At 64.0% G+C, this 109634-nt stretch carries 113 protein-coding genes, 1 tRNA gene and 1 pseudogene (2 of these 115 only partly in view); 37 read left to right on the top strand and 78 right to left on the bottom strand.

Translation table 11 applies throughout. The features are described from left to right. A protein-coding gene (locus ACFPQ5_RS05055; RefSeq protein ID WP_379752184.1) for a hypoxanthine-guanine phosphoribosyltransferase crosses the window boundary here: on the top strand, positions 1 to 144 show its 3' portion. It extends 477 nt beyond the left edge of the window; the window shows 144 of its 621 coding nt (coding positions 478-621); the start codon falls outside the window, past its left edge; its stop codon occupies positions 142 to 144. Positions 145 to 381: 237 nt separating this feature from the next. Here ACFPQ5_RS05055 and ACFPQ5_RS05050 read toward each other — a convergent pair whose 3' ends face one another. From ACFPQ5_RS05050 to ACFPQ5_RS05035, 4 genes and pseudogenes are all read right to left on the bottom strand, one after another. Next, the gene (locus tag ACFPQ5_RS05050) at positions 382 to 1344 is read right to left on the bottom strand and encodes an NAD(P)H-dependent flavin oxidoreductase (RefSeq protein WP_379752183.1); all 963 of its coding nucleotides are present in this window, start codon (positions 1342 to 1344) and stop codon (positions 382 to 384) included. Positions 1345 to 1725: 381 nt separating this feature from the next. Then, positions 1726 to 2523: pseudogene (locus ACFPQ5_RS05045) on the bottom strand (MBL fold metallo-hydrolase); the annotation flags it as partial. A gap of 1 nt (position 2524) precedes the next feature. Further along, the gene (locus tag ACFPQ5_RS05040) at positions 2525 to 2731 is read right to left on the bottom strand and encodes a DUF1289 domain-containing protein (RefSeq protein ID WP_379752182.1); all 207 of its coding nucleotides are present in this window, start codon (positions 2729 to 2731) and stop codon (positions 2525 to 2527) included. Further along, on the bottom strand, positions 2728 to 3165 hold the full coding sequence (locus tag ACFPQ5_RS05035; RefSeq protein WP_379752181.1) for a thioesterase family protein: 438 nt from the start codon (positions 3163 to 3165) through the stop codon (positions 2728 to 2730). Before ACFPQ5_RS05035 ends, ACFPQ5_RS05040 begins: the two co-directional genes overlap by 4 nt. A gap of 142 nt (positions 3166 to 3307) precedes the next feature. Between ACFPQ5_RS05035 and ACFPQ5_RS05030 the strand changes: the two genes are divergently transcribed. Together ACFPQ5_RS05030 and ACFPQ5_RS05025 are read left to right on the top strand one after the other, a co-directional pair. Further along, positions 3308 to 3721 carry a CopG family transcriptional regulator gene (locus ACFPQ5_RS05030; RefSeq protein WP_379752395.1) on the top strand — a complete coding sequence of 138 codons (414 nt, stop codon included), beginning with the start codon at positions 3308 to 3310 and terminating at the stop codon, positions 3719 to 3721. A gap of 20 nt (positions 3722 to 3741) precedes the next feature. Continuing rightward, positions 3742 to 4884, top strand: a complete 1143-nt coding sequence (locus ACFPQ5_RS05025; RefSeq protein ID WP_379752180.1) for an extracellular catalytic domain type 1 short-chain-length polyhydroxyalkanoate depolymerase — start codon at positions 3742 to 3744, stop codon at positions 4882 to 4884. Between the two features lie 107 nt (positions 4885 to 4991). Here the strand turns inward: ACFPQ5_RS05025 and ACFPQ5_RS05020 are convergent, their stop codons facing one another. Continuing rightward, positions 4992 to 5198: a cysteine-rich CWC family protein gene (locus ACFPQ5_RS05020; RefSeq protein WP_379752179.1), complete on the bottom strand. Its 207-nt coding sequence runs from the start codon at positions 5196 to 5198 to the stop codon at positions 4992 to 4994. A gap of 170 nt (positions 5199 to 5368) precedes the next feature. Between ACFPQ5_RS05020 and argB the strand changes: the two genes are divergently transcribed. Continuing rightward, complete coding sequence (gene argB, locus ACFPQ5_RS05015) at positions 5369 to 6298, top strand: acetylglutamate kinase (RefSeq protein WP_379752178.1); 930 nt, start codon at positions 5369 to 5371, stop codon at positions 6296 to 6298. 61 nt (positions 6299 to 6359) lie between these two features. Then, a tRNA-Thr gene (locus ACFPQ5_RS05010) sits at positions 6360 to 6434 on the top strand. Positions 6435 to 6452: 18 nt separating this feature from the next. On the opposite strand, the gene ACFPQ5_RS05005 is transcribed toward ACFPQ5_RS05010, so the two are convergent. Beyond that, a complete protein-coding gene (locus tag ACFPQ5_RS05005; RefSeq protein WP_379752177.1) occupies positions 6453 to 7337 on the bottom strand; it encodes a TraB/GumN family protein in 885 nt (294 codons plus the stop codon). Positions 7338 to 7365: 28 nt separating this feature from the next. Here ACFPQ5_RS05005 and ACFPQ5_RS05000 point away from each other — a divergent pair, with 28 nt between their 5' ends. Genes ACFPQ5_RS05000 through pabB form a run of 3 tightly spaced genes read left to right on the top strand, consistent with a single transcriptional unit; the run spans position 7366 to position 10538 of the window. Next, entirely contained in the window at positions 7366 to 8106 is a 741-nt protein-coding gene (locus ACFPQ5_RS05000) for an HAD-IA family hydrolase (RefSeq protein ID WP_379752176.1), read from the top strand. Between the two features lie 18 nt (positions 8107 to 8124). Beyond that, the gene (gene slmA / locus ACFPQ5_RS04995; RefSeq protein WP_379752175.1) at positions 8125 to 8703 is read left to right on the top strand and encodes a nucleoid occlusion factor SlmA; all 579 of its coding nucleotides are present in this window, start codon (positions 8125 to 8127) and stop codon (positions 8701 to 8703) included. A gap of 11 nt (positions 8704 to 8714) precedes the next feature. Continuing rightward, a complete protein-coding gene (gene pabB / locus ACFPQ5_RS04990) occupies positions 8715 to 10538 on the top strand; it encodes an aminodeoxychorismate synthase component I (RefSeq protein WP_379752174.1) in 1824 nt (607 codons plus the stop codon). Positions 10539 to 10541: 3 nt separating this feature from the next. On the opposite strand, the gene ACFPQ5_RS04985 is transcribed toward pabB, so the two are convergent. Together ACFPQ5_RS04985 and ACFPQ5_RS04980 are read right to left on the bottom strand one after the other, a co-directional pair. Then, positions 10542 to 11129 carry a glutathione peroxidase gene (locus tag ACFPQ5_RS04985; protein ID WP_379752173.1) on the bottom strand — a complete coding sequence of 196 codons (588 nt, stop codon included), beginning with the start codon at positions 11127 to 11129 and terminating at the stop codon, positions 10542 to 10544. A 6-nt stretch (positions 11130 to 11135) separates the two neighbouring features. Further along, positions 11136 to 11558 (bottom strand): CoA-binding protein, encoded by a 423-nt coding sequence (locus ACFPQ5_RS04980; RefSeq protein WP_379752172.1) that lies wholly within the window; start codon positions 11556 to 11558, stop codon positions 11136 to 11138. Positions 11559 to 11676: 118 nt separating this feature from the next. Here ACFPQ5_RS04980 and ACFPQ5_RS04975 point away from each other — a divergent pair, with 118 nt between their 5' ends. Then, positions 11677 to 12264: a peptidoglycan recognition protein family protein gene (locus ACFPQ5_RS04975; RefSeq protein ID WP_379752171.1), complete on the top strand. Its 588-nt coding sequence runs from the start codon at positions 11677 to 11679 to the stop codon at positions 12262 to 12264. 222 nt (positions 12265 to 12486) lie between these two features. On the opposite strand, the gene ACFPQ5_RS04970 is transcribed toward ACFPQ5_RS04975, so the two are convergent. The 14 genes from ACFPQ5_RS04970 to ACFPQ5_RS04905 form a co-directional block, all read right to left on the bottom strand. Continuing rightward, entirely contained in the window at positions 12487 to 12909 is a 423-nt protein-coding gene (locus tag ACFPQ5_RS04970) for a F0F1 ATP synthase subunit epsilon (RefSeq protein ID WP_379752170.1), read from the bottom strand. A 26-nt stretch (positions 12910 to 12935) separates the two neighbouring features. After that, positions 12936 to 14339 (bottom strand): F0F1 ATP synthase subunit beta, encoded by a 1404-nt coding sequence (atpD, locus tag ACFPQ5_RS04965; protein WP_136221702.1) that lies wholly within the window; start codon positions 14337 to 14339, stop codon positions 12936 to 12938. Between the two features lie 35 nt (positions 14340 to 14374). Further along, positions 14375 to 15250 (bottom strand): F0F1 ATP synthase subunit gamma, encoded by an 876-nt coding sequence (gene atpG, locus ACFPQ5_RS04960; protein WP_136221701.1) that lies wholly within the window; start codon positions 15248 to 15250, stop codon positions 14375 to 14377. A 67-nt stretch (positions 15251 to 15317) separates the two neighbouring features. After that, positions 15318 to 16859, bottom strand: a complete 1542-nt coding sequence (gene atpA / locus ACFPQ5_RS04955) for a F0F1 ATP synthase subunit alpha (RefSeq protein WP_379752169.1) — start codon at positions 16857 to 16859, stop codon at positions 15318 to 15320. Positions 16860 to 16932: 73 nt separating this feature from the next. Then, on the bottom strand, positions 16933 to 17466 hold the full coding sequence (locus ACFPQ5_RS04950) for a F0F1 ATP synthase subunit delta (RefSeq protein ID WP_379752168.1): 534 nt from the start codon (positions 17464 to 17466) through the stop codon (positions 16933 to 16935). Positions 17467 to 17468: 2 nt separating this feature from the next. Next, positions 17469 to 17939 carry a F0F1 ATP synthase subunit B gene (locus tag ACFPQ5_RS04945; protein ID WP_379752167.1) on the bottom strand — a complete coding sequence of 157 codons (471 nt, stop codon included), beginning with the start codon at positions 17937 to 17939 and terminating at the stop codon, positions 17469 to 17471. Between the two features lie 74 nt (positions 17940 to 18013). After that, complete coding sequence (gene atpE / locus ACFPQ5_RS04940; protein WP_036253157.1) at positions 18014 to 18259, bottom strand: F0F1 ATP synthase subunit C; 246 nt, start codon at positions 18257 to 18259, stop codon at positions 18014 to 18016. Positions 18260 to 18346: 87 nt separating this feature from the next. After that, positions 18347 to 19180, bottom strand: a complete 834-nt coding sequence (gene atpB, locus ACFPQ5_RS04935; RefSeq protein ID WP_379752166.1) for a F0F1 ATP synthase subunit A — start codon at positions 19178 to 19180, stop codon at positions 18347 to 18349. A 2-nt stretch (positions 19181 to 19182) separates the two neighbouring features. Further along, positions 19183 to 19518, bottom strand: coding sequence for an ATP synthase subunit I (locus tag ACFPQ5_RS04930; RefSeq protein ID WP_379752165.1), 336 nt, complete (start codon positions 19516 to 19518; stop codon positions 19183 to 19185). Positions 19519 to 20122: 604 nt separating this feature from the next. After that, complete coding sequence (locus ACFPQ5_RS04925; protein WP_379752164.1) at positions 20123 to 20992, bottom strand: ParB/RepB/Spo0J family partition protein; 870 nt, start codon at positions 20990 to 20992, stop codon at positions 20123 to 20125. 19 nt (positions 20993 to 21011) lie between these two features. Next, positions 21012 to 21782: a ParA family protein gene (locus tag ACFPQ5_RS04920; RefSeq protein ID WP_379752162.1), complete on the bottom strand. Its 771-nt coding sequence runs from the start codon at positions 21780 to 21782 to the stop codon at positions 21012 to 21014. A gap of 95 nt (positions 21783 to 21877) precedes the next feature. Beyond that, complete coding sequence (gene rsmG / locus ACFPQ5_RS04915; protein WP_379752161.1) at positions 21878 to 22534, bottom strand: 16S rRNA (guanine(527)-N(7))-methyltransferase RsmG; 657 nt, start codon at positions 22532 to 22534, stop codon at positions 21878 to 21880. Further along, the gene (mnmG, locus tag ACFPQ5_RS04910) at positions 22531 to 24471 is read right to left on the bottom strand and encodes a tRNA uridine-5-carboxymethylaminomethyl(34) synthesis enzyme MnmG (RefSeq protein ID WP_379752160.1); all 1941 of its coding nucleotides are present in this window, start codon (positions 24469 to 24471) and stop codon (positions 22531 to 22533) included. Before mnmG ends, rsmG begins: the two co-directional genes overlap by 4 nt. 214 nt (positions 24472 to 24685) lie before the next feature. After that, positions 24686 to 25456, bottom strand: a complete 771-nt coding sequence (locus ACFPQ5_RS04905) for a sulfite exporter TauE/SafE family protein (RefSeq protein WP_379752159.1) — start codon at positions 25454 to 25456, stop codon at positions 24686 to 24688. Positions 25457 to 25576: 120 nt separating this feature from the next. On the opposite strand from ACFPQ5_RS04905, the gene ACFPQ5_RS04900 reads away from it, so the two are divergent. Then, the gene (locus ACFPQ5_RS04900; protein ID WP_379752158.1) at positions 25577 to 26734 is read left to right on the top strand and encodes an iron-containing alcohol dehydrogenase; all 1158 of its coding nucleotides are present in this window, start codon (positions 25577 to 25579) and stop codon (positions 26732 to 26734) included. 2 nt (positions 26735 to 26736) lie between these two features. On the opposite strand, the gene ACFPQ5_RS04895 is transcribed toward ACFPQ5_RS04900, so the two are convergent. The 8 genes from ACFPQ5_RS04895 to ACFPQ5_RS04860 all read right to left on the bottom strand — a co-directional run bounded on the left by ACFPQ5_RS04895 (position 26737) and on the right by ACFPQ5_RS04860 (position 35289). After that, complete coding sequence (locus tag ACFPQ5_RS04895; protein ID WP_379752157.1) at positions 26737 to 27585, bottom strand: alpha/beta fold hydrolase; 849 nt, start codon at positions 27583 to 27585, stop codon at positions 26737 to 26739. A gap of 8 nt (positions 27586 to 27593) precedes the next feature. Continuing rightward, positions 27594 to 28616: a branched-chain amino acid ABC transporter permease gene (locus tag ACFPQ5_RS04890; RefSeq protein ID WP_379752156.1), complete on the bottom strand. Its 1023-nt coding sequence runs from the start codon at positions 28614 to 28616 to the stop codon at positions 27594 to 27596. A gap of 3 nt (positions 28617 to 28619) precedes the next feature. Continuing rightward, entirely contained in the window at positions 28620 to 29504 is an 885-nt protein-coding gene (locus tag ACFPQ5_RS04885; RefSeq protein ID WP_379752155.1) for a branched-chain amino acid ABC transporter permease, read from the bottom strand. A gap of 231 nt (positions 29505 to 29735) precedes the next feature. Next, the gene (locus ACFPQ5_RS04880) at positions 29736 to 30941 is read right to left on the bottom strand and encodes an ABC transporter substrate-binding protein (RefSeq protein ID WP_136221686.1); all 1206 of its coding nucleotides are present in this window, start codon (positions 30939 to 30941) and stop codon (positions 29736 to 29738) included. 32 nt (positions 30942 to 30973) lie between these two features. Next, the gene (locus ACFPQ5_RS04875; RefSeq protein ID WP_379752154.1) at positions 30974 to 31681 is read right to left on the bottom strand and encodes an ABC transporter ATP-binding protein; all 708 of its coding nucleotides are present in this window, start codon (positions 31679 to 31681) and stop codon (positions 30974 to 30976) included. Further along, the gene (locus ACFPQ5_RS04870) at positions 31678 to 32451 is read right to left on the bottom strand and encodes an ABC transporter ATP-binding protein (RefSeq protein ID WP_379752153.1); all 774 of its coding nucleotides are present in this window, start codon (positions 32449 to 32451) and stop codon (positions 31678 to 31680) included. Before ACFPQ5_RS04870 ends, ACFPQ5_RS04875 begins: the two co-directional genes overlap by 4 nt. Before the next feature lie 167 nt (positions 32452 to 32618). After that, positions 32619 to 34244, bottom strand: coding sequence for a GMC family oxidoreductase (locus ACFPQ5_RS04865; RefSeq protein ID WP_379752152.1), 1626 nt, complete (start codon positions 34242 to 34244; stop codon positions 32619 to 32621). A gap of 13 nt (positions 34245 to 34257) precedes the next feature. Beyond that, positions 34258 to 35289 (bottom strand): NAD(P)H-dependent flavin oxidoreductase, encoded by a 1032-nt coding sequence (locus ACFPQ5_RS04860; RefSeq protein ID WP_379752151.1) that lies wholly within the window; start codon positions 35287 to 35289, stop codon positions 34258 to 34260. A 720-nt stretch (positions 35290 to 36009) separates the two neighbouring features. Here ACFPQ5_RS04860 and ACFPQ5_RS04855 point away from each other — a divergent pair. Together ACFPQ5_RS04855 and ACFPQ5_RS04850 are read left to right on the top strand one after the other, a co-directional pair. Beyond that, on the top strand, positions 36010 to 36243 hold the full coding sequence (locus tag ACFPQ5_RS04855; RefSeq protein WP_379752150.1) for a hypothetical protein: 234 nt from the start codon (positions 36010 to 36012) through the stop codon (positions 36241 to 36243). 430 nt (positions 36244 to 36673) lie between these two features. Further along, positions 36674 to 37471, top strand: a complete 798-nt coding sequence (locus ACFPQ5_RS04850) for a 5'-methylthioadenosine/adenosylhomocysteine nucleosidase (RefSeq protein ID WP_379752394.1) — start codon at positions 36674 to 36676, stop codon at positions 37469 to 37471. On the opposite strand, the gene ald is transcribed toward ACFPQ5_RS04850, so the two are convergent. Next, entirely contained in the window at positions 37441 to 38556 is a 1116-nt protein-coding gene (ald, locus tag ACFPQ5_RS04845) for an alanine dehydrogenase (protein WP_379752149.1), read from the bottom strand. The genes ACFPQ5_RS04850 and ald overlap by 31 nt on opposite strands. A gap of 37 nt (positions 38557 to 38593) precedes the next feature. Further along, the gene (putA, locus tag ACFPQ5_RS04840) at positions 38594 to 42241 is read right to left on the bottom strand and encodes a trifunctional transcriptional regulator/proline dehydrogenase/L-glutamate gamma-semialdehyde dehydrogenase (protein ID WP_379752148.1); all 3648 of its coding nucleotides are present in this window, start codon (positions 42239 to 42241) and stop codon (positions 38594 to 38596) included. Between the two features lie 207 nt (positions 42242 to 42448). Between putA and ACFPQ5_RS04835 the strand changes: the two genes are divergently transcribed. Further along, positions 42449 to 42904, top strand: coding sequence for an Lrp/AsnC ligand binding domain-containing protein (locus tag ACFPQ5_RS04835; RefSeq protein WP_056340766.1), 456 nt, complete (start codon positions 42449 to 42451; stop codon positions 42902 to 42904). 122 nt (positions 42905 to 43026) lie between these two features. On the opposite strand, the gene ACFPQ5_RS04830 is transcribed toward ACFPQ5_RS04835, so the two are convergent. Continuing rightward, entirely contained in the window at positions 43027 to 43983 is a 957-nt protein-coding gene (locus tag ACFPQ5_RS04830) for a LysR family transcriptional regulator (protein WP_379752147.1), read from the bottom strand. Between the two features lie 159 nt (positions 43984 to 44142). On the opposite strand from ACFPQ5_RS04830, the gene ACFPQ5_RS04825 reads away from it, so the two are divergent. Then, on the top strand, positions 44143 to 44334 hold the full coding sequence (locus ACFPQ5_RS04825) for a hypothetical protein (protein ID WP_379752145.1): 192 nt from the start codon (positions 44143 to 44145) through the stop codon (positions 44332 to 44334). 71 nt (positions 44335 to 44405) lie between these two features. Here ACFPQ5_RS04825 and ACFPQ5_RS04820 read toward each other — a convergent pair whose 3' ends face one another. From ACFPQ5_RS04820 to ACFPQ5_RS04790, 7 genes are all read right to left on the bottom strand, one after another. Beyond that, positions 44406 to 44996 (bottom strand): chalcone isomerase family protein, encoded by a 591-nt coding sequence (locus ACFPQ5_RS04820; RefSeq protein WP_379752143.1) that lies wholly within the window; start codon positions 44994 to 44996, stop codon positions 44406 to 44408. Between the two features lie 20 nt (positions 44997 to 45016). Next, entirely contained in the window at positions 45017 to 46624 is a 1608-nt protein-coding gene (locus ACFPQ5_RS04815; protein WP_379752142.1) for a methyl-accepting chemotaxis protein, read from the bottom strand. A 146-nt stretch (positions 46625 to 46770) separates the two neighbouring features. Continuing rightward, positions 46771 to 47271, bottom strand: coding sequence for a DUF1003 domain-containing protein (locus ACFPQ5_RS04810; RefSeq protein WP_379752141.1), 501 nt, complete (start codon positions 47269 to 47271; stop codon positions 46771 to 46773). A 97-nt stretch (positions 47272 to 47368) separates the two neighbouring features. Further along, positions 47369 to 47629: a YfhL family 4Fe-4S dicluster ferredoxin gene (locus ACFPQ5_RS04805; RefSeq protein ID WP_379752140.1), complete on the bottom strand. Its 261-nt coding sequence runs from the start codon at positions 47627 to 47629 to the stop codon at positions 47369 to 47371. A 43-nt stretch (positions 47630 to 47672) separates the two neighbouring features. After that, positions 47673 to 48170 (bottom strand): pantetheine-phosphate adenylyltransferase, encoded by a 498-nt coding sequence (gene coaD, locus ACFPQ5_RS04800; RefSeq protein WP_379752139.1) that lies wholly within the window; start codon positions 48168 to 48170, stop codon positions 47673 to 47675. Positions 48171 to 48283: 113 nt separating this feature from the next. After that, complete coding sequence (rsmD, locus tag ACFPQ5_RS04795) at positions 48284 to 48931, bottom strand: 16S rRNA (guanine(966)-N(2))-methyltransferase RsmD (RefSeq protein ID WP_379752138.1); 648 nt, start codon at positions 48929 to 48931, stop codon at positions 48284 to 48286. A gap of 119 nt (positions 48932 to 49050) precedes the next feature. Then, on the bottom strand, positions 49051 to 50073 hold the full coding sequence (locus tag ACFPQ5_RS04790; protein WP_379752137.1) for a DUF6279 family lipoprotein: 1023 nt from the start codon (positions 50071 to 50073) through the stop codon (positions 49051 to 49053). Here ACFPQ5_RS04790 and glmU point away from each other — a divergent pair. Continuing rightward, positions 49975 to 51351 (top strand): bifunctional UDP-N-acetylglucosamine diphosphorylase/glucosamine-1-phosphate N-acetyltransferase GlmU, encoded by a 1377-nt coding sequence (glmU, locus tag ACFPQ5_RS04785; protein ID WP_379752136.1) that lies wholly within the window; start codon positions 49975 to 49977, stop codon positions 51349 to 51351. The genes ACFPQ5_RS04790 and glmU overlap by 99 nt on opposite strands. 114 nt (positions 51352 to 51465) lie before the next feature. On the opposite strand, the gene ACFPQ5_RS04780 is transcribed toward glmU, so the two are convergent. Further along, positions 51466 to 51936 (bottom strand): Lrp/AsnC family transcriptional regulator, encoded by a 471-nt coding sequence (locus ACFPQ5_RS04780; protein ID WP_379752393.1) that lies wholly within the window; start codon positions 51934 to 51936, stop codon positions 51466 to 51468. 158 nt (positions 51937 to 52094) lie between these two features. On the opposite strand from ACFPQ5_RS04780, the gene glmS reads away from it, so the two are divergent. Further along, complete coding sequence (gene glmS, locus ACFPQ5_RS04775) at positions 52095 to 53924, top strand: glutamine--fructose-6-phosphate transaminase (isomerizing) (RefSeq protein WP_379752135.1); 1830 nt, start codon at positions 52095 to 52097, stop codon at positions 53922 to 53924. A 60-nt stretch (positions 53925 to 53984) separates the two neighbouring features. Here glmS and ACFPQ5_RS04770 read toward each other — a convergent pair whose 3' ends face one another. The 6 genes from ACFPQ5_RS04770 to tssK all read right to left on the bottom strand — a co-directional run bounded on the left by ACFPQ5_RS04770 (position 53985) and on the right by tssK (position 59569). Continuing rightward, on the bottom strand, positions 53985 to 54767 hold the full coding sequence (locus tag ACFPQ5_RS04770) for a hypothetical protein (protein WP_379752134.1): 783 nt from the start codon (positions 54765 to 54767) through the stop codon (positions 53985 to 53987). Positions 54768 to 54831: 64 nt separating this feature from the next. After that, positions 54832 to 55857, bottom strand: a complete 1026-nt coding sequence (locus tag ACFPQ5_RS04765; protein WP_379752133.1) for a hypothetical protein — start codon at positions 55855 to 55857, stop codon at positions 54832 to 54834. A gap of 203 nt (positions 55858 to 56060) precedes the next feature. Beyond that, positions 56061 to 56471: a hypothetical protein gene (locus tag ACFPQ5_RS04760; RefSeq protein WP_379752132.1), complete on the bottom strand. Its 411-nt coding sequence runs from the start codon at positions 56469 to 56471 to the stop codon at positions 56061 to 56063. 74 nt (positions 56472 to 56545) lie between these two features. Then, positions 56546 to 57937: a hypothetical protein gene (locus ACFPQ5_RS04755; RefSeq protein WP_379752131.1), complete on the bottom strand. Its 1392-nt coding sequence runs from the start codon at positions 57935 to 57937 to the stop codon at positions 56546 to 56548. 9 nt (positions 57938 to 57946) lie between these two features. Then, the gene (locus ACFPQ5_RS04750; RefSeq protein ID WP_379752130.1) at positions 57947 to 58210 is read right to left on the bottom strand and encodes a PAAR domain-containing protein; all 264 of its coding nucleotides are present in this window, start codon (positions 58208 to 58210) and stop codon (positions 57947 to 57949) included. Positions 58211 to 58228: 18 nt separating this feature from the next. Continuing rightward, positions 58229 to 59569, bottom strand: a complete 1341-nt coding sequence (tssK, locus tag ACFPQ5_RS04745; RefSeq protein WP_379752129.1) for a type VI secretion system baseplate subunit TssK — start codon at positions 59567 to 59569, stop codon at positions 58229 to 58231. Positions 59570 to 59774: 205 nt separating this feature from the next. Between tssK and tssE the strand changes: the two genes are divergently transcribed. The 5 genes from tssE (at position 59775) to ACFPQ5_RS04720 (ending at position 66304) form a co-directional block, all read left to right on the top strand. Continuing rightward, positions 59775 to 60263 carry a type VI secretion system baseplate subunit TssE gene (tssE, locus tag ACFPQ5_RS04740; RefSeq protein WP_379752128.1) on the top strand — a complete coding sequence of 163 codons (489 nt, stop codon included), beginning with the start codon at positions 59775 to 59777 and terminating at the stop codon, positions 60261 to 60263. A 3-nt stretch (positions 60264 to 60266) separates the two neighbouring features. Beyond that, on the top strand, positions 60267 to 62105 hold the full coding sequence (gene tssF, locus ACFPQ5_RS04735; RefSeq protein WP_379752126.1) for a type VI secretion system baseplate subunit TssF: 1839 nt from the start codon (positions 60267 to 60269) through the stop codon (positions 62103 to 62105). Then, complete coding sequence (gene tssG / locus ACFPQ5_RS04730; RefSeq protein WP_379752125.1) at positions 62069 to 63151, top strand: type VI secretion system baseplate subunit TssG; 1083 nt, start codon at positions 62069 to 62071, stop codon at positions 63149 to 63151. Before tssF ends, tssG begins: the two co-directional genes overlap by 37 nt. A gap of 107 nt (positions 63152 to 63258) precedes the next feature. Continuing rightward, positions 63259 to 64971, top strand: coding sequence for an Hsp70 family protein (locus tag ACFPQ5_RS04725; protein ID WP_379752124.1), 1713 nt, complete (start codon positions 63259 to 63261; stop codon positions 64969 to 64971). Positions 64972 to 64978: 7 nt separating this feature from the next. Beyond that, the gene (locus ACFPQ5_RS04720) at positions 64979 to 66304 is read left to right on the top strand and encodes a TonB C-terminal domain-containing protein (RefSeq protein ID WP_379752123.1); all 1326 of its coding nucleotides are present in this window, start codon (positions 64979 to 64981) and stop codon (positions 66302 to 66304) included. A 14-nt stretch (positions 66305 to 66318) separates the two neighbouring features. Here the strand turns inward: ACFPQ5_RS04720 and ACFPQ5_RS04715 are convergent, their stop codons facing one another. The 5 genes from ACFPQ5_RS04715 to ACFPQ5_RS04695 form a co-directional block, all read right to left on the bottom strand. After that, a complete protein-coding gene (locus ACFPQ5_RS04715) occupies positions 66319 to 67062 on the bottom strand; it encodes an SDR family oxidoreductase (protein WP_379752122.1) in 744 nt (247 codons plus the stop codon). A 25-nt stretch (positions 67063 to 67087) separates the two neighbouring features. Further along, positions 67088 to 69376, bottom strand: coding sequence for a xanthine dehydrogenase family protein molybdopterin-binding subunit (locus tag ACFPQ5_RS04710; RefSeq protein WP_379752121.1), 2289 nt, complete (start codon positions 69374 to 69376; stop codon positions 67088 to 67090). Continuing rightward, positions 69369 to 70400 carry an FAD binding domain-containing protein gene (locus tag ACFPQ5_RS04705; RefSeq protein WP_379752120.1) on the bottom strand — a complete coding sequence of 344 codons (1032 nt, stop codon included), beginning with the start codon at positions 70398 to 70400 and terminating at the stop codon, positions 69369 to 69371. Before ACFPQ5_RS04705 ends, ACFPQ5_RS04710 begins: the two co-directional genes overlap by 8 nt. Further along, positions 70397 to 70921, bottom strand: a complete 525-nt coding sequence (locus ACFPQ5_RS04700; RefSeq protein WP_379752119.1) for a (2Fe-2S)-binding protein — start codon at positions 70919 to 70921, stop codon at positions 70397 to 70399. Before ACFPQ5_RS04700 ends, ACFPQ5_RS04705 begins: the two co-directional genes overlap by 4 nt. A 151-nt stretch (positions 70922 to 71072) precedes the next feature. Then, entirely contained in the window at positions 71073 to 71960 is an 888-nt protein-coding gene (locus ACFPQ5_RS04695; protein ID WP_379752118.1) for a LysR family transcriptional regulator, read from the bottom strand. 103 nt (positions 71961 to 72063) lie between these two features. Between ACFPQ5_RS04695 and ACFPQ5_RS04690 the strand changes: the two genes are divergently transcribed. Continuing rightward, a complete protein-coding gene (locus ACFPQ5_RS04690; protein WP_379752117.1) occupies positions 72064 to 73083 on the top strand; it encodes a zinc-binding alcohol dehydrogenase family protein in 1020 nt (339 codons plus the stop codon). Positions 73084 to 73211: 128 nt separating this feature from the next. Here ACFPQ5_RS04690 and ACFPQ5_RS04685 read toward each other — a convergent pair whose 3' ends face one another. Continuing rightward, positions 73212 to 73856 (bottom strand): DUF6624 domain-containing protein, encoded by a 645-nt coding sequence (locus ACFPQ5_RS04685; RefSeq protein WP_379752116.1) that lies wholly within the window; start codon positions 73854 to 73856, stop codon positions 73212 to 73214. A 107-nt stretch (positions 73857 to 73963) separates the two neighbouring features. Between ACFPQ5_RS04685 and ACFPQ5_RS04680 the strand changes: the two genes are divergently transcribed. From ACFPQ5_RS04680 to ACFPQ5_RS04665, 4 genes are all read left to right on the top strand, one after another. Next, positions 73964 to 74536 (top strand): histidine phosphatase family protein, encoded by a 573-nt coding sequence (locus ACFPQ5_RS04680; protein WP_379752115.1) that lies wholly within the window; start codon positions 73964 to 73966, stop codon positions 74534 to 74536. Between the two features lie 66 nt (positions 74537 to 74602). Continuing rightward, positions 74603 to 74947 carry a DUF6152 family protein gene (locus ACFPQ5_RS04675; RefSeq protein ID WP_379752114.1) on the top strand — a complete coding sequence of 115 codons (345 nt, stop codon included), beginning with the start codon at positions 74603 to 74605 and terminating at the stop codon, positions 74945 to 74947. Then, positions 74947 to 75435: a DUF6644 family protein gene (locus ACFPQ5_RS04670; RefSeq protein WP_379752113.1), complete on the top strand. Its 489-nt coding sequence runs from the start codon at positions 74947 to 74949 to the stop codon at positions 75433 to 75435. The genes ACFPQ5_RS04675 and ACFPQ5_RS04670 overlap by 1 nt, the downstream gene beginning before the upstream one ends. Before the next feature lie 49 nt (positions 75436 to 75484). After that, positions 75485 to 76273, top strand: a complete 789-nt coding sequence (locus tag ACFPQ5_RS04665; RefSeq protein WP_379752112.1) for a glutaminyl-peptide cyclotransferase — start codon at positions 75485 to 75487, stop codon at positions 76271 to 76273. A 4-nt stretch (positions 76274 to 76277) separates the two neighbouring features. Here the strand turns inward: ACFPQ5_RS04665 and ACFPQ5_RS04660 are convergent, their stop codons facing one another. From ACFPQ5_RS04660 to ACFPQ5_RS04650, 3 genes are all read right to left on the bottom strand, one after another. Beyond that, positions 76278 to 77297: a zinc-dependent alcohol dehydrogenase family protein gene (locus ACFPQ5_RS04660; RefSeq protein ID WP_379752111.1), complete on the bottom strand. Its 1020-nt coding sequence runs from the start codon at positions 77295 to 77297 to the stop codon at positions 76278 to 76280. 65 nt (positions 77298 to 77362) lie between these two features. Beyond that, on the bottom strand, positions 77363 to 77827 hold the full coding sequence (locus ACFPQ5_RS04655; RefSeq protein WP_379752110.1) for a DUF2269 family protein: 465 nt from the start codon (positions 77825 to 77827) through the stop codon (positions 77363 to 77365). Beyond that, positions 77827 to 79113 (bottom strand): SDR family oxidoreductase, encoded by a 1287-nt coding sequence (locus ACFPQ5_RS04650; RefSeq protein ID WP_379752109.1) that lies wholly within the window; start codon positions 79111 to 79113, stop codon positions 77827 to 77829. Before ACFPQ5_RS04650 ends, ACFPQ5_RS04655 begins: the two co-directional genes overlap by 1 nt. Before the next feature lie 54 nt (positions 79114 to 79167). Between ACFPQ5_RS04650 and ACFPQ5_RS04645 the strand changes: the two genes are divergently transcribed. Both ACFPQ5_RS04645 and ACFPQ5_RS04640 read left to right on the top strand, forming a co-directional pair. Next, on the top strand, positions 79168 to 79614 hold the full coding sequence (locus ACFPQ5_RS04645) for a hypothetical protein (RefSeq protein WP_379752108.1): 447 nt from the start codon (positions 79168 to 79170) through the stop codon (positions 79612 to 79614). Positions 79615 to 79642: 28 nt separating this feature from the next. Further along, entirely contained in the window at positions 79643 to 80155 is a 513-nt protein-coding gene (locus ACFPQ5_RS04640; protein ID WP_379752107.1) for a hypothetical protein, read from the top strand. 54 nt (positions 80156 to 80209) lie between these two features. Here ACFPQ5_RS04640 and ACFPQ5_RS04635 read toward each other — a convergent pair whose 3' ends face one another. Further along, entirely contained in the window at positions 80210 to 82696 is a 2487-nt protein-coding gene (locus tag ACFPQ5_RS04635; RefSeq protein WP_379752105.1) for a TonB-dependent receptor plug domain-containing protein, read from the bottom strand. Positions 82697 to 82856: 160 nt separating this feature from the next. Then, positions 82857 to 83804 carry a DUF808 domain-containing protein gene (locus ACFPQ5_RS04630; protein WP_379752104.1) on the bottom strand — a complete coding sequence of 316 codons (948 nt, stop codon included), beginning with the start codon at positions 83802 to 83804 and terminating at the stop codon, positions 82857 to 82859. A gap of 202 nt (positions 83805 to 84006) precedes the next feature. Between ACFPQ5_RS04630 and ACFPQ5_RS04625 the strand changes: the two genes are divergently transcribed. The 7 genes from ACFPQ5_RS04625 (at position 84007) to lipA (ending at position 89590) form a co-directional block, all read left to right on the top strand. Further along, complete coding sequence (locus ACFPQ5_RS04625; RefSeq protein WP_379752103.1) at positions 84007 to 84240, top strand: BrnA antitoxin family protein; 234 nt, start codon at positions 84007 to 84009, stop codon at positions 84238 to 84240. A 125-nt stretch (positions 84241 to 84365) separates the two neighbouring features. Continuing rightward, on the top strand, positions 84366 to 84650 hold the full coding sequence (locus ACFPQ5_RS04620) for an HU family DNA-binding protein (RefSeq protein ID WP_136221632.1): 285 nt from the start codon (positions 84366 to 84368) through the stop codon (positions 84648 to 84650). Positions 84651 to 84736: 86 nt separating this feature from the next. Then, positions 84737 to 85375, top strand: coding sequence for a LysE family transporter (locus tag ACFPQ5_RS04615; protein WP_379752102.1), 639 nt, complete (start codon positions 84737 to 84739; stop codon positions 85373 to 85375). A 118-nt stretch (positions 85376 to 85493) separates the two neighbouring features. Next, the gene (locus tag ACFPQ5_RS04610) at positions 85494 to 87410 is read left to right on the top strand and encodes a DUF6600 domain-containing protein (protein WP_379752100.1); all 1917 of its coding nucleotides are present in this window, start codon (positions 85494 to 85496) and stop codon (positions 87408 to 87410) included. 79 nt (positions 87411 to 87489) lie between these two features. Further along, positions 87490 to 87780, top strand: a complete 291-nt coding sequence (locus ACFPQ5_RS04605; protein WP_267873529.1) for a DUF493 family protein — start codon at positions 87490 to 87492, stop codon at positions 87778 to 87780. Positions 87781 to 87886: 106 nt separating this feature from the next. Further along, the gene (gene lipB / locus ACFPQ5_RS04600) at positions 87887 to 88597 is read left to right on the top strand and encodes a lipoyl(octanoyl) transferase LipB (RefSeq protein ID WP_379752098.1); all 711 of its coding nucleotides are present in this window, start codon (positions 87887 to 87889) and stop codon (positions 88595 to 88597) included. 6 nt (positions 88598 to 88603) lie between these two features. Further along, positions 88604 to 89590, top strand: a complete 987-nt coding sequence (gene lipA / locus ACFPQ5_RS04595) for a lipoyl synthase (RefSeq protein WP_379752096.1) — start codon at positions 88604 to 88606, stop codon at positions 89588 to 89590. Between the two features lie 71 nt (positions 89591 to 89661). Here the strand turns inward: lipA and ACFPQ5_RS04590 are convergent, their stop codons facing one another. The 16 genes from ACFPQ5_RS04590 to ACFPQ5_RS04515 all read right to left on the bottom strand — a co-directional run bounded on the left by ACFPQ5_RS04590 (position 89662) and on the right by ACFPQ5_RS04515 (position 104780). Then, positions 89662 to 90999 (bottom strand): type II secretion system protein GspD, encoded by a 1338-nt coding sequence (locus tag ACFPQ5_RS04590; RefSeq protein WP_379752095.1) that lies wholly within the window; start codon positions 90997 to 90999, stop codon positions 89662 to 89664. Between the two features lie 8 nt (positions 91000 to 91007). After that, entirely contained in the window at positions 91008 to 91325 is a 318-nt protein-coding gene (locus ACFPQ5_RS04585; RefSeq protein WP_379752094.1) for a hypothetical protein, read from the bottom strand. Then, positions 91322 to 91882, bottom strand: a complete 561-nt coding sequence (locus ACFPQ5_RS04580; protein WP_379752093.1) for a hypothetical protein — start codon at positions 91880 to 91882, stop codon at positions 91322 to 91324. Before ACFPQ5_RS04580 ends, ACFPQ5_RS04585 begins: the two co-directional genes overlap by 4 nt. Beyond that, entirely contained in the window at positions 91879 to 92529 is a 651-nt protein-coding gene (locus tag ACFPQ5_RS04575) for a PilN domain-containing protein (RefSeq protein WP_379752092.1), read from the bottom strand. The genes ACFPQ5_RS04580 and ACFPQ5_RS04575 overlap by 4 nt, the downstream gene beginning before the upstream one ends. Further along, the gene (gene pilM / locus ACFPQ5_RS04570; RefSeq protein ID WP_379752091.1) at positions 92522 to 93622 is read right to left on the bottom strand and encodes a pilus assembly protein PilM; all 1101 of its coding nucleotides are present in this window, start codon (positions 93620 to 93622) and stop codon (positions 92522 to 92524) included. The genes ACFPQ5_RS04575 and pilM overlap by 8 nt, the downstream gene beginning before the upstream one ends. After that, on the bottom strand, positions 93619 to 94773 hold the full coding sequence (locus ACFPQ5_RS04565; RefSeq protein ID WP_379752090.1) for a GGDEF domain-containing protein: 1155 nt from the start codon (positions 94771 to 94773) through the stop codon (positions 93619 to 93621). Before ACFPQ5_RS04565 ends, pilM begins: the two co-directional genes overlap by 4 nt. A gap of 15 nt (positions 94774 to 94788) precedes the next feature. Further along, positions 94789 to 95694 (bottom strand): DNRLRE domain-containing protein, encoded by a 906-nt coding sequence (locus tag ACFPQ5_RS04560; protein WP_379752089.1) that lies wholly within the window; start codon positions 95692 to 95694, stop codon positions 94789 to 94791. After that, entirely contained in the window at positions 95691 to 96152 is a 462-nt protein-coding gene (locus tag ACFPQ5_RS04555; protein ID WP_379752088.1) for a PilW family protein, read from the bottom strand. The genes ACFPQ5_RS04560 and ACFPQ5_RS04555 overlap by 4 nt, the downstream gene beginning before the upstream one ends. Continuing rightward, on the bottom strand, positions 96149 to 96577 hold the full coding sequence (locus tag ACFPQ5_RS04550; protein ID WP_379752087.1) for a prepilin-type N-terminal cleavage/methylation domain-containing protein: 429 nt from the start codon (positions 96575 to 96577) through the stop codon (positions 96149 to 96151). The genes ACFPQ5_RS04555 and ACFPQ5_RS04550 overlap by 4 nt, the downstream gene beginning before the upstream one ends. Beyond that, positions 96574 to 97155, bottom strand: a complete 582-nt coding sequence (locus tag ACFPQ5_RS04545) for a pilus assembly FimT family protein (protein WP_379752086.1) — start codon at positions 97153 to 97155, stop codon at positions 96574 to 96576. Before ACFPQ5_RS04545 ends, ACFPQ5_RS04550 begins: the two co-directional genes overlap by 4 nt. A 19-nt stretch (positions 97156 to 97174) precedes the next feature. Beyond that, complete coding sequence (locus ACFPQ5_RS04540; protein ID WP_379752085.1) at positions 97175 to 97777, bottom strand: prepilin-type N-terminal cleavage/methylation domain-containing protein; 603 nt, start codon at positions 97775 to 97777, stop codon at positions 97175 to 97177. A 94-nt stretch (positions 97778 to 97871) separates the two neighbouring features. After that, a complete protein-coding gene (locus tag ACFPQ5_RS04535) occupies positions 97872 to 99014 on the bottom strand; it encodes a type II secretion system F family protein (RefSeq protein WP_379752084.1) in 1143 nt (380 codons plus the stop codon). A gap of 9 nt (positions 99015 to 99023) precedes the next feature. Beyond that, positions 99024 to 101048, bottom strand: coding sequence for an ATPase, T2SS/T4P/T4SS family (locus ACFPQ5_RS04530; RefSeq protein ID WP_379752083.1), 2025 nt, complete (start codon positions 101046 to 101048; stop codon positions 99024 to 99026). Continuing rightward, positions 101049 to 102578, bottom strand: coding sequence for an HD domain-containing phosphohydrolase (locus ACFPQ5_RS04525; protein ID WP_379752082.1), 1530 nt, complete (start codon positions 102576 to 102578; stop codon positions 101049 to 101051). After that, entirely contained in the window at positions 102568 to 102969 is a 402-nt protein-coding gene (locus ACFPQ5_RS04520) for a response regulator (RefSeq protein ID WP_379752081.1), read from the bottom strand. The genes ACFPQ5_RS04525 and ACFPQ5_RS04520 overlap by 11 nt, the downstream gene beginning before the upstream one ends. Further along, positions 102966 to 104780, bottom strand: coding sequence for an ATP-binding protein (locus tag ACFPQ5_RS04515; RefSeq protein WP_379752080.1), 1815 nt, complete (start codon positions 104778 to 104780; stop codon positions 102966 to 102968). Before ACFPQ5_RS04515 ends, ACFPQ5_RS04520 begins: the two co-directional genes overlap by 4 nt. Before the next feature lie 252 nt (positions 104781 to 105032). Between ACFPQ5_RS04515 and ACFPQ5_RS04510 the strand changes: the two genes are divergently transcribed. Continuing rightward, a complete protein-coding gene (locus ACFPQ5_RS04510; protein ID WP_379752079.1) occupies positions 105033 to 107024 on the top strand; it encodes a helicase-related protein in 1992 nt (663 codons plus the stop codon). A 70-nt stretch (positions 107025 to 107094) separates the two neighbouring features. Next, positions 107095 to 107520, top strand: a complete 426-nt coding sequence (locus ACFPQ5_RS04505) for a PaaI family thioesterase (protein ID WP_379752078.1) — start codon at positions 107095 to 107097, stop codon at positions 107518 to 107520. Positions 107521 to 107530: 10 nt separating this feature from the next. Here the strand turns inward: ACFPQ5_RS04505 and ACFPQ5_RS04500 are convergent, their stop codons facing one another. The 4 genes from ACFPQ5_RS04500 to ACFPQ5_RS04485 form a co-directional block, all read right to left on the bottom strand. Next, positions 107531 to 108172 (bottom strand): hypothetical protein, encoded by a 642-nt coding sequence (locus ACFPQ5_RS04500; protein WP_379752077.1) that lies wholly within the window; start codon positions 108170 to 108172, stop codon positions 107531 to 107533. 189 nt (positions 108173 to 108361) lie between these two features. Beyond that, complete coding sequence (locus ACFPQ5_RS04495) at positions 108362 to 108877, bottom strand: peroxiredoxin family protein (RefSeq protein WP_379752076.1); 516 nt, start codon at positions 108875 to 108877, stop codon at positions 108362 to 108364. A gap of 43 nt (positions 108878 to 108920) precedes the next feature. Then, positions 108921 to 109556, bottom strand: a complete 636-nt coding sequence (locus ACFPQ5_RS04490) for a BON domain-containing protein (RefSeq protein WP_379752075.1) — start codon at positions 109554 to 109556, stop codon at positions 108921 to 108923. Then, a protein-coding gene (locus ACFPQ5_RS04485; protein WP_379752074.1) for a phosphoheptose isomerase crosses the window boundary here: on the bottom strand, positions 109549 to 109634 show its 3' portion. Its footprint extends 511 nt past the window's final position; 86 of the gene's 597 nt are visible here — the last part of the coding sequence; its start codon lies off the right edge, out of view; its stop codon occupies positions 109549 to 109551. The genes ACFPQ5_RS04490 and ACFPQ5_RS04485 overlap by 8 nt, the downstream gene beginning before the upstream one ends.

Genomic DNA, 109634 nt, shown 5'->3' with positions numbered 1-109634 from the left:
CCGAACGCCTTCGTGGTCGGCTTCGGCATGGACGTGTACGGCTACTGGCGCAACCTGCCCGGCCTGTGGTCGATCAGCCCGCAGGATTTGACGCCGATCGATGCGGAACCGGAGTATCCGATTCCGGATGCAAAACCCTCCTGAAACGGAGTGTTCAAGGTAAGGCAAAGGCCTCCGCGATGGAGGCCTTTTGATTTTGTAGGGGCCATTGAGGCCAATGGCCTCAATGGCGGGTTCACCGGGCACTCCGTGCCCACGCGGTCGAACCGTTGAATATCGTTAGTGCTAGCGAAAAACCTGTACATAAGCCTACTGGCTTTGAGAAGCCTCTCGACAAGCATACCTTGCACCGCGTGGGCACGGAGTGCCCACCCTACCAAATCACCGCAGCGACAAGCGTGCGCGCGCCGCTTCGTACTCGCGCTTCAGGCGTTCGACCATCTCGGCGGTCGTCGGCACGTCGTGCATCAGGCCCACGCCCTGGCCGGCGCCCCAGATATCGCGCCAGGCCTTGGCCTTCGAGCTGCCGTCGCCAAAGCTCATCTTGCTCTTGTCCGATTCCGGCAACGCGTCCGGGTCGAGGCCGGCATTCACGATCGATTTTTTCAGGTAGTTGCCGTGCACGCCTGTAAACAAATTCGTGTACACCACGTCGGCCGCGCTCGACTCGACGATGGCGTCGCGGTAATCGTCGCTGACGTTCGACTCTTTGGTCGCCAGCCAGCGCGAGCCGATGTAGGCGAAATCGGCGCCCATGGCCTGCGCGGCCAGGATGGCGTCGCCGGTGGCGATCGAGCCGGACAGGGCAATCGGGCCGCTGAAGAATTTGCGCACTTCGCCCACCAGCGCGAACGGCGACAGGGCACCGGCATGGCCGCCGGCGCCGGCTGCGACCAGGATCAGGCCGTCGACGCCGGCTTCCAGCGCCTTCTGGGCATGGCGAATGGACACCACGTCGTGCAGCACGATGCCGCCGTAGCTGTGCACGGCGTCCAGCATCTCTTTCGGCGGCGCGCGCAGCGAGGAGATGATGATCGGCACCTTGTGCTTGACGCAGACTTCGACGTCGTGCTCGAGGCGCGCGTTCGAGGCGTGCACGATCTGGTTGACGGCGATCGGGCCGACTTTCACGTTCGGATGGGCGGCCTGGTAGTCGGCCAGTTCTTGCTGCAAATCGGTCAGCCAGGTGTCGAGCAGCTCGGCCGGACGGGCGTTCAGGGCCGGGAAGGAACCGACGATCCCCGCCTTGCACTGCGCTGCGACCAGGGCCGGGCCGCTGGCGATGAACATCGGCGAAGCGATGACGGGTAAGGAGAGGTTTTGCAGTACGGTAGGCAGCGTCATGGGCAGCTTTCGGCTTGGGGTTATTCGGACTGGCTGTCAGATTATAGGGTCAAAAAAGCACGATCGTGCTAGATCGGTGGCTCTAATTCATTGGTCGATCAGGAAATTGCCGTCGAGGCGGGCGGCCTGGGCGCGGATCAGGGAGGCGATGGCCCAGTTGGCCAGGGTCGTGTAGGCGGGGTCAATGGCTTGCCCGGCGTGCGAATGTGCGCTGGACGCGTGGGCGGGAAACCCGCCCACCTTACGGGTCTGTGCTTGCGTCATGGCGGCATCGACCGGACCGTCTGGCATGCCTTGCGACGTAGGGTGGGCGGATCCTCTGCCCACGCGTTCGGCCAGCGCCTGATCCTGCGCCAGCGCCGCGACATCCATCTGCCCCATCGCACTGCGCACGACCGGAATCCCCGCCAGCAGCCCCGGCACATCGGCCAACGCAATCCGCTGCCGCTCGAGCAGCAGGAATTTCACCAGCACCTTGACGGCATTCTCGGCATTGCGCCTCGGATCGGCCGATAAATAATCGAGCCGCGAATACGCGCGCCCCAAGGCCCCCTTCACGTCCGTGAACAGGCGGCCATGGCCGGGAATCACGACGCGCGCATCGAGGCTGCCGATCAGGTCGAGCGTGGCGCGGGTTTCATCGAAACCGGACTCGCCTCCCAGTTCCGGAAAAATCACGCCGAATCCGTTTTCCCACAGCGCGTCGCCCGCGATCAGGATGCCCTCGCCCGGACAGAACAACAACACCGCATGCGGATCGTGCCCAGGCGCGCCCAGCACCTCCCAACGCATGTCGCCCAGCTCGAGCTGCTGTCCCGGCGCCAGCAGCGCATCGAACGTAAACCGCGCGCATTGCTGGCCGGTGGCGCGGTAACTCAGCGCGGCCTCGTCCCAGGCGGCGACCTTGGCCGCTTCGGCCTGCGGAATGGCCGTGCGGCAGCCATAGGCGGCTTGCAACGCCGCATTGCCGCCGCAGTGGTCCGAATGCAAATGGGTGTTCAGCAGGCGCTGCAAGGGGCGGCCGCCCAGCGCGTGGCGCACCAGCGCCAGCGTCTGCGGCGCGTGGGTGACGTAACCGCTGTCGACCAGCGCCGTTTCTTCCCCGGTGAACAAGACATTGTTCGCCGACAGCCAGCCGCGCTCGAAGACGCGCATGGTGTCGGGCAGAGGCGGCGCCATCTCAGCCAAAATCCAGGTCCGCTTCGCGCCGGCGGATTTCCGTCCAGATCGCGCGTTTGGCGTCGTCGCTGGCGCTGCCCCAGGCGATGATCTCGTCGATCGTGCGCAGGCAGCCGCGGCACAGGCCGGTTTTCCCGTCCATCTCGCACAGGCTGATGCAGGGAGACGGGACCGGGGTCTGCAGTTCGGGCGAAGAAAGCGTGCTCATGCGCCCGTCTCCCCGTGCGCAGCCAGCTTCTTGGCCACGCGCGCATTAAAACGGACCGGATCGATGATGCAGCGCTCGTGCGTGCCTTCGCAGATGCGCTCCTGGTCATCCCAGGCCTGCACCTTGAACCGCACGCGCTTGCCCTCGACTTCCAGCACCTCGCCTTCGATGCGCAGGGTCATGCCGGGCGGCGTCGGCGCCAGATGTTGAAAGCTGACCATGGTGCCGAGGCTCTGTTCGCGCGGCCAGTCGAGGAAAGGCATCATCCCGTGCACGCAGGCCAGTTCCATCATGCCGACCATGTAGCCGGTGGCGAGCACCTCGGGCATGTCGAGGCAGAACGGGGTGTCGTGGTAGAGCTGCGGCACGGTCGCGCGCGGCGGCACCGTGTACTGCCATGCGAAGCGCAGGCCGGGTTGTAATTCTGGACTCATGAAGAAAGAGATTACCCGATTCAATCGAATCGCGCTTGACCTCCAGGCTCACAAGCGTAGACTTGCACCCAGTTTTCACCATCCACATGGATGGTAACAGGATGGTTTGGAAAGGATGGTGCAAGAAATGCGGAGCGAAATGATGACGACCAACGAGCTGAAACCGAAGGTCGCGGATTCGGAAAAGATCACGATCAACCTGGGCATGATCGACCTGGGCCAGATCGATTTACTGGTGAGCGAAGGCTTTTATAGCAACCGCACCGACCTGATCCGCACGGCGATTCGCAACCAGTTGAACACGCACGCCGACGTGGTGCGGCAAACCGTGGCGCGGCGCAGCCTGGTGCTCGGCATGCACCATTATTCGCGCGCCGACCTGGAAGCGGCGCAGCAGGCCGGTGTCCGGCTGCAGATCCAGGTGCTCGGCATGGCCAGCATTGCCGCCGACGTCCCGGTCGAACTCGCCTTGGCCACCATCGAATCGATCTCGGTGCTGGGCGCCCTGCACGCCAGCAGCGCGGTGAAAGCGGCGCTGGCCGAGCGCATCCAGTAGCGCACAACCGAAAGAACAACATGAAACTCATGAACAATAAACTCATCGCGCAAATGCGCGCGGCCACCCGCAACCTGCTGCACAAGCCGCAACTGGACACGAATAAAGTGATCCAGGATGCGCTGAAAAACGCGTCGGCCATGACCCAGGCCGCGCAGGCGCAACTGCACGGCTTGTCGCAGGCGAACGGCAACGCCCACCTGCGCACGCCGGCCGACGTGCCCGATATGCTGGCCGAACTGAGCCGTACCTTCGGCCAGGGCGGCGCCGCCGCCAACGAACCGGCCGAAACGCTGCCCGGCACCTTCAGCGAAGGCAGCTACACGAATGCCGCCGGCACCCGCAGTTATAAACTGTACGTGCCCAGCACGTATCGAGCCAACAGCGAGGCCGCGGACGCCGGCCAGAAAGCGGCCCTGGTCGTGATGCTGCACGGCTGCACCCAGGACCCGGACGACTTCGCGCTCGGCACGCAAATGAACGCGCTGGCCGAAGAAACCGGCTGCCTGGTCGTGTATCCGGCCCAATCGCGCCAGGCGAATGCTTCTCGCTGCTGGAACTGGTTCAACGACGTCGACCAGCAGCGCGGCCGCGGCGAGCCTTCGATCATCGCCGGCATCACCCGTAAAATCATGGGCAGCTACCGCATCGACCCGGGCCAGGTGTACGTGGCCGGCCTGTCCGCCGGCGGCGCCATGGCCACCATCATGGGCACGCTGTACCCTGACCTGTACGCGGCCGTCGGCGTGCACTCCGGCCTGCCCTTCGCCGCCGCCAACGATCTGCCGTCGGCCCTGGCCGCCATGCAGGGCCAGCTGCAGCGCCAGCGTGCGGACGAGACCCAACCCGGCCGCGCGATCCCGATCATCGTGTTCCACGGCGACCAGGACCATACCGTGCACCCGACCAATGGCGACGAGCTGATGGTGCACGCGCGCGACGCCGCGCACGCCATGGCGGTCGAACCCGGCCGGGTACCGAGCGGCCACGCCTTTACCCGCACCCTGCACAAGGGCGCCGACGGCAAGGTGCATGGCGAGCACTGGGTGATCCACGGCGCCGGCCACGCCTGGTCGGGCGGCAGCGCGCGCGGCACCTATACGGACGGCAAGGGACCGGACGCCAGCCGCGAGATGCTGCGCTTTTTCAGTACCCACCGCTGAGATGAGCCCCATGCCAACCGCGTCCTGCGGTCCGGTTCCGGCGTCTCACGTCAACGGCGCGACAGATCCATGATGCACGCCATCGCCTTGCACCAGGCCGCTGCCCCTCAATCGTCGCGTGGGAACCTTTTTTCGAGCGCCGCGTCGGAGGCAGCTGCGGCAATGTGCGCGCGCAGGCAGGCCGGGCACCAGCAGCCGGCCTCTGCTCCCGGTACCGGCACCACCGGCGGCAGTTCGGTACACCAGCAAGGGGCGTCGCCGCCATCGGCCATGGCACAGCCGAACGGGGCGCCGCAGCGGGAACAAACGCTCATGGCGCAGCCTTGCGCCAGCAATTATTCGTCATGTGTAATATCGTAGAAGCATTCATCGGCAGCGATCGCGATCCGGTCACACGATAAAATACAACAATCACGCCATAGAATGCCCACAAGGGCGCCCGTGTTGCCTGTAAAATCTCCGCCACATTTATTTCGGACTCCCCATGAACGCTCAGCTGACCAGCCTGAAGACCGAGGAACAATCGAGTGACCTGACCGCGGTCTCCCCGCAGATCAAGGCACAGATCCTGGCCGAGGCGCTTCCCTACATCCGCAACTTCCATGGCAAGACGATTGTCATCAAGTACGGCGGCAATGCCATGACCGACGAACGCCTGAAGCACGGCTTCGCGCGCGACGTCATCCTGCTGAAACTGGTGGGCATGAACCCGGTCGTGGTGCACGGCGGCGGTCCGCAGATCGACAACGCCCTCAAAAAGATCGGCAAGCAAGGCACCTTCGTGCAAGGCATGCGCATCACCGACGAAGAAACCATGGAAGTGGTCGAGTGGGTGCTGGGCGGCGAGGTGCAGCAGGACATCGTCATGCTGATCAACCACTACGGCGGCCAGGCAGTCGGCCTGACCGGCAAGGACGGCGGCCTGATCCGCGCGCGCAAGATGGCCATGCCCGACAAGACCAAACCGGGCGAGTTCCTCGACATCGGCTTTGTCGGCGAAATCGAAGCGATCAATCCGGCTGTCGTGAAAGCGCTGCAGGACGACGCCTTCATTCCGATCATCTCGCCGATCGGTTTCGGCCAGGACGGCCAGGCCTACAACATCAATGCCGACGTCGTCGCCGGCAAGATCGCGGAAATCCTGAAAGCCGAAAAGCTGATCATGATGACCAACATCGCGGGCGTGCAGGATAAATCCGGCAAGCTGGTGACCGACCTGTCGGCGCGCGAGATCGACGAGATGTTCGAAGACGGCACGATCTCTGGCGGCATGCTGCCGAAGATCTCGTCGGCGCTGGACGCGGCCAAGTCGGGCGTCAATACCGTGCACATCATCGATGGCCGCATCGAGCACTCTTTGTTGCTGGAAGTCTTGACCGAACAGGCTTTTGGCACTATGATCCGGTCGCACTAAAGAAATGTGGCGCGATCGCGCCACATCGTCACGGCGGGCATTGCCCACCGCGACTCTACCCGCCCTTGTAGCTCAGTGGTAGAGCACTCCCTTGGTAAGGGAGAGGCCACGTGTTCAATCCACGTCAAGGGCACCACTCCCCTCCCCGCAGTTCTCAGTACACCCGCTCCACCTTCAGACCGCGCTGGCGCAGCAGTTCCGGTACGCCCTGTTTTCCCAGCAAGTGCATCAGCCCGACCGCGGCCACCGCATTGTCTTCGCGCGCCAGCAGCGCCGCCAGCTTGTCCGCCATCGGGCCGTTACGTTCCACCAGCACCACGTCGCGCATGAACTTGCCGCTCACGCTGTCGTCGGTCTCGACGCGGCGGGCGATGGCCTCGAACGCGCTGCGGTCGGCGCGCTCATAGGCGTCGAACAGCTCGCGCGCCTCGCGCAGCTGGCGTCCCGAGGCCATGTTCTCCAGCGTTTCTTCCAGCAGGCTCCACTGGGTGTCGAGCGGCAGCCGGTTCATCAGCGCCGCCTGGTACTGCACCGACTCCAGTTCGGCGATGCGGGTTTTGCCGCGCACCAGGCTGGCCAGGTGGACGTCCACGCCCAGCGCCGGATCGACGCCGAGCTTGACCATGTCCCCGACCGCGAGCATCGTCGCCAGCACCCAGGGTTTCAGTTGCGCCACGCCGGCCGGATCGATGCCCTGGCGCTTGAGTGCGGCCTCCAGTTTCCGGCGGCGCTCGGCCGGCAAGCTGGCATAGCCCGGGCTGCCCGCCGGGAACAGGCCGTGCTCGCGGAAAGCCGCCGCCACGGCCTGCGGGTCACGCCCCGTATCCACTTCCAGCGCCAGCGTCCGCGCCGCTGCGACCGCCTGGCCGATGCGCGGCTCGAGCGGATAGTAATCCGGCTTGCCCGCGTGGATAGTGCCGTACAAATACAGCGTATGCTGCGCCCCCGTCACCTTGAACAGCGCGCCGCGTTCCGCCGCAAAGGCCTGGCACGCCATCAGGAACAAGCTCAGGAAGATCACTATAATCGGACGTCGCATCTCTACTCCTCCTGTCATCGATTTCAACGTGCCGAATCATACCCCTGCCGCTCCCGTCTGGTTATTCGACCTGGACAATACTTTGCACGACGCCTCGCACGCGATTTTTCCCGCGATCAGCGCCAACATGAACACGTATATCGCACGCGTCCTGCACGACGGCGTCACGCCGGTCACGCAAGCCCGGGTCGATGCCGCGCGCCTGGGCTACTGGAAGCGCTATGGCGCGACCTTGCTCGGCATGATGCGCCACCACGGCGTCAGCGCCGCCCATTTTTTAAGCGAGACCCACGATCTGCAGGATCTGCGCGCGATGATGCGCTCGGAGACGGGACTTGGAAGGCTGCTGCAAAAACTCCCGGGCCGCAAGATCCTGCTGACGAACGCGCCGCGCGACTACTCGACGCAGGTCATGCGCCACCTGAAACTGGGACGCCACTTCGCCCACCACATCGCGATCGAGCAGATGCACGTGCACCGCCAGCTGCGCCCGAAGCCCTCGAAGCTGATGCTGGCGCGTTTGCTGCGCAAGCATGGCGTGGCGGCGCGCGACTGCATTCTGGTCGAAGACACGCTGGCGAATCTGAAAAGCGCGCGCCAGCTCGGCCTCGGCACGGTCTGGGTGACCCAGTACCTGCGCGTCAAGGAACGCAGCACGCTTGCGCAAACGCGCCCCCGGCGCCTGATTCGCCCCAATTATGTCGATGTCAAAGTAAAATCCGTGCGGCAGCTGCCGAAGCAGTTGCGGCGACTTCGCCCTTTTACTTAACCTCTCTTTCGGAATCCCATGGCAAGTACCAAGCCAGGCCAGCGTAAACTGCAAATCCTCCAGGCCCTGGCGGCCATGCTCGAGCAGCCGAAGGGAGAAAAGATCACCACCGCCGCGCTGGCGGCACGCCTGGAGGTGTCGGAAGCGGCGCTGTACCGTCATTTCGCCAGCAAAGCGCAGATGTTCGAAGGCCTGATCGACTTCATCGAGGCCAGCGTCTTCGGCGTCATCAACCAGATCACGGAAAAGGAAGAACGCGGCGTCGACCAGGCCTATGCGATCCTCACCATGCTGTTGTCCTTTGCCGCCAACAATCCCGGCATGACGCGGGTGCTGATCGGCGACGCGCTGGTGAACGAGGACGAGCGCCTGCAGCTGCGCATGAACATGTTCTATGACCGCGTCGAGCTCGCGTGCAAGGGCGCGCTGCGCCTGGCCGCGAGCCAGGGCCACGGGATCGAGGACGACGTCGCCGCCCGCGCCAGCCTCTTGGTCAGCTACGTCACCGGACGCTGGCACCGCTACGCGAAGAGCGGCTTCCGCCAGAACCCGGCCGAAGGCACGGGCGTACAATTGTCACTGCTGCTGGCAGCCTGACGACCTTGAGCATGGACACGGTCTTTGCACTGCTCGACGATGCGAGCGCGGAGGGTCATGCACAGGCGCGCTCGCGCCTGTACACGGGTCACGCAGGCACCCTGGCCTGCATGGATGCCGCCGGCTGGAACGGCGTCCTGGCGGACCTGCAGGCGGCCTTACGACGCGGCCTGTACGCCGTGCCCCTGCTCAGCTACGAGCTGGGCGCGCAGCTGCTCGGCATCCCCACGACAAAACCGCTTGTGAAACCGCTGGCGCAGGTGCTGCTGTTCGAACGCTGCGAGCACTTGAGCGCCACGGAGGCGCAAGCCTGGATCACGACCCGCGCGCATATGGAGACGCCCGCCGGCGTGGCCGCCATCACGCCGAACGTCGACGAAGCGCAGTTCACGCAGGCGATCGATGCGATCCGCGCCTACATCGCCGCCGGCGACACCTACCAGGTGAACTACACCTACCGCCTGCGCTTCGACGCCTTCGGTTCCGTGTATGCCCTGTACCAGCGCCTGCGCGCACGCCAGCCGGTGCCCTACGGCGCCCTGGTCGGCCTGCCCGACGGCGGCGCCCTGCTCTCCTTCTCGCCCGAGCTGTTCGTGCGCTGCATGGGCGGCACTTTACTGGCACGGCCGATGAAGGGCACGGCACCGGCCAGCGACGATGCCGAGACCGATGCCCAGCGCGCCGCCGCGCTGGCGCTGGACCCGAAGAACCGCGCCGAAAACCTGATGATCGTCGACCTGCTGCGCAACGACCTGGGACGCGTGGCGCAGACCGGCAGCGTGGCGGTGCCTAAACTGTTCGAGGTGACGCGCTTCGGCGCCGTGCTGCAGATGACCTCCACCGTGCAGGCGACACTGCGCGAGGACGTGCGGCTGGCCGAGGTGTTCACGGCCCTCTACCCCTGCGGCTCGATCACGGGCGCGCCGAAACGCAGGACGATGGAAATCATCGACGAACTCGAACCGGACCCGCGCGGCATCTATACGGGCGCGATCGGCTGGTTCGATCCGCCCGGCGACGGCCGCGCCTTCGGCGACTTCTGCTTATCCGTGCCGATCCGCACGCTGGCTTTGGAGCCGGGAGAAGGTGTGCGGCGGGGAGAACTGGGCGTCGGCGCCGGCATCGTCTACGACAGCGACCCGCAGGCCGAATACGCCGAGTGCAAGCTGAAGGCGCGCTTCCTGACCGGGCTGGCGAACGAGTTCGAACTGTTCGAGACGATTAAAGCCTCGTGGCAGGACGGGCCGCGCCACCTCGACCTGCACCTGGCCAGGCTCAGGGCATCGAGCGCCTATTTCGGCCTGCCTTTCGATGCCGTCGCGGCCGACACGCTGGTACGCGACGCCTGCCTCGGCCTGCCGCGCGAAGGCGGTGTCTACCGGCTGCGCCTGGCGCTGGCCGCGGATGGCGCCTTGACGATCACCTCCGCGCCGCTGGCGCCCTTGAGCGAACCGGTACGCGTGCTGCTGGCCGATACGCCGACCCACTCGGGCGACGTCTTCCTGTGCCACAAAACCTCGGTACGCAGCCGCTACGACGCCGCCTGGCGCGCCGCCGAAGCCCACGGCGCCTTCGATGCCCTTTTCTTCAACGAGCGCGGGGAACTCACGGAAGGGGGCCGCAGCAACGTGTTCGTGCGCCTGGACGGCCACTGGTGGACGCCGCCGCTGTCCTGCGGCCTGCTGCCCGGCGTGATGCGCCAGGTGATCCTGGCCGCGCCGGCCTGGGATGCGCGCGAGCGCGTGATCACGCGTGAGATGTTCGACAGGGCGGACGGCATCATGGTCTGCAATGCCTTGCGCGGCCCGCTGCTGGCCGCCCTGGTCGACGCCTGAGGCTTACAGCGCCGCTTCGATCCGCTTGAGCAGCTCAGGATCTTCCGGCGTGACCTTGCTCGGGTAATACTCGATGACCTGGCCATCGCGCCCGATCAGGTATTTCGTGAAATTCCATTTCGGTTCCTTCCCGGTCTGCTTGGCCAGCGCGGCATGCAGCGGGTTGGCGTTCGCGCCCGTCACCACGGTCGGGGCGAACATCGGGAATTTCACGCCGTAGGTGTTGTAGCAGAGGTCGGCGATTTCCTTGGTGCTGGCCGCTTCCTGCTTGAAATCGTTGGAAGGGAAACCGAGGACTACCAGGCCGCGCGGGCTGTATTTGGTGTACAGCTTTTCCAGGCCTTCGTACTGCTTGGTGTAGCCGCAGTAGCTGGCCGTGTTCACGACCAGCACGACTTTACCGGCGTACTGGCACAGGTCCTGCGGCGCTTCGTCCTGCAGGCGTTTGAAACTCTGTTTCAGCAGGGCCGGGCAGCTGCTTGGTGCCGGGGTGGCGGCGACCAGCGGACGCGGATTGACGACGCCGGTGGTCTGGGCGCTGCTCGATGCGGCGGCCGCCAGCAGTGCGAGGGAGAGGAGGAGTTTGGACATGATTGTTCAGGCGTTGAGCTTACGGTGTTCGATTTTCAGGCAGTGGTTCATCACCACGTCGAGACCGGCGGCACGCGCCAGGTCGGCGGCGGCCTGGTTTTCGATCTCGAGCTGCATCCACAGGCAGCCGGCGCGGATCGCGATCGCATCGCGCGCCAGCGGCGGGATGTCTTCCGACTTGCGGAAGCAGTCGACGATGTCGATCCGGGTGCCGCTCGGCGCCATCGCGTCGGCCGCTTCCTGCAGGCTGGCATACACCTTCTCGCCGAGGATCTCGTCACCGGCGTAGGCGGGATTCACGGGAAGGATGCGGTAGCCCTGCCCCTGCAGGTATTCGGCGACGCCGAAGCTGGCGCGGTCGGGCTTATTCGACAGGCCGACGATGGCGATGGTTTTGCTGTCGTTGAGGATTTGGGGGATCGTTCTCATGGTCGTCATCAGTAGTCTTTGTTCGATGCTAGCTTAACAGGTTTGCATCGTTCGCCGTGTGTTTGCATGCGCCTGGCGGCTGTGGAAAGATGGCGGCTTCCTGTACTCGGGCTCATCCATGAAAACCTCCCTCGCCGCTCTCCTTTTGACCCTGGCCATCTCCGGCTGCGCGCTCAAGCCGCCCGCACCTGCGGTCGTTTCCGTGGCCGAGTGGGGCGGCACGCCGGCCGATGCCGCCAAAGCGCGGCGTCACACGATCACCCACATCACCCTGCACCACCAGGGCGAACCTTTTAAAGCCGGCACCGATCCGCGCCAGTACCTGCGCAATCTGCAGACCTGGTCGAGGAACACCAAGGGCTGGCTCGACATCCCCTACCACTACATCATCGACCTCGAAGGCAAGGTGTATGAGGGGCGCGACATCGCCTATGCGGGCGACACCAACACGGAATACGACCCGAGCGGACATGCGCTGATCGAAGTGGTCGGCAATTTCGAGGAAGTGGAACCGAATCAGGCGCAGCTGGATGCCGTGGTCAAGCTGATGGCGCTGCTGGCGAAAAAGTACCGGGTGCCGGTGGAGCACATCGCCAGCCACCGCGATTATTCGAACAACACGGTGTGTCCGGGGGCGAATCTGTATCGCTATGTGCAGAATAGCTACTTCAAGGAGCAGGTGGCGCTGCAGCTGAAGGGAGAGTGAGCGGTGGATTGCTGAGGCGCTGCGTCTAGGCTAGCTGTGAAACGCGTGGACTCGGGAGTCCACCCTACGGTCCTTGGCTAGTCCCAGTCGCGGTGGAAGCATGCCTGGTACGTAGGGTGGACTCCCGAGTCCACGGCCTTTTGCCAGCACACCACCAGCCCCGCGACCATAAAAAAGGCAGAGCCGCAGCTCTGCCTTTTTGTTTGCTACCGAAGGAAAGGCTCAACGGCCTTTCGAACGCAATCTCTGAATCGCTGCCAGCTGGGCGATAGCCGACGCCAGTTCCGCCTGCGCTTTCGCGTAGTCGATCTGCGCATCCTGCGACTGCATCAGCTCTTCGGCAGCCTGCTTCGCCGATTGCGCTTTTGCCTCGTCCAGGTCGGCACCGCGGATCGCGGTGTCGGCCAGCACGGTCACGCCGTTCGGTTGCACTTCGAGGATGCCGCCGGCGACGAAGACGAACTCTTCGCCACCACCGGCCACCTCGATGCGCACCGCGCCCGGGCGGATCCGCGTGATCAGCGGGGTGTGCTTCGGGTAGATACCCAGCTCGCCCGCTTCACCCGGCAACGCGACGAAGGTCGCCTCGCCGCTGAAGATTTGCGCTTCGGCCGAGACCACGTCAACGTGAATTGTGTTTGCCATGTGTGTCCTTCAGTTGAAGAGCCGACTTAGGCAGCCAGTTTCTTGGCTTTTTCGATCGCTTCTTCGATGGTGCCGACCATGTAGAACGCCTGTTCCGGCAGGTGGTCCAGTTCGCCCGATGCGATCATCTTGAAGCCCTTGATCGTGTCTTTCAGCGAAACGTACTTGCCTGGCGAACCGGTGAACACTTCAGCGACGTGGAACGGCTGCGACAGGAAACGCTGCATCTTACGAGCGCGTGCCACGACCAGCTTGTCTTCCGGCGCCAGTTCGTCCATGCCCAGAATCGCGATGATGTCGCGCAGTTCCTTGTAGCGCTGCAGGGTACCCTGGACGGCGCGGGCCGTCTCGTAGTGTTCCTGGCCGACGACCAGCGGGTCCAGCTGGCGCGAGGTCGAATCCAGCGGGTCGACCGCAGGGTAGATACCCAGCGAGGCGATGTCACGCGACAGAACGACGGTCGAGTCCAGGTGGGCGAAGGTGGTTGCTGGCGACGGGTCGGTCAAGTCATCCGCAGGGACGTAGACGGCCTGGATCGAGGTGATCGAACCGGTCTTGGTCGAGGTGATGCGCTCTTGCAGACGGCCCATTTCTTCGGCCAGGGTCGGCTGGTAGCCCACCGCCGACGGCATACGGCCCAGCAGTGCCGAGACTTCGGTACCGGCCAGGGTGTAGCGGTAGATGTTGTCGACGAAGAACAGAACGTCTTTACCCTCGTCACGGAAGGCTTCGGCCATGGTCAGGCCGGTCAGCGCGACGCGCAGACGGTTGCCTGGTGGTTCGTTCATCTGGCCGTAGACCATTGCGACCTTCGAGTTGGTCGGGTTTTCCAGGTCGACGACCTTGGCGTCCGCCATCTCGTGGTAGAAGTCGTTACCTTCACGGGTACGCTCACCAACGCCGGCGAACACGGACAGACCCGAGTGCGCTTTTGCGATGTTGTTGATCAGTTCCATCATGTTGACGGTTTTACCCACGCCGGCGCCGCCGAACAGGCCAACCTTACCGCCCTTGGCGAACGGGCACACCAGGTCGATGACCTTGATGCCGGTTTCCAGCAGGTCTTGCGATGGCGACAGTTCGTCGTAGACAGGTGCCGAGCGGTGGATCGATGCCATGCGCTCGTTGCTGACCGGACCGCATTCGTCGATCGGGTTACCCAGCACGTCCATGATGCGACCCAGGGTGGCGACGCCAACCGGGACCATGATCGGGTTGCCGGTGTTCTGGATGGTCATGCCGCGACGCAGGCCTTCCGAGCTGCCCAGTGCAATGGTACGGACGATGCCGTCACCCAGCTGCTGCTGCACTTCCAGGGTCAGTGCGGAGCCTTCCATTTTCAGTGCGTCGAAAACTTTCGGCATGGCGTTACGTGGGAATTCCACGTCGACCACTGCGCCGATACACTGAACGATTTTGCCATCAGCCATGTTCGTTCCTTCAGATATAGTTAAATTCTTGTCGTTTAGACCGCTGCCGCACCGGCGACGATCTCGGAGAGTTCTTTGGTAATCGCTGCCTGGCGGGTCTTGTTGTAGACCAGCTTCAGTTCACCGATGACGCTGCCTGCGTTGTCGCTTGCCGCTTTCATTGCCACCATGCGTGCCGACTGCTCGGACGCCAGGTTTTCAGCGACCGCCTGGTACACCAGGGCTTCGACGTAGCGCACCAGCAGTTCGTCGATGACGACTTGCGCTTCCGGCTCGTAGATGTAATCCCACGAGATGGCGCCCTTGTCCGCTTCCAGGTGCTTGGCCGGCAACGGGAGCAGCTGCTCGACGACCGGTTCCTGCTTCATCGTGTTGACGAACTTGGTGTAGCACAGGTAAACCGCGTCCAGCTGGCCATCCTGGTATGCGTCGAGCATGACCTTGATCGGGCCGATCAGCTTTTCCAGGTGCGGGGTGTCGCCGATTTGCGTCACGTGCGACACGATCGGCACGCCGACACGGTTCAGGAAGCCCAGGCCCTTGTTGCCGATGGCAACTGCCTCGACGCGGTTGCCCGCCGCTTCCAGTTCCTTCGACTTCAGCGTCACCTGGCGCAGGATGTTGGTGTTCATGCCGCCGCACAGACCTTTATCGGTCGTGACGACGATGAAGCCGACAGCTTTTGCCTGCACGTGTTTGGCTTGCGCCATGAAGACGTGCGTGTACTCCGGGTTTGCGCCGGCAAGATTGGCGGTGATGTTACGAACCTTCTCACTGTAGGGACGGGCGGCGCGCATGCGATCCTGCGCCTTGCGCATTTTCGATGCGGCGACCATTTCCATCGCCTTGGTGATCTTCTTCGTATTTTCTACGCTCTTGATCTTGCCACGAATCTCTTTGCCTACTGCCATGAGTCCTTACTCCTTCCGGTCATCCGGCACTGCATTGGAAAATGCCGTGCCGGACTATCCATTTTCATTAAAATGCGCCGGATTTTTTGAAATCAGCAATGGCGGCCGCGAGTGCTGCTTCGGCGTCCTTGTCCAGTTGCTTGCTTTCTTCGATCTTCGACAGGAGCGCAGCCTGCTTGGTCTTCAGGTAGCCGTGCAGGCCGTTTTCGAAGGCCAGCACTTGCTTGACTTCGATATCGTCGAAGTAGCCCTTGTTGACGGCGAACAGCGATGCGGCCATCAGCGAGATCGGCAGCGGCGAGTACTGCGGCTGCTTCAGCAGCTCGGTCACGCGCGCGCCACGGTCCAGCTGCTTGCGGGTCGATTCGTCCAGGTCCGATGCGAACTGCGCGAACGCAGCCAGTTCACGGTACTGCGCCAGGTCGGTACGGATACCGCCCGACAGGCCCTTGATGACCTTGGTCTGGGCAGCGCCACCGACGCGCGAGACCGAGATACCGGCGTTAATCGCAGGACGGATACCGGCGTTGAACAGCGAGGTCTCCAGGAAGATCTGGCCGTCGGTAATCGAAATCACGTTGGTCGGAACGAAGGCCGAGACGTCGCCTGCCTGGGTTTCGATGATCGGCAGTGCGGTCAGCGAACCGGTCTTGCCGGTGACGGCGCCGTTGGTGAAGGCGGACACGTAGTCGGCGTTCACGCGGGCTGCGCGCTCGAGCAGACGGCTGTGCAGGTAGAACACGTCGCCTGGGTAGGCTTCGCGGCCTGGTGGGCGGCGCAGCAGCAGCGAGATCTGGCGGTAGGCGACTGCCTGCTTCGACAGGTCGTCGTACACGATCAGCGCGTCTTCGCCGCGGTCGCGGAAGTATTCGCCCATTGCGCAGCCGGAGTAGGCCGAGATGTACTGCATGGCGGCCGATTCGGACGCCGATGCTGCCACGACAATGGTGTACTCCATCGCGCCGTGCTGCTCGAGCGAGCGCACGATGTTCTTGATGGTCGATGCTTTCTGGCCGATCGCAACGTACACGCAGGTCATGTTCTGACCCTTCTGGTTGATGATCGCATCGACAGCCACGGCCGACTTGCCGGTCTGGCGGTCGCCGATGATCAGCTCACGCTGGCCACGGCCGATCGGCACCATCGCGTCGATCGACTTGATGCCGGTCTGCATAGGCTGCGAGACCGATTCACGGGCGATGACGCCTGGCGCGATCTTTTCGATCGGGGCGGTCAGCGCGGTGTTGATCGGACCCTTGCCGTCGATCGGCTGGCCCAGGGCGTTGACGACGCGGCCACGCAGTTCAGGACCGATCGGCACTTCCAGGATGCGGCCGGTGGTCTTGACGGTGTCGCCTTCGGAGATGTGCTCGTAAGCACCCAGGATGACGGCGCCGACCGAGTCGCGCTCGAGGTTCATCGCCAGACCGAAGGTGTTGCCAGGGAATTCCAGCATCTCGCCCTGCATCACGTCCGACAGACCGTGAATACGGCAGATACCGTCGGCGACGGAGATCACCGTGCCTTGATTGCGAACGTCAGCGGACGCTTCCAGGCCCTGGATCCGGCTCTTGATCAGTTCGCTGATTTCAGATGAATTAAGTTGCATGAGTGCTAACTCCTAATAGTTTCTTGATGCGTAGGGCAAGGGCGTGAGATGCGGCGATGTGTGCGATGTCCGCTTACGCAGTCAGCGCAGCATGCATTTGCTGCAGCTTGGCGCGTACCGAGGTATCGAGCACTTCATCACCGACCAGCACGCGCACACCACCGATCAGCGACGGGTCCACGGTCACGGTTGGGTTGAGCTTGCGGCCAAATTTCTTTTCCAGCACGATGACCAGTTCTGCCACCTGGGCGTCGCTCAGCGCAAAGGCGCTGGCGATGTCCGCGTCGGCAGCGCCGGCCTGGGCATTCTTGAGCACCTGGAACTGCGCGCCGATTTCCGGCAGCAGCACGATACGGTCGTTTTCGGCCAGCATCGTCAGGAAGTTCTGAGCTTCCGGGGTGACCGGCGCCTTGACCAGCGAGGTCAGGGTGGCGACCAGGTCGGCGGACGTCAGCTTCGGGTTGGCGGCAAACGCCTGCACATCAGGGTTGGCGCCGACTTGTGCCAGTTGCGACACCAGTTCGGACCAGGCTGCCATGTCGCCGGCTTGGGCGACACGGAACAGCGCTTCGGCGTAGGGACGGGCGACGGTTGCGAGTTCGGCCATGATTACAGCTCGGTCGACAGTTGCGACAGCAGGGCGGCGTGCGCTTCTGCGTTCACTTCACGCTTGAGGATCTGCTCGGCGCCTTGCACTGCCAGGGCAGCGACCTGGCCACGCAGTTCTTCGCGCACGCGGGTCACTTGCTGCTCGGCCTCGGCACGGGCGGTAGCGACGATACGGGCGGCTTCGTCAGCGGCGGTCTTCTTGGCGTCTTCGATGATCATCGCGGCGCGCTTTTCAGCGTCGGCGATGCGCGACTGGCCTTCGTCACGGGCGCTGGCCAGTTCGGCCTGCACGCGCTTTTCGGCGGCAGCCAGGTCGGCCTTGCCACGGTCGGCGGCGGCCAGCCCATTGGCGATGCGCTCGGCGCGCTCGTCGAGTGCCTTCATCAGCGGCGGCCACACGAATTTCATCGTGAAGAGCGCCAGGACGAGGAAGACGGCGAGCTGTGCAAACAGAGTTGCGTTGAGGTTCACGGTTTTTCCCTTCTCACAAAAACGGATGCCGAACCGCGATGGTTCGGCCCTTCAAAACCAAACTTCCCGGTGATTTAGGTCGGGGTGAACGGATTTGCGAAAGCGAACAGCATGGCGATACCAACGCCGATCAGGAATGCCGCGTCGATCAGACCAGCCAGCAGGAACATCTTGGTCTGCAGGGTGTTCATCAGTTCAGGCTGACGTGCCGAAGCTTCGAGGTATTTACCGCCCATGATAGCGATACCGATACATGCGCCGATAGCGCCGAGGCCGATGATCAAACCGCAAGCCAGTGCAACAAAAGAAACGTCAGTCATGATTACTCCAAAAAGTTAATTTAAAAACTAGATTAAAAACTACAACTTCGTTACAACCACTATCTTGTTCGATGCTTGCGGCGCCGATCAGTGGCCTTCGTGGGCCTGACCGAGATACACCAGCGTCAGCATCATGAAGATGAATGCCTGCAGGAACACGATCAGGATGTGGAAGATCGCCCAGATCGAGCCGGCAATCACCTGGCCTGCGAAACCAAACACGGTTGCGGTCGAGCCAAGCAAAGCGATCAAGAGGAACAGCAGCTCACCGGCAAACATGTTGCCGAACAGTCGCATACCGAGCGACACCATTTTTGCTGCGTATTCGATGATGTTCAGGAGCAGGTTGAACGGCGCCATGTAGATGCCGAACGGTGCTGCGAACAATTCGTGGAGCCAGCCGCCCAGGCCCTTGATCTTGATGCCGTAGTACAGCATCAGGATCAGCACGCCCAGCGAGATGCCGATGGTGCCGTTCAGGTCGGCGGTCGGGACGACACGGTGGTGCGGTTCGCCGAAGCCGAGTGCGCGGAAGGCAGCCGAGAACAGGTCCACCGGCAGGAAGTCCAGCGAGTTCATCAGGGCGACCCAGACGAACACGGTCAGTGCAGCAGGCGCGATGAAGCTGCGGTCGCCGTGGACGATCGTCTTCGACTGGTTCTCGACCATTTCGACCAGCATCTCGACGGCAGCCTGGAAACGGCCCGGCACGCCGGCGGTCGCCTTGCGTGCTGCCATCCACATGATCAGGCAGCCGAGCACGCCCATGGTGATCGACCAGAACAGGGTGTCGTAGTGGATGACGTTGAAGTCAACCGGACCGTGCTGGTGCACGTTGGAGAGGTGGCCGAGGTGGTGCCGGATGTACTCTGATGCGGTGGGCGCGTGGGTCGCTGCGCCTTCTACAGTTGTCGTCGCCATTTTCAGTGCCTAAATAATAAGAATATGTAACTTTTCAGTGCCACGATGAACCCGGCGAGTAGCGCCAGCCAGTTCAGGTCACGGTACAAGTACGCAGTTGCACCCAGCAGCGCAAGCGTTAAACCGATCTTTATAAATTCCCAGAAGAAGAACGTGAGGGGATTGGCCCCACCCGTCTTCGTTGATGCGAACAAGCGTAGCGCCATGATTCCATTGGGCACGACGCAGCAGAGTCCGCCAAGCACCGCCGAAAACATCGCAGGCCATCCCCCCAACAGTGCGGCGAGGACGCCGACAACTGCTGTTGCGATCAATTGCAGGGAGACCAGGCGTAACATTTTTATTCTTTGCCTTGGCCGTTTGAACCGAGTTACGGTGTGGTAATTACATGAATCAGCGGGATTATATGATCGTTAGTGCATCTGAGTCAAACGATTCCAGTTGTGCTCGTTCCTGTCGGACGGGGCGAAAATGTCACACAAATATTGCGCGATTCATGGGTTTTCGCAGCAGTTAGGCGCGACAAATACAGATGTGAAGGCAGACTCTGCAGGGCGGGATGGCCGGCTTACCGTAGTTTTGCGGTAGCGCCTGGTGTTGTCATGTGGTAACGGAGACGCGCCGTATTTGGGGCAAGCGACGGCTGTGAAAGCTGCACTACGCTGGTGCGCGTCAGAGAAAACGGAAGTTGTGCAGCCACAGCTCACAAGCTGCGTACAGGCTTGTGAACAAACTTATCCACAGTTGAGTTAGGGTTTTCGTAGGGTGGGCACTCCATGCCCACGCGGTCAAGCGCTCGCATGCCGCAATGCTGAGCCCGCCAGATAGTGCTGGTGGTTTATCCCATGGCTATACACCGCTTCCCCACCGGCTTTCCACATTCCTGTACACCCTTGTTCACGCGCTTGTCGACAGGCTTATCCACAAGCGCGTTCTACCCGCTCAGGCACGCAGGCGCGCCAGCACCCCTTCCAGGATATCGAGGTCGGCGAAATCGATGATCATCTGTCCCCTGCCCTTCGGACCCATCTTGAACACGACCGGCGTCGCCAGCTTGTCCGACAGCTCCTCTTCCAGGCGCACGATGTCTCCCGACTTTTCCTTCTGGCGCGGCGCCGTGTTGTCGCTGGCCTGCTCTTCCAGTGCTTTCGCCACCAGCTTCTCGGTTTCGCGCACCGACAGGCGTTTCGCCACCACGTGACTCGCCAGCGCGATCTGGCTGGCGTTGTCCACCGACAGCAGGGCGCGCGCATGGCCCATGTCGATATCGCCCGCCATCAGCATGGTCTGCACCGGTTGCGCCAGGTTCACCAGCCGCAACAGGTTCGACACCGCGCTGCGCGAACGGCCGACGGCGCTTGCCGCCTGCTCGTGCGTGAAATCGAAATCCGAGATCAGGCGCGCGATGCCCTGCGCTTCTTCCAGCGGGTTCAGGTCTTCGCGCTGGATGTTCTCGATCAGGGCCATCGCGGCGGCGGCCTGGTCGTCGACTTCGCGCACCAAGACCGGGATGTCCTCGAGTCCAGCGAGCTGGGCCGCGCGGAAGCGGCGTTCGCCGGCGATGATTTCGTAACGTCCCCCATCGACGGGTCGCACCAGCACCGGCTGCATGATTCCCTGGGTTTTGATCGACGCCGCCAGTTCGTTCAGCGCGCCCTCGTCCATCCGGGTGCGTGGCTGGTATTTGCCGGCCTGCAGCTGGGAGACCGGGAGCGAGGACGGCGCGCCGGCGGGTGCAGGCGTCGCGTCCATGTCTCCGCCCAGCAGCGCATCGAGACCGCGGCCGAGGCCCTTGAGTTTTTTGGTTGCCATTGTGGATAACTCTTTCTAATTACATGGTCTTGATGCGCTCGACCATTTCGGCCCCGAACGCGATATAGGCCTGGGCGCCCTTCGAGGACGGATCGAAGACGACGCCGGGCACGCCGTACGAGGGCGCTTCGGCCAGGCGCACGTTGCGCGGGATGATCGTTTTAAACACCTTGCCGCCGAAGTGCTGCTCGAGCTGGGCCGAGACTTGCTGCGACAGGGTCATGCGCGGATCGAACATCACGCGCAGCAGCCCGATGATTTTTAAATCCGTGTTCAGGTTCGCATGCACCTTCTTGATCGTGTTCACCAAGTCGGACAAACCTTCGAGCGCATAGTACTCGCACTGCATCGGGATGATCACGCCATGCGCGGCGCACAGGCCGTTCAGGGTCAGCATCGACAATGCGGGAGGGCAGTCGACCAAAATAAAATCGTAGTCGGCGTCCACTTTCGCCAGTGCATGTTTCAGGCGCCGCTCGCGGTTGTCGAGTTCCACCATTTCGACTTCGGCGCCGGCCAGCTCGCGGTTGGCGGGCAGCACGTCGAAGCGCCCTGCTTCCGAACGCTGGCGCGCTTCAGGCACTTCGGCTTCGCCCAGCAGCACCTGGTAAGTCGAGGCGTTCAATGAGGCCTTGTTGATGCCGGCGCCCATGGTCGCATTGCCCTGCGGGTCGAGGTCGACCAACAGCACGCGCTGCTCGAGCTTGGCGAGACCTGCCGCCAGGTTGACGCTGGTGGTCGTCTTGCCGACGCCGCCCTTTTGGTTTGCAACACAAAATATCTTTGCCATCTGTTCTTTCAAGCGAGACACTTCAGTTCATACCGTTCATACTCAATAAACCGTTCATCTGGTTTATATCGTTTAAACGGTATAAACGATTTATATTATTGGTTGGTCTGTGCTGCTTTTTCGATGAAAACCAGGTGCCGCTCCGCTTCCAGTTTCGCCACCTTGATCGGCCGCAGTTCTTTCACTTTCCATTCGCCCGGCAGCCGTTCCTGCTCCTCGGGTGGCGCCGTGCCTTTCAAGGCAATGAACTGTCCGCCCTCGGCCAGCAGGTGCCCGGACCAGTTGACGAAATCGGAGAGGTCGGCAAAAGCGCGCGAAGTAATCGTGTCGAAGGGTCCCGCTTTCAGATCCTGCACCTTCATCGTGTACACGGTCACGTTGTTCAGGCCCAGTTCGGCCTTCACTTGCGTCAAAAACGCGGTTTTCTTGTGGACCGTGTCGATTAGGGACACTTTCATGTCCGGCCGTGCGATCGCCAGCACGATGCCGGGCAAGCCGCCCCCTGCCCCGACGTCGAGCACGTTTTTCGCATCCTTGAACGCCGGTACTGCGGCCAGCGAATCGAGCAGGTGGTGCGTTACCATCTGCAGCGGGTCGCGCAGAGAGGTCAAGTTATAAACGCCGTTCCACTTGGCCATCAGCGCCAGGTAATCCATCAATTGCTCGCGCTGGGCCGCCCACAGCGGCAGATCCATCTCGTCGATGCCGTTGCTCAGGATTTCAAACAATTTTTCGCGGTCAAAACCCCTCACTGTGCGGCCTCCTCATTGGTGGCCGGGACACTGCTAAAACCCTTGGCGCCGCGTTTTTTCAGGTGCACCAGCAGCAGGGAAATCGCCGCCGGGGTGACGCCGGAGATGCGCGACGCCTGGCCCAGGGTTTCGGGACGCTGCTTATCGAGCTTCTGGCGCACCTCGATCGAGAGCGCCGCGATCTCCAGGTAATCCAGGTTCTCGGGCAGTTTCAGGTTTTCATAGTGGTCGTGACGCTCCACTTCCTTGGCCTGGCGGTCGATGTAGCCCGCGTATTTCAGCTGGATTTCTACCTGCTCTTTCACCGCCGGGTCTTCCACGCCGGGGCCGGCCAGCGGCTGGCCTTCGACGCCCGTCATCGTCATCAGGGTTTCGTATTCGACGCCCGGACGGCGCAGCAGATCAGCCAGGTTGTACTCGCGTTCCAGTGCCTGGCCGACCACGCGTTCCGACTCGGCGGCCGCCAGGATGCGCGGATTGACCCAGGTCGAGCGCAGGCGTTCCAGCTCGCGCGCCACCGATTCACGCTTGGTTTCAAAAGCAGCCCACTGCGCATCGCCGACGACGCCCAGCTTGCGGCCGATTTCGGTCAAACGCATATCGGCATTGTCTTCGCGCAGCGACAGGCGGTACTCGGCGCGGCTGGTGAACATGCGGTAGGGCTCGGCCACACCCTGGGTCGTGAGGTCGTCGACCAGCACGCCGAGATAGGCTTCCGAGCGGCCCGGGGTCCAGGCTTCTTGCCCCTTGGTTTGCAGGGCAGCGTTCAGGCCGGCGAGCAGACCTTGCGCTGCCGCTTCTTCGTAACCGGTGGTGCCGTTGATCTGGCCGGCGAAGAACAGGCCGCGGATGGCCTTGGTTTCGAGCGAGGATTTCAGGCCGCGTGGGTCGTAATAGTCGTATTCGATGGCATAGCCGGGACGCAAAATAAAGGCGTTTTCCATGCCCTTCATCGAGCGCACCAGCGCCAGCTGCACGTCGAAGGGCAGGCTGGTCGAGATCCCGTTCGGGTAGATCTCGTGGGTCGTCAGGCCCTCCGGCTCAAGGAAGATCTGGTGCGATTCCTTCGAGGCGAAGCGGTGGATCTTGTCTTCGATCGACGGGCAGTAGCGCGGGCCCACACCCTCGATCACGCCGGTGTACATCGGGCTGCGGTCGAGGCCGTTGCGGATGATGTCGTGGGTCTGCGCATTCGTGTGCGTGACCCAGCACGGCACCTGCTTCGGGTGCATCGCGGCATTGCCCATGTACGAGAACACGGGGACTGGATCGAGGTCGCCCGGCTGTTCGGCGAGCACCGAGTAATCGATGCTGCGGCCGTCGATGCGTGGCGGCGTGCCGGTTTTCAGGCGCCCTTGCGGCAGCTGCAGCTCTTTTAAACGGCTCGACAGCGAGACGGCTGCCGGGTCGCCGGCGCGGCCGGCCGTGTAGTTCTGCAGGCCGACGTGGATTTTACCGTCGAGGAAAGTACCGGCGGTCAGCACCACGGCACGGGCGCGGAACTGCAGGCCGATCTGGGTCACGGCGCCGACGACGCGGTCGCCCTCGACCATCAGGTCGTCGACGGCTTGCTGGAACAGCCACAGGTTCGGCTGGTTTTCCAGCCGCGAACGGATCGCCGCTTTATACAGGATGCGGTCGGCCTGGGCGCGGGTGGCGCGCACGGCCGGGCCTTTTGAGGAGTTCAGGATGCGGAACTGGATGCCGGCTTCGTCGGTGGCGATCGCCATCGCGCCGCCGAGGGCATCCACTTCTTTCACCAGGTGGCCCTTGCCGATGCCGCCGATCGACGGATTGCAGGACATCTGGCCCAGGGTTTCGATGTTGTGAGTCAGGAGCAGCGTCTTCTGTCCCGTGCGTGCGGACGCGAGCGCGGCCTCGGTGCCGGCATGGCCGCCGCCGACGACGATCACGTCAAATTCAGTTGGAAATAGCATGATGGAGGTGTGAGGCGAGGAATCTAATAGGCGATTATAGAAGCATTTGCGTTCGCAATCTCAGCGCCGCTGGAAAACGGAAGCGATTTTGTTTCACGTGGAACACAGTAGAAAGTGCTTTTGGTGCTGTTTCACGTGAAACAATGGGGACGACCAGGCGAAAAAAAAGCTGGGCCAGCGACGAGCTGCCCAGCTTTTGTTTCACGTGAAACAGTCAACTCGCCAGTCGAACGACCGCATCGAACGCTGTTTTTACGATCAGCGTGGACACCACGACCAGGAACAATTTACGCACGAACGCACTGCCATGCTTGATCGCGAGGCGCGTACCGACGACCGAGCCGCCGATCTGGCAGGCCGCCATCAGCAAGCCCAACTGCAACAGCAGGTGGCCGCTGTAGCCGAACCAGAGCAGCGCCGACAGGTTGCAGGCGACATTCACGATCTTGGCTGCTGCCGAGGCGCTGAGGAAATCGAAACCGAAAAAGCGCACGAACAGGAAGATCAGGAAGCTGCCTGTACCCGGACCGAAGAAGCCGTCATAAAAGCCGATCGCGGCGCCAATGCCGACCGCCCACCAGCGCTCGGCGTGGCCGCTGTGCACCGGCGCGTGCACCGATCCCAGATCCTTCTTGCGGAAGGTGTAGACGGCCACCGCCAGCAAGATGAACGGCAGCAGGCTGCGCACGAAGTCGCCCGGCACCCGCGTGACGGTCCAGGCGCCAACGAAGGATAAGGCAAACGCGGCCAGCGCCGCCGGCGCCGCCGCGCTCCACGCAACGCGCACGCGGCGGGCGTAGTTCACCGCAGCGGCGCTGGTGCCGCAGATGCTGGCCAGTTTATTGGTACCGAGCAGGGTCGCCGGTGCTTCTTTCGGCAGGAAGGAAAAGATGGCGGGCACCTGGATCAGGCCGCCCCCGCCGACGACGGCGTCTACCAGCCCGGCAAGAAAGGCGGCGCCGCCGAGCCATACGAAGTCAATCATCTACTGCTTTCGCTTGCAAATTCGAAGGGGGAAATTGTACGGCAACTGAGCCAAGCACTGCCCTTCCACCGTTCAGTTTCTGGTGTAAGCTAAGCCGATAATAATCAACGGGGACCCAGCATGACCGCCTTCGCCTTCCACACCGTCGCCAGCATCGTTTCGGAACCGGGCGCCGCCGCCCGCCTCGGTCCGCTCGTCGCCGAACGTTTTACGAACGCCCGACGCGCCCTGATCGTGACCGACGCCGGCTTCCTGCGCACCGGCCTGCTCGAACCTGCGCGGGCCAGCCTGGCCGAGCGAGGGCTGGCGGTACAGATCTTCTCGAACGTCGTCGCCGACCCACCGGAGCAGATCGTCATTGAGGCAGTCGACTGCGCGCGCGCACACGAGACCGACCTGGTCATCGGTTTCGGCGGCGGCAGCTCGATGGACGTGGCGAAACTGGTGGCGGTCCTGGCCGGCAGCGAGCAGCCTCTGAACCAGATCTACGGCATCGGCAAGGTCACGGGTCAACGACTGCCTCTGATCCAGGTGCCGACCACGGCCGGTACCGGTTCCGAAGTCACGAATATCGCCATCGTCACCACTGGCGAAACCACCAAGATGGGCGTGGTCTCGCCCCAGCTGTATGCGGACCTGGCCCTGCTGGATGCGGAACTGACGCTGGGCTTGCCGCCGCTGGTGACGGCGGCAACCGGCATCGATGCGATGGTGCATGCGATCGAGGCCTATACCAGCAAGCACAAGAAGAATCCGCTGTCCGATAATCTGGCGCGCCAGGCGCTCGCCCTACTATCCAGGAACATTTTGGTTGCCGTCGAAAACGGCAGCGATCTGGAAGCGCGCCAGGCCATGCTGCTCGGCGCCTGCCTGGCCGGCCAGGCATTTTCGAATGCACCGGTGGCGGCCGTGCACGCGCTTGCGTATCCGATCGGGGGCATTTTCCACGTACCGCACGGCCTGTCTAATTCACTCGTACTGCCGCATGTACTGCGCTTCAATGCTTCGCACGCAGCGCCCCTGTACGCCGAATTGGCGGACATCGTCGTACCAGGGACAGGCGGTAGCGCCGAGGACAAGACCGAAGCATTGATTGCTGCGATGCAGCAGATCGCGCAACGCAGCGGTATCCAGACCAAGCTGGTTCAAATGGGGATCAGCGAAAACGATCTCGACCGGCTGGCGGACGACGCCATGTTGCAGACGCGCCTGCTCGGCAACAACCCGCGCGAGCTCACCCGTGCCGATGCACGCGCGATCTACGCCGCGGCTTTATAGAATTAAAAGGTAGACGCAGCGCCGCCCGACGCTGCAAAGAAATCGAGCAATAGGGCGTTGAGGCGCTCGCTGGCCGTGACTTGCAGCCAGTGATCGGCGCCATCGATGCGCTCGTAGCGGAAGTAGTCGGCGACATAGGCCGTCGAGTCGCACATCTGCGCTTCGCCCAGCGCGGGATCGAGGCTGCTCCAGACACCCATTACGGGCACCCGCACCGGTTCCGTCTTGCTGCCAAGTAGCATGGCATGGGGGACATTCGCGCGGTAATAGTTGAGGGCTGCCGTCAGGCGGCCCGGTTCCCGTAAATTTTTCTTCCAGTGTCCGACTTGGGCGCGGTCGCTCGTGAACCGGTTCAGCAAATAAAAATCACCGGCCTTCAATGAATTCTCCGCCAGGCCCGGCACCATGAACCACATCATGTAACTCATGCGCAGGGTTTGCAGCAGGCCGGCGCGGGCGACGGCGGTCGGGTGGCCGGCCGACAGCGCGACATACTGTTCGATGCGTTCGGGCGCCCCCATGCACAGCAGCCAGCCGACCAGGGCACCCCAGTCGTGGCCGACAACCCGGGCTCGCGCGACGCCGAGCTGGTCGAGCATGGCGAGCACGTCGGAAGCGATATCCTCCACCCGGTAAGCGGACACGGCCTGCGGCGCATCGCTGCCGCCATAGCCGCGCAGGTCGGGCGCCAGCACCCGGTAGCCGGCCGCCATCAGCGGCGCGATCTGCTTGCGCCAGACGACGTGGGTGTCCGGGAAACCATGCAGCAGCACGACGGCGGGACCCTCCCCTGCGCTCTGGACCTGCATGCGCAGGCCATTCACGGTCAGATAGAGGGTCTCCTGTTTCATGCGTTCTCCTAGGCTGCTTCGCGGTCGGTCGTAGCGGCGACGCGGCTGCCTGGCGCCTGGGGCTTGCGTCCCATGCGCTCGAGCAGCGCGCCGATTTCCCCGACGATACCACGGCGGAACAGCAGAACGCACACGATGAAGATCAGGCCGGTCACCATGCCGACCGACTCGCCCAGGCTCGAGAACCAGGATATTCCCGTGCTCTCGGCCAGGAAATTGCCCAGCTCTCCCAGCTTGTTTTCCAGGGCGACGATGATGAAGGCGCCGATGATCGGACCGGCCATGGTGCCCATGCCGCCCACCAGGGTCATCAGGACGACCAGGCCCGACATGGTCCAGTGGACGTCGGTCAGGGTTTCGAAGCCCAGCACCAGCGTTTTAGTCGCCCCTGCAAGGCCCGTAAGGGCCGCTGAGAGCACGAACGCGAGCAGCTTGTACTTGTCGGCGTCATAGCCCAAAGAAATGGCCCTGGGCTCGTTTTCCTTGATCGCCTTCAGCACTTGGCCGAAGGGCGAGTGTACGGTGCGCACGATCAGCGCGAAACCGGCCACCGCGATGGCCAGCACGACGTAGTACAGGGTCAGGTCGTTGCCGAGATCGATCATGCCGAACAGTTTTCCACGCGGCACACCCTGCAGGCCGTCCTCACCGTGGGTAAAGGGGCTGCGCAGGGCGGCGAAATACACCATCTGCGCCAAGGCCAAGGTGATCATCGAAAAATAGATGCCCTGGCGGCGGATTGCCAGCGAACCGATGACGAGACCGAGCACGGCGCTGGCGGCGACGCCTGCCAGGATGCCGAGTTCCGTCGGCAGGCCGACGCTGGCCAGCAGGTAGCCCGTTACGTAGCCGGCGCTGCCGAAGAAGGCAGCGTGGCCAAAGGACAGCAGTCCCGTGAAACCGATCAGGAGGTTGAAGGCGCAGGCGAACAGCGCGAAGCACAGCAGCTTCATCAGGAACACGGGGTAGCCGACGAAGGGCGCGACCAGGGCGACGACCAGCGCCAGCGTATAGGCGATTTTCTTGTTCATGGTTTATTTCTCCTTACCGAACAGACCGGCCGGGCGCAGCAGCAGCACGATGACCATGACCACGAACACGACGACCTCCGAGCCTTCCGGATAGAAGACGCGGGTCAGGCCCTCGATCACCCCCAGCAGCAGGCCGGTGATGATGGAGCCGAGGATCGAACCCATGCCGCCGATCACGACGACGGCGAACACGACGATGATCAGGTTCGAACCCATCAGCGGGGTGACGTTGATCACGGGAGCGGCCAGCACGCCGGCCAGGCCGGCCAGGGCGACGCCGAAGCCATAGGTCAGCGTGACCATGCGCGGCACGTTGATGCCGAAGGCTTCGACCAGTTTCGGGTTTTCGGTACCGGCGCGCAGGTAGGCGCCGAGCCGCGTTTTTTCGATCACGAACCAGGTGCCGAGGCAGACCACCAGCGAGGAGACGACCACCCAGGCGCGGTAGTTCGGCAGCATCATGAAGCCGAGGTCGGTCGCGCCCTGCAGCTGCTCGGGCACGTCCAGGGTCTGGCCGGAAACGCCGAAGAAGGAGCGGAATACGCCTTCCAGCAGCAGCGTGATGCCGAAGGTCAGCAGCAGGCCATATAGGTGATCGAGTTTGTAGAGCCAGCGCAGCATCGACTTCTCGACGGCGATACCGAAGGCGCCTACCAGCAGCGGGGCCAGCACCAGCATCATCCAGTAATTCAGCTCATACGTGGTGACGCCGATGTAGGCCAGGAAGGCCCCCATCATGTACAGCGCACCGTGGGAAAAATTGATGACGTTCAGCAGGCCGAAAATCACGGCCAGGCCGAGCGAAAGCATCGCGTAGAAGGAACCATTCACTAAGCCCAGCAGCAGCTGGCTCATCATGGCTTGCAGGGGGACGCCGAAGATTTCCATAGATACCCAAAGCAAAAAGACGGGATGGCGGCGGCCGAAGCGGCCGGACCGGCCAAGGGGTGTGATGAAGCAAAGTCAGTCGTACAGGTCGGCGTTTCGCCGTGCAGACGATCGTTGAACGCGTGGACGGAGGATCCGTCCACCCTACAGTTCGCGCCACGTAGGGTGGACGGTTCTGCCGTCCACGCGTTCAACTCACGTTCGCATTACTGCGCGTACATCAATACGACATTACTTCCAGGCAGCGCACTTCGTTTCGGACTTCTTGGTGTACGCCTGGTCGCCCGGGATGGTGGCGACGACCTTGTAGTAATCCCATGGGTACTTCGACTCGGCCTTGGTCTTCACCTGCATCAGGTACATGTCGTGCACCATGCGGCCGTCTTCGCGGATCACGCCGTTCTTGGCGAACATGTCGTTGATCTTGGTCGCCTTCAGCTGGGCCATGACCTTGGTCGAATCGTCGGTGCCGATCTTCTTCACGGCGTTCAGGTAGTTCACCGTTGCCGAGTAGTCGGCCGCCTGCAGCATCGACGGTTCCTTTTTCATCTTGGCGAAATAGCGCTTGGACCAGGCGCGGGTGTCGGCGTTCATGTCCCAGTACCAGCCGTCGGTCAGGTACATGCCCTGGGTCGCATCCAGGCCCAGGGTGTGGACGTCGTTGATGAACACCAGCAGGCCGGCGATCTTCATGTTCTTGGTGATGCCGAATTCCTTGGCCGCCTTGATCGAGTTGATCGTGTCGCCGCCGGCGTTGGCCAGGCCCAGCACCTGCGCCTTGGACGATTGCGCCTGCAGCAGGAAGGACGAGAAGTCCGACGCCGACAGCGGGTGCTTGACGCTGCCCAGCACCTGGCCGCCGTTGGCCTTCAGGACGTCGGTGGTGTCCTTTTCCAGCGACTGGCCGAAGGCGTAGTCGGCGGTCAGGAAGTACCAGCTCTTGCCGCCCTGCTTGAGCATGGCCGAACCGGTGCCGCGCGCCAGCGCCACGGTGTCGTAGGCGTAGTGCACGGTGTAGGGCGAGCACTGCTCGTTGGTCAGCTGCGCGGTGCCGGCGCCGATCGAAATGAAGACTTTCTTTTTCTCGCCCGCGACTTTCGCCATGGCGAGGTTGGCGCCCGAGTTGGTGCCGCCGATCAGCATGTCGACGCCTTGCTGGTCGAACCATTCGCGCGCCTTGGAGGCGGCGATGTCCGGCTTGTTCTGGTGGTCGGCGACCATGAACTGGATTTTTTTACCATTCACGGCGCCACCCATGTCGGCGATCGCCATGCGCACGGCTTCGGCGCCGCCGTTGCCGTCGACGTCGGAATAGACGCCGGACAGGTCAGTGATGAGACCGATCTTGATGGTGTCGTCGCTGATTTGGGCGTGCGCAGGTGCCATGAAGCCGGTGAGTGCGGCGCTGGCGGCGAGGGCGAGGGCGGTGCGTTTCATCTTGTCTCCGTTCTTGGTTGATGGTGCTTCTATTAAACGCCGAGTAGCTCGGTGAGGACGGGCATGCGCGCCTCGAGGTCTTGCGCCTCGATGGTTTCGACGATTTGCCCATGTTCGACAACGTGGAAGCGGTCCGCGAGCGGGGCCGCGAAGCGGAAGTTCTGCTCGACCATGACGATGGTATAGCCCTTCGCCTTGAGCATGGTGATCATGCGGGCCAGGCCCTGCACGATGACCGGCGCGAGACCTTCCGAGATCTCGTCCAGCAGCAGCAGTCGCGCGCCGGTGCGCAGGATGCGCGCCACCGCCAGCATCTGCTGCTCGCCGCCCGACAGGCGCGTGCCCTGGCTGTGGCGGCGCTCTTTTAAATTCGGGAACATCTCGTAGATCTCGTCGATCGACATCGCGTGGCTGCCCGACTGCAAGCTTGGGGGCAGCAGCAGGTTTTCCTCGGTCGAGAGCGAAGAGAAAATGCCGCGCTCTTCAGGGCAATAGCCGACGCCGAGGTGGGCGATGCGGTGGGTCGGCAAGCCGACGGACTCGACGCCGTTGATGCGGATCGAGCCGGTGCGTTTGCCCGTCAGGCCCATGATGGCGCGCAGGGTCGTGGTACGGCCGGCGCCGTTACGGCCGAGCAGCGTGACGACTTCGCCCGGGGCGACCGAGAGGCTGATGCCATGCAGGATGTGGGATTCGCCGTACCAGGCCTGGAGGTTGGAAATCTCTAATGCGGCCGTCATGCGTGCCCCGCTTCGAGTTCGCCGTCCGCGGTGCCCATGTAGGCCTGCATCACTTGCGGATTCTTCGAGACCTCGGCATACGTGCCTTCGGCCAGCATGGCGCCGCGCTGGAGCACGGAAATCCGGTCGCAGATGCCGGACACCACGTTCATATTGTGTTCGACCATCAGGATCGTCCGTCCTTCCGACACTTTTTTGATTAATGCCGTCACCCGGTGCACGTCTTCATGTCCCATACCCTGGGTCGGTTCGTCGAGCAGCATCAGTTCCGGCTCCATCGCCAGCGTGGTCGCGATTTCCAGGGCGCGCTTGCGGCCGTAGGGCAGGTCCGCCGTGACAGTGTCGGCAAACCCGGCCAGGTCGACCTGCTCGAGCAGCGCCATGGCGCGCTCGTCCAGCGACTTCAGGGAAGATTCGCTGCGCCAGAAATGGAAACTGGTGCCGAGTTCGCGCTGCAGGCCGATGCGCACGTTCTGCAGCACGGTCAAATGCGGAAACACGGCGGAAATCTGGAAGGAGCGGATGATGCCCTGGCGCGCGATCTGCGCCGGCTTGTCGCGCGTGATGTCGCGGCCGTTGAACAGGATCTGGCCCGAGGTCGGGACCAGGAACTTGGTCAATAAATTAAAACAGGTGGTCTTGCCGGCGCCGTTCGGGCCGATCAAGGCGTGGATGTGTCCGCGCTGGACGCGCAGATCGACATCGTTCACTGCGGTAAAACCCTTGAACTCTTTGGTGAGTTTCTTCGTCTCAAGAATGACGTCTGCCATCGTGTCTCCAGTGCTTGTATTGCGTACAGCGTTACGTACAGCGTCGAGAACTACTTGGCAAATATTACACAGATCAGTTCTTTACACAATACAAGGGTTACCTGTGCAGCCGCGCACAACTGCCCTGTCTGCGCAGACCAGTTGTGCGTAAATGAACAGCTGTGTACTTATCCGTGTGCGGCCTTGACCAGCTCGGCTGCCTTTTCCGCAATCATCAGGGTCGGCGAATTCGTATTGCCGGAGGTGATGAAGGGCATGATGGAGGCGTCGACCACGCGCAGGCGCCCTACTCCGCGTACGCGCAGCTGGCTGTCGACCACGGCCAGCGGATCATCCGTTTTGCCCATCTTGCAGGTGCCGACCGGGTGGAAGATCGTGGTGCCGATCAGGCCGGCCGCTTCGGCCAGCTCTTCCTCGGTGCGATAGTGCGGACCCGGCTTGAATTCCTGCGGCTGGTAACGCGACAAGGCGGGGGCAGAGACGATGCGGCGCGTCAGAGACAAGGCGGCGGCCGCCGTCTGCCGGTCCTCTTGGGTGCTGAGGTAATTCGGCGTGATTTTCGGCGGGGCGTAACTGTCGTGGGTGCTCAGGCGCACGTGGCCGCGCGCCGTCGGGCGCAGGTTGCAGACGCTGGCCGTAAATGCCGGAAACCCGTGCAACGGGTCGCCGAATTTTTCCAGAGACAGGGGCTGGACGTGGTATTGCAGGTCCGGCGTCGCCTGCTGCGGGCTGGATTTTGCGAACGCGCCCAGTTGCGAAGGCGCCATCGACATCGGACCGCTGCGCAGGAAGGCATACTCGATGCCGATCTTCATCTTGCCGAACCAGGATGCCGCGCTCGTGTTCAGCGTCTTGACGCCCTGCACCTTATAGACCATGCGCAGCTGCAGGTGATCCTGCAAATTTTCTCCCACGCCCGGCAGCTCGACCAGCGGTTGCACGCCATGGCGCTGCAGGTGCCCGCCCTCGCCGATGCCCGACAGTTGCAGGATGTGCGGCGAGCCGATCGCGCCGGCCGCGAGCAGGGTTTCGCGGCGTGCGCGGGCGCTATATGCCTTGCCGCCGCCGGTAAATTGCACGCCGCGGCAGACTGGGCCAGAGTCAAGCTGCTCGATCAACAGGCGCTCGACGTGGCAGCCCGTCATGATGGTCAGATTCTGGCGCTGCGCCGCCGGTTTCAGGAACGCTTTCGCCGTGTTCAGGCGGATGCCGCGGCGCTGGTTGACCTCGAAGTACGAGGAACCGGCATTGTCCCCGGTATTGAAATCGTCCACCTTGTGAATGCCGACCTCGGCCGCGGCATCGCGGAAGGCGTCCAGGATTTTCCAGGACAGTCGCTGCTTTTCGACGCGCCATTCGCCGCCGGCGCCGTGGACGTCGCTGGCGCCGCGGTAATGGTCCTCGCTTTTCTTGAACAGCGGCAGCACCCGCTCCCAGCGCCAGGCATCGTCGCCGCAGGCCTCGGCCCAGCGCTCGTAGTCCTGCTTCTGGCCGCGCATGTAAATCATGCCGTTGATCGAGGAACTGCCACCCAGGACTTTACCGCGCGGATAAATCAAGGCGCGCCCGCCGAGGCCCGGATCCGGTTCGGTATTGAACAGCCAGTCGGTGCGTGGATTGCCGATGCAGTGCAGGTAACCGACGGGAATGTGGATCCACAGGTAATCGTCGCGCGCCCCCGCTTCGATCAAGAGCACCTCGACGTTCTTGTTTTGCGTCAGCCGGTTCGCCAGCACGCAGCCCGCGGTACCGGCCCCAACGATGATGTAGTCGTATTCTCCAGCCGATTCCACGTTCCACGTCTCCTCAGGTCTGCATTTCGGATGCAAGTAACTCAATCAAGCGCCCCGCCGGCATCGGCCGCGCGCGGGCAAACTCGGCGCCGGCCCACATCGACATATTTTCTGTGTCGCCGCTTTTGGCGGCGGCGGCGCGGATGCTCCCGGTCAGCGCGTTCTGGATCGGGTAAGGTGGCACCTGCGCTTCGACAGCGGCCATGCGGCGCATGAAACCGTTCTCGATGCCCCGTGCGTAACGCCCGGAAAAACTACGCGTCAGCCTTGTCACGCCCTCCCCGCTCAGGAGCCGCGCTCTATACGCCGGATGGATCGACGCTTCGTCGGTCACCAGGAAGGCGGTACCCATCTGCACAGCGCGGGCGCCCAGCTGCAGCGCGCGTTTGATGTCGGCACCCGTCATGATGCCGCCGGCGGCGATCACGGGAATCCGCACGGCCGCCACCACCGCCGGCCAGAGTTCCCGGACCGACAAGGTCGCGTCTTCCTGGCGTCCGATAAAAGTGCCGCGGTGGCCGCCCGCCTCGACGCCGGAGGCGACGACGGCATCGGCGCCGATCGCCTGCCAGGCCAGCGCTTCCTCGACGGTCGTGACGGTCCCGATCACCAGGATGCCGGCAGCATGCAGGCGTTCGACTTGGGCTTGCTCGAGGATGCCGAAAGTAAAACTGACGCCCGCCGGACGCAAACGGAGCAAGGTCTCGAACTGCGCCTCGAAATCTTCGTTCCACTGCGCCGGCAGCGGCAGTTCGCTCCAGCCCAGGCTTTCCCAGACTGGCCGCAGCAATTCGACGGCGCCGCTCACCTCCTCGCTGCTTGGTGCCGGCTTACCCTGGACAAAAAAATTCAGCAGGAAAGGACGCCCGGTCAGCGTGCGGATGCGCGCCACCTGCTGCTCGATCGTCGCCGGAGATAGCAGCGAACACGGCAGCGCGCCGAGTGCGCCGGCATTCGAGACGGCGGCTACCAATTCGGGCGTGCAGGAGCCGCCCGCCATCGGGCCCTGGATCACCGGTACCTGGAACAAGTCGTCAATGCGCATGTCCGCCTCCGTTTGCTGGATTCGATTTTCAATACACCAAGGCAAGCTTACCAGATCGTCAAAGGAATGAAAGAGGGGCCCCTGTGGATAAAGGTCTGCATATCCACAGGAACGGTTTGTGCAAAAACGCGGCTTTTACGGGACGCGAAAATCTTGTCCAGATTTGTGCCGGCAGCGATACAGCGCACCGTCACAGGCTTATACCGCGCGTAAACCAATGATTTCTCATCCGTTAACAGGCTTATCCACAGAAAATGCCAGTTGTTAACACTACTACTATCCTTGTATACCTGTTTTGGTTGTAAACCTGGGGACGCATCCGCCGCGTGGCCGCAAAAAATTTTTTTTCGATTCCTGCCATCTGTTGGACGCTTGCGTCGGATTCGCGTTCACTACTTCAGGCAACTGGAATCCGTTCGGGCCTGGAGGCCAAGGCCTGCCGTCAAGGAGACCCCGGCACCGTTCTGGCAAGCAGGGTGTGGACAAACCCATGCATATCCACAGGAACGAATGTGCAGAAACGACCGCGATGGTGGACACCCAAAATCTGTACACCTTTCGTGCAAACGCGATACAGGGCTTGTTCAGCACATCGGAGCGCGCGTAAACCCTTGAGCCTGTGAAGAAAACCGGCCTTATCCACAGTAAACGGCGGCGTTTACTATCACTACCAGTTTTATATATACCTCTCTTAATTAAATAAACAACGCGGCTTTCCCTGTGAACAGCGGCACGCGCCCGTGCCTGGCCGAAGGACAGGCCGGCTCTGCTCGAGCGCTGAGCGGTTTGGCAAAAAAAAAGAAAAGGCAGCGGTTTTTGGCTGAAGACGAGACTGCTGGTCTGCATGCCTCCAAAAAAAAATCGACGCGCATGCGTTCGCGAACGCGCGTCACGCTGTCGGCTTTTTTTTGTCCAAAAGTTTGGCAGGAAGAGAAAAGCGAACGCCGGCGGTGAATGCCAGCTTGTCGTCCTGCTCGCCTTCGTTGTGTCGCCTGGATGCTGGCCGGTCGCACCAAATGGCCTGCAACATGCCCATTGCAGGCAAAAAAAGCGCTCGGCTGTGGACAAGCCGCTGTATATCCACAGGATGCGATGTGCAGAACAGACCGCATCTGCAAGCCGCCGTTTTTTTTCCAACATCGGTGCAGGCTCGATACAATCCTTGTCCAGCTCTTTCGGCGATGCGTAAACTGCTGATCTTGTGGAGTAAACCGTTCTTATCCACAGTTGAATGCACGTTTACTATCACTACCAGAATGTATACATACCTTTATTACTGTAAACAGCAGACAGCGTGAACAGCGGGGACAAGGCCCTTGAGCAGCTCAACACCGCCGTCAAAACGCTGCCAGCACCGTTTATTTACCTGGAAAACAATCAAAAAATGCGTCTCGGGATCATCAGCGCGCTGTCTGAAGAACAGCAGGGGCTCGTGGAAGCCATGCAGAGCCCCTACAAGCTCATCCATGGCCAACGCGAGTACTGGGTCGGACAGCTGTGGGAAATCGACGCTGTGTGCGTTCTGTCGCGTATAGGCAAGGTTGCCGCGGCCATGACGGCAACAACGCTTGTGGAAAAATTCGGAGTTACCCACATCCTGTTTACGGGCGTGGCCGGTGCCGGCGAACAAACTGTGCAGGTGGGCGACATCGTGGTGGCCGATTCGCTGGTCCAGCACGACATGGATGCGAGTCCTTTATTTCCCCGCTTCGAGGTACCGCTGACCGGTTTGACGCATTTCACGGCCGACCACCGCCTGAACGCGCGCGTGCTCAATGCCGCCTATGCTTTCCTGGACGAGGATTTTATGGAAGCGATCGATGACGGCGAAAAAGCGGTGTTCAGGCTGACCCAGCCACGCATCCACCGCGGCCTGATTGCCAGCGGCGACCAGTTCATCAAGGACAGCGCCCACATCGCCGGCTTGAATGCAGCGCTGCCCGGACTGGTGGCGGTGGAAATGGAAGGCGCGGCGGTGGCGCAAGTCTGCTACGAACTGGACGTGCCCTGCGCCGTGATCCGCACGATTTCGGACAACGCCAATGAAAACGCGGCCACCGACTTCATGCGTTTCGTGAAGTCGGTGGCCGCGCGTTACGCCTTGTATATCGTCAGGCGCTTTTGTCTGCAGGAAGAAGTGTCGGTCAGCGATCAGGCCAGCAGGGTATCGGCCGGCACGTAGTCGTAGCACAGGGTTTTAGCGACGGCTTCATAGGTCACCTGGCCCTGGCACACATTTAAACCCTGGCGCAGGTGAGCGTCGTCCAGCAAGGCGCGGCGCCAGCCCTTATTCGCCAAGGCCAGCGCATGGCCGATGGTGGCGTTGTTCAGCGCAAAGGTCGAGGTACGGGCCACGGCGCCCGGCATGTTCGCCACACAATAATGGATCACGCCGTCGACCACGAAAGTCGGATCGGCGTGGGTGGTCGCATGCGAGGTTTCGAAGCAGCCGCCCTGGTCGATTGCCACGTCGACCACGACCGCCCCCTTCTTCATCTTTGAAATCATGCCGCGCGTGACCAGCTTCGGCGCCGCCGCGCCCGGCACCAGCACGCCACCGATCACCAGGTCGGCCGCCAGTACCGCTTCCTCGATCGCGTGGCCGGTCGAATACACGGTGGCGATGCGGTTGCCGTACACCAGGTCGAGCTGGCGCAGGCGGTCGATGTTTTTATCGAGCACGGTGACGCGGGCGCCGGTGCCGACCGCCATTTGCAGCGCATTCGTGCCGACCACGCCGGCGCCGATGATCACGATGTGGCCTGGCGCCACGCCCGGCACGCCGCCCAGCAGCAAGCCCATGCCGCCTTTCGATTTCTCCAGGTGCGCCGCGCCGGCCTGGATGGACATGCGCCCCGCCACTTCGCTCATCGGCGCCAGCAGCGGCAAGCCGCCGCCCGGACCGGTGATGGTTTCGTAGGCAATGCAGACCGCCTTCGATTTCACCAGGGCTGCCGTTTGCTCGGGATCGGGCGCCAGGTGCAGGTAGGTGTAGAGGATTTGCCCTTCGCGCAGCATCGCGCATTCGCCCGGCTGCGGTTCCTTCACTTTGACGATCATCTCGGCACGGGAAAAAATCTCCTGTGCCGTCTCGACGATCGTGGCGCCCGCCGCCACATATTGGTCGTCCGACAAGCCGATCTCGCTGCCGGCGTTCTTCTGGACAATCACTTGATGCCCCCGTGCGACCAGCTCGTGCACGGAAGGCGGGGTCAGGCCGACCCGGTACTCATGGTTTTTGATCTCTTTTGGAACGCCAACTAACATGTCTTCCTCCAATATGAACGGCGAAACTTCTACATTGTTACAGTCCTAAGGTCATGAGGCTTGCGTTGCCGCCAGCCGCGGTCGTGTTGACGCAAACGGCGCGTTCGGCCACCAGGCGCCACAGGGCGACCGGAGTCGACGCATCGGTATCGACGATGCCGACGATCGCGCCAGTGCGCGCCGCCAGCTGCGAGCGCACATTGCCCTGTACACCCGCTTCCAGCAGCGCGATGCCGAACTCGCACTTGTCCACTTCGGCCGCGCCGATGAAACGGATGCGGTCTTTCACCTCTGGCGGCAGTTCTTCCGGCATGGCAACGCCGGCACCGGCCAGCACGAAGGCGCGGTTGCCGGTCGCCAGGGCAGCGGCCAGCTGGTTCAGCATGCCCTTGGTCGAGTTCGCCGCGCACAGGACGACGCCGCGCGGGAAGAAGGCCAGGCTGTTTTTCTCGCCGGTCGGACCCGGCAGTGCCAGCGTGGTGCCGTTGAGCTGGGTGCGGGCATAGGTTTCGCCCAGGCTGACGATGTCCTGGTGACCATTGTTGCGGGCCCAGACCAGCAGGGCCGCCAGCGCGGCGTAGGGCGCGTTCGCATGCGTCAGCAGCGGCGTCGCCTGGCGCTGCAGGCGCTTGATGTAGAGCGGGCCGCCTGCTTTCGGACCGGTACCGGATTTGCCTTCGCCACCGAAAGGCTGGACGCCGACGACGGCGCCGACGATATTCCGGTTCACGTAGATATTGCCGACGTGGGCGCGGGTGGTGATGAAATCGATGGTCTCGTCGATGCGCGAGTGCACGCCCAGCGTCAGGCCATAACCGGTGGCGTTGATCTGCTCGACCACCTTGTTCAGGTCGGCGCGGCGGTAACGCACGATGTGCAGCACCGGACCGAAGACTTCGTGCTTCAGTTCGGCCAATGAACCGATTTCCAGCACGGTCGGCGGCACGAAGGTGCCTTGCGCCGTCACCGCGGCCGGCAGTTCCAAGGCGAAATGCTGCTTCGCGGTCGCCTTGGTGCGCTCGATATGGGCCAGCAGGTTGCGCTGGGCCTCGAGGTCGATCACGGGACCGATGTCGGTCGCCAGGCGGTCCGGGCTGCCGACGCGCAGTTCCTGCAAGGCGCCCTTCAGCATCCGAATGGTTTTGTCGGCGATATCTTCCTGCAGGAACAGCACGCGCAGGGCCGAGCAGCGCTGGCCGGCGGAATCGAATGCCGAGCTGAGGACGTCCTGCACCACCTGCTCCGGCAGCGCCGAGGAGTCGACGATCAAGGCGTTCTGGCCGCCGGTTTCGGCCACCAGCGGAATGTCGATGCCCTCCGCTTCGCCGCGCTTCGCCAGCGTGCGGTTGATCAATTGGGCGACCTCGGTCGAGCCGGTGAAGATGACGCCTTTTACGCGCGGATCCGCGGTCAGGGCGGCGCCGACCACTTCGCCGCGGCCCGGCAGCAACTGCAGGGCGGCGCGCGGGATGCCGGCTTCATAAAACAGCTCGACGGCACGGTGCGCGATCAAGGGGGTCTGCTCGGCCGGTTTCGCCAGCACGACGTTACCGGCCGCCAGGGCCGCGGCGACCTGGCCGGTGAAAATGGCGAGCGGGAAGTTCCATGGGCTGATACACGTGACCGGACCCAGGGCCTGCGCCTGCGTGGCGTCTTTCACTTGCGCGCCGTAGTAGCGCAGGAAATCCACGGCTTCGCGGATTTCCGCGATCGCGTTCGGCAGCGATTTGCCCGCTTCGCGCACGGCCAGGGCCATCAGCTCGGTGCAGTTGGCTTCGAACAGATCGGCGACGCGCGCCAGGATGGCGGCGCGCTCCCCGTTGGCGCTGGCATTCCACTCGCCGGCAAAGGCGCTGGCGGCCGCCAGGGCCGTTTCGACATCAAGCGCTGCCGCTTCCTGGACCTGGCCGACGACATCCGCGTGTTGCGCCGGGTTCTTGACGCTCAGGGTGTCGGCGCCGGCAACAACGCCCGCGATCAGCGGCGCAGCCTGGTAATGGCGCTGGCGCGACAACTCGGTGCCGAGCACGCGCAGCGCATCTTCATTGGTCAGATCGATGCCGGCCGAATTCGCACGTTCCGTGCCGAACAGCGCGCGCGGCAGGGCGATGCCCGTGTGCGGCGCGCCGCCGCTGGCGCGGGCGATCTCGAAGGGATCGTTCAGCAGGGTGTCGATGGCGACCTTTTCGTCGACGATCTGGTTCACGAACGAGGAATTCGCGCCGTTTTCCAGCAGGCGGCGTACCAGGTAGGCGAGCAGGGTTTCGTGCGAACCGACCGGCGCATAGATGCGGCAAGCCTTGTTCAGGTTCTCTTGACCCACGACCTGGTCGTACAGCGTTTCTCCCATGCCGTGCAGGCACTGGAATTCGTAGTTGTCGATGCCGCGTTCCTTGGCCCAGGTGTAGATCACGGACAGGGTGTGCGCATTGTGGGTCGCGAACTGGGCGTAGATGACATCGGTCGCACCCAGCAGTTTATTTGCGCAGGTCAGGTAGGACACGTCCGTATACACCTTGCGGGTATAGACCGGGAAGCCCGGCATGCCGTCCACTTGGGCGCGCTTGATCTCGGCGTCCCAATACGCACCCTTTACTAAACGCACCATGAACTTGCGGCCGCTGCGCTTGGCCAGGTCGATCACGTAGTCGATCACGAAGGGGCAGCGTTTTTGATAGCCCTGCACCACCAGGCCGATGCCCTCAAAAGCGGCCAGTTCCGGATCGAATGCCAGCGCTTCCAGCATGTCGAGGGAGATCTCGAGGCGGTCCGCCTCTTCCGCGTCGATATTGATGCCGATGTCGTAGCCCTTGGCCAGCAGCACCAGGCTGCGCACGCGCGGCAGCAGTTCGCTCATCACGCGGCTCGACTGGGCGCGGCTGTAGCGCGGGTGCAGCGCCGACAGTTTGATGGAAATGCCGGGACCGGCCTTGATGCCGCGGCCGTTGGAGGCCTTGCCGATCGCGTGGATCGCTTTTTCATAGGAGGCGTAATAGCTCTGCGCATCGCTTTCCGTCAGCGCCGCCTCGCCCAGCATGTCGTAGGAGTATTGATAGCCGCGCGCTTCGTTCGGCTGGCTGTTTTTCAGCGCTTCCTCGATGGTCTGGCCGGTCACGAACTGGTTGCCGAGCATGCGCATCGCGAGGTCGACGCCCTTGCGGATCAGCGGCTCGCCGCCCTTGGCGATCAATCTCGTCATGGCCGAACCGAGGCCGCGCTCGCTGTTGCTCGAGACGAGTTTGCCGGTAATCAAGAGGCCCCAGGTCGCGGCGTTCACGAACAGGGAAGGCGATTCGCCCAGGTGGCTGCGCCAGTCGCCGCGGCTGATTTTATCGGCGATCAGGCGGTCGGCGGTGGCGCTGTCGGGAATGCGCAGCAGGGCTTCGGCCAGGCACATCAGGGCGACGCCCTCTTCCGAGGACAGCGAAAATTCGTGCATCAGCGCATCCACGCCCGAAGCGCGCGTGCGTTTAGCGCGCACGGCGGAGACCAGGCGATGCGCCAGCGGTTTCGCCTCCGCGCTCGGACGCGCGCCTTGCGCCAGCAGCCATTGCACGGCCTCGGTTTCGTCGCGGCGGTAGGCAGCCGTGATGGCGCTGCGCAGCGGAGTCTGCTCGGGTTTGATCTCGGCCTGGAAAGCGTCGAAGGGAACGAAGGTGGTGGCGGCCGGAGCGGCGATCTGCATGGTGTGTCTTATAGGTTCAGGTCAAAGGGGCGCACAGCAAAACGCGCCGTACTGCTAAGCAGCCGGCGCGCGTTTTGGTACGTGCTTCAATCGTTTGATTGTATGAGGATTTCCTCTGGATTAATTCTGTTTTTAATGGGCACTAGCAATAGATAGTTTTTGGTGCGAGAATTCGACCAAATAATATTTACGCCCAGGAGAGACGGCATGCTGGACAAGATTTCGAAAAAAATTCTCGCCGAGTTGCAGAACGACGGCCGCATCAGCAACGTCGAGCTGGCGACCCGCGTGAACCTGTCGCCGGCAGCCTGTCTCGAGCGCGTGCGCAAACTGCACGAGTCCGGCTACATCATGGGTTATACGGCCCAATTGAATCCCCAGCTGCTGGATGTGTCGCTGCTGGTGTTCATCGAAGTCGTGCTGGATCGCACCACGCCGGAAGTGTTCGACGCCTTTAAACAGAGCGTGCAGCTGATTCCGGAAGTGCTGGAATGCCATATGGTGGCGGGCGGCTTCGATTACCTCGTGAAAGCGCGCGTAAAAGATATGGCGGCTTACCGCGAATTCCTGGGTAAAACGCTGCTGCAGAAGGGGGTGCGCGAGACGCACACCTATGCAGTGATGGAAGAAGTCAAGAATACGACCAAGCTGCCGATCCGATAATTCGTTTGGTGGGTGCTCTGTGCCCACCAAACGATGCGTTAACACGGCGCATGCATCGGTGGGCACGGGGCGCCCACCCTACGTCATCAGCACAGAGTGCCCACCGATTCCATGGGCCGCGTTTATGCCGCGACGCGCTCGCCTTTCGGCGCCGTCGCCTGCGCCGCCGTCGCTTCCAGATTATTGCGCAACCAGCGGTGCGCCGGGCTGCGGCCGTCGCGTTCGTGCCAGAGCATGTCCAGGTGCACGGCCGGCAGCTGGAATGGCAATTCGCGCCAGACCAGCGATTCGGTCATGCCGGTCGAAACCATCAGGTGTTTCGGCAGCACGGTAATCAGGTCCGAATTCGCTACCACCCGTCCCGCCGTGAAGAACTGGTTCACGGTCAGCAAAATGCGCCGTTCGCGCCCGATTTGCGCCAGGGCTTCGTCGACCAGGCCGTGGGCGCGGCCGGAGAAGCTCACCAATAAATGGTTCGCCTTGCAGTAGGCATCGAGGTCGAGCTTGCTGCCGGCGAGCGGGTGGTTCTTGCGCATCACGCACACGTACTGGCCGGAATACAGGCGCTCGTGGCGGATCGGCGAACCGGTTTCATACGATAACTGCGCCGCCACGCCGGGGAAGAAGCCGACGGCCAGGTCGATGTCGCCGCGCAGCAGCATCGGACGCGGTTCGCGCGTGGTCAGCGGCACCATGCGAATGTTGACGCCGGGCGCTTCGCTTTCGATCGAACGCATCAGGGACGGCAGCCAGTACGCGGCGGTGGCGTCGGCCATCGCCATGCGGAAAGTGGCTTGCGCTTTCGAGACATCGAAGGTTTCCGGCATTACAGCCGCTTCCAGCGACGCGAGGGCGGCGCGCACCGAGGGCCACAGCGCTTCGGCGCGCGGCGTCGGTTTTACGCCGTAGGCGGTGCGGATCAGGAGTTCATCCCCCAGGCTTTCGCGCAAGCGTTTAATGGCATTCGATACGGCCGGCTGGGTCATCGCCAGGTGGCCGGCGGCGCGCGTCAGGTTTTGTTCGGTCATGACTGCGTCGAATACACGCAGCAGGTTCAGGTCCAGGGTCAGGAAGCTCATGGCAATGTCTCGTTGGCGTTCAACACGCGTCTATTGGTCTGCGTCAAAGTGTACCCGATTTCATTCACGATCAATATAAGGCACATCAGAAAACGAAATTAGATTTATATGCTGCATTGCACTATAGTTCTAAAAAACAACATACCGTAGTCAAACATCATGTCTTTCGCTGACGCTTTCACCATGTATTCCTTGCCGCTGCTGTCGATCGCCGAGCTCGTGCGTGGCGCCCTCGTGCTGTCGCTCGTGGCCAGCCTGCTGATGTTCTTCCGTCCCCTGCTTTCCGGCCTGGTGCGCGCTCTGGTCCTGACCGTGCGTCCACGCACTACGCGCCGCCAGCGCACCGCTTGAGCTAGCAATACCGCATAAAAAAACGCGGCGTCCGGTTTCCCGGCGCCGCGTTTTTGTTTGAGATAAGACGCTCAGCGCGCGTCGCCCAGCAGGGCCGGTTTCAGCGAGCGGTCGACCGGCTTGTCTCCCAGCCAGATGCGCAGCACCGCATTATAAAAATTCAGGTCGGAAGCGGCTTCACCGATGCGCTTGCCGTTCAGTTCGCACACGGTGCCGGTGCCCGGAATCCAGTCCATGTGCATCACGTCGCCCTTCTTGATGTCGTCGACGGCCGCGAACATCTCGCCGAACTTGCCGAGCTGGCCGACGATCTTCGCCTTTTCCGCTTTATCCAGGTTCTCGTTGATGCCATCCATGAAGGCTTTACCCAGGTCTTCGGCTGGAATGTCGCGTGCCATCACCAGGGTGACGCGGCGCGGACCATCCATTTTCAGGATGTCGGCCACGTTGTTCTTCTTTTCCGGCAGATACAGGCCAGCGGCATACACCTTGATGACGAGCTTGGTGCGCATGCCGGCGCCATTCAACTTTAAATCCTTGCCGGCGACCTTGTTCGTGTCCTCGAACTTGATGCCGTTGACGTCGACGGCGGCTTGGGCGCCGCAGGCGGCTGCCAGGGCGGCGCAGGCAAGGACGAGTTTGGTGTGCTTTATGAAAATCATGTTGTCTCCGTTGGTCATTATTATGTGTTCGCCCCGGCTGGCGCCGGCAGGCGCTGCAGCGTGTCGTTCGTCGCCAGGGCGGGTGCTGCCAATTTAAAAATGCTGACCGCGCGCGCCAGCTGCGCGGCTTGCTCCTGCATCGAGGCCGCGGCGGCGGCGGCCTCTTCGACCAGGGCGGCGTTTTCCTGGGTGCCCTGGTCCATCTCGACGACATTTCGGCTGACCTGGGCGATGCCGGCACTTTGCTCGGCGCTGGCGGCCGTGATCTCGGCCATGATGTCGGTGACGCGGCGCACGCTGGCGACGACTTCGCGCATGGTGGCGCCGGCCTGCTCGACCAGCAGGCTGCCCTCCCTGACCTTGTCGCTGGAGTCGCCGATCAGGACCTTGATCTCTTTCGCCGCCGCCGCCGAGCGCTGGGCCAGGCTGCGCACTTCGGAAGCGACCACGGCAAAGCCGCGCCCCTGCTCGCCCGCGCGCGCCGCCTCGACGGCGGCGTTCAGGGCCAGGATATTGGTCTGGAAGGCAATCCCGTCGATGACGCCGATGATGTCGACGATGCGCTGCGAGGAGCGGGTGATCGAGCCCATGGTATCGACCACCTGCCCCACGACTTGCCCGCCGCGCGCGGCGACAGTCGAGGCCTGGGCGGCGAGGGCGTTCGCCTGGCGTGCGTTGTCCGCGTTTTGCTGGACGGTATCGGTGAGCGTGCGCATCGAATCGGCCGTGTGGCCGAGTGAGGCGGCCTGCTGTTCGGTACGGGAAGACAGGTCGATGTTGCCGCTGGCAATCTGGCTCGAGCTCGACGCCATCGCTTCGGTGTTGACGCGCACGTCGGCCACGATGCGCTGCAGGCTGTCGTTCATGTGGCGCAGGGCGCCCATCATCTGCCCGGTTTCATCCTGCGTCTCGACCCGGATCTCGCTGGTCAGATCGCCATCGGCCACGCGGCGCGCGATTTTGACGACGTGGCGCAGCGGCCGCACGATGCTGCGGGTCGCCAGCCAGGCCACGCCCAGCGAGATGACGCCCGCTACCGCGGCCAGGATCAAGACCAGCAGCTGCGTGCGGCGGGTGACCTGGCTCGCCTGCTCGCCGGCCGCTGTCATGGCCGTGTTCTGGTAAGCGATGAACTTGTCGAGCTGCTCGAAATACTTGGTTTGCTGGGGCCGCAGCGAAAACATGAATTTCACCATGGCCTCGTCCTTGCGTTCTTCCAGCACGAGCTTACTAAATGCCTGCTGGGCCGGCAGGAATTTGGCCTGGATCGCGGCCAGTGCCGTCAGGATCTTCGCGCCCTCGGGTTCGCCCGTGCTGTGCGCCAGCGCGGCGACGGCGGCGCTGGCGTTCGCGCTTTTTTTCTGTACGGTTTCGAGTTCCCTGCGCACCTGGTCCGGATCGCTCATCACCAGCACGCTGAGCATGCCGCGCGTGGCTTCGTTGACGTCGGCTTTAATGGCATTTGCGCTCACCGTATTCGCATAGCGCAAATGAATCAGGGCGCTCATCTCGTCGTTCAGGCTGGCCAGGCGCGTATAGGACAGGCCGGCCAATAAAACCAGCAGGGAAATGACGATGCCAAAGCCGATCGCCAGGCGCTGGCCGATGCGCAAGTTATTGATGTTCACAGAACTTCCCGTTTCTCGTCGAAAAAGAATGGTCGTGCTAAAACAGCAATATCAATATAGCACCAAAATCTTGTCTAAAATCAAGACAAAATGACTATTTCAATGCTGCAACGGCACAAAACAACGGGAAACGAATTTTGATGGGCTCAGTGGTTTTTGCGATCGATGGCTTCCAGCACGCTAGTGGTATCCGCCGGCTGCGCCAATTCCTCGGCTTTCGCGTCGGGTTTATCCACCAGATTCGGCGACTCTTTCCGGATCTCTTCCAGCATGGCGATGATCTTGCTGGTCTTTTCGTCGGACAGCAGGCTGATTTGCAGATCGAGGTGGGCATTGCGCTCCGCCAGTTTGGACATCCGATTCTGGCGGATCAGCACGGTGGTGGAAATAATGAACGCGTTCAGCGAAACAAAACCCTGCAGCCAGAAAAACGGCGGCTCATCGAGTTCGGTCAAATCGAAGACGGGCGCCAGCGAATTCCAGGCAATCCAGAACACGATAAAACAGGCGTTGACGGCGAAATAGCCGGGACTGCCCAAAAATAAGCTGATGCGCTCGACGATTTTCTGGGCCGGCGTCGCCTTTTCTTCATGGCGTGCGCAATACTCGGCGATCGTGCCGATATTCTCGTCGATGGTCGGCGGCAAGGCGCCGCCGGTGGAGGAATCGTCCGCGCTGGCCATGGCCGAGCATAGCATGGCCGAATAAGGGCCCGCGCCCGGGTGCGCCGACCCGGGCGGCGCTTCAGGCGGCGTTCTTGGCGGCCGTCAGGCGTTCGTATTTGGCCATCAATTCTTCGCGCGTTTCACGCCAGGCCGGGTTGAACGGAATGCAGGCGACCGGGCACAGGGCCTGGCACTGCGGTTCGTCGAAGTGGCCGACGCATTCCGTGCATTTATGCGGGTCGATCTCGTAGATCTCTTCGCCCATCGAAATGGCGTCGTTCGGGCATTCGGGCTCGCACACGTCGCAATTGATGCAATCGTCGGTAATCAGTAAGGCCATGATGTTGCTGCTTAATGTGAATGCCTGGTCAGTGAATGCCTGATCAGGCTTGCGGCAGATTCATGGATGCAATTTTCTTTTGCAGCCAACGGTCGACCGAAGGGAAAACGAATTTCGACACATCGCCGCCCAGCATCGCAATCTCGCGCACGATGGTGCCGGAGATGAATTGATATTGGTCCGACGGGGTCAGGAACAGGGTTTCGACGTCGGGCAGCAGATAGCGGTTCATGCCGGCCATCTGGAATTCGTACTCGAAGTCGGACACGGCGCGCAGGCCGCGCACGATCACGCGCGCATCATGCTTGCGCACGAAATCCTTCAATAGGCCGGAAAAACTCTCGACCTTCACGTTCGGGTAATGGCCCAGCACCTCGTTGGCGATCTCCAGGCGCTCCTCGAGCGAGAAGAACGGCTTCTTGTTCTTGCTGTCGGCAACGCCGACGACCAGCGTGTCGAACAGGCCCGATGCCCGGCGGACCAGATCTTCATGGCCGCGCGTCAGCGGATCGAAGGTACCTGGATAAACGGCTACTACCATTGCGGCTCCCCTGTGAGAAACACCTGTGTTGGAACGCGCATTATGCCTGAAAATCCGGCAGATGCCCCAGCATAGAGCCCTTTTTGCCCGCAAATTGAGCAAACTTCGGTCGTTTAAGCCTTGTTTTCGTGCAAGTTATCTTTGAGCTTGAGCAAGTGGTAGTAGACCATGCCAGCCTTGTCGGCGCGGATTTGTTCCCAAGGCAGCAGCCAGTCCGGCATATCGTCTCCCTGCGGCAGCGCGTATTCCGCTTCCACATACACCAGGCCGTCTTCTTTCAACAGGTCGATGCACAGGGGCAGCGCCTTGGCCACGAATTCCTGCTGATACGGCGGATCGAGGAAGATGACATCGAAACGCTGGCCACGTGCCGCCATGTCACGCGCCACGATAAAAGCGTCGCCGCGCAGCACGTTGACGTTGGTCGCTTTCAGGGTGTCCTTGTTCGCTTCCAGCTGGCGCGCGGCCGCTGCATGAAAATCGAGCAGGGTCACCGAACGGGCGCCGCGGCTGGCCGCTTCGAAGCCGAGCGCGCCGCTGCCGGCGAACAAATCCAGACAATCGACCTGCGCCCAGTCGCCGCCGACCTGGTGGTGCAGCCAGTTAAACACGGTCTCGCGGACGCGGTCCGGGGTCGGGCGCAGGCCGAGGGCGTCGAGTACCGGCAGCAGGCGCCGTTTCCATTCGCCGCCGATGATGCGGACCTGTTGCGGAGCGAGACGGGGGCGGCCGTGCGCTCCTTGCGATTTACTTTTCTGCATGGCGCGCACTATACCAGAGCGTTCGACAGACCCCATGGCTGCGTTGCGTCGTCTCGCCGTACAGGTGTACTGTCTTCGACTCCGCGCCTTGCCCTGGGGCCCATCGAACGCTCTGGCGCTTATTTGGCTTCCTTGGCCAGCGCATTGAAATCGTCGATCCACCCTTGCATGCGCTTTTGGGCATGGGCTTTCTGAACCGGCGTGGCAATCCGGATCGCCGTCAGGATGTAATTCGAAGTCGCATTGATATAGCTGTCATAAAAGCCTTTGCGTTCCGGCGCATCCATGCGCGTAAAAAACTCGCGGATCAGGGCCGTGATCATCGTGCTGGTCTGTTCCTTGCCAGGCTTTTCCGCCTGAATCTTGCGCGCCAGGGCCAGGATCTTGCGCTGCCGGTAAATGCGTTCCTCGAGCCAGATGTTGTTGTCGAGCGGACGCGCATCCGAGGCACGGCGCAGCGCCTTTTCCTGTTCGTTGCTGAAACCGCCGAACCACAATTTGAATTGTTCCATCGATTTGTCGAAGCGCGCCTCGTTGCGCTTTTCGACGCTGCCGCTGACGAACTTGCGCCGGTATTCCTCGTTTTTCTTGTTAAACCGCTGTTCCATCTGCTCGATCTGGTCCGGGGTGAGCGAACGGGCCAGGTCGACCATGTCGGGGACGGCCTTCATGGCCAGGGTTTCGGTGCGGCTGCGAATTTCGCGGTAGTCGTTGATCAGGTCCTGCTGGGTCGGATTGCCGGCCAGCTGGCGCTGGAAAGTGCCGAGCAGGGCTGCGTAATCGTGGAGCTGGGTTTTGCGGTGCCATTGAAACAGTTCGTTGATGTCGCGTTTGACCCAATCGGACTGATCGCCTTCAAAGTCGACATAGGCGTCCAGCCACCAGTACAGTAGGGTGTCGCCGTGGTTGTAGCTGAAACGAATCGTGCTGCAGGCGGCCAACAATGCAAATAAAGCAATAAGGAACAATCCACGCGTGCGCTGGTACAAGGGGTCATGCGTGCTAAACTTTTTCATCTTATTAACTCTTCTTGAATACGGCTTATGAACGTTGTCATCCTTGCTGCCGGCATGGGAAAGCGCATGCAGTCCGCGCTGCCTAAAGTGTTGCATCCGCTGGCGGGAAAGCCGCTGTTGCAGCATGTCATCGATACCGCCCGCCTCCTGCGGCCGAGTAAATTATGCGTGATTTACGGACACGGGGGCGCAGCGGTGCCGGAGATGGTAGCCAGGCTGGCCCAGGATGGCGAAGCCCCGATTGACACCGCCCTGCAGCAGCCGCAGCTCGGTACCGGCCACGCCGTGATGCAGGCCGTGCCGCAACTCGACGAGAACGTGCCGACCCTGGTGCTGTACGGCGACGTGCCGCTGACGACGAGCGACTCGCTGCGCCGCCTGGTCGAGGCGGCCGGTAGCGACAAGCTCGGCATTCTCACCGTCGAGCAGGCCAATCCCTTTGGTTTGGGCCGCATCGTCCGCGAAAACGGCCGCATCGTGCGCATCGTCGAAGAAAAGGATGCGAGCGAAACCGAGCGCGCGATCCGTGAGATCAACAGCGGCATCATGGCGATTCCGACGCGTCACCTGAAACGCTGGCTGGCCGCCCTGTCGAACAACAATGCGCAAGGCGAGTATTACCTCACTGACATCGTGTCGCAGGCGGTCGCCGACGGCGTCGAAGTCGTCTCGGCTTCTCCTGCCGGCGAATGGGAAGTGGCGGGCGTGAACAGCAAGGTCCAATTGGCCGAGCTCGAGCGCCGGCATCAATTGAACATCGCCAATGCCCTGCTGGAAAAAGGCATCACGCTGATGGACCCGGCCCGCCTCGACGTGCGTGGCGAACTGATCTGCGGACGCGACGTCGTGATCGACGTCGGCTGCGTCTTCGAGGGCCGCGTGGAACTGGCCGATGGCGTGAAAGTCGGTCCGCACTGCGTGCTGGTGAATGCGGCCATTGGCGCCGGCGCCCAGATCAAACCGTTCTGCCATATCGAAGACGCAGTGGTCGGCGCCGCCTCGCAGATCGGTCCGTATGCGCGCCTGCGTCCGGGCACCCAGCTGGGTGAAGATGTCCACATCGGCAACTTCGTCGAAGTAAAAAACAGCCAGGTCGCCGCGCACAGCAAGGCCAATCACCTGGCCTATGTTGGCGACGCCACAGTCGGCTCGCGCGTCAACATCGGCGCCGGCACCATCACCTGCAATTACGATGGCGCCAACAAATTCCGCACGGTGATCGAGGACGACGCGTTTATCGGCAGCGACAGCCAGTTAGTGGCGCCGGTGACGGTCGGCAAGGGCGCGACCCTGGGCGCCGGCACCACGCTGACCAAGGATGCCCCGGCCGGCAAGCTGACCATTTCCCGTCCCAAGCAGATGACCATCGAAGGCTGGACCCGTCCAGTCAAGAAGCCGAAGTAATCCACCGCTTGTACAGGGCTTATCGACTCGAAAATCACAGGGATATCCACCCGCTTATGCAGGGGATATCCGCTGTGATTGCACACCCTTCTGCACAGGATTATCCACAGGCACTTACACCGCGATGCGGGTGTCGAACTTGCTCCTGAAGGTCGAAAAATAAGCCTTCACGTTGCGTACGTTGGCGTGCGTGGCGAACAGCCGGTGCGCCAGCGCATGGTAGGCCGGCATGTCGGCCACTTGGATGATCAGCACGAAGTCCGGACCGGGCGCGACGCGGTAGCACTGCAGCACGGCTTGCTCCTTGTCTGCCAGTTTTTCGAAGTCCGCCATGCGCTCAGCCGCTTGGATATCCAGCGTGATCTCGACGATGGCCGTCAGGCGCGCCCCGACCTTTTCGGGGTCGACAATTGCAACTTGCCGTGCGATAACACCATTCTCGGTCAGCTGCTTGACGCGGCGCAGGCAAGTGGGTGGTGAGACGTGAACTTGTTCCGCCAGCTCCGCATTCGTCTGCGATGCATCAGTTTGCAGGGCGTTCAGGATGCGACGATCAAGTTCGTCCAGGCTAACGTTAGTCGTCATGAAATTTTCAATAAAAATTGATCGATAAATGAAAGAATGTTTCATCTTTCATGGTTCGTGAAATTTTATATCAAAAAATGGTGCGCTCTGAAAGCATATTTCATACGCATTGCCGTAGGATATCCTTCATTGCTAATTTTTTATAACGAGGTCTGTTCATGTGCGGTATCGTCGGCGCAGTTGCTCAACGTAACATCACCCCTATCCTGATCGAGGGCCTGAAGCGCCTCGAATACCGCGGCTATGACTCCTGCGGCGTCGCCCTGCACGTCGAAGGCCGCCTGGCCCGTTCGCGCAGCACCTCGCGCGTGGCCGACCTCGAAACGCAGATCCAGGGCACCGGCCTGCAAGGTTTTACGGGCATCGCCCACACCCGCTGGGCCACCCACGGCGCCCCGGCCTCGCACAATGCCCACCCGCACTTCTCGCCGAACGAAGAAACGGCGCGCATCGCACTGGTGCACAACGGCATCATCGAAAACCACGACGAGCTGCGTAGCGAACTCAAGGGACTGGGCTACGAATTCACCAGCCAGACCGACACCGAAGTCATCGCCCACCTGGTCGACCACATGTACAACGGCGACCTGTTCGACACCGTCCAGCAAGCCGTGAAACGCCTGCACGGCGCGTATGCGATCGCCGTGTTCTCGCGCGAAGAACCGCACCGCGTCGTCGCCGCGCGCCAGGGCTCGCCGCTGATCCTCGGCGTGGGCGAGGGCGAGAACTTCGTCGCCTCGGACGCCATGGCGCTGGCCGGCACCACGAACCAGATCATTTATTTGGAAGAAGGCGACGTCGTCGACCTGCAACTGTCGCGCTACTGGATCGTCGACAGCGAAGGTAAACCGGTCGAGCGCGAAGTCAAAACCGTGCACGCCCACACCGGCGCGGCCGAGCTGGGCCCGTACCGCCACTACATGCAGAAGGAAATTTTCGAGCAGCCGCGCGTCATCGGCGACACGCTCGAGGGCGTCACCGGCATCATGCCGGAACTGTTCGGCGACAAGGCCTATCAAATCTTCAAGGACATCGACCGTGTCCTGATCCTGGCCTGCGGCACCAGCTACTATGCCGGCCTCACCGCCAAATACTGGATCGAGTGCATCGCCAAGCTGCCGGTCAACGTCGAGATCGCCAGCGAATACCGTTATCGGGACAGCGTGCCGCACCCGAAAACCCTGGTCGTCACCATCTCGCAATCCGGAGAAACGGCCGACACCCTGGCCGCCCTGAAACACGCGCGCAGCCTGGGCATGCCGTACACGCTGACCATCTGCAACGTGTCGACCAGCGCCATGGTGCGCGAATGCGAACTGGCCTACATCACCCGCGCCGGCGTCGAAGTCGGCGTCGCCTCGACCAAGGCGTTTACGACCCAGCTGGCCGCGCTGTTCTTGCTTACGCTCACCCTAGCGCAAGTGAATGGCCGCCTGACCGACGAACAGGAAGCCGAGCATTTAAAACAGATGCGCCACCTGCCGGTCGCGATCGCCTCCGTGCTGGCGCTGGAACCGCAGATCATCGCCTGGGCCGAAGAATTTGCCCGTAAGGAAAACGCCCTGTTCCTGGGCCGCGGCATGCACTACCCGATCGCCCTGGAAGGCGCCTTGAAACTGAAGGAAATCTCGTACATCCACGCCGAAGCCTATCCGGCAGGCGAACTGAAACACGGCCCGCTGGCGCTGGTGACCGAAGAGATGCCGGTCGTGACCATCGCCCCGAACGATGCGCTGCTGGAAAAGCTGAAATCGAACATGCAGGAAGTGCGTGCGCGCGGCGGCCAGCTGTACGTGTTCGCCGACGTCGATTCGCGCATCACTTCCGGTGAGGGCCTGCACGTGATCCGCCTGCCGGAACACTATGGAGAGCTGTCCCCGATCCTGCACGTCTGCGCACTGCAGCTGCTCGCTTACCACACGGCGCTGGCGCGTGGAACCGACGTCGACAAGCCGCGCAATCTGGCGAAGTCGGTGACGGTCGAATAATTCAAGTGGCCATCACAAAGAGCCCGGGCATTGCCCGGGCTTTTTTATTGCTCAGTTAACTCAGAACAGCCGGGACAGCGTCAGGCTCACACCCTGGCGCACGTGTTCCGGCTGCGCCACCGTGCCGGCAAAGCGGCCATTGCGCGTGAGCGGTGCGTCGCCGCTGCGGCCAATGCGCATCCAGTCATAGGCGGCCCGCAGTTCCAGGTTCGGCGAAAACCCCGGATTAAAACTGGCGCCGGCGCGCAGGCCGGGGGCGCGGCGGGTGCTCAGGGTCGCCTGATCGAGCAAACCATGAAAATCGACGCGCATGCGTTCCGGTGTCGACAACACCAGGGCAAGGTCGCTCAGGATCAAGCCGGCCGCCGGGCGCCAGGTCTGAGCGGCGCCGACGACGAATCGCCCGGAGCGGTAGCGCTCCTGCAATCCGGCAGCGCTGCCGGTGCTGCGGATGTCGCGCCGCCACAGGTCCGCCTCGAGAGCGGCCATTAGCGCGGTATCCGCAGCCAGCTGGTAACGGGCGCCGAGACGCAGCGTGGCCAGCGTGGTCGCGGTGCGCGAGCGGGCGGCTGTGCCCGATTGGGTCTGGCCGCGGTAGCCGATGCCGGCGCGGTACCAGTCGGCTCCCGCGAACCAGGCGACGTTCCCGGCTTGACAGGCGCCCTCCAGCACGAGCCCCGGCAACCAGCCGCGTTCGCGCACCAGCGTCCGCTCGTCCTCGTATTCGGCGTGGCTGGCGTGGCGCAGGCCGAGGCCCGCCTTGCCCTGCCACTGGGCAGCTGCCGGGTGCATCAGCAAGAAGGAACAGGCCGCGCCTGCACAGGCGCGCACGACATGCTTCATATACATTCCATCGAAAAAGAAGGGCAAGCTGGCGCCGGCTTGCCCTGGTGTGTGACAGCGGCGATCAGAGCGCTGCCAGCAACTCCGCCCAGCTCAGGTTGCTGATCTGCGTGATCACGCCGTCGCCCTTGGCGCTGTATTCCAGGCGCACGCTGCTGGTGGAAGCCGAAGTCAGCGTTACCGAGGAGGAGGCGCCGTTGACGATCAGGGAACCGCTGGAAGGATTGCCCATGCCGATGCTGACGAAGGGCTGCAGGTTCTTGACCGTGTACGAGAACTGGCCGAGCCCGCTGCTATTGCCGGCAATCGAGAAGCTGGCGGCGCTGCTCACGGCCGCGCCATTGACGGTTTCGTTCATCGTGTAGTTGGACAGCGTGTAGGTGCCCAGAGTCAGACCGTTGCGCTGTTCGACCAGTTGCAGGGATTTACCCGACACGTTGATCGTGCTGTTGCTCATGCTCGTTTGCGCCATCGCGATCTTCATGTCGCCGCCGATGCCTGCGGTTTCGTTGCCGCTGCGGGCGGTGAAGTTGCTGAAGGTGGTATCCAGCGTCGCTGACCAGTTGTACGAGTTCACGATATCGCCCGTGATGTTCGACATGGCGATCGACATGCTGCCGTTGATCACGACGCCGTCCTCGACGCAATTGTTGGCGGTGATTTTGAGGGTGTCGCCATTGCTGATGGTCTGCTGGTTGCGCAGGTTGGCGTCGACCGTCATCGTGCCGCCACCTGTACAGGCTTCGGTCATGACGACGCCCGTCAACAGGGGCGTGGTGCGTGGATAGACCTTGCGCACCAGGCTGAGCACCGGCGCCACCGCGCCGGCCCTGGCGCCGTCGATGCTGACGCCGGTGAGCAGACCGTTGACCGGTGCCGAGGAGTCGCTCAGCGCCACGCTGCTGGCATAGGCGCTGGCGGCGACCTGGGTCGCATTCGCCGTGGTCACGGACGACAGCGTGGACACGGGCGTGGCCACCGGTGCGCCGGCGCCGGCGCCAGTAGTGGTGCCGCTGCTGCCGCCGCCACCGCCGCAGCCGGACAGGACCAGGGCGGAACCCAGGCCCAGCAGGATGAATTGTTTTTTCATGTTGCCGTTCTCTTTCAGGATTGTTATCGATCAGAAAGCCAGCTAAACCGGCCGGCCGGTAAATGCAGTGCCGGATGGTAACTGTTGAGAACAGTCAAAAGACTATCGAATTGTCACGCCTGAGCAGTAAAGCAGAGGGTACTGACGAGGATCAAAAAAAATGCCGCTGAGTCAGCGGCATCGTGTATGCAGGACAAATAAGCTCAGCGCGAGTCGGCCCCGCCCGGCTTGTCCGGCGTCTGCTTGGCCAGCTCGTCCGTGCTAGTGCCGGATACGGACGCATCGACCGATTGGCCGGTGCTGCTGCCCGTATCCGAGGTGCCTGGCCTGCCTCCGGCCGCGGCCCCTGTCATGCGCTGCTGGGCGGCCGCATTCGCGCTGCGGTCGCTTTGCGCCGCCCCGGCCGGGCCGACATTGCTTTCGGGCGGCGCGCTGACGATGCCGCCGTCGCGCTCGCCCTTCTGTTGCGAGCTGCCCGTGTAGTGAGCAGAGTCCTGCTGGCGCTGGCCCGTATCGGCATTCGCGGGATCGGACCTGCCCGACAATGAATCCGGGCCGCGCGTGTCTGCACCGGCCCTGCTCGTTCCTGCGTCGTATTGCTTGTTTCCAGCCATAACGATCTCCTTGGCGTAATGAACCATGGGATCGATGGTAGCCGTTTATCGCGGCACATGACGCCATGCAGGCGTCAGGCAGGGTGAATTGGCGCCGGCAGCGGGCCGACCACCGCCATGCAGCAAGTAAACGGGTCGTCGTTGCTGACGAACAGAGCTGGTGCGTTCTTCGCCAGCGCGGCATGGCGTGCCAGTGCGAGTGCGCACAGCAGCGGCACGGCGCCGCAGTTGCCCAGGGCAACGCCGCTGCACAGGATGTCGCCTGTGGCGTCGAGTTCGGGCAGCGCGGAGGATGTAAAACTCATCAGTTCCAGCGTGCGGCTGCTGCGGTGGTCGGTATCGGCGGCAATCGTCGCCACGTCCGGCAAGGGAATCCCGGCGGCTTGAGCCGCACGTTCGGCCAGCTCGGCCATGCGCTTGGTCTCGGGGCGCTTGGCGCTGTCGGCCGAGAGTTCGCGCCGGGTGTCCATCACGGGGTATAGCTGCCCGAACAGTGCGCCGTCGATCTTGCCGGCCGTCTCCAGGCTCGTCAACAGCAGGCCGGCCGCCGCTTCGCCGGGAATTTGTCCCTGGGCCCGGGTGGCGCCGTGCAGGGTGCCGTTCGACGACCAGGCGTCGACCGTTTCCTGGTCGATGCAGGAATCGCAAGCGAGCACGAGGGTAACGCCTTGCGTCTCATGCGCTCCGAGGACCAGGGCCGGGCCGGCATCGCGCGGAACATCGATGCGGGTCAGGTGCTCGAGCGGCCAGCCGAATTGCGCCACCGTATGCTTGAACCACAGACCGGCTGCATGGCGCTGCTCGACCGTCCATCCCGCCGGCAGCAGCGGCAGCAGCCGCAACTGCATGGCTTGTACAACATCGGCGGACAGCGCCAGCATCGCCTCGTGCGCCAGCTCGCGCACGACAGCGGTCCCCAGGGTCAGCGCGCGCCAGTGGGCCTCGCCCAGATGCAGTTCGGCCATGCCGTTCAAGGTCAGCCATTCCCGGACTTCTTCCTGCAGCGCCTCGTCGACGGCGGCTTCGCTGCGCGCGCTTGTTACGGGAAAACCGTCGTCGTCGACCAGTTCCGGATCGAGGTCGGGGCGTGCCTTGCCGTCGGCCATGGCGCCGGTCAATTCCTCCGGAGAGTCGCCGTGCGGAGCGCGCAAGGCGGCGGCCAGGATTGCCAGTGGCGGCGCTGGTGGCGCGGCCGGCGCCGCCTGCCTGGCCGGCGCCGTGCCGGCAGCCGCCGCGGCCGCGGGCCGGGCCTGCATCAGCTTCTTGCCGCCCCAGAAGGCCAGCAGCAGGGCCAGGGGCGTGCCCAGCAGGACCAGTGCCAATTCTCCCGTGCCCGGCGCATTCTCGGCCGCGCGCCAGTAGGCGATCGCCGCGCCCCAGCACAGAGCAAGGATGCCGGCGGCCAGCAGGGTGGTTTTCAGCCAGCCGGGCAGCGGGCGCGGCGGCGAGACGGTGGTCGAAGTCATGGCAGTCGATTACAGGTTGTCGATCGTGGCTTGCTGGCTGGCGATCAGAGAAGCGCCGCAGGCGGTCTTGTCGCCGTGGCGCGCGGCGGCTTTGCCGTCGATGATCAGACTCGAGTCTCCGCTGACGATCGGATTCGGACCGTGTTTCGGACAGACGGTCTTGTCGCCGACGCGGGCGATCGGGACGCCGCCGCTGTCGCTGTGGGGAGAAGCCTGAATGACGGCGCCGCCGTGGGAGGTTTTGTCGCCGAGGACGATCAAGGGGCCGGACATATTGGTCTCCAATCCAAATCAAGCCGCGACAGCGAGCAGCTCGAGTTTTAATTCCTTCATCCCCGCAGGCACATAGATCGAAATCGATTGCGCCTTGAGCATGCGCTCGTACATCTGCCCTTTCGATTCGAGCATGAAATAACAGGTGTCGGGCCGCACGGCGAGTGCCGCAGGCGGTTGCGGTGTGTATTGCAGGCGCACGCCGGGCAAGGCGGACAAGACAAATTTCTCGACGTCGTCCGGCGCGCCGACCTTGAAACGCAGGGGCACGACGTCGACCAGCTGCACGGCCGGGATGTCGGCGGAGACCGAAATATAAAAGGTGGTTTTCTCGTCGATCTTGCCGGAATCGAGGGCGCCGATATGGTACGAGGGCCGCACTTCGCTGAGAGAAATCGCGAAATATTTCGACGAGATCACGGTGTCGAGCAGTTCGCGGATGATGGTGTGCAGCTTGGTAAAACCCGGGCCCGGGTCGGCGTGCTGGTAGGACGGCAAATCCGCCAGGGTCCAGCTTTTCGAGAAGGTCATCAGGCCGCCGGCGACGTCCAGCAATTGCTCGTACAGGCGCTCCGGATGCAGGCTCGGATGATGAAAATGGTGAGTCAAAGTCGCGTAGGCGGAACTGGCCGTGTGCAGCAGCCAGAACGAGGACATGTCGCCGGAGCGGAACTCGATCACGTTGCGGCTCGGCTCGCGGTGGTGGCCGTACAGGGCGCTGACCTTGGCCTGCAGCGCGTCGAGCAGGCGCCGCAGCTGCTGGAACAGGGGAGCGGCGGCGGCCAGCGTCAGGCTGGGCGCGACGAAGCCTGGGTCGAGCTCGAAGCCGCCGACGGCCGCGCGGCGCAGGCGCAGCAGGGGAAAATGGACGTAGGCGTCGCGCGGCTCGGAGTCGGGCAGCAGGCGCACCGACTTTTGCAGGTAGGCCAATTGCACCGGCGCCGCCTGCGTGTACAGGTCTGCGGTTTCCTGATTCGTTTGAACAAAACGCGCCGTGTTGGCGGCCTGGCCGGGCGTGGCGAAATTGCCGCTGAACGGTTTTAAACTGGGCAGCGCGGCGTAATAGGTCACGGTTTGCTGGGATTGCTGCAGCAGGCTCAGGTCGACCGTGTCCGGCAGCGCGTCCAGGGTCGGGGCGTCGACCAGTTCGCCGTCCTGGAAGCGCAGGGCCAGGTCGAGGATGCGCAGCACATTGTTCGCCAGCGCCTCGCGGTCGACCTGCAGGCGCTCCACGCCCCAGGCATATGGGTGCACCGCCTTGATGCCCTTTTGCAGGCAATGTTCGTGGTATTGGTCCTGGCGCTGGAAATGCTGGGGGCGCAGCAACAAGCCTTCGCCCCAGAGTACTTTGCTCGTCATGTCCCTGTCGTCCTGTCGTTGTTGTTGAGCTCGTTTTGCCAACGGACACAGTAGACCGTCGCCCTTGGTCAGCGTTTGCGTTGCCTCAAGCGTGGACTTTGCACAACGACATCACGCTTCCTTAGCTTTCTTCAAGGTTCAATGAAGTTTGCGCGGTGACACTACCGAGCTGCCACTCGACGAGGGAAGAAGGAGGAAATAAGCGATGAACCGTTTTACGCCAGGCCTGTTCGACCGCCTGCTCGGCCCGCCCGCGCGCGCAAGTCAGGGCCACGCTCCCCGTTCTGTGGCGGAAGAAATGAAGGACGCCGTCGCGCGCGACCTGGAAGCGCTGCTGAACACCCGCGCTGTGCTGCCGGAGGATTTTTTGAAGGCCTATCCGGAATGCAGCCGCTCGATCGTCAGCTATGGCATGAAGGATTTCGCCGAGCTGTCCCTGTCGAGCCCCTCGGACCGGGCCCTGATCTGCGCCTGCATCGAAAAGACGATCACTAGCCACGAGCCGCGCCTGCGCAAGGTCAAGGCCTCGCTCGAGATGCGCCCGGGCGCCGTGAACCGCCTGGATTTTTCGATCACCGGGGTGCTGGTCGCCAGCGCTTCCCAGGAAGCCGTCAACTTCGACGCCGTCCTGCAACCCTCGACCCTCAGCTACAGCATCAGCAAGGCCGGTCGCGCCGCGCCGGCGGGAGCGTAATCAGTGGAACAACTGCTGCCCTATTACGAAAGCGAGCTGGGCTACCTGCGGCGCAGCCTGCGCGAGTTTGCCGAGCGCTATCCGAAAATCGCCGGCCGCCTCCTGATCAGCGGAGAAGTGTGCGAGGACCCGCACACCGAGCGCATGATCGAATCCTTCGCCCTGCTGAATGCGCGGATTGCCAAACGTCTCGACGACGACTATCCGGAATTCACGGAAGCCCTGTTCGACGTGCTGTATCCGCATTATTTGCGCCCCTTTCCCTCCTGCTCGATCGCGCGCTTCGATTGCACCGGCGCCGCCCAGCAAGGCGCGGCCGGCACCATTGCGCGCGGCACCCAGCTGACGACGCGTCCGGTGCGCGGCGCCGCTTGCACTTTCCGCACCGTGTACCCGGTCGCCGTCGCCCCGCTGTCCTTGAGTCACGCCGGATTCTCCGACATCCTGCGCGCGCCCGAGTCGGTACGGGCGCCGGCCGGTGCTTCGGCCGGCATCAGTTTGACGATTGCCGCCAGCGCCGGCCAGCTCGATTTCCAGAAGCTCGACCTGCCCCTGCTGCGCGTGTTCATCGACGGCGAACCCTCGTTCTGCGCAGCCCTGCGCGACGCCCTGTTCATGCGCACCGTCGGCGCCTGGGTCGAAGTCGGCGACAGCGGGCGCTGGTTGCCTTTGTGCGCGATTCCGATCCGCGCCGCCGGTTTTAGCGAAGACGAATCCGTCATCGATTTCCCGGCCCGCTCGCACGCCGCCTACCGCCTGCTGACCGAATACTTCTGTTTTCCCGAAAAATTCAATTTTTTCGATATCGACCTGGCGGCCCTGGGCGCCGTCGTCCCCGGGGCAAGCTCGCTGACCCTGCACCTGGCCCTGTCCGGCATCCGCAGCGATTCGAACATGGCGCGCCTGCTCGGCACCCTGTCCACGAACCACCTGCTGCTGGGCTGTACGCCGGTCGTGAACCTGTTCCGCCAGCGCGGCGAGCCGATCCGCCTGACCCACACCACGCCCAGCTACCCGGTGCTGGCCGATGCGCGCCGCGCCTATGCCTTCGAGGTGCAATCGATCGATTCGGTGAACCTGGTGCGTCAGACGCCGCAAGGAGAAACCGTGGTGGAATTTCGCCCGTTTTATTCGCTGCAGCACGCGCAGACGGCCGAGCAGAACGGCCACTACTGGGCGATGCGGCGCGATGAAACCCTGGCCGAGCGCAGTCCCGGCTTCGAGACGCAGATCGCCATCGTCGACATCGATTTCGACCCGGCCGCGGTCGAAACCGACACCTTAAATCTGGAACTGACCTGCTCGAACCGCGACCTGCCCTCGCAGCTGAGCTACGGCCAGGCCGGCGGCGATTTGTTCCTCGAGGGCGGCTCGAACGTGCGCGGTATTCATTTTTTACGCAAACCTTCGCACTCCTGGCGTTTTGCCAGCGGACGCAGCGCGCACTGGCGCCTGATTTCGCATTTGTCGCTGAACCACCTGTCGATCAGCGCCGGCGGCGTCGAAGCGTTTCGCGAGATGCTGGCGCTGTACGACCTGCCGCGTTCTCCCTCGTCTCAGCGCCAGATCGGCGGTATCCATGCCATCGAACAGCAGCCGACCACTGCCTGGCTCGCCGGCAACCCCTTCAATTGCCTGGTGCGCGGGGTGCAGGTGCGGCTCGCCATCGACGAAGAGGCTTTTATTGGCAGCGGCATCCACGCGTTTGCCCACATCGTCGAACGTTTTCTCGCCCTGTACGTGCACGCCAACAGTTTTACCCAACTGGTGATCGTCTCGGCGAAAACCGGGGAAGAGATTTATACATGCACAGCGAAAAGCGGCGATTTGAGCCTGCTGTAATCGAGCGCCTGTTCCGCGCGCCCTACCGCTTCGAGTATTTTCAGGCGGTGCGCATGCTGGAACTGTGGCTGCGCAGGCACGGCGCGCCGGAGCAGGGCGCCATCGCCAACTTCCTGCGCTTCCAGAATTCGACCTCGTTGCGCTTTCCGGCCAGCCAGCTGGAAGCGATCCAGGCAGATCCGCCCGTCGAGCCGCATGCCGAGGCGCTCGGTGCGGCCCTGAAAGAGGGCACATTACAATGGGTGCGCATTACGCCGACCTTCATGGGGCTGTTGGGAGGACAGGGCGTGCTGCCGCCGCATTACACGGAACGCGTGGCCGAGCAGCAGGCAAGCGACAAGGACGAGGGGCCGCGCGCTTTCCTCGACAGTTTTTCGAACCGCTCGCTGGCCCTGTTTTATGAAGCTTGGCGCAAATACCGGCTGCATTTGCGATACGAGCGCAGCGGCAAGGACAGTTTTTTGCCGCTGCTGCTGGGTCTGGCCGGCCTCGGCCATCCGTCGCTGCGCCGGCGCCTGGCCGGTTCCGGAAAAGGCGCCGTGCTCGACGAATCGATCGCATACTTTGCCGCCGCGATCCGCCAGCGTCCGATTTCTGCGACCCAGATGGCGCGCGTTTTAGCCGAGTATTTCGGCCAGCCGGTCGTGGTCGAACAATTCGTCGGCGCCTGGTACGCCGTGCCGCCCGCCCAGCAAAGCACCCTGGGCTGCCCCAGCGCCACCCTCGGCAGCTGCGCGATCGCCGGCGAGCGCGTCTGGCAACGCGACCTGCGCCTGCGCCTGGTCGTCGGCCCGCTCGACCACGACGGTTTTACGGCCTTTTTACCGGGCGGACTGGCGGCGCGCGCCCTGAGCAGCCTGCTGACCTTGTTCACGGGACTGTGCCTCGAATACGAAATCGAACTGGTGCTGCGTGCAAGCGACGTGCGCCCGCTCACGCTGCGCGCAGGCAGCCCGCTCGGGCGGCTGGGCTGGGACAGCTACCTGGTGGCTGGTCCCGAAGGGCAAGACCGCAACGATGTGCATTACGACATCCGGATCGGCTGAGAGCAACCGACCAATACATCATTCCACTTTGGTAACAATTTACGTGGAATTCGTCCCATCGCTAGGATATGATGCATTTTTGCAATCTTTAGTCTAGCGAGGATAAAGTGATTGTCGGAATCGATTTGGGCACCACGAACAGCCTGATCGCAGTGTGGGAAAACGGGCAGGCACGCCTGATTCCGAACAGCGTGGGTGAACTGCTGACGCCTTCCTGCGTCAGCATCGACGACGATGGTTCGATCCTGGTCGGACGCGCGGCGCGTGAGCGCCTGCAGACCCATCCACGCGCGAGCGCCGCCAATTTCAAGCGCCTGATGGGCAGCAATAGCACGGTGACCCTGGGCAAGCGCGCCTTCCGGCCGGAGGAATTGTCGGCCATGGTGCTGCGCTCGCTGAAGGAAGACGCCGAGGCCGCGCTGGGACAGCCGATACAGGAAGCCATCATCACGGTGCCCGCGTATTTCTCCGACGCCCAGCGCAAGGCCACACGCGCCGCCGGCCAGCTCGCCGGTCTCAAGGTCGAACGCCTGCTCAACGAGCCGACGGCCGCGGCGCTCGCCTACGGCATCCACCAGCGCGACAGCGAAACCAAGTTCCTCGTCTTCGACCTGGGCGGCGGCACCTTCGACGTGTCCGTGCTCGATTTGTTCGAGAACGTGATGGAAGTGCGCGCCTCGGCCGGCGACAATGTCCTGGGCGGCGAAGATTTCGTCACGCTGCTGGTCGCGCGCTTCTTCGAGGCGGCCAAGGTGCCGCCGGCCTTGCGCGGCGACGCCCATTTCATGCAGCGCCTGCACGCGCAGGTCGAACTGGCCAAGCGCGCGCTGAGCGAGGCGCCGCAGGCGTCGATCCGCGTCGGCGACGGCAAGGCGGAATACGCGATGGACCTCGACGAAGCATTGCTGGAACAATGCTGCGCCGACCTGCTGGCGCGCCTGCGCCATCCGGTCGAACGGGCGCTGCGCGATGCGCGCCTGCCGATCGCGGAACTCGACAACATCGTGCTGGCCGGCGGCGCCACCCGCATGCCGGCCGTGCGGCGCATGGTGGCGCGCATGTTCGGGCGCTTTCCGGCCTGCGACATCAATCCGGACGAGGTCGTGGCGCTGGGTGCGGCGGTGCAGGCCGGCCTGAAAATGAACGATGCCGCGCTCGACGAAGTGGTCATGACCGACGTCGCGCCGTATTCGCTGGGCACCGACACGGTCGTCGCCCTCGATGGCGCACGCTATTCGGAAGGGCACTTCGACCCGATCATCGAGCGCAATACCGTGATCCCGGTGAGCCGGGTCAAACGTTATTTTCCGGTCCAGGACAACCAGCAAGCCGTCGAGCTGAACATCTACCAGGGTGAAGCGCGCATGGCGAAGGACAATATTAAGCTGGGCCAGCTGCGCATCAAGCTGCCGCCGGCGCCCTGCGCCGAGAACCCGGTCGACGTGCGCCTGACCTATGACGTCAACGGCCTGCTGCAGGTCGAAGCGACCGTGCCGCGCAGCGGCGAGGTGCACGCGCTCGTCATCGAGGGCAATCCCGGCTTGCTTAGCGAAGCCGAGATCGCCCAGCGTTTCGCCGCCCTGTCGGAGCTGAAAATCCATCCGCGCGACCAGATGGCGAACCGCACCCTGCTCGCGCGCGGCGAGCGCCTGTACCAGCAGCTGCGCGGCACGCCGCGCGAAGACCTGGGCCAGCAGGTGATGCTGTTCGAGCGCGCGCTCGAGACGCAGGACCGCCACCGCATCGTCCCGGCCGCCGTGCAGTTCGCGAAAGTGCTCGATTATTTCGAGCACCAGAGCTTCCTGCTGCCTGAGACCTGAGGCGGCGATGCACTCGACCTACGACTTCCTCGATGCGCTGGGCCTGGACGAGACGGCCGATGCGCGCGCGATTCGGCGTGCCTATGCGCGCCGGCTGAAGGATATCGACCAGGAGGCCGATGCCGCCGGATTCCAGGCGCTGCGCGAAGCCTACGAGTCGGCGCTGGCCTGGGCGGCGTACGAGGCGCACGCGTCCGAACCCGGGCAGACGCCTGAACCGGTCATGACCGCACCTGTGGACGTGATGCAGGCCGCGCCATCGCCCGTGCATGTCGCCGAGTCGGCTCACGCGCCGCTTGCGGAGGACGCCCGTCTTGCTGCCGTGGTATGGGAACGCTTCGAGGCGGACATGGGGGAATTGGCGCGAACCCAAGGCCTGGCTGACCCCAACGCTTGGCACGCGCTGCTCGCCGAGCGCCTGCGCGACGACGAACTGATTAACATCGGTGCACGCACACGCTTCGAATGGCAGGTCGTCTCCATGCTCGGGAATGGCTGGCGCCCCGGCCATGAAGCCTTGTTTCCGGCGGCGGTCGCGGCCTTCGAGTGGGCGAACGACCGGCGGCGGCTGGCGCAGTTCGATTATTTCGGCCACCTGCTCAACGCGGCGATCGACGAGCGCGCCCTGTTCGACAGCCAGGCCATTGCCGTGCGCTCGGTGCAGGAACGCATCGCGATGCTGCTGCGGCGGGAAACGCAGGCGGACTGGCGCGAGATTTATCAGAGCATCGGCGAACTGCGCAGGATGCAGGCGCAGTTTCCGGCGCTGCTGCAGGTGGTGACGAACCCGGAGAATGTCGCCTATTGGGAAACGCAGTGCGAGGACTACGATCCCGACGCGCCGCGCGTGCGTAGCAGGCGCGAAAAGGCGGCGAGCTGGTTCGTGAAAATCGTGATGCTGGTGCTGCTCTTCAAAGCTTGCCACTTCATGTACGAATACGATACCGAGCGCAGCCACGAGCGCGCCGCAGCCAAGGCCGCCCGGCAGCAGGCGCAGGAGGATGCCCGGAACTACGATCCGCGCGCCAATCCGCCCGACCAGGCGCTGTTGCAAGAGCATGTGCCGGCGCTGCAGTATTCCCCTCCGCCTGATGCCAGGCCCGGAGATTACGCGGTCGAATTCGAGGTTTTCCTCGATGCCGACGGCAAGGTGATCGGCATGAACAAGCTGCAGGCTTCACAGTTGCCCGGTTTTGACGAAGCGCTCGAAGCGTCCCTGCGCGCCGCCAAACCGTTCCCGGCGGCGACGGCACGCATCTTCAGGGTCGGCATGGGTGCGCACATCGCCCCCCGGACAAAGCGGCGCGCACCCGGCGGAGCGACCCAGGTCTAGGCCGCGGTGCGTTCTCACACGATCCCGCCATTCACCCGCAGCGTTTGCCCATTCACCCACTCCCCCTGCGGCCCGACCAGGAAGGCCACCGTGTGCGCGATGTCTTCCGGCGTCCCCAGCCGCTCCAGCGGCGCCGCCTTCGCCAGGCGCTCGACCAGCTCGGCCGGTTTACCGTCCAGGAACAGGTCGGTCGCCGTCGGGCCCGGTGCCACGGCGTTCACGGAAATGCCCTTGCCGCGCATCTCCTTGGCGAAGATGTTGGTCATGGTCTCGATCGCCGCCTTGGCCGCGCCATACACGGCGTAGCCCGGCATGGCCAGGCCGATTGCGCTGGTGGAGAAATTCACGATACGTCCGCCCGGACGCAGGCGCGTGGCAGCCAGGCGCAGCATGTTAAAGGTGCCGCGGGTGTTGATCGAGAAGATACGCTCGTATAAATCGTCGTCGGTATCGGCCACCAGCGTCGTACCGGGTTGGATCACGCCGGCGTTGTTGACGATGACGTCGACGCCGCCGAATGCGCGTTCCGTTTCGTCGAACAGGCGCGCGCAGTCGGCGGCTTGCGCCACGTCGCCCTGCAGAGAGAGGGCCCGGCCGCCGGCCGCTTCGATCTCCTGCACCACTTTATCCGCATCCTGCGCCCGGCTGGCGTAGTTCACCGCAACTGCAAACCCGTCCTGCGCCAGGCGCAGCGCGATGGCGCGCCCGATGCCGCGCGAGGCGCCGGTGACGATCGCCGCTTTTGCGTTCGGCGTCATGTGCTCCTCCATGTCGAGGCGGACCTCATGGCCCGCCCGCCAACACCTTGTCCGGCGTGATCGGCGTGCTGCGGATGCGCCTGCCCGTCGCATGGTAGATCGCATTGCTCACCGCCGCCGCCACGCCCACCAGGCCGATCTCGCCCACGCCCTTCGCGCCCAGGCGGCTGACGATGCGGTCGTCCTCTTCCACGAAGATGACGTCGATGTCGTGGATGTCGGCATTCACGGCCACGTGGTATTCGGACAGATTGTGGTTCATGAAGCGCCCGAAGCGGTGGTCGGTATGGCTTTCCTCGTGCAGCGCCTGGCTGATGCCCCAGACCACGCCGCCGACGATCTGGCTGCCGGCCGTCTTGGTGTTCATGATGCGGCCGGCCGCGATCGCGCTGACCACGCGCGTCACGCGCACGATGCCGAGCTCCTCGTCGACCCGCACCTCGACGAACACAGCGGAATGGACCATGCGCCGGAATTTACGCTGCTTGAGCATCTGCGGCAGCATCAGGTACTTTTCCTCGATCCGCTCGCGGCCCGCGTGGCGCACGATGGCGCCCAGCGCGATGAAGGCGGCCGGGTCCTTTTTCAGGCGCATCACCCCGCCCGCGAATTCGACATCTTTCAGACGCTTGTTACGGAAAGGCGAATCGGGATCGGCCTGGGCGTAGCGCAACAGGGTCAGGCGCAGCTTGTCGCACGCGCCCGCCACCGCCGAACCGACCGTGGTCACGTGCGAGGAGCCGCCCTCCACCGGCGCCGCCGGCAGGGTCGAGTCGCCTAACTGAAAAGTGACGCGCTCGAGCGGCAAGCCCATGGCCTCGGCCGCGATCATCGCCATCACCGTATAGGTGCCGGTGCCGATGTCGGTCGCCGCGCTCGAGACGACCAGCCGGCCGTCCGCATGCATCACGGCGCTGGCGCGCGCGAACATCTGCAGCGCATCCCAGGCACCGGTCGCCATGCCCCAGCCTACCCACTCGTCTCCTTCCTTGCGCGCACGCGGCGCCAGCGGCCGCTGCGACCAGCCGAATTTCTCGGCGCCCTGCTCATAACAGGCGCGCAGTTCCTTGCTCGAATACGGCTTGTCGTCGACCGGCGAGCGCTCGGCATAGTTCTTCAGACGCAGCGTCAACGGGTCCATTTTCAGTTCGTAGGACAGCTCGTCCATCGCCACTTCCAGCGCATGCATGCCGTGCGCGGCGCCGGGCGCGCGCATGTCCATCGGCGTGTACTGGTCGAGTTTCACCAGCTTGTAACCGAGCTTGATGTTGTCGCAGGCGTAGAGCAGGCCGGACCAGTTGACGACGACTTCGACGTAATCCTCGAGGCGCGAGGTTTCGCCGATCGCCTCGTGCTGGATCGAGACCAGGGTGCCGTCGCGCTCGGCCGCCAGTTTCACCCACTGCACCGTCTCCGGACGGTGCCCGAAGCTGAACATCTGCTGGCGCGTGAGGGTCACGCGCACCGAACGTTGCAAATGCAGCGAGGCCATCACGGCCAGGGTCAGCTGGTATTGCGGACGCAGGCCGGAACCGAAGGCGCCGCCGACATACGGGTTGCGCACCGTGACCTTGTCCTTCGACAGGCCGAACACGTGCGACACGTACCAGCGGCTGTTCTGCGAGCTTTGCGTCTTGTCGTAGATCGTCAGGTGGCCGTCCTCGCCGCGAATCACGGTCGAAGCGAACAGCTCGAGCGGATTGTGGTGCTCGACGCCGTGGTGGAACTCGGCCTCGATTTTTACGGGCGCCGCCTGGAAGGCTTTGTCGGCATTGCCCTTTTCCGGCGGCGGCGGTTCGAAGCCGGCGCGCATGGGGATCGGCTTGTGGGCGCGTTCCAGGTTGGCCGTCAGGCGCGTGTCGTATTCTTCTTCCACGTAGCGCACGCGCACCAGGGCCGCGGCGCGGCGCGCCGCCTCGAAACTCTCGGCCAGCACCAGCGCCACCGGCTGGCCGCTGTAGAGGACATGCTCGCTGTAGAAGGGTCGGAAAGGCGAGCCGGGCGGCGCCGTCATGTCCTTGTAGGCCAGATCGACGGAGCGCATCTTCGGGCGGTTCAGGTGGCTCATCACCTCGACCACCCCCTCGATCTGCATCGCGTCGAAGGTGTCGATGTCGCGGATGCGGCCCTTGGCAATCGTGCCGCTGACGACCACGCCATACAGCAGGTTCTCGGCCGGGTGCTCGGCCGCGTAGCGCGCGGCGCCGGTCACCTTGGCGCGGCCGTCGACGCGCTTGACGTCGGTGCCGGTGGCAACCTGTCCGGTACCCGGTTCGGCCACGGGCGTTTTTAATGCCTGGATCAGGTCAGTCATGCGCTTCTCCGGTATTGGTGACGGTGCCGCGCACCGCGGTCTGCAGCGCGCGCACGACGGCTTTTCTCGCCAGTCCTATCTTGAAATCGTTGTGACCCTGGCCGACGGCGCCATCGAGCAGCAGGTCGGCCACGCGTCCGAACAGGGCCGGATCTTCCTTCTGGCCCTCCAATAAAGCTTCTGCCTCCGGCTTGCGCCAGGGTTTGTGGGCGACCGAGCCGAGCGCGATGCGCGCGCTGCGGATCACGCCGTCCGCCCCCAGGTCGAGCGCCGCCGCCACCGAGACCAGGGCAAAGGCATACGACAGGCGTTCGCGCACCTTGATGTAGGCCGAGTGGGCCGCATAGCGGCGCATGTCGGGTAGCGAGATGTGGGTGATCAGTTCGTCCGCTTCGAGGACGGTGTCGTACTGCGGCGCGTCGTCCGGGAGGCGGTGGAATTCGGTAAACGGGATTTCCCGCTTGCCGCGCGCCGATTCGACGTGCACGGTCGCCTCCAGCGCGGCCAGCGCCACGCACATGTCGGACTGGTGGGTCGCGATGCAATGCGGGCTGGCGCCGAGGATCGCGTGTTGTCGCGTGATGCCGCCGATCGCCGAGCAGCCGCTGCCTGGATCGCGCTTGTTGCAGGGCGTGCCGACGTCGTAAAAATAATAGCAGCGGGTGCGCTGCAGCAGGTTGCCGGCATTGGTGGCCATGTTGCGCAGCTGGGGAGAGGCGCCCGCCAGGATCGCGGCGCTCAAGAGCGGATAGCGTTCGCGCACCAGCGGGTGGTAAGCGGTATCGGCATTCCTCGCGGTGGCGCCCAGTTTCAGGCCCTCACCCTCTTCTTCGATCGCATCGAGCGGCAGGCGGTTGATGTCGACCAGGCGGCTCGACACCATCACGCCCTCTTTCATCAGGTCGATCAGGTTCGTGCCGCCGGCGATGAAGCGCACGGCTTCGCCGGCGAAGCTGGCGTTGTTTGCTACTTGCGCCAGCGCGGCCGCGTTGTCCTCGGCCTGGGTAAAGGTAAACGGGTTCATGCCGGCACCGTCCCCGGCACGACCGGCCGCTCGGCATTGTCGCCGCCATCGATGCCGGCCACCGCGCATACGGCCTTGCGGATGCCCGGATAGGCGCCGCAGCGGCACACGTTCCCGCTCATCAGCTCGCGCACGTCGGCCACCGTCTTCGCCTGTCCTTCCTTGATCAGGCCGACCGCCGAACAGATCTGGCCCGGGGTGCAGTAGCCGCACTGGAAGGCGTCGTTGTCGATGAAGGCCTGCTGCAGCGGGTGCAGCTTGCCTTCTTCGGCCAGGCCCTCGATGGTGGTGACCTCGCGGCCGTTCTGCATCACGGCCAGGGTCATGCAGGAGTTGATGCGCTTGCCGTCGACGAGGACGGTGCAGGCGCCGCACTGGCCGTGGTCGCAGCCCTTTTTCGAGCCGGTCAGGTCGAGGCGCTCGCGCAGCAGGTCGAGCAGGGTGACCCAGGCCTCGATCTGCAGCTGATGTTCCTGGCCGTTGATGCGCAGGCTGAGCGGATAGCGCTCGGGAGCGGTCATGGTGGATCCTTTCTGGATGGTTCGGACGCGCCGGTCCCGGCGCAGGCGGCAGGCGGCGCAGAATGGGTTGTCATTCCGTTACGACCATCTTAGTAGCAAGCTGCCGGTAACCGGCGCACAATTAGCTTCAGCTAATTCAGGCGGCGCGGCCTCAGGCGAGATAGCTTGCCAGCCCGAACTGATCGATAAATTCGAGCAAGGCGCTCAGCGCCGCGGGACGGTGGCTGCGGCCCGGATAGACCGCGTAATAGGTATTGTCGGTGGGTGGATGCTCGGGCAGCACCAGCTGCAGGCTGCCGTCGAGCAAGGCTTCGCGCACCATGAACCAGGGGAGTAAAGCGATGCCGGCGCCGGCCACTGCCAGCCCGCGCAGGGTATTCAAATTGTTGGCGCGCAGCGGAGCGGCGGCGGCCGAGACGTGGACGACTTTACCGTCGGCGTGCAGCGGCCATTGCGGCAGAACCTCGTGCAGCAGCAGGCGCTGGCGAGACAGATCGAGCGGGTGCTGCGGCGCGCCGTGCGTTGCGAGATAGGCGTTTGATGCGACCAGCACGCGCCGCACCGCACCGACCCGGCGCGAGACGAAGGAGGAATCGGCGAGCTGGCCGGTGCGCAGGGCCAGGTCGATGCGTTCGGCGACGAGATCCAGATGGGCATCGGTGATCACGCATTCGACGCTGACGGCTGGGTGCAAAGCATGAAAGGCGGCGAGCAGGGGCGGCAGCAGCAGGATGCCCGACGCTTCCGGAGCGGTCAGGCGCAGGTGGCCTGCCGGTTCGTCGCGCAGGCGGGAGATGGCCGCGTCGGCGGCGTTGGCGGCATCGAGCATCGCCTGGCAGTGGGTCAGATACACCTGGCCGGCGGCGGTGAGGCTGAGGCGGCGCGTAGTCCGGTGCAGCAGGCGCACACCGAGCCCGCTTTCCAGCTCGGCGATACGCGCGCTGACGGTCGATTTCGGTATCCCTGCGACCTGCGCCGCCTGGGTAAAACTGCCGCTGGCCGCCACCTGGGCGAACAAGGCCATGGCATCGAGCTTCATGATTGTTCGCTCCGCTGGATAGTCTTTCCGGATTATACGGTCTAATCAGCGCAATCTTCAGCCGCTACACTGGACTTCATTCAACACTGACAAGAGGAACACCATGAAAGCCATCGCCGCCTACGCCTCCCTGCCTGCGGATAACGAACTCGCCCTGCAGGATATCGAACTGCCCGATCCGGTCGCGACCGGCCACGATTTACTCGTCGAGGTGCATGCCGTGTCGGTGAATCCGGTCGACACCAAGGTGCGGCGTGGCTTGCCGGCGCAAGAGCAGGCGGAACCGAAAGTGCTGGGCTGGGATGCGAGCGGCATCGTGCGCGCCGTCGGTCCCGAGGTGACCCTGTTCCGCCCGGGCGACCGGGTCTGGTATGCCGGCGCCATTCACCGCGCGGGCAGCAACAGCGAGCTGCAGCTGGTCGACGAACGCATCGTCGGCCGCATGCCGAGTAGCCTCGGCTTTGCCGAAGCGGCGGCGCTGCCGCTGACGGCGATCACGGCCTGGGAACTTCTGTTCGACCGCCTCGGCCTGCAGCTCGGTGGCCACGAGGGCGAAAAGCTGCTGGTGGTCGGTGCGGCGGGCGGCGTCGGTTCGATCCTGGTACAGCTGGCGCGCCAGCTGACCGGCATCACCGTGATCGGCACCGCTTCTCGTCCGGAGACGCGCGAATGGGCGCGCATCTTCGGCGCCCATCACGTCGTCGACCACAGCACCCCGCTCGACACGGCCTTGAGCGGTGCCGGCCTGGGCGAAGTCGATTACGCGATCAGCCTGACCCACACCGACAAACATTTTATGGCGCTGGTGAACGCGCTCAAGCCGCAAGGGAAACTGGCGCTGATCGACGATCCGGAACCGATCGACGTGCGCCTGCTGAAACGCAAAAGCATCTCGCTGCACTGGGAACTGATGTTCACCCGCTCGCTGTTCAACACCCCGGACATGCAGGCCCAGCACCGCTTGCTGAACGAGGTGGCGCAGCTGGTCGACGACGGCCGCATCCGCACCACGCTGGCCCAGAACATGGGCGCGATCAACGCGGCGAATTTGCGCCGGGCGCACGCCTTCATCGAAAGCGGCGCGGCCAGCGGCAAGGTCGTATTGGAGGGTTTCGGAGGCTGATTTTAATGGCCGATTTATTGTCTCTCGGCATTTTTTGGGTCAAGAAATAACTGCCAGAAAAAAACAGCAAAACAAGCAGCATATCGTTTATATGATTCATACAGATTAAACGATTTATATTGTATGTTTTACTGTGCGTTGCTGAGGGCGTCCGACAGCGGCGAGGTGCAGCGTTCGACGGTGACCATGGCGTTGATGGCGCGTTTATGTTCTTCCAGCGAGGGCAGCCCGAGCCGCTTGCGGCGCGCCTCGACCCGTGCCAGGTCGTCCAGCAGGTAGTAATCCCAGCCGCAGCCGGCGACCTGGCGCAACTGCGTGCCGTAGCGCTGCGGGCGCCCTTCCTGCACCGCCAGCCGGTCCGCCGCGGCGGCAAGGTGCATGGGAGAGGCCTCGCCGTCGAGCACGGCCAGCTCGAGCTGGCGCACCACCTGGCGCTGGAAGCCGACGTCGGTGCTGCGCTGCTGGGCGATCAACCAGGCGGCGCGCGCTGCCTGCACCCCTTCGACGCTGCGCCGCGGCCAGCCGCAGGACGTCATCCAGGCGTTCAGGCGTTCGGCATTCGTGCGTTCCACCTCCTCCAGGGCGGCGCGCCGCTGGCTTGCTGCGGCATCGCTTGGCGCGGCCAGGTAGTCGACCTGGCTGCGCAGGGTGTCGGCCGCTTCCACCATGGCGGCCAGCTCTCCGCCATAGGCGGCGCAGCTCGGTGCGGCAAGGGCGGGGGACATCGCCGCCGCGGCGAACAGGGGAACCAGCAGGTGCAAGGTGCTTCGCATTGTCATTCTCATCAGATTCAGTGCATAAAGCCTAACATAAGCGGTGCGCCTGACAAGCGGCGGCGGCTCCATAATGCCGGGACCCGCATCCAGTTCCGGAGAATCCCATGCGCACGCCCTGCTTCCTGTTGTTGCTGGCCTGCGTCAGCTTTCCCTCGTTCGCCGCCGAACTGGACGAGAACGCCCTCTGGCAGAAGCTGCGCGCCGGTGGCGTGACGGTCCTGATGCGCCATGCGGCCACGGTCCCCGGCATCGGCGATCCGCCCGGTTTCAGACTGACCCAATGCGCGACCCAGCGCAACCTGTCGGACAAAGGCCGCCAGGACGCGCGGGCGATCGGCGCCGCTTTTAAAGCGCACGGCGTGAATCCGGGCGCGGTGTGGTCGAGCCGCTGGTGCCGCTGCCTGGACACGGCGAAACTGGCCTTCGGGCGTGCCGAACCGGAGCCCAGCCTGGATTCCATGTTCAATGACGACGACAAGGCGGCCTCCGCCAAGCTGCGCGACCTGCGCGCCCGCATGGCGGCGCGCCGCGAGACGACGCCGCTGGTGCTGGTCACCCACGACGTCAACATCCGCGCCCTCACCGGCGTCTCGCTGGCGCAAGGAGAAATGGTGCTGACGATTCTGCGTGACGGCAAACTGGAACCGATCGGCCGCCTGCCGCCGCCGGCACGATAGACGCGGCAGCACTGCACGCGGCCATTCAGGCGTAGAATCGGACGCGTCGCATACCGGGAGAACGTCATGCAACGCCTGACCCTGTTTGCCGCCGGGCTGCTCCTCAGCGCCGGCACACTTGCCCATCACGGCTGGAGCGAATACCAGTCCGACAAGCCGCTCGACCTCAGCGGTACCATCGAGCAGGCCGGCTACGAGCAGCCGCACGGCTTCGTGCGCCTGAAAACAGCCGACAAGACATGGCTGGTCGTGCTGGCGCCGCCCTCGCGCATGGAAAGCCGAGGACTGGCCACGGACATGCTCAAGCCTGGCCAGAAGGCGACCGTCCACGGTTATCCCCACCGCAGCAAGGGCGACGAACTGCGCGCCGAAAACATCACGATCGAGGGCAAGAAGACGGAGCTGCGCTGATGGAGATTGGCGCCGGCGTACTCACCACGCTGGCGGCCACGCCCTTATCGACTGCAATGCGCGAGGGCGCCTGGCTGTATCCCATCGTCGAGATCGTCCATATCGCGGGATTTGCCGTGCTGGTCGGCAGCGTGGTGCTGTTCGACCTGCGCGTGCTCGGCTTCGCCCGCAACTTGCCGGTGGCGGAGCTCGGCCGGCACCTGCTGCGCTGGGCGCTGGCCAGCCTGATCCTGGTGATTCCGGCCGGACTGCTGCTGTTCAGTGCCCATCCGGTCGAGCTGGCGGACAACCGCGTCTTTCAATTGAAACTCGTACTGATCGCCCTCGCCGGCCTGAATGCGCTCGCCTTTCACCTGCTGCCCTACCGCAGCGTGGCCGGCTGGGACCGGAATTACGCGGCGCCGCCGCTGGCGCGCTTCGGCGCCGTCCTGTCGATCCTGCTCTGGCTCGGCGTGATCAGCTGCGGCCGGATGCTGGCGTACGTATGAGTGCGCCTCATGCTACAGTGATCGCCTCGCATAACCGCCCTTTTCCAGCATGCTGAAACCTGCCGCCATCGCCGCCCTCGTCCTCTCGAGCTGCGCCTGCTGCGCCTGCAGCGCCGCCATGGCGGCCATTCCCGTCTACGGCTTCATCGTCAAGAACACCTACCCGCACGATCCGCAAGCGTTTACGCAGGGCCTGTTCTTCCGCGACGGCCACCTGTACGAGACGACTGGTCTGACCGGCCGCTCGACGCTGCGCCGTATCGAACTGAAAACCGGCAAGGTGCTGCAAAAGGCGGAACTGCCGAAAGAAGTATTCGGCGAAGGTTCCACTGCCTTCGGCGACAACATCCTTGGCCTGACCTGGCAGTCGAAGACCGGCTATGTGTTCGACGCCAAGACCTTCGCCATGAAAGCGCGCTTCCCCTATGAAGGCGAAGGCTGGGGCCTGGCCAGCGATGCGAAAAACGTCTACATGAGCGACGGCAGCGCCAGCATCCGCGTGCTGGATCCGGCCAGCCTGAAGGAAGTGCGCCGGGTGCAGGTGACGGCCGAGGGCAAGCCGATCGATTCCCTGAACGAACTGGAGATCGTCGACGGCGAACTGTATGCCAACGTCTGGGGCACCGACGTCATCGCCCGCATCGACCCGGCCAGCGGTAAAGTAACGGGCTGGATCGACCTGACCAACCTGCTGCCGCGCGACAAACGCGGCACCAGCTCGGCCGACGCCGTGCTCAACGGTATTGCCTATGATGGCAAGCACCGCAAGCTGTATGTCACCGGTAAATTCTGGCCGAAGCTGTTCGAAATCGAATTGGTGCGTTTCGAAGGCCGCTGAACGCTCAGCCGGTGACGCTGATCACGACTTTGCCAAAGTGCGAGCCCGACTCCATGTAGCGGTACGCTTCCTGCGCCTGCTCGAAGCCGAACACGCGGTCGACCACGGGCTTGATCTCGCTGGTTGCCGCAAAACTCATCACCTGCTCCAGCATCCTGCGGCTGCCCACGAAAATGCCGACCATGCGCTTGGCGCCGGCTAATAGGGTTGCGGGATTGACTTCGCCCCCAAAACCGCTGACGCCGCCGATGATGGCGACGCTGCCGCCCATCGCGCAGGACGCCACCGAACGGTTGACGGTGCCCTGCCCGCCCACTTCCAGCACCACGTCGGCACCCGCGCCGTGCGTGACGCGCAGCACTTCCTCCTGCCATTCGGGAATCGTGCGGTAGTTGATCGTGTGGTGGACGCCCAGTTCGCGGGCGCGCGCCAGTTTCTCGTCGCTGGACGAGGTAATGATAGTGCGCAGTCCGGCCGCCCTAGCCAGCTGCAGGCCCAGTACCGAGACGCCGCCCGTGCCCAGCAGCAGCACGGTGTCGCCTGGTTTGATGCCGTTACTGGACTCGAAGATCGCATTCCAGGCGGTGACGCCGGCGCAGGGCATGGTCGATGCCTCCACATAGCTCAGCTGCGGCGGGATTTTGACCAGGGCATCCTCGTGCAGCACGACTTCCTCGGCCAGCATGCCGTCGATGTCGCCGCCCAGCGCGTGGCGGATCTTACTTGGCGACGTACGCCCGTCCTGCCAGTAGGGGAAGAAGGAGGCGGCGACGCGGTCACCCACCTGCAGCCGCGTGACGCCATGGCCGACGGCCAGCACTTCGCCGGCGCCGTCCGAGCAGGGAATGATGGGATCGTCCACATTCACCAGATAATTGCCGCTGGCAACCATCAGGTCGCGGTAATTCAGGGAGACGGCATGCACGCGCACCCGCACTTCGCCGAGCGCCAGTTCGCGTTCGGGAAAATTCACGCACCGTAAACCGTCGATGTTCTCGCCCGGCAGAATCTGGTAAGCCCGCATCGTGTACTCCATCGCTGAAAGGAATGCGGGCCATTCTACTGCGCCCGTCCACAGCCCGTGTTCCGTTACATCGGCTTGGCTACCATCAGCCAGAAAATGACGACGAAGGCGGCAAACGCGGGCACCCCCAGCGCCACCCAGGTTTTAAACAGGCGCCAGTACTGCGGCGGCAAGTCGGTATTGCTGCGTACGGCTTCGGCGGCCAGGTCGCGCAGCCGCATCTGGATCCAGACCACCGGCAGCCAGCAGGCGCCGGCCAGCACGTACAAGGCCACCGACCACATGATCCATGTGCTGTGGAAGGGATAGCCGGCCAGGTGGATCATGTAAAAGCCGGTGGCGGGCTGGATCACGGCGGTGGTGGCCGTAAAAACCCAGTCGGCGATCACGACGTTGCGGCTGACCACGGCGATCGCGCGCACGTCGCGGCTGATGTTGGCGAACAGCATGTACCAGGCCGAGCCGATGCCGGTGCCGAACAGGAACGTCGACGACAGGATGTGCAGCCATTTCACGACGACGTAATCCATTATTCTTCCTCGAGTTCGTACAGAAGCCAGATGGCGGCCAGCATCGGCAGGTTCTTGATCAAAGGCCCATAGGGATACAGCAGGAATTCAGGCAGCTTGAACGCTATCACGAGCGTATAAAAACCGATCAGGCCTAATTGTGCGAGCCACAGCCAGCGCCGCCGCCGTAAAAAAACGATGCCGAGGCCGAGCAGCAGGTCGAAGCCGGCCGCCCCGTACAGCATCAGCGGCTGCAAGGAAGTCGGGATGCCGCTGCGCGCCAATAGCTCGTAGCTGGCCTCGACCGGGTACAGGCCGAAGGAGACGATGGCCGTGATGATCCAGACCGCGGCGATGCTCCAGCGCAGGATCGGCAGCAGCCAGCCCAGTTTCGCCTGGGTGCGCTCGGCGCGCGGGTCGGTGACGAAGGCGGCGATCGGCGTCGGCGGACGGCCCAGCAGCCGGGTGATGAGCGACGCGTCGCCCGTATTGCCGCGGTCGAGCATGCGCAATGCGTCCTCGTCGAGCAGGGCGCCGGGCAGCCAGCGTCCGGCTTTGGCCAGCAGGCGGGCCGCCGCATCGGGCAGCGCCAGCACCCGCTGCTCCCGCATGCCCATGGCGCCGCGCAGGCGTGCCAGATAGTCGGTGAAAGACAGGGCTTCCGGGCCGACCAGGGGCACGCGTTGCGCGGTCACGCCGGGAGGCAGCGGCAGGCGGTGGCGCAGCAGGCCGACGATGGCCGCGACGACGTCGTCGATGTGCACCGGCTGCACCAGCTGCGGCGCGCTGCCGAAGCGCAGGGCGAGCGGCATGCTGGCCAGGGTTTTGAAAAGCCGCGCGCTGTCGCCCTCCTTGCCGTAGACCAGCGAGGGCTGGACGATGAAGGCACGCACGGGCAGCGCGGCGAGATAATCGTCGGCCGCCTTCTTCGACAAGTGATACGCGCTGTCCGCTTCGGCGTCGGCGCCCAGGGCCGAGAGCTGGATCACGGTGCGCACGTCTTCGGATTCGGCGCAGGCGGCGAACAGGGCGCGCGGCGCCAGGGTATGCAGGCGCTCGAAGATCTGGCGGCCCGACTCCCTGAAAATGCCGACCGTGTTGATGACGGCCTCGATTCCCGACAAGCGCGCCAGCCAGATGGATTTATCGGTATCGTTGGCGAAGTCAGCATGCACATAGCTCAGGCGTGGATCGGCGCTCTTTTTCGGGGAGCGCACCGCGCAGACGACGTGGTGGCCCTCAAGCAGCAGCGCCTGCAACAGCTGTTGTCCGATGAAGCCGCTGGCGCCTGTGAGCAAGATCCGCATGCAATTCCTTTCACCGAGTCGAGGATGAACACTATGGCAGATTGGTCAACTTCCATGCAACGCGGCCTGGTCGGCGGGGCCGCGTCCAGCGTCGTGTCCACCGCCGCCCTGGCCCTGCTCGGGCGTCTCGAGGCCGGCAGCGCCTATGCGCCGACGAATGCCGTCAGCCACTGGATCTGGGGCGACGAAGCGGCCGAGCACGATGGCTTTTCGCTGAAATACACGATCACCGGCTATGCGATCCACCACCTCAGCGCCACCTTCTGGTCGGTCCTGTTCGAAAAGCTGGCCGGAGAAAAACTCGACCACAAGGACCTGCGGGTGACCCTGGCCGCGTCCGCCGCCACCTCGGCGATCGCCTGCTTCGCCGACTACAAGATGACGCCCGAGCGCCTGAAACCGGGCTACGAAAAGCGCCTGTCGAAGAAATCGCTGGCCGGCGTGTATGCCGCCTTCGCCATCGGCATGGCGCTGGGCGCCATGGTCCTGCGGCGCGACTGAACGCCAGTCTAGAGCAGACAGGAAAAACATGCCGCCCTATGTCTATGTGCTCCTCTTGCATGGCGTGCTGGGCTTTCTCGACATCGTCATCAACCACGAGTTGCTGGCCAAACTGCCGAAGCGGGGCGACGCGGTGCAGGAAGAAGCCCTGCACGCCGTGCGCGAAGCGATCTTCGCCTGCGTGTTCGCCAGCCTGGCGTGGTACCAGTGGCATGGCGCCTGGGTCTGGTGGATCGTCGGCTTGCTGCTGCTGGAAGTGATCGCCGCCACGCGCGACGTCATCGTCGAGGGCGATACGCGGGTGCTGCCGGTGTCCGAACGGGTGCTGCACCTGCTGCTGTACATCAACCTCGGGATCCTGATCACCCTGGTCGGGTATGCGCTGGTGTGGTGGCATGCCGGCGAAACGGCGCCCGTGCGCGTCGATTACGGCTGGGCAAGCTGGGTGCTGACAGGGATGTCGGTGCTATCCCTGGTCTGGGCCGTGCGCGATGGCGTCGCCGCCGGGCGGCGAGAAAAGATCCCGACCGCCACGCCATGAAAAAACGCGCCCGGGATCGACTCCCGGACGCGTTTTATCTACCCTCGGTTCAACTTAAAACGCGTAGTTGGCGCGGGCGTAGACGAAGCGGCCCGAGCGGCCGAACGGCGAGTAGTTCGAGAACGGCGTGTTGCCGGTCGTGTTCAGCGCCGGCGGCAGCGTTTCCGGATACTGGTCGAAGACGTTGTCGACGCCCAGGGCCAGGGTCAGCTTTGGCGTAATCGCATAGCGGCCTTCGAGGTCGACGATGGTTTTGGCGCCGAGCTGGAAGTCGAAGGCGGCCGTCGTACCCGGCGTCATCGTCTTGCCATAGCGGGTGGCGCGCGCGGTGGCGCCCCATTGGCCCAGTTTCCAGTTCAGGTTGGCGCTGAACTTGTTCTTCGGTTGTCCCTCTTCGATGGCGATGATGTTGGCGCGGTCGAACAGCACCGGCGCCGGGTTCAGTGCCGCCAGCTGGGCCGTGACCGGGGTCTTGGTCACTTCCGTGCTGTTGAAATTGGCCGCCAGCGTGGTGTCGAAGCGCCCTGCCGCGCCCGCATTCACCGGCCAGTTCATGACGATGTCGACGCCGTCGGTGGTGGTATTGACGCCGTTGATGAAGAAGCGGCCGCCGCCCACGCCGACAAAACCTTGCGAGGCGATGTAGTCGCGCACGTTCGCTTGCGTCAGGTTTTCCGACAGCACGATGCGGTCGCGGATCTTGATCCGATACGCATCCACCGTCAGGCTGATGCGGTCGAAGCGCAGCACCGCGCCCAGCGACAGGTTGACCGATTTTTCGGCGTCGAGCGGCTGGGCGCCCAGCGCCACGGCGACCGGGTCGGTCGGTTTGAAGGTCGTGATCTCGAACGGGACGCCGTTGATGAAATTGGTCGAGGTCGAGGTGAAATTCTGCTGCTGCGGCGACGGCGCGCGGAAGCCGTTCTGCAGCGAGCCGCGCAGGGCGAAGGATTTACTGAAATCGTAGCGCGCGGCGAGCTTGCCGGCCAAACTATTGCCGTAGTCGGAATAGTGCTCGGCGCGCACGGCGACGGAGGTCAGCAGCTCGGGCGTGATGTTCGCTTCCAGGTCGACGAAGGCGCCGGCCGCCGTACGGTGGGTGTCGACTTCGTTGGCTGGACGGAAGCCCGGGAACACCTGGGCGCCCGGTGCGGCCGGGGCGCCGCTGGCCAGGCGTTCGCCAAAATAATCCCAGGATTCGCGCTCGCCGGCGAAGAGTTCATAGCCTTCGCGCCGCACCTCGGTCCCGACCGCGATGTTCAGCGGAGAAGACAGGCCGGCGACGTCGACTTTGCGCACGCCGGTCAGGTTGAACACCAGCTGGTCATAGGAAAAGCCGCCGGCATCGAATTCGGTCTTGCTGGACGCGCCGATCGAGCGGTTCAGCGTGTTCTGGATCTCGAACTGCATCTTGTTCTTGCCGTAGCCGAGCGAGGTGTCGAGGTCCCAGTCGCCGATGGTCCAGGTCAGGCCGCCGGTGAGGGCGAAGTCGTCCACGGTAGGGGCGATGACCGGCAGGAAGCCGTCCGGATAGATGGAGATGACGTTGCGGTCGTCGCGCGCCGGGCGGAAGTAGCCGCTCGATCGGGCTTCGCGCTTCTGATAGCTGGCCCAGCCATAGGCCTTGATGCCGTTGCCGAGGTCGTTGCCGGCGTTGGCGAACAGGGTCGTCTGCTGCATTTCCGGATCGCCGTACCAGGCATTGAAACGGTCGATCGTGTTTTCGCGCGGATCGAAGGCGCCGTTGGCCAGTCTCGGGTATTGCTGGCGCATGTCGTAGCCGCCGCGTTCGGTGCGGGATTGATCCTTGTATTCGGCGGCGATGGTAAGGTGACCGGTCTCGCCCAGCGGCAAACCCTTCCAGGCGCTGACGGTGGCGCTCTGGCCGTCGGTGCGCTCGCGCTTGGCCGGGCCGGTCCAGGTGCCGCCGGCGGGGGCGACGTCGTTGAAGAGGTCGTATTCGGTGATGCGCGCGCCGTAGGTGACGCTCGCCTCTCCGCCGTCGCGGTCGGTGCGCAGGCGCAGGTTGACCACGCCGGCAATCGCGTCCGACCCGTACTGGGCGGCGGCGCCGTCGCGCAGCACCTCGATGTTCTTGACGATCGCGGTCGGGATCGTGTTCATGTCGACGGCTGCCGAGCCGCGACCGACGGAGCCGTTCAGGTTGACCAGCGCGGACGAATGGCGGCGCTTCGAGTTCACCAGCACCAGGGTCTGGTCGGGCGCCATGCCGCGCAGCGTGGCCGGACGGATCGTGTCGGTGCCGTCGGTCAGCGAGGGACGCGGGAAGTTCAGGGAGGGCAAGGCCACCGACAGCGCCTGGTTCATCTCGGTCGTGCCGGTGTTTTTCAGGGTGTCGGCGGAAATGATGTCGACCGCGGCGGCGGTGTCGAGCGCACTGCGGTTGGCGACGCGGGTACCGGTGACGACGACGGTGGCGGCGCTGCTTTCCGTGCTGGTGCTTTCCTGGGCGTAGGCCGTGCTTGCAAACATCGCGGCGATCGACAGGGACAGCACCGTTTTCTTCGTGTTTTGTTGCATTGATCTTCCCTCATAGTGGTCTGAACGGCTATTGCTCAGTCCAGTCTGGAGGGCGCACCCGAGCATGTCAATTTGCAACGGGTGCTGTAGTACCAAATGCAACAGTTATGAATACGTCAGGAAAGCGTAAGGAAAATCGGCAATGCAGTGCAGCAAAGTCTCAATGCGCGGCGACCGTCTCCTTTTTGCCGCGCAGTTTATTCACCAGCGTGACGACGATCACGACCAATACGCCGACCGCGATCCCGACCAGGGCATCGAAGATCACCGGCCCGATCGCGTGCAGCGCGCCGCCGATGGCCGGCACCTCACCGAGGCGCTCGGACAGGCCTTCGGAATAGTGGTGCAGCGCTTCCCAGTTGTGGCTGATGATGCCGCCGCCGACCATGAACATGGCCGCCGTGCCGACGATCGACAGGAATTTCATCAGGCGCGGCGCCAGGGCCAGCAGCATGCCGCCCAGGCTGCGTGCGAAACCGCTCGTCTTCTTGCTCAGATACAGGCCTGCGTCGTCGATCTTGACGATCCCGGCGACCAGTCCATAGACGCCGATCGTCATCACCAGCGCAATGATGATCAGCACCGCCAATTGCTGCATGAAGGGCATCTGCGACACCGTGCCCAGCGAGATGACGATGATTTCGGCCGAGAGGATGAAATCGGTGCGCACCGCACCCTTGATCTTGTCCTTCTCGAGCGCGCACATGTCGACGTTCTGGTCGGCCAGCGCCTTGGCCAACTCTTCCTTGTGGGCCGCGTCTTCCTCCGGGCTGTGCAGGAATTTGTGGGCCAGTTTTTCCGCGCCCTCGAAGCACAGGAAGGCGCCGCCGATCATTAACAGGGGGATGATCAGCCAGGGCACGAAGGCCGAGATCAACAGTGCCGCCGGCACCAGGATCGCCTTGTTCATCAGCGAGCCTTTCGCTACGGCCCAGACGACCGGCAGTTCGCGCGAGGAATCGACGCCCGTCACCTGCTGGGCATTGAGCGCAAGGTCGTCGCCGAGCACGCCGGCCGTTTTCTTGGCCGCCACCTTGCTCATCACGGTGACGTCGTCGAGGACGGTGGCGATGTCGTCGAGTAATGCGAGCAAACTGCCTGCAGCCATGGAGCACTCCTGAGAATTAGCAATATGGCAGCATCTTAACCGAGCGCGGGGGCCGTGGGCACACGGTTCAGCGCGATAAATTGCGCTTCAAGCCCGAAAATCTGCAGCTCGTCGCTTTCGCCGCGCGGCCTAGGGAGCAGATACGTATAGTCAGTATCGAAGGCTGCGGTAAGCCAGCCTCGCCTCGCTGACGGAGATTACGATGACCCCGACCATGACCTCGCCCCTGAATTCGATCCAGCCCCAGAATGCCGCCCCGCTGCGCCGCACCCGTCCACCGAAGCGCAAGACGCGCATCACGATCTACCTCGACGACGAGGTGCTGAACGAGTTCCGCAACCTGTCCGAGCGCTGCGGCACCGGCTACCAGACCCTGATCAACGCCGCCCTGCGCACCCGCCTGGCGGCAAGCGGCGCCGAACCGAGCCTGCTCTGACGGGCACGCCTTGAAATGCCCGAAAAAACGGGCATCGGCGCAACACGGGGACATACGTCTGCGAGAAAGTTACATGTAGCAAACATTTGTGCTACTCTTTCCGCTCTTTCAACCCCGGAGGCACCATGAAAAAAGGCGAACTGATCGCGGAATTTGCCAAGCGTACCGAGATGTCGGGCACTGCGGCCAACAACGCGGTCAACACGATCATCGAGATCATCACCGAGCGTCTGAAAAAAGGCGACACGGTCGGCATCACCGGCTTTGGCACCTTCTCGGTGACCAAGCGCGCAGCGCGCAAGGGCCGCAACCCGGCAACGGGCGAAGTCATCAAGATCGGCGCATCGAAAACCCCGCGTTTCTCGGCTGGCGCTACCCTGAAGACTGCCGTTAATCCGCGCAAGAAGTAATACCCCGCACGCCCTTTGGGCATCCGGTCGGCGCTGCGGCATGATGCCGCGCGCCTCCGTCTTTTTTGTTTCTCCGAATTCTCCCCATGTCTTTCGCCACCTGGATCGCCTTCGTCATCGCCGGCACCGTGATCGCCATTTCTCCCGGTTCCGGCGCCGTGCTGTCGATGTCGCACGGCCTGGCCTACGGCGTGAAAAAGGCCAGCGCCACCGTGCTCGGCCTGCAGTTCGGCCTGGTGCTGGTGCTGGCGATCGCCGGCGCCGGCGTCGGCTCGCTGCTGCTGGCCTCGCCCACGGCTTTCTTCGTCGTGAAGGTGATCGGCGCGCTGTACCTGATCTACCTCGGCATCTCGCAATGGCGTTCGAAGGACCAGTCCGGCCCACAGGCCAGCAGCGCGGGTTTGACCGCCCACCCCTCCTTCGGCAAGCGCGTGCTGACCGGCTTCCTGACGAATGCGACCAACCCGAAGGGCATCATCTTCATGGTCGCAGTGCTGCCGCAATTCATTTCGAAAGACGCGCCGCTGCTGCCGCAGCTGCTGATCCTGGGCGTGACCATGGTCACCATCGACAGCCTGGTGATGCACGGTTACGCGACCCTGGCCGCGTCGATGCAGCGTTTGTTCCGCGATCCGCGCGCGATGCGCATCCAGAACCGCTTCTTCGGCGCCGTGCTGGTAGTCGTCGGTTCGATGCTCTTTTTCGTAAAACGCGCAGGCGCCTGAGAGCAGCCTCATGTATCGGTTGTGCAGCAGTTGCAACCGTCTGTAACCCCGATTGTCGTGGCCTGGGCGTGTGCGGTGTAATCAGGTCGACGCATTCCGTCCCACCTGCCTGGAGCCCATGATGAACCTCCGTTCGATGAAGTCCGCAACGCTGCTGGCGCTGGCGGTGTGTTCCACCTTGGTCTACGCGCAGGAAGATCCGCCGGCACGGGTCGGGCGCGTCGCTCTCACCCAGGGCCAGGTCAGCGTCAGCAGCGCCGGCGAAGTCGCCAATACCGCGCTGGTGAACTGGCCGGTCACATCGAACCAGACCATCTCGACCGCCCCCGGCGCGCGCACCGAATTGCGGGTCGGCTCGACCGCGATCCGCCTCGACGGCGACTCGGCCCTCGAAGTCGTCCAGCTCGACGACGAGAAACTGCGCCTGCGCCTGCACTACGGCAGCGCCAGCATCCGCGTCGTGAATGCGGAAGTGGCGGCCGGCTTCGAACTGACCACCCCGCAAACCCGTGTGCTGCTGCAGCAGCCGGGACGCCTGCGCGTGGACGCCGAACGCACGCAGGACACCAGCAGCATCCGCGTGTTCGACGGCGTCGCCGTGGTCGAGGGCAACGGCGAACGCCTGACCGTGCGCAGCGGTCGCAGCGCCGAGATGCAGGGCCTGGACCTGCGCATGACGCAAGCGATGACCGACGCCTTCGACGACTGGGCCGCCGTGCGCGACCGCGAGTTCGATGCCGTGCGCGCCACCCGCTACGTGCCGGCCGAGATGACCGGCTACGAGGACCTGGACCGCTACGGCAGCTGGACCGAGAACAGCGAATACGGCAGCGTCTGGCTGCCGGCCGTCTCCTCGAGCTGGGTGCCCTACCGCGACGGCCGCTGGACCTGGATTTCTCCCTGGGGCTGGACCTGGGTCGACAACGCGCCCTGGGGCTATGCGCCCTTCCACTACGGACGCTGGGTGCAACTCAACAACCGCTGGGGCTGGGCGCCGGGCCGGCTGGAACGCTACCCGGTGTGGGCGCCGGCCCTGGTCGGCTGGGTCGGCGGGGCCGGCTGGAGCATCGGCGTGAACAGCGGGTCGATCGCCCAGGGCTGGTATCCGCTGTCTCCCTACGACCGCTTCGTGCCCGGCTACCGGCTGTCGGACCGCTACCTGCGCCGCCTGAATCCGCACGAGGGCAAATACGACGGCAAGCGCGACGGCCGTCATGATTACCGCCAGCGCGGGCTGACCGTGGTGCCGCAGGACCGCTTCGGCGGGCGTGGCGAAGTCGTGGTGAGGCACGAGCAGCACGTCAGGCCGCCGGCCAACTGGCAAGGTGCGCCCGGCGCCGTGCCGCCGGCGCCGCGCAACTGGCGCGAGCGCGGCCAGGACGATGCGCGCCGCGGTGATGGGCGCGATGGACGCGATGGACGCGGCTGGGAACGGCGCGACCGCGACGGCGATGGCCGTCCGGATGGCCGGCGTGACGAGCGTGATACGCACGACGGCTGGCGCCGCCAGGCGGGACGCGATGGGCAACCGGCCGCCGTCCAGCCGGCCCCGGTGACGAGCACGCCGCCGCCCTCCTTCGTCCAATCTCCGCCGCCGCAAGCGGGCTTCGTGCGCCAGCCGGGCGTGATCACCTCGCCGCCGCAGGCCCAGCGCGACTGGCCCCAGCGCGAGGCGCGCGACGCCGTCGAGGACGGCCGGCGCCAGCGCCTCTTCCAGCAGCGCGCCGAGCGGGAGACGCAAGCGCAGCCGCAGCCCTCGGCACCGTTCGGCGCGCGCGGCGGCGTCGGCGCCGCGATGGAGGCGGCCGCCGCACGCGCCCACGCGCAGGCGCAGGCGCAAACGCAGATGCCGCGGCCGGTCGCCACGGCGGTAGCGCCGCCGGCGCCGCGTCCTGCCCCGACGCCGGCTCCAGCGCCCGCTCCGGCAACCGTTGCGGCCCCGCCGGCGCAGCAGGCAGCACCGCAGGCCGCGCCGCCGCGCCGTGTGGAGAACTGGCGCCAGCAGGAGCGGGGCGCGCGCCAGATGGAGCGCTGACCCGGCAAGGGCAGGACTGCGCAGCCGGTCCTGCCATGTCCTTTCAGCAATTGCACGCGCCGCACGCGCATTGGCTACAATGTCGGTTTGCACAGGAGCCACCATGGACCCCAAAGAATCCCTCATCGAATACCCGAGCGACTTCCCGATCAAGGTGATGGGCCCGACGCATGACGCCTTTGCCAATACCATCGTCGAGGTGGTGACCGGCTTCGACCCGACGTTTCACCACGGCCGCATGGAAGTGCGTCCTTCCGGCAAGGGCAACTACACGGGCCTGACCTGCATCGTGCGTGCGACCAGCCGCGAGCAGCTCGACGACATCTACCGCACGCTGTCCTCGCACCCGATGGTCAAGATCGTTCTCTAAGCGTTTCCTTTAGCCTTATCAAGCAGGCAAGCCCTGCCCGCGGCCGGGCAGGGCAGGCGGCACTGGCATATAATGTCGGGGCTGTCCACCTTCCCCACCGGATCCCATGCAAGCATCCAGCCCTGCCAGCCCGCTGATACGCGCGCTGGGACGTGCCGACTACGAACCCGTGTTTGCCGCGATGCGCGCGTTTACCGATGCCCGCACGCCCGAGACGCCCGACGAACTCTGGATCGTCGAGCATCCGCCCGTGTTCACCCTCGGCCTGGGAGCCGACCGCGGCCACCTGCTGGCCGGGCCCGGCGTGCCGGCGCACGACATTCCCGTGGTGCAGACCGACCGCGGCGGGGAGGTGACCTACCACGGTCCTGGCCAGGTCGTGATCTACCTGCTGATGGACCTGCGGCGCAACAAGCCGGGCGGCAAGTTGTACGCCCGGCAATTTGTGGAAAAAATCGAACAGGCGGTCATCGACGTGCTGGCGGCGTATAATCTCGGCGGTGAGCGCATTGCCGGCGCGCCCGGCATTTATATTGCCGAAGGACCGCGCCGCGGCGCCAAGATCGCCGCGCTCGGCCTGAAGGTGCGCGGCAACGGCTGCACCTACCACGGGGTTTCGCTGAACGTGGCGATGGATTTATCTCCGTTCTCGTGGATTAATCCCTGCGGCTATTCCGGCCTGTCCACCGTCGACATGCGCACCATGGGCGTCGAAGCGCCCCTGGCGGACGTGCAGGAGGCGCTGGCGCAAGCCCTGATCCGGCACCTGGCCGTGATCTCCGAACCGAACAAACCAACTGAAGCCCTCCCGGGCTAGAGCGATATGACTACCGACACCGATACCGGTCTGACTCCCGCCTACAACGCCCTTGACAAGCAAAAGGGTGCGAGCAAAACCTCGCGCATCCCGATCAAGATCGTGCCGATCGCCGACGCCGAGCGCCTGAAAAAGCCGGACTGGATCCGCGTGAAAGCGGCGACCGCCTCCTCGCGCTTCTACGAGATCAAGGACATCCTGCGCGCGAATAACCTGGTCACCGTGTGCGAAGAGGCGAGCTGCCCGAACATCGGCGAATGCTTCGGCAAGGGCACCGCGACCTTCATGATCATGGGCGACAAGTGCACTCGCCGCTGCCCGTTCTGCGACGTCGGCCACGGCCGCCCGGACCCGCTCGACGTCAACGAGCCAGGCAACCTGGCGAAGACCATCGCCGACCTGCGCCTGTCCTACGTGGTGATCACTTCGGTCGACCGCGACGACCTGCGTGACGGCGGCGCCGGCCACTTCGTCGAGTGCATCCAGAAGACCCGCGCGCTGTCGCCGAACACCAAGATCGAAGTGCTGGTGCCGGACTTCCGCGGCCGCCTGGAAAAGGCGCTGAACATCTTCGCCGACGGCTTGCCGGACGTGATGAACCACAACCTGGAAACCGTGCCGCGGCTGTACAAGGAAGCGCGTCCGGGCGCCGATTACCAGCACTCGCTGGTATTGCTGCGCGATTTTAAAAAGATGTACCCGAACGCGGTGACCAAGTCGGGCATCATGGTCGGCCTCGGCGAAACCGACGAGGAGATCCTGCAGGTGATGCGCGACATGCGCGAACACGATATCGACATGCTGACCATCGGCCAGTACCTGGCGCCGTCGAACTCGCACCTGCCGGTGCGCCGCTACGTGCACCCGGACCAGTTCAAGAAGTTCGAGGAAGCCGCCTACGAGATGGGTTTTGTCCACGCGGCCGTCGGCGCGATGGTGCGTTCCTCGTACCACGCGGACCAGCAGGCGCACAACGCGGGCGTGGCGGCGTAAGCTTTTACGCGCTACGCAAACAGGAACGGCCTCCGCGGAGGCCGTTTTTTATTGGCTGCGCCGATACGGCGTCAAGGCAGGATCGCCGGCCCCTTGAGCTGCTGCTGGATTTCGCCTGCCGCCTGCTGCACCCGCTCGACCACCTGCGCATCGGCGCCGACGGCGCGCGTCGGTACGATGCGCGGCGTGATCAGGACGATGGTCTCGGTCGAGCTGCCCGTCGTCTCGTCGTTCGAAAACAGTTTACCGAGACCCGGCACCTCGCCCAGGATCGGCACCCCGGTGCGGCGCAGGCCGGCGCTGGTCTTGATCAGGCCGCCGATCAGGATCGATTGCCCGTTTTCCGCCACCAGCTGGGTGTTGACTTCGGTCGTCTTCTTCGACGGGATCCCGCCCAGCAGCGAACCCGAGCTCACTTCCGGACGCACGCGCAGGGCGATGCGTCCGTCGCTGTCGACCGAGGGCGTCACGCGCAGGATCACGCCCGTTTCCAGGAACTGGATCGACTCGCTGGTGACGTTGTTGATGGTGGTGGTCACGCGGTAGCCCAGCTTGTCGCCGATGTTCGTGCTCGCTTCCTGGTTCTCCAGTGTCAGCAGCTTGGGCGTGGCCAGGGTGCGCACGCGGCCCTTGTTGCTCAGGGCATTCAGGTAGAGGTCGACGTTCTTGTTCACGTAATTGAAGATCAGGCCCGCGCCATTCGCCGGAACCAGGCCGCTGGTGCCGATGCGGTTGACGCCGTTGGCGCTGAAGACCTTGTTCCACTCGATGCCGAAGTTCTCGTTCTCGTCGAGCGTGATCTCGAGGATCTTCGCTTCGATCATGATCTGCTGCGGCTGGGTGTCGATCTCGCGCAGCAGGGATTCGATGCGCCTGATGCCGTCCGCCGTATCCTCGACCACCACCATGCGCCGCGACGGCAGCACGGTGACCTTGCCGCCGCGGCCGACATGTTTGCCCAGGATGTCGGCCACCAGCTGCGGTTCCGAATACAGCACTTTTAATGCCTTCACCTCGAGCTGGCCGGAGGGCAGGGTGCCGGCGTCGGCCGGCTGCGCCGGGTTGACGATGACGTAGCCGTTGTCGCGCGCGATCACCTGGTAGCCGCCGGCTTCCGCAATCGCGTAGATCGCCTGGCGCGGCGTCATGTCGTACAGGCTGACGGCGACGTTCCCCGTCACGCCTTTACCGAGCATGATGTTGACCCGCTCGTGGCGCGAGATCATCTCGAACAGTTCGGCGATCGGGGTGTCGCGGAACACGAAGGAGGTCGGGGCGCTGTTTGATGGCGCGGTGGTGGACGATGCGGTGGACGACACGGCGGTCGCCGGCTGGGAAGTGTTTTGCTTCGCCGCTGCGGCATCGAAGGCGGCAGCGAGGAGGGCGGCCAATACGATCGGTTTCAACACGTTCTGCTTCATTTGCGGGATGCCTCGTCCAGTACCAGAACGCTTTTCACGCCACGCTTAACCAGCGTGACGCCGCGTTCTTCCACCTTGATCAGTTGATAGTCGCCGAACCACTCGCCGGTGGCGAGGATCTGGCCATTGATGTTCGCCAGCGCGCGTTCGGGCGCCACCATGACGGCGCGCAGGCGCGGCACGGCCTGCGGCGTCTCGGGTTCGGGCGCCGCGCTCGGCGCCGGCAGGGCAGGGCGCGCGAACGGGTCGCGCAGGGGCTGGGCCTGCGCCGCGCTGGCGAACAGCGCCAGCAGAATGATTGCCGCGTGCTTCATGGCTTGCTCTCCTGCGGCCGGAATGCCGCGATACGGATTTTCATGGCGACCTGGCCCGGTGTGTCGGACGGCGTCATCTCGAAGCTGGCGATGGCCAGGTTCGGCTGCGCGCGCTCGACCGCGCCCATCCAGGCCAGCAGGCCTGCGTAGCTGCCGCTCACGTCGGCATCGAAGCCGGTCTGGGCAAAAGCCAGCACGATCTCGTCGGGCGCGGGCGTGACGCCGTGCAGGGTCACGCCCTGCGCCTGCGCCAGCTTGCCGAGCTCGCCGACCAGGCGCAGTTGCGCCGGCGCTGCCGCGGGCACGGCGCCGAAGCGTTTGGCCAGCGCTTCGGTATCGGTGCCGAGCAGTAGCAATTGTGCGGACAGCAGGCGCGGATCGCCGGCGGCCAGGTCCAGCTGTGCCTGTTCGGCGCGCACCGTGCGCAGGGCTGCCAGCGGCGCGCGCAGGGCATAGAACCAGAGGGCGCAAGCGACGATCAGGAGCAGGCCGGCGCCCATCAGGTGCAGCTGGCGCGCGGGCAGCGCCGCGGCCTTGCGAATCAGGCTGGCGTTCATGGCTTGTCTCCTGCCTTGACCAGCGTGGCGGCGACATTGAAGCTGACGGTGCCGCCGTCCTCGAGCGGCGCCGTGCTGCTGTTCAGGAAGCGCACGTCCGTCAGGCGCGGATCGGCGGCCAGCGCCGTCAGAAAGGCGGACATCGCGCCGTTGTCGAGCGCCTGGCCGGCGATCTCGACATGGCTGCCGAGGCGCCAGGCCTGCACCGCCCTGGTTTGCGGCGCGCGCGTCTGCACGGTGCCGGCCGGCAGCGGCGACGGCGCCCCTCCCTGCAGCAATTCCTGGGTGTGCGCAAACCGCAGCTGATCGAACCAGACCCGCTCGTTGAGGGCACTGTCCATCACCTTGGCCAGCGCCGCGACTTCGCCGCTGCCGCGCAGGCCCTCGAAGGCCGCCACGTTCTCGGCCAGCAGGTCCTTGCGCGCCTGTGCGCTGACCAGCTGGGCGCGCATCGCAGCGGCCTGCACCGATGCGGCGCGGCCCTGTTCCAGGCGCGGCGTTTCCAGCGCCAGGCGCCAGCGCAGCAGGGCACTGCTCGCGCCTCCCGCCACCAGCAGCAGCGCCAGGGCGGCGCCGTAGACCGTCAAGGTGCGCCGCGCGCGCAAGCCCTCGCGGTAGCTGCGCGGGATCATGTCGATATCAGCCATGGGCTTCTCCCCGTAATGCCAGGCCGGCGGCCAGGGCGATGCCGTGCGTGTCGCTGCCGACCGGGCTCGATAAGGGCGCGCCCTGGAAGGCTTTCAATGGATCGAGCAGTTCGACCGGCAGCCGTACTAGTTCCTCGACCCGCTCCTGGATGTGGCGGTAGCGCGCCACGCTGCCGTTCAGGTAGACGCGGCTGATCGCGCTGCCCCGCGTGCGCGAGGCGACGTACACCTGGGTGCGTACCAGCTCCTCGGCCAGCGCCGCGAATTCCTGGTACAGGATCTCGCGCACGGTACGGCCGATGTCGGGCGCCGCGCCGCTGCCCAGCGGCGCACCGGCCGGGGTGCCGATGCCGTGCTCGCGCAGCAGCGCCAGCGCCACGTCGAGGCTCAGCCCCAGCGCACGCGACAGGCGGTCGACCAGCTGCATCTCGCCGAAGTCGATCTCGCGGTCGAGCATCAGGCGCCGGCCCCAGATCACGGTCAGGTAGCTTTTGCTGGCGCCGAAGTTGATCAACAGGACTGATTGCTCGAAGTCGTCCTGCATCGCTGCCAGCAGGCGCGCGATCGCGGCCGGGCCGATGTCGAGCGCCACCGGCTCCAGGCCGGCGCCGCGCAGGGTCTCCAGGAAGGCCAGCACCTTGTTCGATGCGGCGACTGCCGCCAGCACCTGCTTTTCCGGGCCGGCGGCGTCGACGCTGCGCACCTGGTAGTAGTCGACCACCGATTCCGTGGCCGCTGCGCCGAGCTGTTCGCGCACCGCTTTTGCCACCGCCTGCGGTTCGCTGTGGCCATCCGGCACGTGCACCGTCAGTGGCAGGATGCGCACCTCGCTCGGCGCCAGGACCGACACCACGCGCCGCCCGGCGAAGGGCGCCGCCGCCAGCGCTTCGCGCACGAAGCTTTTCAGGCGGCGCGGATCGGCCAGCAGCTGCGCGCGCTCTAACGGGTAGGGAAGCGAGACGGCCGCGCGCACGGCCAGGCCGCCGGGGCCGGGCGCGCCTTGCAGCATGTTCAGGCGCTGGGCGGCGAAGTCGACGCCGATCGGCAGCGGCGCCGCGCCCTTGTTGATCAAAGAAGCAAACCAGGACTTCATGCAGCAGCTTTCCCCTCGATGTTCGTACGGACCGTATTGCCGCCCGCGTGCTTGGCTTCGTAAAGCAGTTCGTCGGCCAGTTTGTAGGCGCCGTCGAAATTCAACATGTCGCCGGGCGCCAGGCGCACCAGGCCCAGGCTGACGGTCGGCGTCACGCCACCGGGCAGCGGCACCGCCATCTTGCCGGCGATCGAGGCCAGCGCCGCCTCCACCCGCGCCGGCACATCCAGCCCGCACATCAGCAGCGCGAACTCGTCGCCGCCCAGGCGCGCCAGGTATTCGACGTCGCCCGGCAGCTCGCCGAAGGCCGCATGCACCGCGCGCAGCACTTCGTCGCCGCTGCCGTGGCCGAAGGTGTCGTTGATCGATTTAAAACGGTCGATGTCGAACAGGCCGAACCAGCAGGCGCTCTCCTTTTCATGGTGGTGCGCCACCACGCGGTCGAAGTCGCGTTCGATATGCCTGCGGTTCCAGGCGCCGGTGAGGTGGTCGCGGTTGACCAGTTCGGTCAGCTCGCGCTGCGCCCGCTCCAACTGGAAGCGCATGGCCAGATCGTGCTTGCGCAGCCCGAGCGCGCGTGCGACCAGGGCCAGCGAGATCACGGCCGCCACCAGCATCAGGCATTGCAGCACCCACAGGTCGAGCGCCGCGAAGCGAAAGCGGCTCAGGTAAGTCGATGCGGTGAACATCAGGTAGATGGCGCCGGTGGTGAGCGCCGCTTCGCGCAGGCCCCAGGGCACGACCGGCACCAGCATGATCAGCACCGCTACGCTCAGGAGCAGCATCGCGTGCAGGTGGCCCGAGCGCTGCGCCAGCAGCACCAGAGAGGAGCCGCACACGACCAGCAGCAGCATCGCCAGCAAATACAGGGCGCGCAGCTGCTCGACCTTCGCGCTCGACAGGTAGATGTGCAGGGCGAGGGCGCTCAGCACGCCGTAGGTATAGGTGTAGGAGGTGCCGAGCGCGAACACGGCCGAGATGACGGCCGCCAGGGCCAGGAACATCAGGGCGACAAGGCTGAGCAGGGCGACCCCGCGCCGCGTTTCGCGCGTGATCACGGGCGTGGCGTAGTCGCGCAACTCCGGTGCGCCGAAGTCGAGGCAGGACCAGACGCCGGACAGATCGCTGAGGGTAGGGGCAGTTGTTTTCATGGCTGTAGGGTTCAATCAGGTGCAGCGCTTGAAATAACGTACGGCCAGTTCCGGCTTGTTCGAGCCGTCGAAACTGTAGAAGGAGACGTTCGATAAAGCGGTCGGCTTGAGCAGCACGCCGAAATTCTGGGACGGATCGCTGGCCCATGCCTGCACGACCGGATCGATGCGCCAGACATAGGCGCCGTTGAAGGCGCTGCTGCCCGGATCGATCACGACACTGGCGGCGGGCGTGTCGACGTAATCGCCGCCTTCGCGCGACCAGGGCGTGGTCCAGGTCGTGCTTTTCGACCAGTCGCGCGTGATGCGGTGGACTGCCAGGGAGCGCCCCGGCTGGTTGGCATTGCCCGACTTCTTGGTGACCCGCAGGTCGGCCTGGATGATCGATGCGCGGTCCAGGTCCGCCGGAAGCTTGAAGAGGACCAGGGGATGGGCAGCGCCTTCGGTCGCGGTCAGGGTGTCGGAATTGAATACGCTGGCGCCGCCGTCGCGCACGATCGTCGTGTCGGCGTCGCCGGGGCCGATGATGGTGGCTTGCCGGACTTCGCTGGCATCGACGATCAGTTCTTCGCGGCTCAGAACGTTGACCGTCCCGCCGGCCCTGTTACGGTTGCTGGTAGCGCTCACGCTGACCGTCATGAGCGGCTTCCTCCACACGGTCTTGGTGACGGTCACGGTCCCGTCGCGCAGGGTCAGGGTGCCGAAATTGGCGGCGTTCTGGTCGCAGCCGCCCTTGGCAGTGCGCCATTTGGCGTACTGGACGCCGCTCGAGGCCAGGTAGCGCGCCACCTCGATGTCGTACTGGGCGTCGATGTCGGCGACGCTCATGCCGGCTTCGCGGCTCATTGCGTAGGCCAGCGTGCCGACGACGGCCAGCGTCAGGGCCACGGGCAGCAGCAGGATGCCGCGCTGGGCCTTCACTGCGCGGTCCCCATGCGCACCGTCGCCACGGCGCTGGTGCTGCTGCCGCCGCGGGCCATGCTCAGGCTCACCTTGATGAGCGGCTGGGCGCTGTCGTTGACGGGGGTGCTGAGCTCGAAGGCCGTCACCGACTCGGCCAGCACATAGCTTTCCTTGCCCTGCTGCTCGACCAGCACGCCGTTATTGACGCTGTAGACAGCCGGTTTCAGCCAGTCGCCGCTCGGCTTCCCCGCCAGAGTGGTGGACGGTGGCGTGGCGCGGATACGCGAGGCGATGCGTTCGAGGACGAAGTCGGCGTCGCGTTGCAGGGCGATCTGTTCCTGTCCCACGCCGGCGGCAGCGGAGGCGGTCTGCAGCATCGGCACCAGGGGCGCCATGACGAGGGCCGTGATGGCCAGTCCGATCAGCAGTTCGACCAGGCTGAGGCCCTGGACGCGGGCAGGCAGGCGCAGGCTCATCGCGCCACCAGCGCGGTGAAGGAATATCCCTTGTCTGACGTGAGCGAGACCGACACCATGGCCGATTCACGGCGGTCCTGCGCAACGCCTGGCGCCAGCGGCACCGGGATGGGGGCACATTGCTCGCACAGGACGAGCGTGAGGCTGCGCACGACCCGCTGGCACGCCGCATCTTCGGGTAGCACATAGCTCACGCCGCCATCCTTGACGGCGGCACTCCACAGGGCCGGGTAGGACTCAGCGAGGACGGTTTCCATCGAATTCTTCATGCAGCGCAGCTCCTCGGCCTTGTCGAGGGCGGCCGTCGAGGCGGACAGGCCGTTGCGCACCGCCTCCGCCATCGGCACGACGCAGACGGCCAGCAGCACCACGGCGACCATGACTTCGACGAACGAAAAGCCATGCTGTCGAACGGCCGCCCTCACAGCGTCACCCGCCCCGTCACCGGCGCCACGCGCACCACGCGTTCGATGTTCCCGTAGCGGATCGTGATCAGGCCGTCTTCCTTCAGCGGGTCGACATCCTTGGTGCCGCTCAGCAGGGTCCACAACTGGCTCAATTTGCTGGTGTCGACATAGGAGGGCGCGCCATCCGGTCCGAAGGACGCAAAATTGGTCGTGGGTCCGCCCTCGTACTTGAAGACGGCGCTGACGATGGTGGCGCGCGGCATGGCGTTTGCTGCGAAGCTGATCTGGTAATCGCGTTTGTCGACGGGATGCGCGGTGGTGGTGCTGCCAGACGTGGCGGGCTGATAAACGCGCAGCACCTGGGTGGCAGGATCCACGCTGACCTGCTGGTAGGTTCCGGTCCGGATCGCTTCGCGCTGGGCGAAGCGCAGGGCGCGGGCGATTTCGCCGGCTGCCGCATCGGCGGCGAATGCCGCTTGCGGATCGGCCTTGGGGATGGCAAGTGACGCAGCCACCGCCACGACGGCAACGACGATGAGCATTTCCGCCAAGGTGACACCGGTTTGCCGCCTTGTCGTAGCGACCAGCACCCCCATGGCGAAGGAAGTCGCTTGCTTAGTGGTTCGACAGCGGAGCGTTACGACGGTCCGGCGACGAGTTGTTGATAATGAAGCGGCCAGTGATCGTATTGAAACGCCAGCCGAGACCGCCGGCAGCCGGTGCAGGAGCACCAACAACGAGATCCATGTTGACGGTGTTATTGTTGCCGATCGACTCGTTCGGGATCGCGCGCAGGTATGGGCCGAACAGGAAGCCGGCTGCAGCGACGGTACAGGTCTGGCCTGCCGCATTCGAGAAGCCAGTCAGCTGGTTGGTGAAAGCGACGTCGGTATTCACCGCGCCGGTTCCCAATGCGCCACCCGCAGCGTTGCAGGCGGCAGCGTCGCCGCCATTCGATGCAGCCACGCCTGGAAACCGGTTGTTGTGCTGGACGCGGTAGAGTTCAATAGCCGAACGCACCGTGTTCAGGTTGGCGTCGAGCGCCGATTCCTGGGCGTCGTTGGAACTGTTTGCAAACTGCGGAATCGCAATCGCAGCCAGGATCGCAATGATGATCACGACGATCAGAAGCTCGATAAGCGTGAAGCCTTGGACGGCGCGGCGGCGGAAAGTGGAGGTCATCGTCATTTTCATTAGTTGGTTAAGGACGGTTTGCATTTCGGCAAATTCTTAACAGGTAGAAACGAAGAGTAGCATGAACCCCAACTCTTTTTGTTGCCAATGCGCATTAACTTTTTCCAATTGTGGTTTTTTAATGCACAGCCCGTGACATTTTGAAAATAGGCAGAATGATCGAGGTAACAATGGTCCCGACCAGGATGCCCATCACCAGCAGCATCACCGGTTCGGCCATTTTTGCCAGCGCGTTCAGCTGGCGCGTCAGGTCGCGTTCGTAGAAGTCGGCGACGCGTCCCATCACCCGTCCCAGCGTACCGGTCTGTTCGCCGGTATCGATCATCTGCTTGACGCTGACCGGGATCAGCGGGCTGTCGCGAAAGCCGGCGGCGATGCCGCGGCCCTCGGTCACCTGCACTTCCAGTTCGCCGAGAAAGCGCTGGAATTCCGCGTTCGGGATCACGTTGCGGCAGGCGCCCAGCGTGGCGAGAATGGTCACGCCGCGTTCGAGCGAGATGCCCATCACGCGCAGCAGGCGCGTGAGATAGATCTTGATGAAGATGTCCTTCACAAAGGGCAGGCGCAATTTGAGGCGGTCGAGCTTTTCGCGCACGTCGGGGCGGCGCAGCGCCAGCAGGGCGCCCGCCAGCAGCGCCAGCGTGCCGATGCTGAACAGCGCGCCATGGCGGGTCAGTGCCTCGCTGGCGAAAATGAAGATCTTGGTCGTCACCGGCAGCTCGTCGTAGATCGAGGCGAACATCACCGAGAACTTCGGGAATACGGCGACCAGGATGAACACCACCACCAGGATCGAGAACACGATCAGGAAACCCGGATAGGACAGGGCCGAGACGATCGTGCTGCGCAGCCGTTCCTGTTTTTCGTCCATGTCGACCAGCTGCTCCAGCACTTCCGGCAGGAAGCCGCCTTCCTCGCTGGCGCCGATCAGGTTGATGTAGGTCGGCGGGAACAGGTCGGGGTGCTTGTGCAGGGCTTCGGAAAAGCGCTGGCCGCCGACGATGTCGTCCGCGACTTCGCCGATGATCGCCTTCAAACGCGGCTTGCCGGCCTGCTCGTGCAGGGCGCGCAGCGCGTCGTGCAGCGGCACCCCCGTTTCCAGCAGCAGGGCCAGGCGTTCGGTGAACAGCATGCGGTCGGCGCTGCCGATGCGCGCATCCTTCGTCAGGCTCCATGTTGGCTTGCGCGCGGCGGCCTTGGCCGGCCCGGCCAGCTCGGTCGCGGTCGGGGTCAGCGGGTGGTCGTTCCATTCGATCGCCATGGCGCCTCCTTATAGCGAATGCACGACGCGGGCGATTTCCTCGGGCGTGGTGTCGCCGCCGAAGGCGCGTTCCATGCCGTCGGCGTACAGGTCGCGGTGGCCACTACTTGTCACGTGCTGCGCCATCGCATCCTTGCTGGCGTTCGCCACGATCATGCGTTGCAGCTCAGGCCCGACTTCGAGCAGCTCGTAGATGCCGAGCCTTCCCTTGTAGCCGGAGTCGTAGCACGAGGGGCAGCCGCGCCCTTTCAGGAGCTTGAGGTTGCCTTCTCCCTTGTAGCCATAGGCGCTGGCCGCGGCCGGCGGCACCAGGTAGCTGGTTTTACAAGCCGGGCAGATGCGGCGCACCAGGCGCTGCGCCATCACGCCGATCAGGGCCGAGGACAGCAAATACGGCTCGACTCCCATCTCGACCAGGCGCGCGACTGCCCCCAGCGTGTCGTTGGTGTGCAGGGTGGTCAGCACCAGGTGGCCTGTGAGCGCCGCCTGCACCGCGATCTCCGCGGTTTGCCGGTCGCGGATCTCGCCGACCATGATGATGTCCGGATCCTGGCGCAGCACGTGCTTCAGGATTTTCGGAAAAGTGAGACCGATCGCATCGTTGACCTGGTTCTGGTTGATGATGTCCAGCTGGTACTCGACCGGGTCCTCGATCGTGACGATGTTCTTTTCGATGCTTTTGAGGTAGTTGATCGCCGCGTACAGGCTGGTGGTCTTGCCGCTGCCGGTGGGCCCGGTCACCAGGATCAATCCATGACTGCGCCCGAGCAGGCGTTTAAAAGTGTCGACAGCGCCGCCGTTCATGCCCAGTTTATCGACGTCGAGGATCGACTGGTTTTTATCGAGCACGCGCAGCACCACCTTCTCGCCGTAGATGCCGGGCAGCGAAGAAAAACGCAGGTCGACCGTGCGGCCTTGCGTCATGACCTGGATGCGGCCGTCCTGCGGCAGGCGGCGTTCGGCGATGTCGAGGTGCGCCATCACCTTCAAACGCGAGACGATCGCCGGATGCAGCTCGAGCCGCGGCGACATGACTTCGTACAGGATGCCGTCGATCCGCAGGCGAATACGCGATTTATTCCGCGAGATCTCGATGTGGATGTCGCTGGCGTTGTCGTGGATCGCGCGCTGGATCACGGCATTGACCATGTTGATTACCGGGCTGGCGCCGGCCATCTGGTCGATCTGCGTGTAGTCGTCCGGGATCTGGTTGTCCACCAGCTCGAGGTCGTTCGCCTCGCTGTGGATAAAGTCCGGCATGGTGCCGCCGTAGGCATCGTCGCGCACGCGGTTGATGTCGGCCGGCGGCGCCATCGCCACGCGGATGCGGCAGCCGGTGCGGGCGCGGATCTCGTCGATGCTGTGCACGGCCTGCGGCTCGCCGGTGGCGATCGTCAGCGTGTTCTCGACCACGAACAGCGGGATCACGTTCAGGCGTTTCGCGACGTCGCGTTCCAGCAGCGAGACGGCGGTCGGGTCGTACAAGCCGGCGCGCAGGCTGACGAAAGGGAGATCCAGCTGCTCGGCCAGGGCCTGGAACAGCGCGGCTTCCGACAGCCACTTCTTCTCGACCATGATGAAACCCATGCGCTTGCCGGTCTGCTCCTGCAGGCGCGCCGCTTCCGCCACCTGGGCGGCGGTGACGATGCCGCGTTCGACCAGGATGTCGCCCAGTTTCAGCTGGCCGGCCGGGCGCACCGGTTTCGCCGGCGCCTGGGGCGCGTCATACAAGGCCACCTGGTCGGCAACGCCGGTAATCGTCAGGATGTCGAGCAGCAGCGGGCTCGGATAGGCCAGTTTCAGCCAGCCGCCCAGCGCGCCCAGGCGGCTGGCCGCGCGCGTCATCAGTTCCAGCGCCCGGCCCGACAGCAGCGCCACCTTGCCCAGGTCGAGCACAATGCTGACCTGGTGCTGGGCGATGCATTCGGCGATCGCGCTTTCCACCGCATCGATGGCGTCGCTTGCCACCAGCGCCATCGACGGCGCCAGATAGGTCATCGAGCCGATGCGGCTGCGGGTGACGGCGTCGTTCATTTAGGCGGCAACTCCCACTGCTTCGCGCGCGATGTTGAAGCGGGCGATCCACTCCGGCTCGGCGGCGCAGACGTCCTCGAACACCTTGATGATGCTTGGGTCGAGCTGGCTGCCGGCCACGCGCCTGATCTCCGCCATCGCCACTTCGTGGCTGCGCCCCGCGCGGTAGGCGCGCGAGCTGGTGATCGAATCGTAGGTGTCGGCCACGGCGATGATGCGCGCGTTGAGCGGAATGTCGTTGCCCTTCAGGCCGTGCGGGTAACCCGTGCCGTCGTATTTTTCCTGATGGTGGCGCGCACCCGGCACCGCACCCTTTAAACGGTCGATATGGCGCAGGATCTCGTAGCTGCGTTCCGGGTGCACCATGATGAAGGTGAATTCGTCGCGCGTCAGGCGGCCCGGTTTGCACAGCACCGCATCCGGAATGCCGATCTTGCCGACGTCGTGCAGCAGCGAACCCCAGAACAGGTCGTCGGTGTCGCGCGTGGAGAGGTGCATCGCTTCGCCGATCTGCATCGCGATGTAATGCACGCGCTCGGAGTGGCCGCGCGTGTACGGGTCCTTCGCTTCGACCGCCTCGATCAGGGCGTTCGCCATCTGCTCGTTGAACTTCTGCGTTTCCGCCAGCGCGCCGTACATTTTGGAGAGGCCGGACAGCTGGTTCGCCAGCAGTTCGCCGAGTTTGCGGTCGCTGTTCGAGAAATCGGGTTTGGCCAGGTGGTTCGCCAGCACCAGGATCGCCACCACGCTGCGGTCGTGGATCACCGGGCAGCACAGCAGTTTATACGGCAGGTCCGTAAAGATGTAGGCGCGGCGCGGGTCGTCGACGTCGTTGATGACGATCGGGGCGCGCGCCGAGTGCGTGAAGCGGTACAGGTCGCCGCGCATCTCGACCAGCACCAGGTCCAGGTTGTGGATCGGCGCCGACAGGTTCGTCGCATGCACGCACAGGTTCTCGCCCGGTTTGACGAAGGCGGCGACGTCGGCGTCCATGTGCTCGGCCCAGCTCTGCAGCAGCTTCTGGAACAGGTCGGCGCCCGGTTCGAGCTGCTGGACCTGCTTGTCGATCGCATACACCAGGTGCAGTTCCTCGTAGCGCTCGGACAGTTCCAGCGCCATGCTGTCGAGTTCGCGCTTGGCGGCATGGTCGTCGGCGATGCCGGCGGCGATGTCCTCGAAGGTTTCGGCCAGCAGGTCCCAGGCGGTCGGGGCCTCGGCCAGGCGCGCGACGCGCGCCGCCAGGTAGCCGAGCAGGCCGCTCTTGCCGTGAATGGCCATGTACAGCAGCGTGGCATCCTCGGCATCGTGGCGCTGCATGCCGTCGCCGATGCAGGCCCAGGCAAAGCCCGCCGCGCAGCGTGCGCCGATCCAGCTACCGATGTCGCCGCCGCTGTCATTGCCACCGCGGGCGGCCCAGGCGAGCGCACCGGAGGCGTCGCACACCGCGAAATCGTGTTCGACGCCGGTCACGCGGCGCAGCCAGCGTGCGTAGCGAGTGTAATCGAGCTCGTGCAAAGCGTCAGGCTGCATGGGTGTTCTCCTGCTGGGTGGCGGCGGCGAAGTAAGTGGCGAGGCGCGCAATCAATTGGCGGGGGCTGAGGGGTTTTTCGAGGAAGTCGACGTTGGCCAGTTCGCGCACCCATTCGCGCTCGCTCGATGCCGTCATCGAGGTCATCACGAAGATCGGAAAACCGTCGGCCGGATAGCGTGCGCGCACGGTGCGGCAGAGTTCCCGGCCGTCCATGCCGGCCATCTGGATGTCGCTGACCATCACGTCGGGCCGGCGCGCGTCGATCTGTGCCAGCGCCTCGGCGCCGTCGTTGGCGCTGGCGACCTCATAGCCCTCGCGCTCGAGCATCAGGCGCAGCACGCGGATCACGTGCGGTTCGTCGTCGACGAGCAGGATCGTGCGTTTGTTCATAAGACTTGGCCTCCTTCGGCCAGGGCCGGCATTTTCTTCAGGTGGATCGAGAACACGCTGCCGTGTCCGAGCTCGCTGTCGATCGTCAGGCGGCCATGATGCAGCTCGACGATCTGGTTAGTGAGATACAGGCCCAGGCCATGGCCGCCGCGCTGTTCGGGACCGGTCTCGCGCACGCGGAAGAATTTCTCGGTCACGTGCTCGCGGTCCTCGGGGCTCATGCCGATGCCGCTGTCGCGCACCGCGATGACGACGTCGGTATCGCCTTCCTCGGCGGCCAGCACCACGCTGCCGCCGGCCTGGTTGTACTTGATCGCGTTGTTCAGAAGGTTGTTCAGGGCGATGCGGAACAGGTCCTTGTCGACCGAGACGGCGGCCAGGTCGCGCGCCACCTGCAGGTCGAGGCGGATGCCCTTGCTTTCGGCGCGCGCACGCGCCTGCTGCCAGGCGTCGCGTAATAAATCGTCGAGTTTCACGCGGTGGCGCTCGGGACGCATGCTGCCCATCTCCAGCTTGCTGACGTTGAGCAGGTTGTTGACGAGAGAGTTCATGCGCTCGACTTCGTCCTGGATCACGTTGATCGCTTCGACCCGCACCGCTTCGTCGACGCCGCCGTCGGCCAGCATCTCGCCGTACATGCCGATCACGTTCAAGGGCGACTTCAATTCGTGCGCGACGTGGGCAACGAAGTCGTTGCCGGCCTGGCGCGCCAGGTGTTCGCGGGTGGCGTCGCGCAGCACCACCAGGGTGCCGTAGGCCATCGAGTGCCCCAGCAGGGCCTGGGCCGTGGCCCACAGGCGCTTATCGGGCACGCGCGCAGGATTGAATTCGATCGTCATCTGGCTGCGCGTATCGAGTCCGGCACTCCGGAAGCGCGCCAGCATCGCGCGCAGTTCCGGATCGCGGCACCAGGCCTCCACCGGCTGCGACAGCACCTCGGCGACAGGTACGCCCAGCAGCGGCTCGATCTTGCCGGTGGCGAAAGTCACTTCGCCGGCCGGATCCAGCACCAGCAGGCCGTCCGGCAGGCACTGCAGCACCGCCTGCATCTTGTTGCTGCCGTATTCGAGCAGGCGGCCGCTGGCCATGCTGGCCACGCTTTCCTGTTCCAGTTCGCGGATGCGCGCGCTGGCCTGGTCGAGGTAGCGGTTCAGTTTATTCGCCAGGCCGCGCACGTCGGCATCCGCATCGGGAGCGATGGCGGGCAGGGTCTGGCCGGCGGCTACCGTGCGCAGCTGCTCGCCGAGCGCGGCCAGCGGCGCCATCTCGCGCTTGATCACCAGGTAGATGAGGGGCACCAGCAGGAACATGGCCAGCGCGATCAGCGCATAGAAGGGCAGGTCCTTCATCTCGAAGGGCGTGCGCGGCTCGAAGTAGCCGATCCGCACCTGCATCTTCTCGTCGGCGCTGGCCAGGGGACCGTGGAATTCGCGGATCGCGCGTCCGTTCTGGCCCGGCGCGATCGCGCGTTCGGCAAAACCGGTCAGCGCCAGCGGCGCGGCGGGCGGCACGATGGCGCCGGCGCTGGCCACTTCAGCCAGGTTGCGGCCGTTGTCGAGGCTGACGGCGGCATAGGCGAAATCGGGATTGTCGCGATAGGCCAGGATCGAATCGAGCACGCCGGGCGCGCCCTTGCCTGGGACCAGCACCGGTACCGGCAGCGCCGCCAGCGAGCGCACCATGCCCAGGCCCTGGGCCCGCACCTGTTCGGCGTGTTCCGTCTGCTGGCGCTGCAGCAGCAGCGTCACGACCAGGGCGATCACCGCCAGCATGGAGCCGACGAGAATCAGGCCGATCCGGTTGTTTTTCATAAGTAGCGGTCTTTCCGGGGCGAACGGACGCAGTCGAAAGTGAGGTGGGGAAGCGTCAGACTATAGTTGAAAATTTCTTCAAGGAAAATAACATTCTGCTTAGATCGCCTGTCCGGTCAAGTTTTTGTCGATACCGGAACACACTTCGGGACAAATCGCGAAGTTTCGGCCCGGCATGGGCCGCAATGTGGAACAGGGGCGCTACGCCATCCGCGCTATAGTGATAACAACCAGACATCATCTTCAAGACACATGAGCAATTCACGCTACGACACGTCCGACAACAACGACACCGGCGACGACGACGCCTTCCTCGAACGCGAACTCGGCCTGGCCGAGCGCGGCATCGAACTGGTCAAAATGGAAGGGCGGGTCTTCCTGCGTTTTGCCGGAGAAGTGAAATACGAGGGCTTGCGGGTGCCCTATGCGCTGGTGCCGGCGCGCGGCGTACTGGCCAAGCCGAGTAAATGGCGCAAGATGGACCTGATCGCCCGGCGCGAACTGATCGAGGAACGCACGGGCGACAAGGCCGTGGCCGAACTGCAGCTCGATGCCGAGGAGTTCGTGCGCGACATCGCCGAACAGGCCGACGACGCCGGTTTCGACCCGCGCGTTTTTCTGGGCGTGCTGGACGAACTGGAAACCTCGGAGCCGGCCGAATACGTGTTCGAACGCATCCGCCAGCGCCTCGAGCACGCGATCGAGCGCGAGCAGGAAGAACGCCACGCCGCCCGCACCAAGGAAAGCATCAACCTGGCCGAGTACCCGGAATCCTTCGAGGTGGCCAGCCGCATGCAGCGTAAATTCATTGCGTTGCTGGGGCCGACGAATTCCGGTAAAACCCACCGCGCGATGGAAGCGCTGGCGAAAGCGGCGAGCGGCGCCTATCTCGCTCCCTTGCGCCTGCTGGCGCTGGAAAACTACGAACGCTTGCAGGGGGCGCGTCCGCATGGCGAAGCCTTGAAGGTCAGCCTGATCACAGGCGAGGAGCGGCGCGTGGTCGAAGGCAGCACCCACGTGGCCAGCACGGTCGAAATGCTGGACAGTAAGACGCCGATCGAAGTGGCCGTGATCGACGAAATCCAGATGCTGGCCGACCGCGACCGCGGCGCCGCCTGGACCGCCGCCGTTTGCGGCGCCCCGGCCGCCACCGTCTACCTGGTCGGCGCACCGGAAGCGCGGCGCGCGATCGAGGCCCTGGCCGAACGTCTCGAGGTGCCGTTGGAGGTGCACGTACTGAAACGCATGGCGCCGCTGGCGATGGAGCCCTCGCCGGTCCGCAAACTGTCGAACCTGCGCCGCGGCGACGCCGTCATCGCCTTTTCGCGGCGCGACGTGCTGATGTGGCGCGACATGATCACCGAAAAGGGGCTATCGGTCGCCACCGTCTACGGCAACCTGTCTCCGGAAGTGCGCCGCGCCCAGGCCGAGCGTTTCCGCGAAGGGCAGGCCGATATCGTGGTCGGCACCGATGCCCTGGCCATGGGCTTGAATATGCCGATCGCGCGCATCGTGATGACCACGGCCGTCAAATACAACGGCTATGAGGAAGAAGAGATTTCGGCGGCGCTGGCCAAGCAGATCGCCGGCCGCGCCGGGCGCTACGGCGTGCACGAAGAAGGGTTTGTCGCCGGCTACGACGACGACACCCATGAAGTGATGCGCGCGCTGATGAAGGAAAAGATCCCGCCGGTGCCGGCCACTGGCTTCGCCGTCGCCCCCTCGCTCGAGCAGCTGCACCGGATCTCCTCGGTGACGGGCGAAACCTCGCTGGTAAAACTGCTGCGACGCTTCGTGCACAACATCGACGTGCCGGACGGTTTTTTCTATCCGCGCATTACGGAAGACCAGAACGAGCGCGCCGAATGGCTCGACACCCTCGACTTGACGGTGGCGGAGAAATTCATGCTGTCGCTGGTGCCGATTTCGAACCGGGTGCCGATGCTGCAAAGCGCCTGGGAACACTGGGCGCTGTCGCTGGCCAAGAAAAAGGTCTCTAAATTGACGCCGCATCCGGAAGGGCTGTTCTGGAAGAACCTGCAGGAAGTCGAAGACACTTGCCGCATGTATTCGGCCTATGCCTGGCTCGGCTACCGCGCACCGGAGTATTTCCCGAGCATCGAAGAGGCGCAGCAGCTGGCGCGTGAAGCGTCGGAGCGGGTCGATGCGCTCTTGCAGCAGCAGAATGCGGCGACGCGCAAGCGTCACGGAAGCAATGTGCACAAGGCCAAGCGCAGGGCCTGATGCCACGGCCTCCGGCAGGGCCGGTCGACCCGGTGTAGGATAGCCGATTCACCACTTCGGATCACCCAACATGAGCACTGCACCTACCCTGGAAGCCTTTAATCAGCGCGGCGTCGGCACCTTGCCCGGCTACCTCGGCATCGAGATCCTCGAGGTCGGCCACCAGACCCTGACCGCCCAGCTGCCGATCAAGCCGCATCACCTGGCGCCGAACGGCTACCTGCACGCCGGCAGCGTGGTGACGCTGGCCGATACGGCCGCCGGCTATGCCTGTATCGCCAGCCTGCCCGAAGGCGCCCAGAGTTTTACGACGATCGAGTTGAAATCGAACCATTTCAGCACCGCGCGCGAGGGGACGATCGTCGCCGTTGCCAGCCTGGTGCATGGCGGCCGCACGACCCAGGTGTGGGATGTGAAGGTGACGGACAAGAGCAATGGCAAGACGATTGCCCTGTTCCGCTGCACCCAGATGATCTTGTACCCTAAAGCAGCCTGAAGTAGCACGTTCAGGGCGAGGGCGGCACGCAAGCGGCCGCTACGCCCGCTGCGGTGCCTCCCACCGCATGCAGGTCGGATGGCGGCTTGCCGTTACCGACCAGGATGGCCGGCTGGCCTTTATAGGTGAGCGTCAATTCCTCGCCTGCATAGTTGGCGAGCGCCTTCGGCACGAAGATGGCGAAGCGGTAGTTCAGGTCGGGATAGAAGCCGCCATGAAAAATCTGCTCGGGCGGGCCTTCCTGGATTTCGGCGGCGATCGCGTCGAGGATGGGCATGGTGTCGCCGGCATTGTTCAAATCGACCTGGCCCTGGTAGCGCAGCGAATAGGGCGGCAGGCCGCCGTATTCTTTTCCTTCGTGGCGCACGCGGAAGCTGTTGACGCTGTAGTGAAAGCCGCGCTGCGCCTGTTCGTTGACGTCGACATTGCACAGCACGAAGATGGCCCAGAAGCCCTGCGAATCGACCGGGGACAGGTAACCGACGCGGTACAGCGCGGCCGACAGCGGAATCGGATTGGTAAAACGGATTTCGTGGGCGTTCGCGACATGCTGGTAATGCAGCACGGCGACCGCCTTCGGCTTCGGCCCGGCGCAGGCGGCCAGCGCGAGCAGCGCCGCTAAACTGCCTATCCTGCGTAAACGATTACCCATTGCATCTCCTTTGCGCATGGCCGCACGCTTGCAGCCCGCGAATGCATCAAGCTTGGCCTCTTGCGGCACTGTCGGCTTGAGCTAAGTCAGGCGTGCTGTAGCGTGTTCGCCATCGAGGCTGCCATACATATAAATCAGTGTAATGACAGAAGGACATTGCGGCAAGGCGAGCACGGCCGGAGGAAGACCTCAGCTTGCGGCCAGCGCCTTTTGCAGAATAGCGTGCACTTCCTTGAAATCGGGCTCGCCGACATAGCGTTTCAGGATGCTGCCATCCTTGCCGATCACGAAGGTGGTGGGCGTCAGGGTGACGTCGCCGAAGGATTTGGCGATATCGCCGCCCGCGTCGAGGGCAACCGTAAACGGGAGTTTTCGGGTCTCGGTGAAATTCAGGACGTAGTTCGGCGGATCGTACTGCATGGCGATCGCCACGAATTCCAGTCCCTGCCCCTTGAACTTGTTGTAGGTGTCGACCATCGCCGGCATCTCCTTGACGCAGGTGGTGCAGGAGGTGGCCCAGAAATTGACCATCACGACCTTGCCGCGCAGGTCGGCGGTGCTGATCTTGTCGCCGGCGATGCTGATGAAGGTGACCTGGGGCGCCTGTTCGGCCTGGCCGAAGCCGGCATAGCCGACGCCCGCCAGCGCCAGCACGAGAGCGCCGATGGCGGCAGGTTTGATCCAGGAACGTTGACGAGCAGTCATGGCGTAAAGGATAAAAAAAAGCGGGACCGCAGTCCCGCCAGGATTACAGGGCGACCGACGAGGTGTTCGGATACTGCGTGCGCAGTTCCTCTTCGCTGATGTATTCGAAGATCTTCACGACGCGCTGCACGCCCGAGACGCTCTGGGCGATCTTGGCCCCCAGGTCGCCTTCGCGCTGGGTCACGCGGCCCATCAGGTACACGGTGCCGCGTTCGGTGACGACCTTGAACGAGGTCGCCGAGATCGTCTTCATCTCGACCAGGCTGCCCTTGACGTTGCCGGTGATCAGGGCGTCCGAGGAGCGCGAGGTATAGCTCGACGGGCCGGCGATGACCAGCTCGTTGATGACGGCGACGACGTTCTCGATGCCGCGCACTTCGCGCTCGACGGCGGCCTTCATGGCTTCGTCGCGCACCTCGCCGGTCAAGAGCACCTTGCGGTTGTAGCTGGCGATGTTCACGTGGCCGGCGTTGCCGACGATCTTCGGTACCTGCACTTCGGCCTTGACTGTGATCGACTTGTCCTCGGTCTGCGCACCCAGCGTGCGGCGGTCCATGGTGGCGGCCGCACTCATCGCGGCGCCGCCAACGACCAGCGGCACGCAGCCCTGCAGCGAGCCGATCAGGGCTGCGCAGAGGACGGCTTTCGCCAGGGAGCCTGTCAGGCCGGGTTTATTCATTCTCGTCTCCTCCGAAAAGCGCGACGTCGATGCCGTCGCAAATAGCGTGAATCGCCACCAGGTGCACTTCCTGGATGC

Source organism: Massilia suwonensis (assembly GCF_042655665.1).
In the GTDB taxonomy this organism is placed as follows: domain Bacteria; phylum Pseudomonadota; class Gammaproteobacteria; order Burkholderiales; family Burkholderiaceae_D; genus Telluria; species Telluria suwonensis.
Note: the sequence above shows the minus strand (reverse complement) of the source record. Positions and strands in the feature narration are given on the sequence as shown.

What these genes read in the sequence shown, in the direction of transcription:
- ACFPQ5_RS05050 (WP_379752183.1), bottom strand. Translation starts at nt 1,344, where the DNA reads ATGACGCTGCCTACCGTACTGCAAAACCTCTCCTTACCCGTCATCGCT.
- ACFPQ5_RS05040 (WP_379752182.1), bottom strand. Translation starts at nt 2,731, where the DNA reads ATGAGCACGCTTTCTTCGCCCGAACTGCAGACCCCGGTCCCGTCTCCC.
- ACFPQ5_RS05035 (WP_379752181.1), bottom strand. Translation starts at nt 3,165, where the DNA reads ATGAGTCCAGAATTACAACCCGGCCTGCGCTTCGCATGGCAGTACACG.
- ACFPQ5_RS05030 (WP_379752395.1), top strand. Translation starts at nt 3,308, where the DNA reads ATGACGACCAACGAGCTGAAACCGAAGGTCGCGGATTCGGAAAAGATC.
- ACFPQ5_RS05025 (WP_379752180.1), top strand. Translation starts at nt 3,742, where the DNA reads ATGAAACTCATGAACAATAAACTCATCGCGCAAATGCGCGCGGCCACC.
- ACFPQ5_RS05020 (WP_379752179.1), bottom strand. Translation starts at nt 5,198, where the DNA reads ATGAGCGTTTGTTCCCGCTGCGGCGCCCCGTTCGGCTGTGCCATGGCC.
- argB (WP_379752178.1), top strand. Translation starts at nt 5,369, where the DNA reads ATGAACGCTCAGCTGACCAGCCTGAAGACCGAGGAACAATCGAGTGAC.
- ACFPQ5_RS05005 (WP_379752177.1), bottom strand. Translation starts at nt 7,337, where the DNA reads ATGCGACGTCCGATTATAGTGATCTTCCTGAGCTTGTTCCTGATGGCG.
- slmA (WP_379752175.1), top strand. Translation starts at nt 8,125, where the DNA reads ATGGCAAGTACCAAGCCAGGCCAGCGTAAACTGCAAATCCTCCAGGCC.
- pabB (WP_379752174.1), top strand. Translation starts at nt 8,715, where the DNA reads ATGGACACGGTCTTTGCACTGCTCGACGATGCGAGCGCGGAGGGTCAT.
- ACFPQ5_RS04985 (WP_379752173.1), bottom strand. Translation starts at nt 11,129, where the DNA reads ATGTCCAAACTCCTCCTCTCCCTCGCACTGCTGGCGGCCGCCGCATCG.
- ACFPQ5_RS04980 (WP_379752172.1), bottom strand. Translation starts at nt 11,558, where the DNA reads ATGAGAACGATCCCCCAAATCCTCAACGACAGCAAAACCATCGCCATC.
- ACFPQ5_RS04975 (WP_379752171.1), top strand. Translation starts at nt 11,677, where the DNA reads ATGAAAACCTCCCTCGCCGCTCTCCTTTTGACCCTGGCCATCTCCGGC.
- ACFPQ5_RS04970 (WP_379752170.1), bottom strand. Translation starts at nt 12,909, where the DNA reads ATGGCAAACACAATTCACGTTGACGTGGTCTCGGCCGAAGCGCAAATC.
- atpD (WP_136221702.1), bottom strand. Translation starts at nt 14,339, where the DNA reads ATGGCTGATGGCAAAATCGTTCAGTGTATCGGCGCAGTGGTCGACGTG.
- atpG (WP_136221701.1), bottom strand. Translation starts at nt 15,250, where the DNA reads ATGGCAGTAGGCAAAGAGATTCGTGGCAAGATCAAGAGCGTAGAAAAT.
- atpA (WP_379752169.1), bottom strand. Translation starts at nt 16,859, where the DNA reads ATGCAACTTAATTCATCTGAAATCAGCGAACTGATCAAGAGCCGGATC.
- ACFPQ5_RS04950 (WP_379752168.1), bottom strand. Translation starts at nt 17,466, where the DNA reads ATGGCCGAACTCGCAACCGTCGCCCGTCCCTACGCCGAAGCGCTGTTC.
- atpE (WP_036253157.1), bottom strand. Translation starts at nt 18,259, where the DNA reads ATGACTGACGTTTCTTTTGTTGCACTGGCTTGCGGTTTGATCATCGGC.
- atpB (WP_379752166.1), bottom strand. Translation starts at nt 19,180, where the DNA reads ATGGCGACGACAACTGTAGAAGGCGCAGCGACCCACGCGCCCACCGCA.
- ACFPQ5_RS04930 (WP_379752165.1), bottom strand. Translation starts at nt 19,518, where the DNA reads ATGTTACGCCTGGTCTCCCTGCAATTGATCGCAACAGCAGTTGTCGGC.
- ACFPQ5_RS04925 (WP_379752164.1), bottom strand. Translation starts at nt 20,992, where the DNA reads ATGGCAACCAAAAAACTCAAGGGCCTCGGCCGCGGTCTCGATGCGCTG.
- ACFPQ5_RS04920 (WP_379752162.1), bottom strand. Translation starts at nt 21,782, where the DNA reads ATGGCAAAGATATTTTGTGTTGCAAACCAAAAGGGCGGCGTCGGCAAG.
- mnmG (WP_379752160.1), bottom strand. Translation starts at nt 24,471, where the DNA reads ATGCTATTTCCAACTGAATTTGACGTGATCGTCGTCGGCGGCGGCCAT.
- ACFPQ5_RS04905 (WP_379752159.1), bottom strand. Translation starts at nt 25,456, where the DNA reads ATGATTGACTTCGTATGGCTCGGCGGCGCCGCCTTTCTTGCCGGGCTG.
- ACFPQ5_RS04900 (WP_379752158.1), top strand. Translation starts at nt 25,577, where the DNA reads ATGACCGCCTTCGCCTTCCACACCGTCGCCAGCATCGTTTCGGAACCG.
- ACFPQ5_RS04895 (WP_379752157.1), bottom strand. Translation starts at nt 27,585, where the DNA reads ATGAAACAGGAGACCCTCTATCTGACCGTGAATGGCCTGCGCATGCAG.
- ACFPQ5_RS04890 (WP_379752156.1), bottom strand. Translation starts at nt 28,616, where the DNA reads ATGAACAAGAAAATCGCCTATACGCTGGCGCTGGTCGTCGCCCTGGTC.
- ACFPQ5_RS04885 (WP_379752155.1), bottom strand. Translation starts at nt 29,504, where the DNA reads ATGGAAATCTTCGGCGTCCCCCTGCAAGCCATGATGAGCCAGCTGCTG.
- ACFPQ5_RS04880 (WP_136221686.1), bottom strand. Translation starts at nt 30,941, where the DNA reads ATGAAACGCACCGCCCTCGCCCTCGCCGCCAGCGCCGCACTCACCGGC.
- ACFPQ5_RS04875 (WP_379752154.1), bottom strand. Translation starts at nt 31,681, where the DNA reads ATGACGGCCGCATTAGAGATTTCCAACCTCCAGGCCTGGTACGGCGAA.
- ACFPQ5_RS04870 (WP_379752153.1), bottom strand. Translation starts at nt 32,451, where the DNA reads ATGGCAGACGTCATTCTTGAGACGAAGAAACTCACCAAAGAGTTCAAG.
- ACFPQ5_RS04860 (WP_379752151.1), bottom strand. Translation starts at nt 35,289, where the DNA reads ATGCGCATTGACGACTTGTTCCAGGTACCGGTGATCCAGGGCCCGATG.
- ACFPQ5_RS04850 (WP_379752394.1), top strand. Translation starts at nt 36,674, where the DNA reads ATGCGTCTCGGGATCATCAGCGCGCTGTCTGAAGAACAGCAGGGGCTC.
- ald (WP_379752149.1), bottom strand. Translation starts at nt 38,556, where the DNA reads ATGTTAGTTGGCGTTCCAAAAGAGATCAAAAACCATGAGTACCGGGTC.
- putA (WP_379752148.1), bottom strand. Translation starts at nt 42,241, where the DNA reads ATGCAGATCGCCGCTCCGGCCGCCACCACCTTCGTTCCCTTCGACGCT.
- ACFPQ5_RS04835 (WP_056340766.1), top strand. Translation starts at nt 42,449, where the DNA reads ATGCTGGACAAGATTTCGAAAAAAATTCTCGCCGAGTTGCAGAACGAC.
- ACFPQ5_RS04830 (WP_379752147.1), bottom strand. Translation starts at nt 43,983, where the DNA reads ATGAGCTTCCTGACCCTGGACCTGAACCTGCTGCGTGTATTCGACGCA.
- ACFPQ5_RS04825 (WP_379752145.1), top strand. Translation starts at nt 44,143, where the DNA reads ATGTCTTTCGCTGACGCTTTCACCATGTATTCCTTGCCGCTGCTGTCG.
- ACFPQ5_RS04820 (WP_379752143.1), bottom strand. Translation starts at nt 44,996, where the DNA reads ATGATTTTCATAAAGCACACCAAACTCGTCCTTGCCTGCGCCGCCCTG.
- ACFPQ5_RS04805 (WP_379752140.1), bottom strand. Translation starts at nt 47,629, where the DNA reads ATGGCCTTACTGATTACCGACGATTGCATCAATTGCGACGTGTGCGAG.
- coaD (WP_379752139.1), bottom strand. Translation starts at nt 48,170, where the DNA reads ATGGTAGTAGCCGTTTATCCAGGTACCTTCGATCCGCTGACGCGCGGC.
- rsmD (WP_379752138.1), bottom strand. Translation starts at nt 48,931, where the DNA reads ATGCAGAAAAGTAAATCGCAAGGAGCGCACGGCCGCCCCCGTCTCGCT.
- glmU (WP_379752136.1), top strand. Translation starts at nt 49,975, where the DNA reads ATGAACGTTGTCATCCTTGCTGCCGGCATGGGAAAGCGCATGCAGTCC.
- ACFPQ5_RS04790 (WP_379752137.1), bottom strand. Translation starts at nt 50,073, where the DNA reads ATGCTGCAACAGCGGCTTTCCCGCCAGCGGATGCAACACTTTAGGCAG.
- ACFPQ5_RS04780 (WP_379752393.1), bottom strand. Translation starts at nt 51,936, where the DNA reads ATGACGACTAACGTTAGCCTGGACGAACTTGATCGTCGCATCCTGAAC.
- glmS (WP_379752135.1), top strand. Translation starts at nt 52,095, where the DNA reads ATGTGCGGTATCGTCGGCGCAGTTGCTCAACGTAACATCACCCCTATC.
- ACFPQ5_RS04770 (WP_379752134.1), bottom strand. Translation starts at nt 54,767, where the DNA reads ATGAAGCATGTCGTGCGCGCCTGTGCAGGCGCGGCCTGTTCCTTCTTG.
- ACFPQ5_RS04765 (WP_379752133.1), bottom strand. Translation starts at nt 55,857, where the DNA reads ATGAAAAAACAATTCATCCTGCTGGGCCTGGGTTCCGCCCTGGTCCTG.
- ACFPQ5_RS04760 (WP_379752132.1), bottom strand. Translation starts at nt 56,471, where the DNA reads ATGGCTGGAAACAAGCAATACGACGCAGGAACGAGCAGGGCCGGTGCA.
- ACFPQ5_RS04755 (WP_379752131.1), bottom strand. Translation starts at nt 57,937, where the DNA reads ATGACTTCGACCACCGTCTCGCCGCCGCGCCCGCTGCCCGGCTGGCTG.
- ACFPQ5_RS04750 (WP_379752130.1), bottom strand. Translation starts at nt 58,210, where the DNA reads ATGTCCGGCCCCTTGATCGTCCTCGGCGACAAAACCTCCCACGGCGGC.
- tssK (WP_379752129.1), bottom strand. Translation starts at nt 59,569, where the DNA reads ATGACGAGCAAAGTACTCTGGGGCGAAGGCTTGTTGCTGCGCCCCCAG.
- tssE (WP_379752128.1), top strand. Translation starts at nt 59,775, where the DNA reads ATGAACCGTTTTACGCCAGGCCTGTTCGACCGCCTGCTCGGCCCGCCC.
- tssG (WP_379752125.1), top strand. Translation starts at nt 62,069, where the DNA reads ATGCACAGCGAAAAGCGGCGATTTGAGCCTGCTGTAATCGAGCGCCTG.
- ACFPQ5_RS04720 (WP_379752123.1), top strand. Translation starts at nt 64,979, where the DNA reads ATGCACTCGACCTACGACTTCCTCGATGCGCTGGGCCTGGACGAGACG.
- ACFPQ5_RS04715 (WP_379752122.1), bottom strand. Translation starts at nt 67,062, where the DNA reads ATGACGCCGAACGCAAAAGCGGCGATCGTCACCGGCGCCTCGCGCGGC.
- ACFPQ5_RS04710 (WP_379752121.1), bottom strand. Translation starts at nt 69,376, where the DNA reads ATGACTGACCTGATCCAGGCATTAAAAACGCCCGTGGCCGAACCGGGT.
- ACFPQ5_RS04705 (WP_379752120.1), bottom strand. Translation starts at nt 70,400, where the DNA reads ATGAACCCGTTTACCTTTACCCAGGCCGAGGACAACGCGGCCGCGCTG.
- ACFPQ5_RS04700 (WP_379752119.1), bottom strand. Translation starts at nt 70,921, where the DNA reads ATGACCGCTCCCGAGCGCTATCCGCTCAGCCTGCGCATCAACGGCCAG.
- ACFPQ5_RS04695 (WP_379752118.1), bottom strand. Translation starts at nt 71,960, where the DNA reads ATGAAGCTCGATGCCATGGCCTTGTTCGCCCAGGTGGCGGCCAGCGGC.
- ACFPQ5_RS04690 (WP_379752117.1), top strand. Translation starts at nt 72,064, where the DNA reads ATGAAAGCCATCGCCGCCTACGCCTCCCTGCCTGCGGATAACGAACTC.
- ACFPQ5_RS04685 (WP_379752116.1), bottom strand. Translation starts at nt 73,856, where the DNA reads ATGCGAAGCACCTTGCACCTGCTGGTTCCCCTGTTCGCCGCGGCGGCG.
- ACFPQ5_RS04680 (WP_379752115.1), top strand. Translation starts at nt 73,964, where the DNA reads ATGCGCACGCCCTGCTTCCTGTTGTTGCTGGCCTGCGTCAGCTTTCCC.
- ACFPQ5_RS04675 (WP_379752114.1), top strand. Translation starts at nt 74,603, where the DNA reads ATGCAACGCCTGACCCTGTTTGCCGCCGGGCTGCTCCTCAGCGCCGGC.
- ACFPQ5_RS04670 (WP_379752113.1), top strand. Translation starts at nt 74,947, where the DNA reads ATGGAGATTGGCGCCGGCGTACTCACCACGCTGGCGGCCACGCCCTTA.
- ACFPQ5_RS04665 (WP_379752112.1), top strand. Translation starts at nt 75,485, where the DNA reads ATGCTGAAACCTGCCGCCATCGCCGCCCTCGTCCTCTCGAGCTGCGCC.
- ACFPQ5_RS04660 (WP_379752111.1), bottom strand. Translation starts at nt 77,297, where the DNA reads ATGCGGGCTTACCAGATTCTGCCGGGCGAGAACATCGACGGTTTACGG.
- ACFPQ5_RS04655 (WP_379752110.1), bottom strand. Translation starts at nt 77,827, where the DNA reads ATGGATTACGTCGTCGTGAAATGGCTGCACATCCTGTCGTCGACGTTC.
- ACFPQ5_RS04650 (WP_379752109.1), bottom strand. Translation starts at nt 79,113, where the DNA reads ATGCGGATCTTGCTCACAGGCGCCAGCGGCTTCATCGGACAACAGCTG.
- ACFPQ5_RS04645 (WP_379752108.1), top strand. Translation starts at nt 79,168, where the DNA reads ATGCAACGCGGCCTGGTCGGCGGGGCCGCGTCCAGCGTCGTGTCCACC.
- ACFPQ5_RS04640 (WP_379752107.1), top strand. Translation starts at nt 79,643, where the DNA reads ATGCCGCCCTATGTCTATGTGCTCCTCTTGCATGGCGTGCTGGGCTTT.
- ACFPQ5_RS04635 (WP_379752105.1), bottom strand. Translation starts at nt 82,696, where the DNA reads ATGCAACAAAACACGAAGAAAACGGTGCTGTCCCTGTCGATCGCCGCG.
- ACFPQ5_RS04630 (WP_379752104.1), bottom strand. Translation starts at nt 83,804, where the DNA reads ATGGCTGCAGGCAGTTTGCTCGCATTACTCGACGACATCGCCACCGTC.
- ACFPQ5_RS04625 (WP_379752103.1), top strand. Translation starts at nt 84,007, where the DNA reads ATGACCCCGACCATGACCTCGCCCCTGAATTCGATCCAGCCCCAGAAT.
- ACFPQ5_RS04620 (WP_136221632.1), top strand. Translation starts at nt 84,366, where the DNA reads ATGAAAAAAGGCGAACTGATCGCGGAATTTGCCAAGCGTACCGAGATG.
- ACFPQ5_RS04615 (WP_379752102.1), top strand. Translation starts at nt 84,737, where the DNA reads ATGTCTTTCGCCACCTGGATCGCCTTCGTCATCGCCGGCACCGTGATC.
- ACFPQ5_RS04610 (WP_379752100.1), top strand. Translation starts at nt 85,494, where the DNA reads ATGATGAACCTCCGTTCGATGAAGTCCGCAACGCTGCTGGCGCTGGCG.
- ACFPQ5_RS04605 (WP_267873529.1), top strand. Translation starts at nt 87,490, where the DNA reads ATGTCGGTTTGCACAGGAGCCACCATGGACCCCAAAGAATCCCTCATC.
- lipB (WP_379752098.1), top strand. Translation starts at nt 87,887, where the DNA reads ATGCAAGCATCCAGCCCTGCCAGCCCGCTGATACGCGCGCTGGGACGT.
- lipA (WP_379752096.1), top strand. Translation starts at nt 88,604, where the DNA reads ATGACTACCGACACCGATACCGGTCTGACTCCCGCCTACAACGCCCTT.
- ACFPQ5_RS04585 (WP_379752094.1), bottom strand. Translation starts at nt 91,325, where the DNA reads ATGAAGCACGCGGCAATCATTCTGCTGGCGCTGTTCGCCAGCGCGGCG.
- ACFPQ5_RS04580 (WP_379752093.1), bottom strand. Translation starts at nt 91,882, where the DNA reads ATGAACGCCAGCCTGATTCGCAAGGCCGCGGCGCTGCCCGCGCGCCAG.
- ACFPQ5_RS04575 (WP_379752092.1), bottom strand. Translation starts at nt 92,529, where the DNA reads ATGGCTGATATCGACATGATCCCGCGCAGCTACCGCGAGGGCTTGCGC.
- pilM (WP_379752091.1), bottom strand. Translation starts at nt 93,622, where the DNA reads ATGAAGTCCTGGTTTGCTTCTTTGATCAACAAGGGCGCGGCGCCGCTG.
- ACFPQ5_RS04565 (WP_379752090.1), bottom strand. Translation starts at nt 94,773, where the DNA reads ATGAAAACAACTGCCCCTACCCTCAGCGATCTGTCCGGCGTCTGGTCC.
- ACFPQ5_RS04555 (WP_379752088.1), bottom strand. Translation starts at nt 96,152, where the DNA reads ATGAGCCTGCGCCTGCCTGCCCGCGTCCAGGGCCTCAGCCTGGTCGAA.
- ACFPQ5_RS04545 (WP_379752086.1), bottom strand. Translation starts at nt 97,155, where the DNA reads ATGGGGGTGCTGGTCGCTACGACAAGGCGGCAAACCGGTGTCACCTTG.
- ACFPQ5_RS04540 (WP_379752085.1), bottom strand. Translation starts at nt 97,777, where the DNA reads ATGCAAACCGTCCTTAACCAACTAATGAAAATGACGATGACCTCCACT.
- ACFPQ5_RS04535 (WP_379752084.1), bottom strand. Translation starts at nt 99,014, where the DNA reads ATGGCGATCGAATGGAACGACCACCCGCTGACCCCGACCGCGACCGAG.
- ACFPQ5_RS04530 (WP_379752083.1), bottom strand. Translation starts at nt 101,048, where the DNA reads ATGAACGACGCCGTCACCCGCAGCCGCATCGGCTCGATGACCTATCTG.
- ACFPQ5_RS04525 (WP_379752082.1), bottom strand. Translation starts at nt 102,578, where the DNA reads ATGCAGCCTGACGCTTTGCACGAGCTCGATTACACTCGCTACGCACGC.
- ACFPQ5_RS04520 (WP_379752081.1), bottom strand. Translation starts at nt 102,969, where the DNA reads ATGAACAAACGCACGATCCTGCTCGTCGACGACGAACCGCACGTGATC.
- ACFPQ5_RS04515 (WP_379752080.1), bottom strand. Translation starts at nt 104,780, where the DNA reads ATGAAAAACAACCGGATCGGCCTGATTCTCGTCGGCTCCATGCTGGCG.
- ACFPQ5_RS04510 (WP_379752079.1), top strand. Translation starts at nt 105,033, where the DNA reads ATGAGCAATTCACGCTACGACACGTCCGACAACAACGACACCGGCGAC.
- ACFPQ5_RS04505 (WP_379752078.1), top strand. Translation starts at nt 107,095, where the DNA reads ATGAGCACTGCACCTACCCTGGAAGCCTTTAATCAGCGCGGCGTCGGC.
- ACFPQ5_RS04500 (WP_379752077.1), bottom strand. Translation starts at nt 108,172, where the DNA reads ATGGGTAATCGTTTACGCAGGATAGGCAGTTTAGCGGCGCTGCTCGCG.
- ACFPQ5_RS04495 (WP_379752076.1), bottom strand. Translation starts at nt 108,877, where the DNA reads ATGACTGCTCGTCAACGTTCCTGGATCAAACCTGCCGCCATCGGCGCT.
- ACFPQ5_RS04490 (WP_379752075.1), bottom strand. Translation starts at nt 109,556, where the DNA reads ATGAATAAACCCGGCCTGACAGGCTCCCTGGCGAAAGCCGTCCTCTGC.